The organism is Bradyrhizobium sp. IC3123 (assembly GCF_020193625.1).
Taxonomy (GTDB): Bacteria; Pseudomonadota; Alphaproteobacteria; order Rhizobiales; family Xanthobacteraceae; genus Bradyrhizobium; species Bradyrhizobium yuanmingense.
This window is the reverse complement of sequence record NZ_JADYVF010000018.1, coordinates 1-114,434: the sequence shown is the minus strand read 5'-3', so window position 1 is coordinate 114,434 and position 114,434 is coordinate 1. Positions and strand designations below refer to the sequence as shown.

Here is a 114,434-nt window from a genome sequence, read left to right as displayed (position 1 = left end):
ATCGACTTGGCCGACGCCGGCCTCCTCCAGAATGCGCACCAGGCGCAGCGACGGCACCTTGATGGCCTCGGCACTGGCCGTGCCGGTGACGACGTGGGTGGCGCCGAGGTTGCCGCCGCCGCTCTCGATCATCAGCTCGCCGTCGCGCTCGCCCGCGGCGGCCTGCACCAGGCGCACCTGCGGCGTCTTCGATGCGGCGTGGTTGAACGAGAGCCGTCCGAAGGTCAGCGGATGCGGCTCGATCGCCACCACTTGTCCGGATGGCCCGACCTGCCGCGCCATCACCAGCGCAAAGGTGCCGACATTGGCGCCGACATCGACGAACGTGCCGCCCGCAGGGGTGTGCTGGCGCAGGAAGTCGAGCTCGTCGAGATTGTAGTCGGGATTGAACAGCGCGCCGCGCTCGGTCGCGCTGCCCTGGTGATGGAAGCGGAACGAGGCGCCCTGATATTGGACGTCGACCGGGCCGCTGCGCAGCAGGTTGACCAGCCGCGACATCCACGGCCGGAACGCGCCGCGCTTCAGTCCCGACCGTTGAGCGAGGCGGATGATCGCAGCCTGCGCCGCATTGGGCGCAAACGCACCGAACGGCGCGGGCGAAGGGGCATTGTCGGACGTCAAGCAGCAGATCCTCGTTGCAGGCGGCGCATGCATAACCGGTTTTACCGAGGACTCCAACGCTCGATCACAGTCCGGTAGCCCGGATGGAGCGCAGCGTAATCCGGGATTCTTGCCGCGCGGATGGACCTTCCCGGATTGCGCTACGCTCCATCCGGGCTACACGCCGCGAACCTCACGCCGCCTTCTTGCGCTGCCGCAAGAACCGCCCCAGCAGCCGGCGCCGGCCCTTGCGCGGAATCAGGTCGATGTCGCTGACGAGCTTGGCGCCGCCCTTGCGCCGCTCCAGCACGATCTTGCGGCTGTGGAAAGCCTCCAGCTCGGCGCGATGCGCGACGCTGACGATGGTCGCCTTCGGCAGCGCCTCGGTGATCATCTGCATCATCTTGTCCTGGCTCTTCTCGTCGAGCGCCGAGGTCGCCTCATCGAGCACGACGATGTCGGGGTTGTGCAGGAGCAGCCGCGCAAAGGCGAGGCGCTGCTTCTCGCCGCCCGACAAGGTCTGGTCCCACGGTGCCTCCTCCTCGATCTTCTCCTTGAGATGATCGAGGCCGACCTTGTGCAGGGCTGCGCCGATCTCGTCCAAAGTCCAGTGGTCGGCCGCGCCGGGATAGGCGACCGCCCGCCGCAAGGAGCCAGAGGGCACATAGGGCCGCTGCGGCAGCATGAACAGCCGGCGGTCGGGATGGAAATTCACGCTGCCGCCTCCCCACGGCCACAGCCCGGCGATGGCGCGCACCAGCGTGCTCTTGCCGGTGCCGGATTCGCCGGCGACCAGCAGCCGCTCGCCGGGCTCGATCACCACCTCGGTCTCGCCGACCACGGCGGTGCCGTCGTCGAGGGTGACCGAGAGATCCTTCAGCTCCAGCATGGCCTCGTTGCTGGTTTCGCCGCGCTTGATGCGGCCGAGGCCGTCGCCCTGCTCGGCGCGCTCGAGGCCGTCCAGCGACATCATCAGCGAGGCGATGCGCCGCGCACAGGCATTCCAGTCGGCGAGCCGCGGATAATTGTCGACCAGCCAGCCGAACGCGCTCTGCACGATCGTGAAGGCGGACGCGGCCTGCATCACCTGGCCCAGCGTCATGCTGCCGTCGAGGAACTTTGGCGCGCAGAGCAGAAGCGGCACGACCGGCGCAACGAGGCTCGATCCTTGCGACACCAGCGTGGTGCGCATGTGCTGGCCGGCAAGGCGCGCCCATTGCCGCAGCACGCTCGTGAAGTTGCGATCGATGCCGTCGCGCTCCTCCTCCTCGCCGCCGAGCAGGGCGATGCTCTCGCCGTTCTCGCGCACGCGCGTCAGGGTGTAGCGGAACTCGGCTTCGGCCTGGTTCTTGCCCTCGGAGACCTGCACGAAGCGCCGGCCGATCACCACGATCGATCCGGATGCGATCGCGGCGTACAGCATCGCGGCGATCACGAGGAAGCCGGGAATGGTCACCGACGAACCGCCGAGCGTGACGGTAAGTGCCCCGCCGATGGTCCAGAGCACGACGATGAAGGTCGCGGCCGACAGCAGCGCCGACGTCACGCCGGCGAGGAAGTCGACGGGGGAGTCGGTCGCAATCCGCAAATCCTCCGCGATCCGGTATTCGGGATTCTTGTGGTCGCCGCCGACAAGGTTGAGCTGATAGTAGCGCCCGTTCTTGAGCCACCGTGTCAGCACGCTCGCCGTCAGCCAGGCGCGCCAGCGTCGCTGGATGCCCATGCGCGCGAACACCTGCACGACTGCGAGCACGATGCTGCCGATCGCGAGCGGGAAGAACATTGCGGTGAGATGGAAGACGCTCGCCGCATCGCGCTTCTCGATGGCGTCGAAGATCGCGCGATTCCAGACATTGATGCCGTATTGGAAGCCGACGGTCAGCACGATCAGCAGGCCGAGACCAACCGAGAACGGCCAGGCGAGGCGGTCGCCGTTGCGGCCCCAGAAGCCGCGGGCGCTGATCCAGAACCGTGTCAGCAGATAATCCTTGCGGACCTGCTCGGCTGCCTCGGGTGACAATTGGGGGTCGGGTTCGACCAGTTCGGGCGGCGGCGGTGTCACTTCGTCGCCGTTCTCGCCCTGGATGTCGATGATGGGCGGCTTCTTGCCCTTTTCACGCGTCGCGGCCGGCTTGTACATGAGCGGACAACGCCAAGGGAACTCGGCCGGTTCCCACGAGAGTTCCGCGTGCCCCTATTCGGCGGCGCCGTTCCTGACGCGCCGGATCCGCGCCGCCCGATGCAGAACGCGCGACAATTCCTCGATCGTATAAGGCTTTTGCACGAGGTCGCAGCCGCCTGTACCCTCCTGCGACAGGGCCTGGCTGTAGCCGGTGGTCAGCACGACCGGCACGCCGAGTCCGCGCTCGCGGATCGCCTGCGCCAGATCGAGCCCGGTCATGCCGGGCATCACCACGTCCGAGAACACGACATCGAAGCGGTCGGTGTCCACGACGAGCTCGGCGAGCGCGTCGGCCGCGTTGTCGACCAACGTGATGCTGTAGCCGAGCTCGGTGAGCCCGTCGGCGGCGAAATTGGCCAGCTCGATATTGTCCTCGACCACCAGCACCGACATGCCGCTGCCGGCCACCGCCGGCGCCGTGTTGGGAGCCTGGCGCTGCGGCAGCAGGCCCGGCGGCACGCGCGGCAGATAGAGCGAGAAGGTGCTGCCGTGCCCCACCTCGCTCGTCACGGTCACCTCGCCGCCGGACTGCCGGGCGAAGCCGAACACCTGGGACAGACCGAGGCCGGTGCCGCGGCCGACCTGCTTGGTGGTGAAGAACGGCTCGAAGATGCGGCCGAGCCGCGCGGCAGGAATGCCGACGCCGGTATCGCTGACGGTGACGCGGACGAAGCCGTGGTCCGGGCTGGCCGAAAGCTGCACCAGCGCGTCCGGAACGGTCGTCGTGGCCTCGACCCTGAAAACGATTCGCCCTTGGCCCTGCATGGCATCGCGCGCATTGGTCGCCATGTTGATCAGGGCCGTCTCGAACTGGCTGGCATCGGCATTGACGAGGCACGGTTCCGCCGGCAGTTGCATGACGATCTCGATCGCGGGGCCCAGTAGCGTGGCGAGCATGTCGTGCAGCGACTGCACCCGTGCGCCGACGTCGAACACCTCCGGCTTGAGGGTCTGGCGCCGCGCAAAGGCGAGCAATTGCGAAGTCAGCTTGGCCGCACGCGCCACCGAATCGGCAATGGCCGTGATGTAGCGTTGTCGCCGCTCCTCCGTCAGCTGCGGACGGTTCAAGAGATCGACCGAAGCACGGATCACCGTCAGGAGGTTGTTGAAGTCGTGCGCGACGCCGCCGGTGAGCTGGCCGAGCGCTTCCAGGCGCTGGCTGTGCTTGAGCGCCTCCTCGGCCTCGCGCCGCTTTGCAGCTTCGGCCTGAAGGTGCTGGGTACGCCGCAGAGCGAGCACCAGCAGCAGGAACAGCAGCGCGGTGGCGGGAATGCCGAACACCAGATGCTGGCCGATGGTGGCGAGCCAGCGTGCGCGGATCGCAGAGGTCTCCAATCCGGCGCTGACATAGATCGGATATTCGGCGACGCGCCGGTAGGCGATGCGCCGCTCGATACCGTCCGAGGGCCAAGCGACCGTGATGAGGCCGTGCACGGGCTGGGTCGCGATCTTCTGGCCCACCGGTCCGGTCGGATCGAGCCGAAGCTCGTGGTCGAGCCGGGGAAAATGCGCGAGCATTGCGCCGTCGGTGCGCCCCATCGCGAAGAAGTTGCCGGGATCGGTGCCGATCCTGGCATAGAAGCTTTCGAAATATTCCGGCAACACGGAGGCCTGGATCACGCCGATGAAGCGACCGTCGTCGGACTCGCGGCGGCGGCTGACGCCGAAGAATCGGGCGCCCTGATAGGGCGGTCGTGGCGTCAGCGCCGTGCCGATGAACGTGCCGATGCTCTGGTCCACATGGGAATAGAAGTAATCGCGGTCGGCAAAGCTCAGGTCCGGCGGCGGCGAGACGAGGCTGTTGACCAGCGCCTTTCCGTTCGCGTCGAAGATCCAGGCCGATTTGAGCTGCGGCAGCGAATCGGTCAGCCGCTTCAGCCGGCGATGCAGCGTCGGCTCGCGCTCGCGGATGATGCCGTCGGGCAGACCGCGCACGACCTCGTTGAGCTCGGCGAGGCTGCGGTCGATGGTCTCGAAGACCTTGAGCGCGTGCTCATGGGCGACATCGACCGTGCGCTCGATCTCGCGGTCGGCGGTATCGTTGGTCGATGTGTAGGAGATCGCGGCGGCGACGACGAACAGCCCAATCGGCAGCGCCAGGGATGCCGCCATCATCCACTGCAACAGCCTCAGCGAGTTGCGTTGCGCCCTCTGCACAGTCGCTCCGTCCCTGACGGGAGCTTAACTGAATCCCGCGCAAGGAAGGAAGCAGCTTGTGCTGGAACCGTTGGTTGCGAGCCGGAAATTTGCGCGTCGAGCGGGTCAGAGAAAAATTCTGCTCGAATTAACGGCAAATGCAGAACACCCCGGCCGGTTTAGCCGGAGCGGCAGGGGGGACTTCGCCTCAGATCTGGCGTTCGACCATCTTGAGCTTGAGCTCGGCGATGGCTTCGGCCGGGTTGAGGCCCTTCGGGCAGGCCTTGGCGCAGTTCATGATGGTGTGGCAGCGATAGAGCCGGAACGGGTCCTCGAGATTGTCGAGCCGCTCGCCGGTGGCCTCGTCGCGCGAATCCGAGACCCAGCGGTTGGCCTGGAGCAGCGCGGCGGGGCCGAGATAGCGCTCGCTGTTCCACCAATAGCTCGGGCAGGAGGTCGAGCAGCAGGCGCAGAGGATGCACTCGTAGAGGCCGTCGAGCTTCTCGCGGTCCTCGTGGCTCTGGCGCCATTCCTTCTGCGGCGTCGGCGAGGTCGTCTTCAGCCAGGGCTCGACCGAGGCGTATTGCGCGTAGAAATTGGTGAGGTCGGGGACGAGGTCCTTCACCACCGGCTGATGCGGCAGCGGGTTGATCTTCACCGCGCCGTCCTTCACGTCGTGCATGGACTTGGTGCAGGCCAGCGTGTTCTGGCCGTCGATGTTCATCGCGCAGGAGCCGCAGACGCCTTCACGGCAGGAGCGGCGGAAGGTCAGCGACGGGTCGATGTGGTTCTTGATCCAGATCAGGCCGTCCAGCACCATCGGGCCGCAATCATTGGTGTCGATGTAATAGGTATCGACGCTTGGATTCTTGCCGTCGTCCGGATTCCAGCGATAGACCTTGAACTCGCGGAGCTCGGTCGCGCCCGGGGGCTTCGGCCAGGTCTTGCCGCCAGTGATCTTGGAGTTCTTCGGAAGTGCGAATTCAACCATTCGATTAAGGCCTTCGCTGTTCGATCAATACACGCGCGACGTTTAGTAAACGCGAGCTTTGGGCGGGATGTACTGCACGTCGTTGGTCATGGTGTAGTTGTGAACCGGGCGATACTCGATCCTGACCTTGCCGGCATCGTCCAGCCAGGCCAGCGTGTGCTTCATCCAGTTCTTGTCGTCGCGCTCGGAGAAGTCCTCGCGGGCATGGGCGCCGCGGCTCTCGGTGCGGTTGGCGGCCGAGTTCATCGTCACCACCGCCTGCGAGATCAGATTGTCGAACTCCAGCGTCTCGACGAGGTCCGAATTCCACACCAGCGAGCGGTCGGAGACTGCGATGTCGGTAATGCCGCTGTGGACCTTCGCGATCAGGTTCTGGCCTTCGCTCAGCACTTCGCCGGTGCGGAACACCGCGCAATTGTTCTGCATCACGTGCTGCATGCCTTCGCGCAGCTTCGCGGTCGGCGTGCCGCCTGAGGCGTAGCGGTAATGGTCGAGGCGGCCGAGCGCCATCTCGGCCGAGTTCGTCGGCAGCTCGGGCTGCTTGGCATTGGGCGTGAGCTTTTCGGCGAGGCGCAAGGCGGCGGCGCGGCCGAACACGACGAGGTCAATCAGCGAGTTGGAGCCGAGGCGGTTGGCGCCGTGCACGGAGACGCAGGCCGCTTCGCCGATCGCCATCAGGCCGGGGATCACCGCGTTGTCGTCGCCGTCCTTCTTGGTCAGCACCTCGCCGTGATAGTTCGTGGGGATGCCGCCCATGTTGTAATGCACGGTCGGCACGATCGGGATCGGCTCGCGCGTCACGTCGACATTGGCGAAGATCTTGGCCGATTCCGAGATGCCCGGCAGGCGTTCGGCGAGCACGGCGGGATCGAGATGGTCGAGATGCAGGAAGATGTGGTCCTTCTTCTTGCCGACGCCGCGTCCCTCGCGGATCTCGATGGTCATCGCGCGCGAGACCACGTCGCGCGAGGCGAGGTCCTTGGCCGACGGCGCATAGCGCTCCATGAACCGCTCGCCTTCGGCGTTGACGAGATAGCCGCCTTCGCCGCGCGCACCCTCGGTGACGAGACAGCCCGAGCCGTAGATGCCGGTCGGATGGAACTGCACGAACTCCATGTCCTGCATCGGCAGGCCGGCGCGCAGCACCATGCCGCCGCCATCGCCGGTGCAGGTGTGCGCCGAGGTGCAGGAGGCATAGGCGCGGCCATAGCCGCCGGTCGCCAGGATCGTGGTCTGGGCGCGGAAACGGTGCAGCGTGCCGTCGTCGAGCTTGAGCGCGATGACGCCGCGGCAGGTGCCCTGGTCGTCCATGATCAGGTCGATGGCGAAGAACTCGATGAAGAACTCGGCCGCGTGGCGCAGCGACTGGCCGTACATCGTGTGCAGCATGGCGTGGCCGGTGCGGTCGGCGGCGGCGCAGGTGCGCTGCGCCTGGGCCTTGCCGAACTCGGTGGTCATGCCGCCGAACGGACGCTGGTAGATCTTGCCGTCCTCGGTGCGCGAGAACGGCACGCCCCAATGCTCGAGCTCGTAGACCGCGTCGGGCGCGTTGCGCACCATGTATTCGATCGCGTCCTGGTCCCCGAGCCAGTCCGACCCCTTCACGGTGTCGTACATGTGCCAGCGCCAGTCGTCCTTGTGCATGTTGCCGAGCGAAGCGGAGATGCCGCCCTGCGCCGCGACCGTGTGCGAACGGGTCGGAAACACCTTGGTGATGCAGGCGGTGCGGAGGCCGGCTTCGCTGCAGCCGACGACGGCGCGCAGGCCGGCACCGCCGGCGCCGACCACGACGACGTCGTAGGTATGGTCTTCGATCGGATAGGCTTTTCCGTTGGTGGTGGGAGCGCCGTTGCCCTTGCCATTGGTCTCAGCGGCCATGGGTTACACTCCGGAAGAAAGCTTCAGGATCGCGTAGGTCGAGGCGAGCGCCACGGCGACCGAGAAGAAATTGTTGAGCATGATCGCGGTGAGCTTGAGCTTCTCGTTATGGACGTAGTCCTCGATCACCACCTGCATGCCGATCTTCATGTGCCAGGCGCTGGCGAAGATGAAGAGGAGCAGGATCACCGCAACGGGAATGGAGCTCAGGGTCTGCGCCGCGTAGACCTGGTTGCGGCCGAGCAGCATCATGATGATGACCAGCGCCGGGATCATTAGCAGCGTCATGGCGACGCCGGTGATGCGCTGGCGCCAGAAATCGGACGTGCCGGAATGCGCGGCGCCGAGATTGCGGACGCGCCCGAGCGGGGTGCGCATCGACGGACGCTTCGGGGAGCCGTGGGACTCGTCAAAGCTCATCGGCCGCCTCCGTTCGCATAAGCGATGATCCAGATCAGCACCGTCAGTGCGATGCCGCCGACCAGGGCGCCCCAGGTCAGCGCTTCGCGCTCATTGGCCTTGAAGCCGTAGCCGAGATCCCAGACGAAATGCCGGATGCCGCTGAGCATGTGGTGCATCAGGGCCCAGGTGTAGCCGAACACGATGAGCCGGCCGATGATGCTGCTGGAGAAGGCCTGGACATGGGCATAGGCGGCCGGGCCGGAGGCCGCGGCAACCAGCCACCAGACCAGCAGCAGGGTTCCCACATAGAGGGCGATACCGGTGGCGCGGTGGACGATGGATAGAGCCATCGTCAGCGTCCAACGATACGTTTGGATGTGCGGCGAAAGCGGTCGTTCGATCCGTGCGGTCATGGGTGGCTTTTGATGTTTGTTGCGGCCCAGCATGGGGCGCGCGGGGATCGCGAAAGGTGGGCTCTATTTACGGAGTCGATCTGGCCTGCGCAATCACCAAATCGCCATAAACCGAACTGTGGTTCAGCTCTATGGCCTTGATGAACCAAGGCCAATCAGGGTCTTGGTATACCAGCCTATCCATCCGCCAACGAACATAGGAATCTAAATTCATTTCTTTAGCACGAGCGTGCGGCGCATTGAAATCGCTATTGGAACGCCTCTAAGCCGCCTTGAGCCCGTGCGGCCGCAACGTGCGAGGGGACGATGCCGAGGGTAAACCGTCCCGGCTGCGACCCACCGCGACTCCCGGCACGCGCACCGGTTCCCGCGCTCCGGGCGGATATGCGCACCCTGCATTCCACCCCAGCCCGACCGTGCGACGTGTCAGGTGCTATCTGTTGGTCTCGGCAGCCGGCTTGCTTCGTCGCAAGAGCTCCTCGCAATGACGCCGACAGAGCGGAGCTCTCTCACTTCTTCGCGTAAATATCCTTGTACGTTTCGCGCAGCACGTTCTTCTGCACCTTGCCCATCGTATTGCGCGGTAGCTCGTCGACCACGAAGACCCGCTTCGGCATCTTGAATTTCGCGAGGCGCCCGTCGAGGCCCTTCAGCACGGCCGCTTCATCGATGCTCGCGCCGGGCTGGCGCACCAGCACCGCGGTGACGCCCTCGCCGAAATCGGTGTGCGGCACGCCGATCACGGCCGACTCCACCACGCCAGGCATGGCATCGATCTCGCTCTCGATCTCCTTCGGGTAGACGTTGAAGCCGCCGGAGATCACGAGATCCTTGCCGCGTCCGAGGATGTGCACGTAACCCTTGGCGTCGATCTTGCCGAGATCGCCGGTGATGAAGAAGCCGTCGGGCCGGAATTCGGCCTTGGTCTTCTCCGGCATGCGCCAATAGCCCTTGAAGACGTTCGGCCCCTTCACCTCGATCATGCCGATTTCGTCGCGCGCCAGCTCTTTCCCTGTCTCGGGATCGGTCACGCGCACGGAGACGCCCGGCAGCGGAAAGCCGACCGCGCCGGGAACGCGCTCGCCGTCATACGGGTTCGACGTGTTCATGTTGGTCTCGGTCATGCCGTAGCGCTCGAGCACGGCATGGCCCGTGCGCGCCGACCATTCGCGATGGGTGTCGGCGAGCAGCGGCGCCGAACCCGAGATGAACAGACGCATGTGCTTCGTCGTCTCGTGCGACAGCGCAGGGTTCTGCAGCAGGCGGGTGTAGAAGGTCGGCACGCCCATCAACACCGTGGCGCGCGCCATCAGCTTGATGATCAGGTCCGGATCGAGCTTCGGCAGGAAGATCATCGACGCCCGGGCGAACAGCGTCACGTTGGTCGCCACGAACAGGCCGTGGGTGTGGTAGATCGGCAGCGCGTGGATCAGGACGTCCTTGTCGGTGAAGCGCCAATAGTCGACGAGCGAGAGCGAGTTAGACGCGAGATTGTCATGCGTCAGCATCGCGCCCTTGGAGCGGCCGGTGGTACCCGAGGTGTAGAGGATCGCGGCGAGATCGTCGCTTTCACGCGGCACCGTCGTGAATTCGCGGCTCGCTTTGTCGGCGGCCTCCGTCAGCGAGCCCTTGCCGTCAGCTCCGAGCGTCTCGACCTTCGCCCTCACCTTGCCTGCGATCGGCGCGAGCCCCTCCGCCTTGGCAGGATCGCAGACCACCAGCGACGGCTCGGCATCGCCGATGAAGTAGTCGAGCTCGTTCAGCGTATAGGCCGTGTTCAGCGGCAGATAGACCGCGCCGGCGCGCACCGTGCCGAGATACAGCACGATATTGGCGACCGACTTCTCCACCTGTACCGCGACGCGGTCGCCCGGCTTCACGCCGCGCGCGACCAGCACGTTCGCCATCTGGCCCGCGCGCGCGATCAGATCGCCATAGCTGATATGGGCGCCGTCATGCGTCTCGATCGCGAGCCGCTTCGGATCGGCGAGGCCCTCGAACAGGCGGGAAAACAAATTGGCGTTGGCAGCTTGGTTCATGCAACATTCCTCGCCGGCACAGGCCGGTCAAAACCGCGGGCTGGATTAGCAAAAACCGCCCCGATCAAGCAACGGAGACAGATTGCATGTCAAAAAGCGGGAAACGCGTGGCCTGGGTCACGGGCGGTGGCAGCGGGATCGGGGAGGCCGGCGCGGAGGCGTTAGCTGCCGACGGCTGGACGGTGGTGGTGTCGGGACGCCGCAAGGATGCGCTGGATGCCGTGGTCGCGAAGATCACGAAAGCGGGCGGCGCGGCCGAGGCGATCGCGCTGGACGTGTCCAAGGCCGCCGAGGCGCAGAAGGCGGCGGATGATATCGTCGCCCGGCACGGCCGCATCGATCTGCTGGTGAACAACGCCGGCATCAATGTTCCCAAGCGCAGCTGGAAGGACATGGAGCTGGAGGGCTGGGACAGACTGGTCCAGGTCAATCTCAACGGCGTGCTCTATTGCATGCGCGCCGTGCTGCCGACGATGCGCAAGCAGCAGGACGGTTCCATCATCAACGTCTCGTCCTGGGCCGGCCGTCACGTCTCGAAGATGCCGGGCCCGGCCTACACCACCACCAAGCACGCGGTGCTGGCGCTGACCCATTCCTTCAACATGGACGAATGCGTCAACGGCCTGCGCGCCTGCTGCCTGATGCCGGGCGAGGTGGCGACGCCGATCCTGAAGCTGCGACCGGTGGTGCCGAGCGAAGCCGAGCAGGCGAAGATGCTGCAGCCCGAAGATCTCGGCCGTACCATCGCCTTCATCGCGAGCATGCCGGCGCGGGTCTGCATCAACGAAGTGCTGATCAGCCCGACGCATAATCGCGGGTTCATTCAGACGCCGAACAACAGGGATTGAGGCGAGGACACTGCCTCAACGGGTACGCCGTCGCAGGATGGGCAAAGGCGCGAAGCGCCGTGCCCACCATCTCTCTCCGCATTTGCGTTTGGTGGGCACGCTTCGCTTTGCCCACCCTACTGCTTCGCTACGCTTGTCCGGGTGCTCTCGTTCGCACACGAACATCCCCGCCGATAGTTTCACCCATCACAAAGAATTTTTCCCCGAAACCGCACCTGAAACCCTCCCGTAGTTCGGTCCAACGACGGCACTGCTGCATCACCCTTAACTGTCGCAGGCGCCGTTGTTGCTCAACTCAACGCCGGCCAACGCCGGTCTCAATTCAATCGGGAGACTCTCTCATGTCGAAGCGCATTGCCTATCTCGCTGCCGCCGCCTTCAGCGCCCTGGCCCTCACCGCGACCGTCGTCGCGCCCGCCAGTGCCGAGGAAAAGACCGTCATGGTCGGCGGCGCCGCGATGTACCCGTCCAAGAACATCGTCCAGAACGCGGTCAACTCCAAGGATCACACCACGCTGGTGGCGGCGGTGAAGGCGGCCGGCCTGGTGCCGACGCTCGAAGGCAAGGGCCCGTTCACGGTGTTCGCGCCGACCAACGCCGCCTTCGGCAAGCTGCCGGCCGGCACCGTCGACAGCCTGGTCAAGCCCGAGAACAAGGCAACGCTGACCAAGATTCTCACCTACCATGTCGTGCCCGGCAAGCTCGCGGCTTCCGACCTCACCGACGGCAAGAAGCTGAAGACCGCCGAAGGCGAGGAGCTGACGGTGAAGAAAATGGACGGCAAGGTCTGGATCGTCGACGCCAAGGGCGGCACCTCGATGGTGACGATCACCAACGTCAACCAGTCGAACGGCGTGATCCATGTGGTCGATACCGTGCTGATGCCGGCGACGTAACACCGCGCGATCCTGTTTCATCCCCGAACAGGACGTCCTCAGACCGCGAGCCGGGGATACCCGGCTCGCTCTTTTGTGACCACAATAGCCTCACGACATCGATTCGATGGCGAACGGGATGTAACGAAAGCCGAAACACCGGCGTATAATCGCTGTCACACGACCTCAGGATGGAACCCGCCATGGCGAGCCTCACAGTCACCGACGAGCAGGTCACGGCCACCAAGTCCAAAGTGATCCAGCCGGCCTGGGTGCGGGTCATGCATTGGATCAACGCGCTCGCCATGATCCTGATGATCCTGTCGGGCTGGCAGATCTACAACGCCTCGCCGCTGTTCGACTTCCGCTTTCCGCGCGAGTACACGCTGGGCGGCTGGCTCGGCGGCGGCCTGCTCTGGCATTTTGCGGCGATGTGGCTGCTGATGATCAACGGCCTCGCCTATCTCGTCACCGGCATCGCTACCGGCCGCTTCCGCAAGAAGCTGCTGCCGATCACGGCATCAGGCGTGCTCCACGACGTCAGGGCGGCGCTGACCTTCAAGCTCGGCCATGACGATCTCACCGTCTACAATTACGTGCAGCGGCTGCTCTATGCCGGCATCATCGTGGTCGGTGTGCTGATCGTGCTGTCGGGCCTTGCGATTTGGAAGCCCGTTCAGCTTTATTATCTCGTGATGCTGTTCGGCGATTATCCGGCCGCGCGCTATGTCCACTTCTTCTGCATGGCCGCGATCTGCGCGTTTCTGGTCGTCCACGTCTTGCTTGCGCTGCTCGTGCCGAAGAGTCTGCGCGCGATGATCATCGGTCGCTAGAGCATGATCCGGAAAAGTGTGAGGCGGTTTTCCGACAAGATCATGCTCAAAATGGATATGTGAGGAGAACATGGCCAAACGTCCCTTCCTGATCCCCGGCGTCGACAAGCGGCTGCTGATCAAGGATTCCATCAAGACCATGCCTGATCTCGCCCGGCGCCGCTTCATCGCGGGCGGTGCGAGCCTGGGTGCGCTGACGCTGCTCACGGGTTGCGACGTGATCGATTCGTCCTCGGCCGAGACCATGCTGGCGAAGGTCTCGAAGTTCAACGATGCCGTGCAGGCCTGGATGTTCAATCCCGACGCGCTGGCGCCGACCTTCCCCGAAAGCGCGATCACCAAGCCCTTCCCGTTCAACGCCTATTACGATCTCGACGACGCGCCTGACATCTCGGCCGCGGATTGGAAGCTCGAGGTGCGCGGCCTCGTCGACAACAAGAAGTCCTGGACGCTGGATGAACTCTACAAGCTGCCCCAGGTCACGCAGATCACGCGTCACATCTGCGTCGAGGGCTGGAGCGCGATCGGCAGCTGGACCGGCACGCCCTTGCGCGATTTCCTCAAGCTTATCGGCGCCGATACGCGCGCGAATTATGTCTGGTTCCAGTGCGCCGACAAGGACGGCTACAACTCGCCGCTCGACATGCGCAGTGCGCTGCATCCGCAGACGCAGATGACGTTCAAATACGCCAACGAGATCCTGCCGCGCGCTTACGGCTTTCCGATGAAGATCCGCGTGCCGACCAAGCTCGGCTTCAAGAACCCGAAATACGTGGTCTCGATGGAAGTCACCAACGATTACAAGGGCGGCTATTGGGAAGACCAGGGGTATAATTCGTTCAGCGGGAGCTAGCTCCGCTGTCGTAGGGTGGATTAGCCGAGCGGCTGCGCGAAGCGCAGTCGGTGGGCGTAATCCACCATACTTCCGCAGTTGCCGAGCGAAGTTGGTGGATTACGCTTCGCTAATCCACCCTACGGCACCGATTGCTTGGCCGGCCCCACCTTCCGCTGGCACAACGCCGCCACCGCGCCCAGCGCCAATAGCGCCGCCGACACATTCAGCGCGTAACTCAGGCTCCCCAGCGCATCGGTGATCGCGCCGACCACGATCGGCCCGAGCGTCTGGCCGACGCCGAACGAGATCGTCATCGCCGCGATCGCGGTCGGCCACACCTCTGGCGGATAGTTGAAGCGGACGAAGGCGGTGGTCGAGCCGACCACGGCGAAAAAGGCGACGCCGAACACGATCGCGGAGACCGCGAGCCAGGCCGGCGAATGCCCGAGCATCGGCAGCGCTGCGCCAGCTGCGTTGGTGCCGAGGATGATGGCGGTGGCGAGCCCGCCGCGGTCGAGCGCCAGCACGCCGCGCCAGGCCCAGGGCGTCACGAACGCGCTCAGACCGATCAACCCCCAGAACGCCGCCTGCGCCGCGGCCCCGCCGCCGCCGTCGCGCACATAGGCGATCATGAAGGTCATGTAGGCGATGTAGCCGGCGCCGAACAGGAAATAGCCGGCCAGATAAATCAGCACCGGCAGGATCGCGAACGAGGCATGACCGCCTTCGGAGAAGCGCGCGCCGCTCTCGATGCGGATCAGGAACAGCGGGATCGTCATCGCGACCGACAGCAGCGTCAGCGCCCACCACACGATCCACCACGAGCCCGGCCCGAAATATTGCAGCGTGAACGGGGCGATCAGCCCCGAGGACAGAATGCCGATGCCGGGTCCGGCATAGAACAGGCTGAGCAGAAAGTTGGCCCGTTCGGGCCGCGACTGGGCGATGGTGGCGGCGAGCGCGCCGCCGGCGACGAAGCCGGCCGCCGCGCCCAGGCCCAGCACCAGGCGCGCCAGGCTCAGCGCGACGAAATCCCCCGTCAGCGCGCAGGTGGCGAGCGCGGCGACGCAGGCAATGGTTCCGCCGCGGATCGCGGCGGCCCAGCCGACGCGCCGGATCAGGCGGGACGCCACCAGCGCGCCGACGAGATAGCCGACGGCGTTGATCGTGTTCATGAAACCGGCCGCCGAGTAGGACCAGCCGAGGTCCTCCCGCATGTCCGGCAGCACCAGCGCATAGGCAAAGCGGCCGATGCCGAGCCCGACGGTGGCTGCCAGCGACAGGGTCAGGATCAGCCGCGCGGGGTGTGCGTCGGGCAGGGGGCGATCAGGGGCGTGCAAGGGGTACTCCGGCCCGTCCAGTGTGGCAGGCCCCGCCGGCCTTGCACAGCCGCAGCGCGGCAATGGTGTCTTGCCAAGCGCGCAACGCCGCTCTAGCACTCCGGCGCCGTCATTCCGGGGCGCGCGAAGCGCGAGCCCGGAATCCATAACCCCGGCTGGTGGCTATGGATTCCGGGCCCGCGCTAAGAGGCGCGTCCCGGAATGACGAGAGAGGATCGAAAAGGACACGACATGGCGACCCACAAACTGCTGCTGCTTCCCGGCGACGGTATCGGCCCCGAGGTGATGGGCGAGGTGAAGCGGCTGATCGACTGGCTCAATTCGGCCGGGATCGCCAAGTTCGAGACCGACACCGGCCTCGTCGGCGGCTCCGCCTATGACGCGCACAAGGTGTCGATCTCCGAAGGCGACATGGCCAAGGCCAAGGACGCCGACGCCGTGATCTTCGGCGCGGTCGGCGGTCCGAAGTGGGATGCCGTGCCTTACGAGGTGCGCCCGGAAGCCGGCCTCTTGCGCCTGCGCAAGGATCTCGCGCTGTTCGCCAACCTCCGTCCCGCCGTGTGCTATCCGGCGCTGGCGGATGCTTCCAGCCTGAAGCGCGAGGCGGTCGAGGGCCTCGACATCGTCATCGTGCGTGAGCTCACCGGCGGCGTCTATTTCGGCGAGCCCAAGACCATCACCGATCTCGGCAACGGCCAGAAGCGCGCCATCGATACCCAGGTCTACGATACCTATGAGATCGAGCGCATCGGCCGCGTCGCCTTCGAGCTTGCCCGGAAGCGCAAGAACAAGGTGACGTCGATGGAGAAGCGCAACGTCATGAAATCGGGCGTGCTCTGGAACGAGGTCATGACTCAGGTCCACAAGCGCGAATACCCCGATGTCACGCTCGAGCATCAGCTCGCCGATTCCGGCGGCATGATGCTGGTGAAATGGCCGAAGCAGTTCGACGTCATCGTGACGGACAATCTGTTCGGCGACATGCTCTCCGACATCGCGGCGATGCTCACCGGCTCGCTCGGCATGCTGCCCTCGGCCTCGCTCGGCGAGGTCGACGTCAAGACCAAGAAGCGCAAGGCGCTGTACGAGCCCGTGCACGGCTCGGCCCCCGATATCGCCGGCAAGGGCCTCGCCAATCCCATCGCGATGATCTCGTCCTTCGGCATGGCGTTGCGCTATTCTTTCGACATGGGCGATCTCGCCGACAAGGTCGACCAGGCCATCGCTGCCGTGCTGGCCAGCGGCCTGCGCACCGCCGACATCAAGTCGGAAGGCACCACGGCCGCTTCCACCACGCAGATGGGCGAAGCGATCCTGAAGGAATTGCAGAAGCTGCACGCGTAAGGCGGGAAGAATCGTAGCCTGGATGGAGCGAAGCGAAATCCGGGTTCTCACCCCGTGGACAGACCTTCCCGGATTGCGCTTCGCTCCATCCGGGCTACGGCCTCATTGGAAACCGCCTCATGGATACACCCCGCCCCAAGATCGCGGAAACCGTCATCCATGAGACGGTGCGCCTGCGCGAGGCGCAGGTCGGGCGGCGTTGCGAGGTGCTTGCGGGCACGCGCATCGAATATGCTTCGCTCGGCGACTACTCCTATCTCGGCGAGAATTGCGACGTCGCCGACGCCGTGATCGGCAAGTTCACGGCGATCGCCAACTCGGTGCGGATCGGTGCGCCAAACCACCCGATGGGCCGTCCCTCGCAGCACCGCTTCACCTACGTCCCCGAATATTACGAGGCGGGCGCGACGCGCGACCGCGACTTCTTCGCAGGTAGGCGCGGCGACCGGGTGATCGTCGGCAACGACGTCTGGATCGGCCACGCCGCCATCCTGCTGCCGGGCGTGAGCGTCGGCGATGGCGCAGTGATCGCCGCAGGCGCCGTCGTTAGCCGCGATGTCGAGCCGTACACCATCGTCGGTGGCGTTCCCGCCCGTCCCATCCGCAAGCGCTTTGACGATACCGTTTCCGCAAGCCTGCGCCGCATCGCCTGGTGGGATTGGCCGGATGCGCTGATCTTCGAACGCCTCAGTGATTTCCGCTCCGAGGCCATCGAAGAATTTTGCCGGCGCTACGATCCGGCAGCCAATGCGTAAGACGGACGCATCTCGCGAAAAACAAAAATGGCCGGGCGTGAGCACCGGCCATTTTGATTCGGTCGTGACGCCCGCCTCAGTACAGCGGGAAGTTTTGCGGATAGCCGCCGACATCCTGCGGCGGGGAGAGCGGCTGGCGGTCGATCGGCCGGTTGAGGTTCTCGCGGGCGAAGGACGGATAGCCCACGGCCGGGGGGAAGGCGTAGTCGGTGAACTTGCGGTCGCCCGGATTGACCTCGGTGCCGCCATCGAGCCAGGAGCGCTTGCTCACATAGAGGCGGGTGCGGCCCTGTTGATAGACCGTGTTGGGGCCGCTCGGGCCGTAATAGGGCCGGCCGCGGTCGTCATAGCGCTGCTTGGTCCTGGTGTCGGCGGAAGCCGCGGTCGCGAACGCAACGGCCATTGCGGCGCCCGCCGCAAGCAATGTCGCCAGTTTGTTCGCGGCAGAAAATTTCAAGCTCATCACGTCCCCTTCAGGCGGCAGGCCGCCAGTCGATTTCACCCCATACTAGCCCGGCCGGGGCGGACGCAACTAGGTCAATTGGGTCACACCAGCTCGGAATAATCGTGCGCGCCGGCAAAAGTTGCATGCAAACCAGCTACTTGAGCTTGATGCAGAATCCTTGATGCAAGTCAAAGCGCTCCGCGCAATTGCGCGTTCGCTGCGCCCAGCAGCCAGTCCGGCGAGCCCTGGGGGTCACAGCCGCGGCGCCTGAGCTCGGCATGGGCGAACAATTCCGCCAGCCTCGGCTCGTTGCCCGAGGCCAGCAGCGTCAGCCGGTTCAGCGTGCAGGCGATCGCCGCGCGGCGGGCGGGCAAGCTGTCGCCCTGGCAGGAGAAGCCGGAGATCTGCAAGGCGGGCTCCTCGTAGCGCTTGAGATAGCCGAGGCAGGCCCGCGTCCCCTCTGTCGCGCCGACCGGCCGGAACAGGGCGACGGGGCCGAATTTGCTGTCAATCAGGCCGGCCTGCTCGAGCGGGGCATCTGCACCCAAACCCATCCGGGCGGCCAAACCCGCGGCCGCCGGCCGTGTCACGTCGAATTCGGCGCCTTGGCGGTAGATTTCGAGTTCGGCCACCGGCTTGTCCGCCATATCGGTCCAGCGCAGCACGTCCCTGCGGCCGCCCTCGGAATGCCTAAAGATGACGTAAGAGGCTGTTTTTTCTGATGAATCGATCCGGCTGACGGCGAAGGCCGGATGCGAGCGGTCGGCGATGCTCCAGCCCGGTCTGTCCGCCGGACCATCGCCACGCAGGTCAGGCAGCTGTCCCAATGCCGCAAGGGCGAGGATGGCAAACAGGGCGAGCGCCCCCACATAGGCGACCAGATGCGCCAGCGTGCCGACGACCTCGTCGGCCAAGGCCAAGAGCGTCAGCTGGATCTGGGTAGGGCTAACGGCCGTGCTGGCCTCAGGCGACTGCATCCACGTCCCCAAGGCATGGTCTTAACGTTGTCTTGAGTCCGGTTCTCGCATAGAAGCGCTGCTCTTCCTGTTTAAGCGTCAGCTTCGGGAACGGGCTTTTTCATCGGAGAGTGAACGATGGGTTACAAAGTCGCAGTCGTCGGCGCGACCGGCAATGTCGGTCGGGAAATGCTCAACATCCTGGATGAGCGCAAATTCCCCGCGGACGAGGTCGTGGCCCTGGCGTCGCGCCGCAGCGTCGGTGTCGAAGTCTCCTATGGCGACCGCACCCTGAAGGTCAAAGCGCTCGAGCATTACGACTTCTCCGACGTCGACATCTGCCTGATGTCGGCGGGTGGGTCGGTGTCGAAGGAATGGTCGCCGAAGATCGGCGCCGCCGGCGCTGTGGTGATCGACAATTCCTCCGCTTGGCGCATGGATCCGGACGTGCCGCTGATCGTGCCCGAGGTGAATGCGGCCGCGACCGAAGGCTTCAAGAAGAAGAACATCATCGCCAACCCGAACTGCTCGACCGCACAGCTCGTGGTGGCGCTCAAGCCGCTGCACGAGAAGGCGACGATCAAGCGCGTCGTGGTCTCGACCTATCAGTCGGTGTCGGGCGCCGGCAAGGACGCAATGGACGAATTGTTCTCGCAGACCAAGGCCGTCTACACCAACGACGAGCTGGTCGCGAAGAAATTCCCCAAGCGCATCGCCTTCAACGTCATCCCCCACATCGACGTCTTCATGGAGGACGGCTACACCAAGGAAGAGTGGAAGATGATGGCGGAGACCAAGAAGATCCTGGATCCCAAGATCAAGCTGTCCGCCACCTGCGTGCGCGTGCCTGTGTTCGTCGGCCATTCCGAGGCCGTCAACATCGAGTTCGAGAATCCGATCACCGCCGATGAAGCGCGCAACATCCTGCGCGTGGCGCCCGGCTGTCTCGTCATCGACAAGCAGGAGCCCGGCGGCTACGCCACTCCTTACGAAGCGGCCGGCGAGGACGCGACTTACATCAGCCGCATCCGCGAGGACGCGACCGTGGAGAACGGTCTCGTGCTCTGGTGCGTGTCGGACAATCTGCGTAAAGGCGCCGCCCTCAACGCGATTCAGATCGCGGAAGTGCTGATCAACCGCAAGCTGATAACCGCCAAGCAGAAGGCGGCGTAAGGGGCTTACATCGGCCGGACTTCGACCACGTCAGGCACGAAGTGCTTGAGCAGGTTCTGGATGCCGTGCTGGAGCGTCGCCGTCGATGACGGGCAGCCGGAGCAGGCGCCCTTCATGTTGAGATAGACGATACCGTCCTTGAAGCCGCGGAAGGTGATGTCGCCGCCGTCATTGGCAACGGCCGGCCGCACCCGGGTCTCGATCAGGTCCTTGATCATGTCGACGGTCTCGGCGTCGGCTTCATCGAAGAACTCGTCCTCGTCGTCAAGATCGGCATCGCTGTGCGCTTCGCCGCCGGCGAGCAGCGGCGCGCCGGACATGTAGTGCTCCATGATGGCGCCGAGAATCGCGGGCTTGAGCTGCTGCCACTCACCGCTCGCCTTCGTCACGGTGATGAAGTCCGATCCGTAGAACACGCCGGTGACGCCGGGCACCTCGAACAGCTTCTCAGCGAGCGGGGAGCGCGCCGCCGATTCGCGGCTCGAAAATTCCATCGGGCTGCCGTCGACCACGACGCGGCCGGGAATGAACTTCAGCGTGGCGGGATTGGGGGTGGCTTCGGTTTGAATGAACATGGTTTTCTCCAGACGTCGCCGGTTCAAGGCCGGCGCGTGCTCTATCCCCTAGCAGATGGCGACGGCTAACGCACGGTCAAGGGGAGGCGGGATATTAGCTCATGAAAATCAGTGGGTTGGCCTTGCCCTCCCCTGGAGGGGTCCGGGACGAGCGTAGCTCGCCCGTGGTCGATCGCGCACAGCGCGAGCGGGGTGGGGTGATCTCTCCACTCGGGCAGTGTCGGATGTGGAGAGACCGTCACCCCACCCCGTCTCATGCCTCGCTTCGCTCAACATGAGCCGACCCTCTCCTCCAGGGGAGGATAAGATGCATCGTCGCTAGGACAGCGAATCCACGCTCTCATCGCTCAGGGCACCCGAGATGATCGTCACCGGCACCGGGAATGTGCCGAGCGCATGCGCGAGCAGCGAGACCAGAGGCCCGGGCCCTTCCGCGCCAGGATTGGCGGCGAGCACCAGCATGGCGATATCAGGATCCTCGTCGATCACTGCGAGCAGCTGTTCCATCGCGCTGCCTTCGCGAATGACGCGCTCCGGCGTGATGGCGGCGATGCCGTTGGCGCGCCCGGCGGCGCGGTCGAGCGCGGCTTCGGCGGCTTCCTGTGCCTCGGCGCGCATGATGTCGGCGACCCCCAGCCATTCCTGGCTCTGCTGCTCAGGCTCGATGATGCGCAGCATCACCACGCCGCCGCCGGCGCGAATCGCCCAGCGGCTGGCGTAATAGACGGCGCGATCCCATTCGGCGCTGTCGTCGACGATGACGAGGCATTTGGGCTTGTGACCCGGCTCGTAGCAAAGTCGCTTGCTGGTCATGCATGTCCCGGATTGTGCACGGGGAGCATGCTGCCACACTCCCGCGATGTTTGGGAGGGGCGAAGCGGCCGGCGCCGTGGCGCCAGCCGGTATCGCGAAGCGCGCCCTAGCGCCGGCGAATGAAGCCGACGATGTCCTTGGAGAGCTTCATGGTCTCGTCGGCGATCGCGCGCGCCCGGTCGGATCCGTCGTTCAGGATCGCCTCGATGTGGCCAGGGTCGGCGACGAGGCGCTTCATCTCACCGGCGATCGGCGCGAGCTTGGTCACGCACAGCTCCGCCAGCGCGTTCTTGAAGCTGGAGAACTGGCCGCCGCCGAACTCGCGCAGCACGTCCGCCTTGGAGCGGCCGGACAGCGCGGCGAAGATGCCGACGAGATTGTCGGCCTCGGGCCGCGCTTCCAGGCCCTTCTCTTCCGTCGGCAGCGGCTCCGGATCGGTCTTCGCCTTGCGGATCTTCTGCGCGATGGTGTCGGCATCGTCGGTGAGGTTGATGCGCGAATTGTCGGAGGCGTCCGACTTCGACATCTTCTTGGTGCCGTCGCGCAGGCTCATCACGCGTGTCGCCGGACCCGTAATCAAGGGTTCCGGCAGCGGGAAGAACAGCCCGTCATTGACGCCCTGCGCGCGGATCGAGTCGCCGAAGTCGTTGTTGAACTTCTGCGCGATGTCGCGCGAGAGTTCGAGATGCTGCTTCTGGTCCTCACCCACGGGAACGTGGGTGGCGCGGTAGAGCAGAATGTCGGCCGCCATCAGCACGGGATAGTCGAACAGGCCCACCGAGGCGTTCTCGCGGTCCTTGCCGGCCTTCTCCTTGAACTGGGTCATGCGTCCCAGCCAGCCCATGCGCGCGACGCAGTTGAAAATCCAGGCGAGCTCGGCATGGCCCGAGACCTGGCTCTGGTTGAACACGATGTGCTTCTTCGGATCGATGCCGGCCGCGATGAACGCGGCGGTCACCTCGCGGGTGTTGCGCGCGAGCTCGACCGGCCCGCCCCAGACGTCCACCCCTTGCGTGATCGCGTGCATGTCGACGACGCAATAGATGCAATTGTGGGTTTCCTGCATCTTCACGAAGTTGACGATGGCGCCGAGGTAATTGCCGAGGTGCAGATTGCCCGTCGGCTGGACGCCCGAAAAGACCCGTTCAACGAATGGCATGGTCAGCCTTCCCATAGGTATTCGGCCGTCGTTTCCAACAGCGGCGCTGCCCCGTCAAGGGTCTTTCGCGGAGGCCGTGGTCTAGCTGGGCCGTTTCAATGCGTTAACCGCCTCGCGCCAGGAGGCGGCACCGAGGATCTGCAGCAACAGGCCGTAGACGGCGATCCCGGCTGCGATCTGCACACCCAGCACAATGAAGTGGATGAGCCCATGGGCGCCGGCCGGCACCAGACCCGCGGTCAGCCAGAGCAGGGCGCCCATGGCGATCGCGGCCAGCACGATCCGCGGCAATCGCGTGCGGGCCGCCGCGTCGATCGAGAAGCCGAACTCGCCCGCGCCCTTGCGGAGCAGCGCGAGCGCGCTGCTCCAGGCGCCAGCCGCGATGCTTGCCGCGATTCCGCTTGCGCCAAAGACATGACCGAGCAGAACCGCGAGCACGACCGTCACCACGAAGCCCTTGGCGGTCGCGAGCAGCGGCGTCATCGTGTCGCTGCGGGCATAGAACGCCGGCGACAGCGCCTTGATCAGCACATGCGCCGGCAGGCCCAGCGCCAGCCACATCAGGGCACGCGCGGTGGCCGCGCTGTCCGCCGCACCGAACGCGCCATGCTCGAACAGCAGCCCCACGATCGGCTTGGCGAGCACGATCAGGCCGAGGGTGGCCGGCAGTGCCAGCCCGGCGGCAAGCTCCAGCGCGCGGGATTCGGCATGCGCCACCGCGTCGCGATCGGAGCTCGCGACGGCGCGCGTCAGCTCCGGCACCAGCACGGTGCCCATGGCGACGCCGACGATGCCGAGCGGCAGCTCGATCAAGCGGTTGGCGAAATAAAGCCAGGACACCGCGGACGGCGTTGCGGACGCGATGATCGCACCCGCCACCATCAGCCATTGCGGCCCCGAGCTTGCGATCATGCCGGGGATCGCCTTGGCGAAGAAGCCGCGCATCTCCTTGTCGAAACTCGCGCGCAGCGGTGTCGCAAGGCGCGCGCTTCGCTGCGACAGCAGCATCAAGAGTTGCAGCAAGCCGGCGAGGCCGACGGTCGCTGCCAGGATCCAGGCGGCGAAGCCGGCGTCTGCATGCCAGACCAGCAGCATCGCGATCGCGGCGATCAGCGCAATGTTGAACAGCAGTGGCGAGAACGCCGTCAGCGCGAAGCGTCCCTGCGCATTGAGCAGCCCCATCAGCACGGTGACGGGACCGGCGAAGGCGAGGTAAGGCAGCATCAGCCGCGCGTTCTGAACCGCGAGATCGAGCGTGCCACTGCCGAGGAATCCCGGCGCGATCACCGTCATGATCAGCGGCATCAACAATGCGAGCAGGAGTGAGATCCCGATCAGGGCCGTGCTGACCGTGCCGATCACGCGCCCGGCGAACGCCGCGGCTTCCGCCACCCCGTCGCGGTCCCGCACCCGCAGCCAGGCTGGGATCAGCGCCGCGTTCAGCGCGCCCTCGCTGAGCAGCCGCCGCACCACGTTGACGAGCTGGAACGCCGCCAGAAACGCATCCGCCACGGCGCCGGTGCCGAGCAGCGCCGCAATCAGGGAATCGCGGGCGAAACCCAGCAGGCGCGAGGCCAGCGTTCCCGTCGAGACGGTCAGGAAGGAGCGGATCATGCTCTCGAAAATACCGTTGCTTGCCCGCCAAGGCCCGGTCGTGATAGGCCGCGAGCTTGGATTTCAGGCCGACAGGAAGCGGATTTCCGGTTAGATCGCAATCCGGCAAACAGGATCAAGGTGAATGGCTGACGTGAAATATGACGTTCTCGGCATCGGCAACGCGCTGTTCGACGTGCTGGTTCGGACCGACGAGGCCTTTCTGGCCAAGCATGGCATGGCGAAGGGCAGCATGTCGCTGATCGACGAGGCGAGCGCGGCCGCCATCTACAAGGACATGGGTCCGGCGACCGAGGTCTCGGGCGGTTCGGCCGCCAACACCATCGTCGGCATCGGCAGCCTGGGGGCACGCGCCGCCTATGTCGGCAAGGTCAAGGACGACCAGATCGGCAAGCTCTACGTGCACGACATTCGCGCCGCCGGCGTTGCCTTCAACACGCCGGCCGCCAAGGACGGCCCCGCCACCGGCTGCTCCTACATCCTGGTCACCGGCGACGGCGAGCGCACCATGAACACCTATCTCGGCGCGGCGCAGGACCTGTCGCCCGCCGACATCGACCCGGCCGAGATTGCCGGCGCCGGCATCGTCTACCTCGAGGGCTATCTCTGGGACCCCAAGAACGCCAAGGAGGCCTTCGTCAAGGCGGCCAAGATCGCCCATGACGCCAAGCGCAAGGTGGCGCTGACGCTGTCCGATTCCTTCTGCGTTGATCGCTATCGCGACGAGTTTCTCTCGCTGATGCGGGGCGGCACCGTCGACATCGTGTTCGCCAACGAGTCCGAACTGCACTCGCTCTACATGACCTCGGACTTCGACACCGCGCTGAAGCAGCTGCGCAACGACGTCAATCTCGGTGTGGTCACCCGCAGCGAGAAGGGCTGCATGGTGGTCTCGTCCGAGGATGCCGTCGCAGCGCCGGCGTTCCCGGTCGACAAGGTGGTCGACACCACCGGCGCCGGCGACCTCTTCGCCGCCGGCTTCCTCTACGGCCTCGCGCGCAATTTCGGCTACAAGCAGTGCGGCGAGCTCGGCGCGCTCGCCGCCGCCGAAGTCATCCAGCACATCGGCGCCCGCCCGCTTGTCTCGCTGAAGGAGCTGGCGGAGCAGCGCGGGTTGACGGGGTAGGGTCCCGCTCTCACTCCGTCATCGCGATCCTCATTCACCGGTGTCATCGCCCGCGAAGGCGGGCGATCCAGTATTCCAGAAGCGTCAGCGGGTTACGGAAAAGCCACGGCGTACTGGATTCCCCGCTTTCGCGGGGAATGACACCGTCAGTGTTGCGCGAGCGTTCGACACTCATGCCGTCTTCGCCGCCTTCAATCCCAGCCGCTGCTCCACCGCGTCCCGCATTAGGAATTTCTGGATCTTTCCGGTCACGGTCATCGGAAACTCGTCGACGAACTCGACGTAGCGCGGGATCTTGTTGTGGGCGATCTGGCCCTCGCAGAAGGCACGTACTTCCTCAGCCGTCAGTTGCTCGCCCGCTCTGACACGAATCCAGGCGCAGAGCTCCTCGCCGTAGCGGGTATCGGCGACGCCAAAGATTTGCACGTCCTGGATCTTGGGATGGCGATAAAGAAACTCCTCGATCTCGCGCGGATAGAGGTTTTCGCCGCCGCGGATCACCATGTCCTTGATGCGGCCGACGATGTTGCAATAGCCTTCGTCGTCGACGGTGGCGAGATCGCCGGTATGCATCCAGCCGTTGGCGTCGAGCACGTCGGCTGTCTTTTCCTTCTCCTCCCAATAGCCCAGCATGATGCTGTAGCCGCGGGTGCACAGCTCGCCGCGTTCGCCCCGCTTGACGATCTTGCCTTCGAGGTCGACGACCTTGACCTCGACATGCGGGTGGATGCGGCCGACCGTGGAGACGCGCCGCTCGAGCGGATCGTCGGTTGCGCTCTGGAAGCTGACCGGGCTGGTCTCGGTCATGCCATAGGCGATGGTGACCTCGCGCATGTTCATTTCGGTGTTGACGCGCTTCATCACCTCGATAGGGCAGGGCGCGCCGGCCATGATGCCGGTCCGCAGCGATGTCAGGTCGAAGCCGGCGAATTCGGGGTGATCAAGTTCGGCGATGAACATCGTCGGCACGCCGTAGAGCGCCGTGCATTTCTCCTGCTCGATGGTGCGCAGCGTCGCGAGCGGGTCAAAACCCTCGCCAGGATAGACCATTGCGGCGCCGAGCGTCACGGAGGCAAGGTTGCCCATCACCATGCCGAAGCAATGATAGAGCGGCACCGGAATGCAGATGCGGTCCTGTTCGGTGAGGCGCATCGCGCCGCCGACGAAATAGCCGTTGTTGAGGATGTTGTGGTGGGTCAGCGTCACGCCCTTCGGTGATCCGGTCGTGCCGCTGGTGAACTGGATGTTGACGGGATCGTCGAACTGCAGCTCGGCGCCGAGCGCGGCCAATTGCTGACGGTGCCGGTCGCCACCCATCTGCGCGACCTCGTCGAAGGCAATTGTGCCCGGTGCGGCCGGGCCGCCGATCTGGATGACATTGCGGAGGGCCGGCAGCCGTGCCGCTTGCAGCTGTCCGAGCCTGGCGGATGACAGCTCCGGCAATAGCGTGTTGAGCATCTCCATGTAGTTGCTGGTCTTGAACGCCGTCGCGGTGACGATCGCCGCGCAGCCGACCTTGCGAAGGGCAAATTCCAGCTCGCTCAGGCGATAGGCAGGATTGATCGTCACCAGGATCAGGCCGGCCTTGGCGGCGGCGAACTGGGTCAGCGTCCATTCCGGTCGGTTCAGCGACCAGATGCCGATCCGCTGGCCCCGCTCGAGTCCGAGCGCGAGAAAGCCGGCGGCGAGCGCATCGACCCGTTCGGCGAATTCCGACCAGGTCCATCGCACCCCGTGGCTGGGCGAGACCAGCGCTTCGCGATTGCACCAGCGCTGCGCGGCCTGGTCGAGACTCCGGCCGATCGTGTGGCCGAGCAGCGGCGCGTCCGAGATGCCGCAAACGTAGCTGTCCGCTTTGTCCGCCAAGTCGAAATCCTTTCGTGAGTGATGATCGGCACACTCTACCCGTCGTCATGCCCGGGCTTGTCCCGGGCATCCACGTTCTTTGTGCCGCGTGGCAAGTCGTGGATGGCCGGGACAAGCCCGGCCATGACGTCAGGTGAGAGGTTGCGAGTCACGCCGCCTTCTGCCCGCTTCCGGCAGCATCGAGCCCGGCATAAACGCCGCGCTCAAAGCCCGCGAACGCCTCCAGGCATTTCGCATCCGCGAACGGCAGCAGCTGCATCAGGATGACGCCGGTGACGTCGCGCGCCGGATCGATCCAGTAATAGGTGTTGGCAAGGCCTGCCCAGGCGAGGCTGCCGGCGCTGCGGCCCTCGGCGGTCTTGGCGGTGTTGATCATGAAGCTGAGGCCCCACTTCTTCACCTGCTCAGGATAGAGATCGACGTCGTTGGTGTACATCGGCGCCGCCGTCGTCATCTTGCCCATAGCGAGATCGCCGATGTGGTTCTGCCCCATCGTCGCGACCGTCTCGGCTTTCAGCACCTGGTTGCCGTTGCCGCGCCCCTTGTTAAGGATCATCTGGGTGAACTTGATGTAGTCGCCCGCCGTCGAGTACAGGCCGCCGCCGCCCATGTGGAATTCCGGCTCCTGCTCCAGCTCGAACGGGATCGCTGCCAGCTGGCCGTCCTCGCCGCGCGCATGCATGCCGACCAGGCGCTTGCGCATGTCGTCGCTGATCTTGAAAGCGGTGTCCCGCATGCCGAGCGGCGCGAACAGATTGTCGCGCAGGTACGCGTCGAGCCGCTTGCCGCTGGCGGCCTCCACCGCCTTGCCGACGAAATCGATGTTGGTGCCGTATTCCCAACGCGTGCCGGGGTCGGACATGATCGGCGTCTTCAATGCCGCGTTCTGGCAGGTGGTGATGGCGGGAATGCCGTTCTTGTCCAGATAGACCGCGAGATCGCCGTTCCACATGTTGTAGCAGAAGCCGGCGGTGTGGGTCATGAGCTGGCGCAGCGTGATCGGTCCTTTGGCCGGCCGCAGCTTCGCCTCGCCATTGGCGTCAAAACCTTCGAGCACCTGCGGATTGGCGAGCTCCGGCAAGACATCGCCGATCGGCGCATCCAGCGACAGCTTGCCCTGCTCGACCAGCTGCATTGCGCCCGCTGTGGTCACCGCCTTCGTCATCGATGCGATCCAGAACACGCTGTCGGCGGTCATCGGATCGGGCTTGGACAGATCGCGCTTGCCGAACGCGCCCTGATACAGCACGTCTTGACCACTGGCCGCGATGGCGACGACGCCCGGAATCTCCTTGGTCTCGCTCTTCTGACGCAGAATCTCATCGATCTGTGCTTGGCTTTGCATGGCGTTTCCTCGGGTTTGATTATTGTTGGAAGTGATCGATTGTCTTCCCGGATCTCCGGCGCGGCAAGCGCCATCTATCTACCTGCACCGGTCGCGATGTCGTGACTTGACGGTCTTGATCAAACGCAAGACGACAACGAGGCTGAGCGCGTACGCTCTTCTACAATCTGCGGTGGCTCGACGTGTCTCGCCTCACCTCGGATGGGTTTCTCGCGATATGCTTCGTGGTTCTGAACCCCTGAAACATTTCGTGAGCTGCCGCGTTCAGCACCCGGCCCGATCGACGAGCCGTTAAGACTTGATGCAAATGTGCAGGCCGTGGATGGGCGGCGAGGGGGACCTCAGATGATTTCGACCTGGAGCGAATGGAAGCGCTATCCCCGTCCGGGACGTGGCGAGAACCTGGAGGCGCCGATTTCGCCGGGGATCTACGAGGTCCGCGTCGCCGGTACCGGCGCCCTTTATTCCTTCGGGGCGGTGGACAATCTGGCGCAGGCGCTGGCGCTGCTGCCGGTCGGCTCGAAGTCATGGTTCGGTCGCCGCGACACCTCGTCAGTCCCCGATTTAGAGTACCGGACCTGCGCGACGTCCACGAAAGCGGATGCCAAGGCCGCCGCGGAGCGCATGATCGGCCGCCGCGAGACCTATATGAGCGGCGCGGCCTAAGGCCGCTGCCAGTTTAGCTGCCATCTGACGTGCGTTTGCAGGGCGGTGCATTGCGCACCGTCTGTCCTTATATTGCGGCCGATCCGATCGCCCAGGGAGAAACGCCATGACACCGACCGCCGCCGCACGCGCCCCGCAAGCCACCGCCACCCTGCGCGACCGGTTGAAGGACCCCTCGCTGCTGAAGGAGGCCTGCTACATCGACGGCGCCTGGGTCGGCACGCCGGTCTTCGCCGTCAACAATCCCGCCACCGGCGTCGAGCTCGCAAAGGTGCCGCAGCTTGGTGCCGACGACACCACACGGGCGGTGGAAGCTGCCGAGCGCGCCTTTCCGGGCTGGGCCAAGCACACGGCAAAACAGCGCTCCAACATTCTGCGCAAATGGTTCGAGCTGATCACCGCCAACCGCGAGGATCTCGCGCTGATCCTCACCTCAGAGCAGGGCAAGCCGCTCACGGAGGCGCTCGGCGAGGTCGATATCGGCGCGGCCTATATCGAGTTCTTCGCCGAGGAAGCGAGGCGCGTCTATGGCGAGACCATCCCGACCCAGCGCGCCGATGCGCGCCTGCTCGCCATCAAGCAGCCGATCGGCGTCTGCGGTGCGATCACGCCGTGGAATTTCCCGAACTCGATGATCACGCGCAAAGTGTCGCCGGCGCTGGCGGCCGGCTGCACGGTGGTGCTCAAGCCCGCCAATGAGACGCCGCTGTCGGCGCTGGCGCTGGCCGTGCTCGCCGAGCGGGCCGGCATCCCCAAGGGCGTGCTCAACATCATCACCGGCGATGCGCCGCCGATCGGCAAGGTGCTGTGCGAGCATCCGGCGGTGCGCTTCGTCGGCTTCACCGGCTCGACCGCCGTCGGCAAGATCCTCTACCAGCAGGCCTCGGTCGGCGTGAAGCGGCTCGGCCTCGAGCTCGGCGGCAACGCCCCCTTCATCGTATTCGACGACGCCGACATCGACGCCGCGGTCGAAGGCGCGATCGTCTCGAAATATCGCAACATGGGCCAGACCTGCGTCTGCGCCAACCGCATCTACGCCCAGGACAAGATCTACGACGAGTTCGTGCAGAAGCTGTCGAAGAAGGTCGCGGCAATGAAGATCGGCGACGGCACCGAGAGCGGCGTGACGCAGGGCCCGCTGATCAACATGAAGGCGGTCGACAAGGTCGAGCGCCACATCGCCGATGCCGTCAAGCGCGGCGCCAAGGTCGTCACCGGCGGCAAGCGCAGCGAGCTCGGGCGCTCCTTCTTCGAGCCGACGGTGCTCGCCGACGTCAAGCCGGACTCGCTGGTGTCGCAGGAGGAGACCTTCGGCCCGCTCGCGCCCGTGATCCGCTTCAAGGACGAGGCCGACGTCATCGCGATGTGCAACGCCTCGCCGTTCGGCCTCGCGTCGTACTTCTACTCCCGCGATCTCGGCCGCGTCTGGCGCGTCGCCGAAGCGCTGGAGTCGGGCATGGTCGGCGTCAACACCGGCCTCATCACCACCGAGGTCGCGCCCTTCGGCGGCGTCAAGGAAAGCGGCCTGGGCCGCGAAGGCTCCCGTCACGGCATGGAAGAATATGTCGAGATCAAATACGTGATGATGGCGGGGGTGTGAGCGGCTCGCTCGTGTCAGCGCGAATGCGAGCCAGGCGGAGATGTCGAAGAGGCGCACCCAGCCTCTCCGCTCGTCATTGCGAGCGCAGCGAAGCAATCCAGAATCCCTCCGCAGGGGCAGCCTGGATTGCTTCGTCGCTTCGCTCCTCGCAATGACGGAGCTGCGGTAACAGTCGGGCCTAAATCTTCAGCTCTGTCCCCGTCACGCGCCGATACGCTTCCAGGTACCGCTTGCTGGTCGCGTCCACCACGCTGGCCGGCAGCGGCGGCGGCGGGGCGTCGCCGTTCCAGCGGCCGGCGCGGCGCTCGACGTCGAGATAGTCGCGCAGCGGCTGCTTGTCGAAGCTCGCCTGCGGCTGGCCCGGTCTGTAGGCGTCGACCGCCCAGAACCGCGACGAATCTGGCGTCATCACCTCGTCGATCAGGATGATGCGGCCGTCCTTGTCGCGGCCGAACTCGAACTTGGTGTCGGCGATGATGATACCCTGCTCGCGGGCGAGCTCCTCGCCCAGCGTGTAGATCGCCCGCGTCATGCTCTCCAGCGTGTAGGCGACCTCGTCGCCGACCACCGCGCGCATCTGCGCGATGGTGATGTTCTCGTCATGGCCGCTTTCGGCCTTGGTCGCGGGGCTAAAGATCGCCGGCTCCAGCTTCTCGCTCTCGACGAGGCCCGGCTTCAGCTTCTCGCCGGCCAGCGTGCCGCTCGCCGCATATTCCTTCCAGGCGGAGCCTGAGAGATAGCCGCGGATCACGCATTCGATCGGGAACACGGTGGTGCGCTTGCACAGCATGGCGCGGCCGAGGATCTCGGCGCGGTGCGGCTGCAGCGCCGGCACGGCCGCAATGATCTCGTCGGTGTCGGCGCTGATCATGTGATGCGGCACCACGCCTTCGAGCTCATTGAACCACCACGCGCTGATCTGGGTCAGCACCGCGCCCTTCATCGGGATGGTCTCGCTCATCACCACATCGAAGGCGCTGATGCGGTCGGTGGTGACGAGCAGCAGGCGGTCGTCGTCGACGGCGTAGATATCGCGCACCTTGCCGCGTCCGATCTTGGATAGAGGCAGGTCGCTGGAGAGCATGGTGGTCATCGGCAAAGCCTTCGCACAGGACATCCGGCCGCGTCTGATGGCGCGGCCGGACACCGGATTAGCCTATTCCGGCAGCGGAATGAACTCGTGTTCCTGCGGAACTGCGGCGAAGCGCCCGGTTTTCCAGTCCTGCTTGGCCTGCTCGATCCGCTCCTTGCTGGAGGAGACGAAATTCCACCAGATGTGGCGCGGGCCTTCCAGCGCATCGCCGCCGAGAAACATCATTCGCGTCGCCTTCAGCGCCTTCACGGTGATGCGGTCGCCGGGCCGGAAGATCAGCAGGCGCGGCCCCTCGTAGCGCTCGTTGGCGATCTCGATTTCGCCGTCGACGACATAGATCGCACGCTCCTCATGATCGGGGTCGAGCGGCACGCTCGCGCCCGCGAGCGCCGTGACCTCGGTGTAGAACCAGGGCGAGACCATCGACACCGGCGAGGCGATGCCGAAGGCGGAGCCCGCGATCACCCGCGCGGTGAAGTCGCGCTCGGAAATCATCGGCAAATCGCCTGCCGCATAATGCTGGAACGACGGCGCGATCTCTTCGGAGCCCGCCGGCAGCGCGATCCAGCTTTGCAGGCCGAGCATCTTCTGGCCCGAGGCGCGCTGCGCGTCCGGCGTGCGCTCGGAATGCGCGATGCCGCGCCCGGCCGTCATCAGGTTCATTGCGCCGGGCGCGATCTCCTGGACGTTGCCCTCGCTGTCGCGATGCATGATGGCGCCGTCGAACAGATAGGTGACGGTGGCGAGCCCGATATGCGGATGCGGCCGCACGTCCATGCCCTTGCCGGAGACGAACTGCACCGGGCCGAAATGGTCGAAGAAGATGAAAGGCCCGACCATCTGCCGCTTGCCGTGCGGCAACGCCCGGCGCACCGCGAACCCGTCACCGAGATCGCGCGTGCGCGGCACGATGACGAGATCGAGCGCATCGCAGGACATGGGATCGCCGAGCACGGGATCGTTCGAGGGCTGCCAGCTCATGGGGGGACTCCTTTGACTTTGTTGAACGCGACGCTAGCAGGATTTGGCGTCGCCGTCGCGACAAAGCTCCGCTAACCCTTGCATGCGGATCGTCCTTGAAAAACCGGGCGCAACGAACGATGTTCGGCTGCCTTCAACCGCGACCGTTCGCCCCAGCCGATGACCCTTGCCGCAACCGAACTTGCCTTCCGCGCTGCCAGCGTCGCGCTGCTATTGGTGCTGGCGGCGTCATTGCTCTCCGATTTCCGCAATGTGCTCGCGGCCCGCCTCGGCGCGGCCTTCGCGCTAGGCTCGGCGGCGCATGCCGCGAGCTATTCCATCGGCGTGTCGTCGCTCGTTCCAATCTGGCACGCGCCGCTGATTGCACTGTCGACCGGCAACATCGTCGTGTTCTGGCTGTTCACGCGCGCGCTGTTCGACGACGAGTTTCGGCTACGCTGGTGGCATGGTTTGATCTGGGCCGCGGTGACCGCCTTCAGCTTCGTCGGATGTCTCTGGATCGCGCCGGGCGGCAACGCGCGGTTCTCCGTGACGGCAATGAACCTGATCGTGCTCGGCTTCATCGCGCTCGCGGTGGTGCAGACGATCGGATCGTGGTCCGCCGATCTGGTCGAGCGTCGCCGCCGCCTGCGCGTCGTCATCGTCTGCGCCGCCGCACTCTATGGCGGGTTGAATGCGCTGCTCCAGATCCTCGTTGCCTTTAGCGCGAGCGATGTCGCCGACACCGTCAATACAGGCGTGCTCGCCTGCATCGTTGCCGCGATCGCCTACGCAATGTTGCGAGTCGATGGCGCCGATCTGTTTCCGATTGCGCCAGAGCCCGCACCCGCGATCGCGCCGATCCAGCCTTTGGCCGAGGACTCCGACCAGAAACTCATCGATGCCCTGATGCGCCTGATGGCGGACGAGCGGATCTATCGCCAGGAGAACATTACCATCGGTGTGCTGGCGGGCCGGCTCAGGATTCCCGAATACAGGCTGCGCCGCCTGATCAACCAGCGGCTCGGCTATCGCAATTTCAATGTGTTCCTGAACAACCACCGCATCGAGGAAGCCAAGGCCGCGCTCGCCTATCCCTCCCAGGCCGAGGTCCCCGTCATCACCATTGCCATGGACGCCGGCTTCCAGTCGCTGGGACCATTCAACCGCGCCTTCAAGGCGGTGACAGGCGTAACGCCGACCGAGTACCGGCGGTTGAAGACGAGTGCGGCTTGATCTTTCTTTACCACTCCCCGCTTGCGCGGAGAGGTCGGATCGCTCTTGCGATCCGGGTGAGGGGGTACGGGTCCGTCGGCAGTCTCGCGTGCGGAGAGGCCCCTCACCCCAACCCTCTCAGCGCGAGCGAAGCTCGTCGCGGCCCCGTAAGAACGGGGCGAGGGAGCGCACCACCGCTGTGACGGCACGGTACCTCTAAGAATTTGGAATGGCTTCACAATTCCAAAATCGGCCAGCCCGCCCCGATTTCAACCAACCCCTTTTCCAAATCCGGCGAGCATCCCCCGCCCGCATCCCGCTTCCTCCCCGGCATACGCCTCAGCCGGAGAACGCCCGTGACCCGCCGCCGCAAGATCGTCCTTTTCGCCTCCGCCATCGCCGCAGCCGGCCTCGCGCTCGGCGCGGCTCGAGCCCACGACGTGCCGAAGGTCGCGACCGGCTTAGTCGCCGACATCCTGTGCGCCGAGACGTTCGTGTCCGGCCTCGATCCCGGGCGCAACTTCGCCGAGACCACCGACGCCATGCCCGGAGCGGGCCTGATCAGCTGGGCGATGGAGTACAGAATCGACCGCGTCCGCAAGGATGTCACGGTGACGCTGTTCGGCCTCGGCCGCAGCCACGCCATCTATCGCGAGGGCCTCGGCTGCACGCTTGAGCACGGCGCCGGCATTGCCTCCGTCGAGCCGCTGCCTGACGACAAGCGGCCCGCGTTGCTTCCCGCGATCGCCGGCCCCGCGATCGTGCCGCCGCAGAGCCCCGAGCTCGGCGCCGCGCTCGACCGCGCCTTTGCCGAGCCCGCTCAGCCGCCTTACCGCCGCACCCGCGCCATCGTCGTGATGAAGGCCGGCCGCGTCGTCGCCGAACGCTACGCCGACGGCATCGGCCCCGAGACGCCGCTGCTCGGCTTCTCCATGACCAAGTCGGTGGTCTCGGCGCTGATCGGCGTGCTGGTGCGCCAGGGCAAGCTGAAGCTCGACGGCCCCGCACCGGTCGCCGCCTGGAAGGATCCCGACGATCCGCGCCATGCCATCAATGTCGATCAGCTGCTGCGCCACACCGCGGGCCTCGCGCTCGGCAGCTCGTTGCAGGCCTCGCTGGGCTCCGCCTTCGAGCCGGTCAACAGGATGAAATTCGCCGAGAAGGACATGGCCGCCTATGCCGAGAGCATGCCGCTCGCAACCGCGCCCGGCACAGCATGGAATTATCACGACGGCAACACCCTCATTCTCTCGCGTCTGATCCGCGATGCGGCCGGCGGCACACCGCAAGACGCGCTGCGCTTTGCGCGCCGCGAATTGTTCGCCCCGCTCGGCATGCGCCATGTCGTGCTCCAGCTCGACGGCGCCGGCACGATCGAGGGGTCGACCGAGATGCTCGCCTCCGCCCGCGACTGGGCGCGCTTCGGCCAGCTCTATCTCAATGACGGCGTCGCCGGTGGCAAACGCATCCTGCCGGAAGGGTGGGTCACCTATTCGGCGACGGCCACGCCGAATGCGTGGGTCGGCATCGGCGCCGGCTTCTGGACCAACCAGGGCGACAGCTTCGGCGCAAATCTTCGCATGGAGCACGGCTGGCCGAGCGATGCCTTCTTCGCCAAGGGCACGATCGGGCAGTACACCATCGTGATCCCGTCGGAGCAGCTGGTGATCGTGCGCATGGGGCGCTCGCCGAACGCGCCGCCGCACGCCGACGGTGTGTTCGACCTCGTGCGCGATGTGGTGGCGGCAACGCGCGAGAAGGGGAGGCTGGCGGGAGGGGATTGAGGTCTTCTTACCCTCCAGGGGGGAAGCGGAGCGCCGCGGTGAACTTACCTCCCCAATTCCGTCGCCTGCGCCACGCGCTCGAACCGCTCCAGCGTCATGATCGCATCCGCGAACTTCTCCGCGCGCGCATTCAGCACCGGACGGGCCAGCGTCAAGAACTTCTGCTGCATCGCCTGCGTATCCGGGAAAGAATTCGGCTCGCCCGAGGGATCGGCATAAAGCCGCTCGTGCACGCCATCATCCGTCGTGATGCTCACGCGCGCGCCGAAGGGATGGGTGCGGCCGATCTCGAGGCGATCGTCCTGCACCACGTCGAACTTGTCGGCGAGCGCGTCGATCGCGGCGTCGCCGAGCCGGTTGTAATCGTCCCAGCCGAATGAACCCTGGTCGAGTGCGAGCGCGCCGGTGAAGAACATCGAGAACTGGCCGCCGACGATCGAGCGCGGGTGCCGCTTGGTCGCGGCGTCGCCGGTCAGCGTGATGCCGTTGCGGTGCAGGCCGATCTCGACGCGCTTGACCTGCTCCGGCGTCAGATTGTGCTCGCGCCGCATCGCGATCAGCGCGTCGATCGCGGCATGGGTGTAGCGGCAGCTCGGATAGGGCTTCACGCCGATCTTCATGGTCTCATAGGTCTTGCCGAGCTCGGCCACCGCCTTGTCGGGATGCGCATCGTCGGTATAACCGGCGAGCAGGCCGTGCTTGCCTTCGACCGACTCGGTCGCACCAACGAAATCGTTGCGCGCCAATGTCGCGGCGATCACGCCGTTCATCGCGGCGGCGCCGACCTGGTAGCGCTTGTTCCAGGCGCCGTTGACCAGAAATTGCAGCGAGCCCGCGGCCTGGCTGCCGGAGACGCCAAACGCGGCAATCAGCTGCTTCCCGCTGAGGCCGAACAGCTTGCCCGCCGCCGCGGCCGCGCCGTAGGTGCCGGCCGTCGCCGTCGGGTGGAAGCCGCGCGCGTAATGCGAGGTCGGATCGAGCGCATTGCCGAGCCGGCAGCACACCTCATAGCCAGCAACGATCGCCGTCAGCACCTCTCGCCCGGAGGCGCCCACCATCTCGCCGACAGCGAAGGCGGCCGGCACCACCGGTGCGCTCGGATGCAGCGAGGAATCGGCATGGGTGTCGTCGAAATCGAGGGAGTGGCCGAGCGCGCCGTTGAGCAGCGCCGCGACCGCCGGCGTCCAGGTCTTGGTATCGCCGAACACGGTGGACTCGCCCTTGGTGTCGAGCGCCAGCGCCTCCAGCATCTTCAGCATCGACGGGGTCGATTCCGCCTCGCGCCGCGCCCTGATGGCGCTGCCGAGGAAGTCCAGCGTCAGGACCTTGGCGCGCTCCAGCACCTCCGCCGGAATATCCTGGTACTTGAGATTGAAGACATAGGCGGCGAGCGTTGCGGTTTCGTGAGCCATCGTGTTTCCTCGATTTGGCGCGCAAGTTAGGCGGGCTGATTTGGCCTTTCAAGCGGCCTTGCGTCGGCGGGGATCAGCCATGCTTTTGCTTAGGCGAAAAGGATCGGGATATTCCGCATGACGCGCGCAAGGCAGCTGTTCGACCGGATTCGAGCGCGGCGGACGCAATTGGGGCTGGCGATCCGGGTCACGGTCGCCGCGACAGCGGCCTATGCGATCGCGACCGCGCTGCATCTGCTGCTGCCGCTCTGGGCGGTGCTGACCTCGCTGATCGTGACCCAGATGAGCGTCGGCCGCTCGCTGAAGGCGACGCGCGACTACATGCTCGGCACCATCGGCGGAGCCCTCTATGGCGGCGCCATCGCCATCCTGATTCCCTATTCCAGCGAGGCGGGCCTGCTCGGCCTGCTGGTCCTCTCCGTCGCCCCGCTCGCCTTCATCGCCGCGATCAATCCGAGCCTCAGCGCCGCCACTGTCACCGCCGTGATCGTGCTCCTGGTTCCGACCCTGCATCATGCCGATCCCCTGACCTCGGCGATCGATCGGGTCAGCGAGGTCGGCGTCGGCGCCGTCACGGGATTGCTGGTCTCCTTCCTGGTGCTGCCCTCGCGCGCGGTGCGGCAGATCCGCGCCAGCGCGGCGGTTCTGCTCGAGCTGATCGCCGATGCCCTCGCCGAGCTGCTGGCAGGCCTCACGCGCGGCCGCGACAACGACGCGCTGCACCGGATCCAGGACGGCATCGGCACCGCGATGGTCAATCTGAATGCGATCGGCTCCGAAGCCGAGCGTGAGCGCGCGGCGCGGCTGTCGAGCGGCCCGGACACCGGCCCGTTGCTGCGAACGATCCTGCGGCTGCGCCATGACGTCGTGATGATCGGCCGCGCCACGGTGGTGCCGCTGCCGGTGGAAGTGCAATTGCGGCTGGCAGCGCCCCTGTCGGAAGTGTCGACCGTGATCGCCCGCTTCCTCCGCTCGGCCGCTGGCGCCTTGCGCGAGGGCGCCGGCGCGCCGCCGATCCATCCCGTCCATGTCGCGCTCCAGCACTACGCCGAGGCCGTCGCGTCCGTCCGTCAGGATGGCCTGATCCGCGGCCACGCGAGCGACACAGCCGAGCGCTTCTTCGCGCTCGGCTTCTCCCTGGAGCAGATGCACCAGAATCTCGGCGACCTCGACCGCGTCGTCGGCGAATGGTCGGAGGCCTCGACAGATAAAACCGCACGCGTTGCGGAGTGAGTTCGGGCGCGTCGTCGTCAACGTCGGCTTTCGACAGTAATGCGCGTGTGCGAAGCGCGGCGGTGATCGGCGGTCTGCGGCTCTGAGTCGCTCCACGCACGAGGTTCCATCGGGTCATGTTGCTGACGCATTTTCTGTTTTAATCGGCGAGAAGCTAAACACGACGTGAGACCACTCCGGTTCTCACAACGGTTCCGTAGCCAGGGGGTTGGCTCGAATCCGCAAAACGATCGGCAAGTTCATGAGCGCTGCTGCGTTCGCTTGACCACGTGTGCGGTTCTGGAACCGGACAATCTAAAAAATCACAGGACTCATGATGCTCTTCCGCTCGAGCGCCGCAGTTTGCGGCGCCCTGGTTACGCTTGCCTTCTCTGTTGCCGTTGCTCGAAGTGAAACGCGTGGGGATCACTCAAGTGCCGTCGTCGATGCCGCCTCGGGCGATGCGATTATTGGCGCGGCGTCCACCTATAATCCGTTCAAGCCCGGCAAGGAGGAGGGCGGTCCGCAGACGGCTTCCGGCGAACGTTATGATCCCTCCGCCTGGACGGCTGCCATCAAGACGAGCCTGCGCCGGAAATTCGGTGGGGTCGGATTCGGCGCGAGGCCGAAATATGCTCTCGTCGAGGCCGTGGGCAAGAAGGTCATCGTCAAGATAAACGACGTGGGACCACTAAGACCTGGCCGCATCATCGACCTCAATGAGCGAACGATGCGCCATTTCGATCCGAGCATGGACCTCGGTGTCATTCCTGACGTGAAAGTCAGTCCGCTCGCTGGCGACAATTGGACTGCAGGGCCGGTGGGCTGAACAGGGCGTGTTCGTTCAATGTCGGCCCGCACAGTTCATCGGGCCGTCTCCACGATGCGTCCCATCATGTTGCGGACCACGAGCTTGTGGAAGGGCATGATCAGCGCAAGATAGGTCCGGCCGAGCAGGTTGTGCGTGCGCACCAGCGTGGTCGAGGTCACCTGCCGGCGCGCGGCATTGCCTGAAACGTCGACCACGATGCGGAAATCGAGGTGCGAATCATCGAAGCCCGCGACCAGCTGCTCCGGCGTCTCGCTCAGCACCGGAAACAGGCCGATCATGCCGTACGGCGCCGGGGCGCCTTCGCCCGATGTCTTCAGCCCGAACGGCCTCACCAGAATGTTGCGCAGGCGCAGCAGTGCGTCGATCCAGCGCGGCCCGTGCAGCACCATCCTGGTGCAGGCTTCGCGGGCATTCACCGCCGCGGCGCCGATGTCCACGCAAAACGCGTCGATGAACTGCGCGCCGGCGAGCAGCGCATCGGCATCGACTTCAGGCGCGACTTCGCGGACCGTCCCGATCATCCCGCCATTTTGCGCGTCAGCATCCGGAAGCGCAAGATCAGGAGCCCGGCATAGACGAACGTGCCGATCGAGAATCCGATCCAGACGCCGATCGCGCCCAGCCCTGTGTGGAACGCCAGCAACCAGCCGATGGGAAAAGAGACGCCCCAATAGCCGATCGCGGCGAACAGCAGGGTCATCTTGGTGTCGTTGATGCCGCGCAGCGCGCCGCCCATGATGGTCTGCAGGCCGTCGGCGATGAAGAAGCTGGCCCCGACCAGCAGCAGCGTTGCCGTCAGCTCGACGGTGGCCGCACTTTCGCTGCCGGCGCCGAAGAACAGCCGGCCGAGCTGATAGCGACCGATCACGATGGCGATCGTCAGCGCGGAGACCAGCGCGAGGCCGAGCACGGCTGCGACGAGTCCTGCGCGCTTCACCGCCGCCGGATCCTTGCGGCCGAAGGCATGACCGACCCGCACGGTCGCCGCCATGCCGATGCCGAGCGGCACCATGAACAGCACGGCGGTGACCTGGAGCGCGATCTGGTGCGCGGCAATCGCGGTGGTCGAGATCAAGCCCATCAGCAGGGCGGCCGAGGAGAACAGGCCATATTCCAGCAGCAGGGAGAACGAGATCGGCGCGCCGATCGAGATCAGCTGGCGCATCAAGGGCCAGTCGATCCGCCAGAGGCGGGCGAGCGGATGATAGTCCGCGAACGGCTTGCGTAGCCCGGCGATCGCGAGCGCGGCGAGGAAGGTGCCGAGATTGACCAGCGTGGTCGCAAGCCCCGCGCCGAACAGGCCGAGCTCGGGCAGGCCGAACAGCCCGTGGATCAGGGCATAGACCAGCGCGGCATTGACCGGGATCGCCGCCAGCGTGATCCATAGCGGCGCCTGCGGCCGGTTCACTGCGCTCATCATGCTGCGCAGCGCGATGAATCCGAGCGCCGGTGCGATGCCCCAGGCCAGGCCGTTCAGATAGTGCTGCGCCAGCGCGGCCGAGTGCGGCGTTTGACCGAGCGCGAGCAAAATCTGCTCGCCATAGAGCGGCGAGGCCATCATCGGCAGCGAAATCAGCAGCGCGGCCCACAGACCGACGCGCAAGGAGCGCCGAATGCGCCTGACGTCGCCGGCGCCGAACGCCTGCGCCGCCAGCGGCGACACTGCGGACGTCAATCCGAGCCCGAACGTGAAGCTGACGAAATAGACCGTATGGGCCAGCGCCGCCGCGGCCACCGCCTCCTCGCCGAGCCGCCCGATCATCGCAAGATCGGTCGTGATCATCGCGATCTGGCCGAGCTGCGTCAGCATCAGCGGCACGGCGAGGCGCAGCGTCTCGATGAATTCTTCGGCAAGATGGTTCTGCCGTGCGTCCAGGCGTGCCCGGTACCGCCGTTTGGTATCCAAAAGCTCGGTCATGCCGGGGACATAGCAGCCTCGATCGGCGAAGTAACGGCAAAGAAATGTGAGGGCGGGTGCCGCTGAAAAAAGGCGGGGGCTCAGGCGAAGGAAAGGTCGGGTTGCACCGTATTCGTCATGTGCGGCGAATCTGGGCCGGTCTCACATTGGGAATTGAGTATGATAACGAGATTTAGACTGACGTTCGCCGCACTGTTCATCGGTTCCGCCATCCTGAGTGCCGACGCCGCTGCAGCGGCCGACCTGAGGCTGCCCGCAGCGCCGCCCCCGCAGTCGGCGTCGGCAGCCTTGCTGAGCTGGGCGGGGCCCTATGTCGGGATTCAGGCCGGCTATGTTTCCGGCCGTTCCGATATCTCGCTGCCGGCGACGGGTGAATTCCACTTTGTCGATCCGAAGGGCGCGATCGTCGGTGCAACGGCGGGCTTCTCGGCGCAATGGGGCCGGATCGTCGCCGGGCTCGAGGGCGACGTGAACTTCGTCGATGCGCGCGCGACGATCGATACCGGCTTTGCGCCGACACCCGCGGTCACGCAGCTTCAATCCGCGGTCAATTGGAACAGCCATCTCCGTGGACGGATCGGCTATGCTTTCGACCGCACGCTGCTGTTCGCCGCCGGTGGCCTTGCCGTCGCGGGCGTCGAGAGCAAGGCGTTCGACAATGGGATCGGGGCCGTTGCGAGCTGGAGCGATACACGGATCGGCTGGTCGATCGGAGCGGGCGGGGAATTCCGCTTCGCACCGCAGGCCTCGGTCCGGCTCGAATATCTCTATGACAATTACGGCTCGAAGACGCTGGCCGCCCAGACGGTCGGCGCGACGACCTTCGGCGCGCGCGAGTCCCGGCTCGACACGCACACGGTGCGAGCCGGAGTCTATTGGCGCTTTTGATGCTCGGTTGGAGGCGGCTATCGTCTGGTAGGATCGGTTCGCAATTCTCGGCTACGATGTCCGCAGGCCAGAGCAACAGATCGATGTGATGGAAGAGCCATCGGACGAGGCCTTGATGGCGGAGGTTTCGGCGCAGCGGCAGCATGCGTTTCGCGTCCTCATGCGGCGCCATATGCCTCGGGCGCTGCGGGTCGCGGAGCGGATCGTGCGCGACCCGGCCGAGGCCGACGACATCGGCCAGGAGGCGTTCATGCGGGTTTGGACGCACGCAGCCTCGTTCGATCCGCAGGTTGCGAAGTTTACGACCTGGCTCTACCGCATCGTCCTCAACCTGACCTTCGATCGCACGCGGCGGCGAACGTTCCTGCCGCTCGAAGACGCCGGCGACGTACCCGACATGGGACCGCACGCCGTCGAGCGGCTGATCGCGGATGAGGAGCTCAGTCTTCTCAATCGCGCGATGGCCGGCCTGTCGGACCGGCAGCGCGGCGCGATCGCCCTCTTCCACATGGAGGGATTGAGCGGCGAGGAGGCCGCCAAGGCGATGGACGTCAGCGCCAAGGCGTTCGAATCGCTGCTGGGCCGCGCCCGCACGGCGCTCAAGGCAAATGTTCAGAAAATACAGCAGACGGGGAGCCACGTATGACGCCCGAACAGTTCAGACAATTGGCCGAGACATGGGGAGGTGAGATCGAGCGCTGGCCCGCACCGACGCGCGAGGCCGCGCGGCGGATTGCGGCGACCGCGGAAGGCGCTGCGGTCCTGGACCAGCAGTCGCGCCTCGACCGGCTCCTTGCCGTCGCCCCGGAGATCGAGACGGCGAGGGTGGATCGTTCGAGCTTTCTGGTCCTGCAAAGGCTCGCCGCCATCCCGCAGCAGCATAGGCCGGCATGGCATCGTCGCCTGTTGCGCTGGCCGGCGCTCGTTCCCGCCGCAAGTCTCGCCTGCTCTGTGATGGTGGGTGTGTGGCTGGCGGGGGCGCTGCCCTACGCCCACGCGCCGTCGGACCCCCTGTCCGTCATGAGCGGCGTCTTCGACATCTACGCAATCGGCTATGGATCGGTGCAATGAAGTTCCGGCGAGAATGGTCCACTCCCTGGCGGGCGCTCATGCTGCTGTCGCTGTGCGTCAACGTCGCCCTGTTTACCTATGTCTCGGCGCAATGGCTGCTACCCGGCGGCTTTCGACCGGGCGCAGCCGTGCCGCTACGCATGATCGAGCGTGTCGCCGAAAGACTTCCGGCGGAAGACGCGGAGATCCTGTGGAGCATCTATCGCGGCAAGGAGGCGGAGCTGGCCCCGCTCCAGGCCGAGTACCGGCTCGCGCTGATGAAGGCGATGAAAACGGCGGCGCAGACGAATCTCGACAAGGCCGAGCTGGAAGCAGCCGTGAAGGATGCCCGCGACAAGCGCGTGAAGATTGGCGACCTCGTCGTCTCGACCTTCGTCGAGATGCTGGAACGAATTTCAGCGAAAGGACGCCGACAGCTCGTCGGCGGCTATTTTCGCTGAGTCGCGCAAAGTGAACGAGGGATTCGGCCCGTCCAGACGTATCACCTACATCGATGTCTGCGAATTGGTGGAGATGATATGGTGCAACGATTTGACAGGACGGCAAGCGGACCAGTGGTGAGGTTCTCGCATCGGACGGCCGTCTACGTGCGTGCGGGTCTTGCGGCCGCGAGTCTGATCGCACTTCTCGTGTTGTTTCTTTCGCAAGCCTCCGCAGGTGATGCGCGGAGTGAGGCAAAGCAGGCCTGCAAGGCAGACTATTCACGGTTCTGCGCCGGCACCATGCCCGGGAGCGGCCGCATCCGCAAATGCCTCGGCGACAATTACGCGAGCTTGTCCGCGGCCTGCAAACAGGCCTTCGACGCGAATCCGCCAAAATAGAACAGGTTAGCCCCGCTCCGGCACGCGCTTGATCTTCGCACCAAGCGCGTTCAGCCGCTCCTCGATGCGCTCATAGCCGCGCTCGATCTGGTCGGCGTTGTTGATGGTCGAGGTGCCCTCGGCGCAGACGGCCGCGAGCAGCATCGCCATGCCGGCGCGGATGTCGGGCGAGGTCATTGTGGCGCCGTGCAGGCGGCTGGGGCCGGCGATGATGGCGCGGTGCGGATCGCACAGCACGATGCGCGCGCCCATCGCGATCAGCTTGTCGACGAAGAACATCCTGGATTCGAACATCTTCTCGAACATCAGGATCACGCCCTCGCATTGCGTGGCGGTGACAATGGCGATCGACATCAGGTCGGCCGGGAAGGCCGGCCAAGGCTGGTCCTCCAGCTTCGGCACATGGCCGCCGAAATCGTCCTGGATCTTCAATGTCTGGTTGGAGGGCACGATAAGATCATCGCCCTCGATGCGGCAGACGATGCCGAGCCGCTCGAAGCCCATGCGGATCGAGCGCAGATGCTCGACGCCCGCGCGCGCGATGCGCAAGGGCGAGCGCGTCACGGCGGCAAGCCCGATCAGCGAGCCGACCTCGATGTGGTCGGGCTGGATCCGGTACGTCGTCCCGCCGAGCGTCGCTTGACCATGGATGATCATGGTGTTGGTGCCGATGCCTTCGATCCTGGCGCCGAGCGCGACCAGGAAATTGGCGAGGTCCTGCACATGCGGCTCGGAGGCCGCGTTGCGCAAATAGGTGATGCCGTCGGCGGCGACCGCCGCGACCAGCGCGTTCTCGGTGGCGGTGACGCTCGGCTCGTCCAGGAACACGTCCGCGCCCGCGAGCTTTGGCGCGCGGAATTCGAGCCGATCGGTCGCGGTGACCTTGGCGCCGAGCTGCTCCAGCGCGAGCACATGCGTGTCCAGTCGCCGTCGGCCGATGACGTCGCCGCCCGGCGGCGGCAGCATCACCTCGCCGCAGCGGGCGAGCAGCGGCCCGGCGAGCAGGATCGAGGCGCGAATGCGCACGCACAGTTCGGGGTCGAGGTCGGCGGCGCGGATGCTCTTGGCGTGGATGTGAAGCGTGTTGCGCGCGGACCATTCGGCCGACGCGCCGACCGAGCGGACCAGCTCGACCAGCGTCTCGGTGTCGCGGATCCGCGGCACGTTCTCCAGCACGACCGGATGCTCGGTCAGCAGCGCGGCGGCGATGATCGGCAACGCCGAATTCTTATTGCCGGACGGCTCGATCGAGCCCGAGAGCCGGTGACCGCCCTCGACGATGTATTGGATGGGCGCCACGGGGTTCTCGCTGTCCTGTTGAGTGGGAGGGCCTGTTTCGGGCGGAAACTACAGAGATTTGAGCGCGGGAGCAATTGTGCCGGCTGGGACCCGCACACGTCCGTCCGTCGCTTGTGGCAGGACCCGCCCTCAGAACAACCCGATGATACTCCCGACCACATAGAGGAACGCGATCAGGATCAGGACGCCCATCAGGAAGAAGGAGATTTCGATGGCGATGGCGCCGGTGCCGAGTGCGGCGGCGACAGCGGCAAGGAGCCGTTCCTCCCGAAAGATCAGCGAGAGCACCGACAGCAGGATGGCGAGCAGGCCGAGCGAGATCGCCGTGACCGATGCGATATCACGCCAGCTTCTTCCAGCCGACTTCTCGAGGTCCGGAGCCTTGAACTCCACGCCCTTCACCTTGGCGACGATGCGGTCCTTGATGCGATGTCCGGTGTCGACGATCACCTTGTCCGCCGGCGGCGGCGGAAACACGATCGGCACGACCCAATGCGGCAGCACGGCCACCATCAGCGCCAGCACGCCGACAATGCTGCCGATGATGCCGAGACGGCGTGAGGGCGCGGCGGAGCCGGTCGTTGCAGAGGCGGTCATGGCGCGACATTTCCCGGCCGGAATTGGCCTTGCGGGGTCATGCCGTTTCGTCGCGATGGCGGGTGGGGAGGTTCAGGGCCGGATTGGTGCTGCCGTCATGCCAGGGCTTGTCCAGGCTTGTCCCGGGCATCCACGTTCTTTGTTCCGCGGGGCAAGACGTGGATGGCCGGGACAAGCCCGGCCATGACGCCGCGGAAGCAGCGAGCCCTCAAATATCGATCGTCGCGCTCAGCGAATGTTCCTGAATGAAATCGCGGCGCGGCTCGACGACGTCGCCCATCAGCTTGGTGAAGATGTCGTCGGCCTCGTCGACCTCCTTGACCTTCACCTGGAGCAGCGAGCGTGCCTCGGTGTCGAGCGTCGTCTCCCAGAGCTGCTCCGGGTTCATCTCGCCGAGGCCTTTATAGCGCTGCAGGCTGATGCCCTTGCGACCCGAATCGGTCACGGCCTCGAACAGATCGACCGGGCCGTGGACCACGTGCTCTGAATCCTTGCGCCGTAGCTTGCCGGAGCGGGCGTAAACGTCCTGGAGCTTGGTCGTGTATTCGTCGAGCTTGCGCGCCTCGGCCGAGCCAAGCAGCGCATCGTCGATGACGGCGGCTTCCTTGACGCCGCGCACGGTGCGCTCGAATAGGAAGCCCTGGCCCTCGATGAATTGTCCGACCCAGCCGCGCTCGACCTCCTCGGCCTGGTTGTCCAGCCGGCTCGCGATGTATTGCGCGGCGGCCGCCGCCTTCTCGGGATCGCCGTAGATCTCCTTGTTCAGCACGCCGGTGATGGCGGCCTGCTCGACCACCTTGCGATTATAGCGGCTGTGCAGGTTGCGCAGGACGCTGCGGACTACGCGGGCGTCATCGACCAGCGCGCGCAGATCGCGCCCGGAGCGGTCGCCGCCGGTGCCGGGGATGTACACGCAATCATCGAGGCCGGCGTCGATGAGATAGTCTTCCAGCGCCCGCTCGTCCTTCAGGTACTGCTCGGACTTGCCGCGTGAGACCTTATAGAGCGGCGGCTGGGCGATATAGAGATAGCCGCCATCGATGATGTCGCGCATCTGCCGGTAGAAGAACGTCAGCAGCAGCGTGCGGATGTGGGCGCCGTCGACGTCGGCGTCCGTCATCACGATGATCTTGTGATAGCGCAGCTTCTCGACCGAGAACTCGTCGCTGATGCCGGTGCCGAGCGCGGTGATCAGCGTGCCGATCTGCTCTGACGACAGCATCTTGTCGGGACGCACGCGCTCGACGTTCAGGATCTTGCCGCGGAGCGGCAAGACGGCCTGGAACTCGCGGTTGCGGCCCTGCTTGGCGCTGCCGCCTGCCGAGTCGCCCTCGACGATGAAGAGCTCGGACTTGGCTGGATCCTTTTCCTGGCAGTCGGCGAGCTTGCCCGGCAGCGAGGAGACCGAGAGCGGGCTCTTGCGCGTCAGCTCGCGCGCTTTTCGCGCAGCTTCACGGGCCGCCGCGGCCTGGATCACCTTGCCGACGATCATCTTGGCTTCGCTCGGGTGCTCCTCGAACCAGGCGGCAAGCGCCTCGTTAAGGACGTTCTCGACCACGGGGCGCACTTCCGAGGACACCAGCTTGTCCTTGGTTTGCGACGAAAACTTCGGATCGGGCACCTTCACCGAGAGAACGGCGGTGAGCCCTTCGCGGCAATCGTCGCCGGTCAGCGCGATCTTTTCCTTCTTGGCATTGGCCTCGGCATAGCCGTTGACTTGGCGCGTCAGCGCGCCGCGGAAGCCGGCGAGATGGGTGCCCCCGTCGCGTTGCGGGATGTTGTTGGTGAAGCACAGCACGTTCTCGTGGTAGCTGTCGTTCCACCACAAAGCGGCCTCGACGCCGATGCCGTTGGCTTCCGAGCGCACCATGATCGGCGCCGGCACCAGGGCCTTCTTGTTGCGGTCGAGATATTTGACGAACTCCTCGACGCCGCCGGAATAGAACATCTCCTCGCGCTTCTCGACCGCGTGGCGCATGTCGGAGAGCACGATGTTGACGCCGGAATTGAGGAAGGCGAGCTCGCGTAAGCGATGCTCGAGCGTGGCGAAGTCGTATTCGATGTTCTTGAAGGTCTCGGTCGAGGCCAGGAACGTCACCTCGGTGCCGCGCCGGCCCGGCGCCTCGCCGACCACCTTCAGCGGTGCGACGGCATCGCCGTGAGCGAACTCGATATAGTGCTCCTTGTTGTCACGCCAGATGCGCAAGCCGAGCTTGCTCGACAGCGCGTTGACGACGGAGACGCCGACGCCGTGCAGGCCGCCGGAAACTTTGTAGGAGTTCTGGTCGAACTTACCGCCGGCGTGCAGCTGGGTCATGATGACCTCGGCCGCCGAGATGCCTTCGCCCTTGTGGATGTCGACGGGAATGCCGCGGCCGTCGTCGCGCACGGTGACGGAATTATCCGCGTTGAGGATCACCTCGACGCGCGAGGCATGGCCGGCGAGCGCCTCGTCGATGGCGTTATCGACGACTTCGTAGACCATGTGGTGCAGGCCCGAGCCGTCGTCGGTATCGCCGATATACATGCCCGGGCGCTTGCGGACGGCATCGAGTCCCTTGAGCACGCGGATCGATTCCGCGCCGTAATCGCTCGCGTTGGAGGGCTCGTTTTCGGCAGCGTGCTGCCGAGCAGGTTCTGTCATGAGAGGCCTTCGAGATGTCGCCCGAATCAGCGGCGCAAAAGGCGCTGATTTGCGGGGCTATTTGTGCCATGAAAGACCGCTTGCGCCTAGCGCAAAGTATCCTCCGGCAACCCTTTGAGCAGATAGGGTTTTTCGGCCGGTTTTCAAGGCGCCGGAGGGCCGATTCTGGGCGCCGCAAAAAGCCCGATTCGAGGGCAGTTTTTTGCCTCGAAAAGCCGTGGATTTTGCGGGGCCAGGAAGAGTGGTTTTGGGGCACCTGAAACTGATTCATCGATCGCCGTCATGCCCGGCCTTGTCCTGGCATCCACGTTCTTGGCGTCGCGGAAGACGTGGATGGCCGGGACAAGCCCGGCCATGACGATACCGCGAATCTGAAAGCGTGCAGCCTCAATACATCTGCAGCGGCAGCACGTCGCCGCTCGGGCCCACCAGAAGGCCCCAGGCCTCGCCGGCGGCAACGGTCAGGGACTCGCTACGCGCAGGGCGGCCGGGCAGGCGCAACGCGTACACGTATTTGCCGGGCGGTAGGTCGAGCATCGGGCCTTTCGGTGATTGCGGGCCGCCGGCGCCGGCTGCGATCTTCACCGTCTGCTTGTTGATCGTCAGCGCGACCTCGTTCGCTGCCATGTTTCCGAGCATGAGCCGCGCTTGTCCCGCCTTCGGCATGATCTCGGCCTTGGCCGCGGCATCGGCATTCTTCTGCGCCAGGCTGACCGTGGTCTCGCCCTTGGCGCGGCCGAGCTTGAGCACGGCGGGACCTTGCGGCGAGGTGAAGTCGATCTGCGCGCGTTCCGCGGACACGGCTGCGCCGTCGGTCTTCTCCTGCCAGCCCAGCTTTGCAAGCTCGGCCCGGTAGAAGGCGAGGACCTCGTCGAGCGAAGCGGGGATGCGGGCCTCGAGCTCGCGGCGGAGCGGCGCTTCGCCTCCGGGTATCTTGGTGGTCGCGAGCGATTTCGACGAACGCTGCGTCGGTACCGGCAGCGGGGACTCAGGATCGGGCTTGAGCGGCTCGGCGGATTTGGCCTGAACCTCCACCTCCGCGCCGGCCGCAGCCTTGGCCGCTTCCGTCACCAGGCCCGATCCGTCGGCGCGGACATTCACCTTCGGGCCCATCTGCATCACCGTCATCGAGATCGACTTGCCGCCCTTCGAGAACGCCATCACCGCCATGTTCGGCTGGTTGATGACGGAGGGCTGCTCCTTCCAGCCCGAGCTCTTCAGCGCCGTCCGATAGAAGCTGCTGAGCGCCTTCACGCTCGACTCCGAGGAGAATTCCAGGTGGCCGTCGCCGCCTTCGAACGTCACGGCTTCGGCGTTTTCGGGCAGCGGCACCGGCGTCTTGCCGTCAGCGAGCGCGGTGAGCGGGGCGTCCGACAGGGAGGCGGCCTGCGTCTTGCGCCTGATATCATCGGCCGCAATGAGCTGCTGAGCCGTACCCAAGGCATCGCTCAGGAACCTCGCGTCGGCCTCCTTCTTCGCCTTGGCGCGAGCGGCGAGCGCGGATTCCTTCACCTGCGCGGTCAGGCTGACCATGGTGAAATCATATTTGCGGCCGAGCCGCAGCACACCGGTTTCATCAGTGTTGGAAATCTTGATCGCCACCTCGTCGCCGGGCGCGAGCGGCGCGCGGCCGTCCTCCTGCCAGCCGCGCGCGGTGAGCTCGCGCTGGTAGAAGGCGAGCACGGCGGGCAGCTCGGCGATCGCGGCGGCCGAGATCTCGCGCTTGTTCGAGTTGGCGCTGCCGAGGCCCCGCGCAGATTTGGTTGGCTTCGGCCGTGGCAGGCCGGCCATGTCGTCGTCGGCCTCGAGCACCTCCGGCAGTGCGAACGGCGCCACCCTGATCTCGACATTGGTGCGGCCATCGTCGCGGCGCGTCAGGGTCAGCATCACCGGCTTCTGGTAGATGTGCGTCGCGTCGCGATCGGGGTGGTCGTAGAAGACGCGAACGCCGTTCGGAACGGCTCCGGCAAGATCGGCGTTCGGCCAGCGCGATGCCGTATCGGGGTTCAGCTTGCGCCATCCCATCGCCGCCATGTCCTTGGTAAAGAATGCTGCGGTCGCATCGAGCGCGCCGGGCGCAATGCAGCTGAGATAGGGCCGGGTCTCGTCGAACACGAGATCGATCGCACCTTCCGGAAAGGGCACGTTCGCATAGATCCGGTTCGGCGTGTAGAACACGGCGGACTGGTCGGGTCGCCCGCGCGCCTGTGTGAAGGAAACGCGCAGCCCCTGCCGTCCCTTCTTGAAGGTCAACGCTGCGCTTCTCTCATCCAGGGGATACACATAGGGCACCCAGCCGTCGGCGCTCAGCAGCTTCCTGGTCGCGTCCGACGTGGCGGCAAGCGGGGTCGGCACGGTGTAGATCACGCGATAGGTGTCGGGACGCGAAGTGTCCTCCACCGCACCGTCGAGCCGCGGCAGCGTATGGACGTCGACGATGCCATCGTCTGCCGCGCCGGCGGGACGCGAGGGGATCACTATCGCGAGAATGCCGCAGGCAAGCAGCAGCCATCTTGCCGGGACTTGCGCCCCGCGCCGGGTCATCGGCATCGTCAAAAAACTCCTGGATGTCGCGCGGGTCGTCTTGCCCTTGCGCATTGGCGGGCTGCGGCGCCGTCGGCGCGGCCTCAGACGAGAAGTCGCGCCGGGAACCGGAGAGGTTCAACAGGCTCAGTACAGCTGCAACGGCGGCCAGGCGTCACCGTCGCGCCCGACCGTGAGCTCCCAGGTGTCGCCGGCGGCGACGGTGAGGATGTTCGTGGTGGCGGGTTGGCCCGGGACGCCCAGCCTGTACGAATATTCGCCCGGCGCGAGGTCCAGCGCGACGGCGTTCGCGCCGGCCGGGCGCGGGATGGTCCGCTCGTTGATGGTGAGGACCGCTTCCTTGTCGCCGATATTGCTGAACACCAGCTTCGCCTGGCCGGGCTCGGGCAGCACGTTCGCCTTCGTCGCCGTGTCCGCGTTCTTCTGCACCAGATGAACCGAGGTGCCGGAATCCTTGCGATCGAGCATCAGCGCGGCCGGCCCCAGCGGCGAGACGAAGGCGAGCCGGACGTGATCGGCGTTGATCACGGCGCCATCATGCTGCTCTTGCCAGCCGAGCTTGCGAAGCTCGGTCCGGTAGAAGGCGAGCACGTCGCTGATCCCCGCGGGCACGGTGGCCTCCAGCCTGACGCGGAGCGGCGCGTCGACGCCCTGCATCAGCGTGCTGTGGATCCCCCTGTAAGTATAGCGGGTCGGTGCGGGCAGCTTGGCATCGGAATCCAGCGTGAGCGGCGTCGGAAACAGATGCGGCAGCGAGGCACCGGCGCTGGCCGCGAGCATGCACATCGCAAGCAGGGCGAAGCCGCACGCAAACAACTGCCATCGTGCCGGGGCTTGCGCCCCATGCCTCACCGCCGTCATGCTCATGCTCCAAAAATATCGCGAAGGATGTCGCGCATGTCCGAGTGCTGCGCGATGGCCGCTTCTTGCGGCCTCAAGCAGCTAGTCGCGATCTGGAACAGGCGGGTTCAATGCGGCGGCCTAGCTGCGGGCCGAGACTCGTCCGCTCTCGACGTCAAACACTTCGCCCCCCGCGCCGATCTCGGCGAAGGCGGCAGGATCCGCACCGGTCAGCCACACCTGCGCGCCGAGCTTCTTCAGCTCATCGAACAGCGCCGCCCGGCGGTTCGGATCGAGATGCGCAACCACCTCGTCGAGCAGCAGCAGCGGCACGATGCCGGTCATCTCGGCGACCAGGCTCGCATGCGCCAGCACGAGGCCGATCAGCAGCGCCTTCTGCTCGCCGGTAGAGGCATCGCGCGCCGGCATGCTCTTGGGCGCGTAGATCACCTGGAGGTCGGTGAGATGCGGGCCATCGGTGGTGCGGCCGGCGATCGCATCGCGCGGGCGGTTGTCGCGCAGGATCTGGCGGTAGCGGTCCTCGACCGACGTCGCGGTCTCCTCGAGCAGCGCATTCTCCATCCAGCCGTCGAGCGCGATCTGAGCGGACGGAAATGCGGATGCCTGTGCGCGCGCGTTGAGCATGCCGGTGAGCCTTGCCGCGGTCTGGCCGCGCGTGGCCGCCACCGCGACGGCGAGTTCGGCCGTCTCGCGCTCGATCGCGTCGCACCAATGGTCGTCGTAATTGCGCGTCTCCAGCAGGCGGTTACGCGAGCGCAACGAGCGCTCGAGCGCGTTGATGCGGCTGGAATGCTCGCTGTCGATGGCGAGCACGAGACGGTCGAAGAAGCGCCGCCGTTCGGACGCTGCGCCCATGAACAGCCCGTCCATGGCCGGCGTCAGCCACACCATGCGGATATGATCGCCGAAGGCGCTGGCCGAGCCCACCGGCTCGCGGTCGATGCGGCAGCGCCGGCTGACCGTGGTATCCGCGCGCGGCGCATCGATGCCGGTGCCGAGCGTCGCCAGCCCCAGCGCGCCCTCGACCTGCGCCGACACCGCCCAGGAGCCGTCGCCCTGGTTGTCGGCGACATCCTCCAGCGTCGCCCGGCGCAGGCCGCGGCCCGGCGACAGGAACGAGATCGCCTCGATGCAATTGGTCTTGCCCGCCCCGTTCGGTCCGACCAGCGCCACCAGATCAGCCGCCGTCTCGAGCCCCGCCGCCCGGTAATTGCGAAAATGCGTCAGCGTCAGCCGATGAATGCGGGAGGGGGTCATGAGATCCGTTTTCCGTCATGCCCGGCCTTGTGCCGGGCATCCACGTTCTTGGCTCCGAAGACGTGGATGGCCGGGACATAGGCGGAGCAAAGCGACGCCGTCCTTTCGGACGGCTACGCCGGCCATGACGATGTAGTGACAGGTGTGGATGCCGGTAGGTCTCACACCCGCATCGGCATCAGCACGTACAGCGCGCTCTTGTCGTCGCGGTCCTGCACCAGGGTCGGCGAGCCGGGATCGGCGAGGCGGAGCGTGGCGACGTCGCCTTCGATCTGGGCGGCGATGTCGAGCAGATAGCGGGAGTTGAAGCCGATATCGAGCGCGTCGGAGGCGTATTCGACCTCGAGCTCTTCGGTCGCGCTGCCGGAATCCGGATTGGTCACCGACAGCACCAGCTTGCCCGCCGACAGCGACAATTTGACCGCGCGGCCGCGCTCGCTCGAAATCGTCGAGACGCGGTCGACCGCGTTCTCGAAATCCTTCTTGTCGACGATGAGCTCCTTGTCGTTGTTCTGCGGAATGACGCGGCCGTAATCGGGGAAGGTGCCGTCGATCAGCTTCGAGGTCAGCACGACGTTGCCGATGGTGAAGCGGATCTTGGCCTGCGACAGCTCGATCGTCATCTCGGCCTCGGTGTCCTCGATCAGGCGCTGCACCTCGCCGACCGTCTTGCGCGGCACGATCACGCCGGGCATGCCCTCGGCGCCCTTGGGCTGCACCAGGTCGAGCTGGGCGAGGCGGTGACCGTCGGTGGCGACACCGCGCAGGGTGGCGGCCTTTGGCGTGCCGGCGGCATGCAGATAGATGCCGTTGAGGTAATAGCGCGTCTCCTCGGTCGAGATCGCGAACTGGGTGCGGTCGATCAGCCGCTTGACGTCCTTGGCGGCGAGCGAGAACGAATGCGACATGTCGCCGGCGGCCAGATCCGGGAAATCGTTCTCCGGCAGCGTCTGCAGCGTGAAGCGCGAGCGGCCGGCGCGGATGGCGAGCACGGCGCGGTCGCCGTCGGCCTCCAGCACGATCTGCGAGCCGTCCGGCAGCTTGCGCACGATGTCGTAGAACATGTGCGCCGGCACGGTGGTGGAGCCCGCGGTCGCGGTTTCCGCCGGCAGCGTCTCGGTCACTTCGAGGTCGAGGTCGGTCGCCTTCAGCGACAATTTCGCGTTCTCGGCGCGCACCAGCACGTTGCCGAGAATCGGGATCGTGTTGCGGCGCTCGACCACGCGGTGGACATGGCCCAGCGACTTCAGCAGTTGTGCGCGTTCGACCGTAACCTTCATTGCACTACTCGCCCGATCCCTTAGGAAAACACAGCGTTGAGAAGGCCGGGCGGCGGGACGCGCGCCAGGCATCGAAGACCCCGACCGGCCGGATCATTCCTGCCGATATGACCAAAGCCGTCTGGGTCGCGCAAGGTGGCGCGGATGGCCCGCAGATTCAAGGCATTGGGGCCAGTTCCCCACGATTTACCGCCCAAAACGAAGACCGCCGCCCAGGCAAGCCGGGGCGGCGGGAGCAGGGCGGGAGCCCTAGGCCTTTATTCCTGAAGCTGGCGCTTCAGCGATTCCACTTCCTCCGACAGCGCGGTGTCCTTGGAGACCAGCGCCTCGATCTTGCGCACCGCGTGCAGCACGGTGGTGTGGTCGCGCCCGCCGAAGCGGCGGCCGATCTCGGGCAGCGAGCGCAGCGTCAGCGTCTTGGCGAGATACATCGCCACCTGGCGCGGGCGAACCACGTTGGCGGTGCGGCGCGATGACAAGAGGTCGGAGCGGCTGACATTATACTGGCGCGCCACCACGCGCTGGATGTCCTCGATCTTGATCCGCTTCGGCTCCTGCGGCCGCACCAGGTCGCGCACCTCGTGCTCGGCCATCTCCAGCGTCACCGGCCGGTTGTTGAGCTTGGAATGCGCCAGCAGCCGGTTGATCGCGCCTTCGAGGTCGCGGCCGTTATGGGTGATGGTGCGCGCCAGATAATGCAGCACCTCCTCGGGCACCTCGAACGTGGCGTGATGGGCGCGGGCCGCCGCGACGCGCGACTTCAGGATGCCGTGGCGCAGCTCCTCGCCGAGCGATCCCATCTCGACCACGAGCCCGCCGGCGAGCCGCGAGCGGACGCGATCGTCGAGGCTTTCCAGATCGGACGGCGGACGGTCGGCCGCGATCACGACCTGGCGGCCGGCGTCGATCAGCGCGTTCAGCGTGTGGCAGAACTCGGCCTGCGTCGACTTGCCCTGCAGGAACTGGAGGTCGTCGATGACAAGCACGTCGATGCCGCGCAGCGCTTCCTTGAAGGCCAGCGCCGTCTGCGTCTTCAGCGCGGCGACGAAGCCATACATGAATTTTTCGGCCGTGAGATACAGCACCTTGCGCTCGTTGCCGGAATTGCCGGCCCAGGTCACGGCCTGCAAGAGATGCGTTTTGCCGAGGCCGACGCCGGCATGGATGTAGAGCGGGTTGAACATCACGGGGTCGCCACGACGCCCTTCGGCGACCTGGCGCGCGGCCGCATGGGCCAGCGTGTTGGAGCGGCCGACGACGAAGCTCGCGAAGGTCAGGCGCGGATCGAGCGGCGAGCCGCCGAGCGCGTCGTGATTGGCCGAGACCGGCGCGGTCGCGGTCGAGCGCAATTCCGGCATCGGCGCGCGGCGCGCCTCGACCGGCGCGGGCGCTTCCTTCGGCTGCGCCGAGGGGCGCACGGCGGACCGCACCGTGAGGTCGATGCGATGCACTTCCGGCATCTCGGCCTGCCAGCACGACAGCACGCGCTCGGCATAATGGGCCTGAATCCAGCTCTTCAGGAACCGCGTCGGCACCGAGAGCCGCACGCTCTCGTCCTGCACGCCTTCCAGATCCATGCGCGCAAACCAGCTTGTGTAGACGTCCTCGCCAACGCTCGAGCGCAGCCGACCCTTCACGCGTGACCAGCGATCCTGTTCCATTGTCATCGTCAGAAAACTTCTCTTGAGAGATATAGTTGCGTTTGTGAGCGCCATGCAGGGTTCCTGCCACGGTCCCTGAAGTGGCGCGACCTCGAGCGAGTCCATCGTCGGGCATGGCTCGACCGTTCGGCGCGAACGCCGCGGGTCAGATCAGCGATGTCAGAGATGGTGGGGTCGCGAGGTCAGCGCGTACTCGGCGCTCCGTCACGCGCGGGAGGCTGGAAATCCGACGGGGCTGAAACGGCATCGTTGGAAAAGGAAACGTGCTGCAATACCGCGTTGAGTCCGTAAGACATGATACCTCCCCGTCCTGCCGTGATCGCTCACGACAAGGTCCTGCGTGTCCTAAAGACAACCGCGCCGTACTCCTGTCGCGGATGCCTGCCCAAATGTACTAGTCGTCCGCTCGACTTCGCCACCTTGCGTGCCGGGGTAGCTTCGCGATGTCTCTCATATGAGCCTGGCGCGAGTAGATGCGCCTTGCGCGAGCGGGAAAGGTCCCGCTTGGAAACATTCAGACAAAGAGCTACCATTCCCACATTGCTGTGGGTTTTGCACCGACATCACTTTTTGAAGCGTCGCCTACGTGCACACCGCCGCCGATTTGCACGCTCGCCCCGTTTCCTAAACCGCGCTGGTCTGAAGATCGTGGGCGCCGCTGACTGGGTTAAGGAATACACTAAGCGGAAAGACTCGCAACGAAATTGATTCACAGTTGAGCCGTCAAAAAACTTGACCTCGGTTAACGTCGCACAGGAGTTGTTCACAGGCTGCGAAGCAAGTTTTTGAATCCGTGCACAGAATCGAGAAGGCCGCGCGTCATGTGACAATTCTCGTTCAGCGCCAAATTATTTTTATAAATTCGTCATGCGCCCGACGTGCGGGCGAATTTTCCAAATGCTTGTCCCTGCTATGTTGATAAGTGATTATCGAGCCATCGCTTTTCGAGACTCGTTTTGCAGGGTAACTCCACCGTGACACACGTTCCGGTGAATCTACGGTGTGCAGAACTCTCATCGGCCATCGATTCAATTCGCGCCCGCCTCACAGGGGTTTTTTGCAACGCAGTGAAGTTTCCTCTGTTGCAGAACATCGGCAGGTAGAATTACGGAATGAAGACTGACGCAGACGATGTAAATCATCCAAGCGAGGCGTGAGCCTCGCGTGACTGCTTGCGTGAATGTGACAGTCAACAAAAAAGCCCGGCGCGAGGCCGGGCTGTTTGACGCGCTGACCGGATCGACCGATCAGACGATGTCGCCAAGATGACTTAGCAGATTTACTTCGCGAGCTTGGCGATCTGCGCGGTGAGGCGCGAGACTTTGCGGCTGGCGTTGTTCTTGTGAATGATGTTGCGCTGGGCGGCGCGCATCAAGGCGGGCTCGGCCGTCGCGAGCGCCTTCACGGCAGCGGCGCGGTCGCCGCTCTCGATGGCTTCCTCGACGTTGCGCACGGCGCCACGCATCTGGGTGCGGCGCGACTTGTTGACGGCAGTGCGGCGGGCGATCTTGCGCGTCGCTTTCTTGGCGGAAGTGGTATTGGCCATGGTCTCAATGTCCTTTGCGGGTACCGGTCGCGTCTTGGTCGGGTAGCGCCGGCTTGCTTGACCGCGGAATCGACGCTCGGATTTAGGGTGTTCGGTTGCTGGGCCGTTCCCGGAACATGAGCGACCGCCTTGCGGCTGTCTCTGAGGCTCCAAGGTGTCTTCAAGCTCGGATGAGTCCTGAAGCCCAGGGTGCCTGCAACTGCTCAAAGAACAGCGGCGGCGGGATTGCGCCCACCGCCAGTTGGCGCCCTTATAGAGAGGGTCTTTCGCACCGTCAACGCTTTCGGGCGCCGGAAACGCCCCTTTGGCGGCCTGGATGAGTGCCGTAACGCCCTGAAGAGGTTGAATTTCTGCCGTCGCCCGGCTATTGGCTGGCATCGTTCCGAAAAGGTCGTCCGCTTCGACGGCCATCGTAGGTGAGGCATGATCCGCGGCTTTTTCCGACTGATAGGGCTGTTGCTGCTCGCCGGCGGGTTCATCTTCATGGTCTATGACGGCGCCCGCTGGGTGGCCGACCAGACCCTCAAATTCACCCGCTTCGGCCAGTTCTGGAACGATATCAATCAGGCCAGCCAATCGGCCTTCCGCACCTGGGTCGAGGCCAAGGCGCCCTGGCTCTGGACCTCGGTGATCCGCCTGGTGCTGGAGCAGCCGGTCTTCGCCGTCCTCGGCATTCTCGGCATCCTCCTGATGATCTTGTTCCGCCCGCGGAAACCGCTGATCGGCTATTCCCGGGATTGAGCCTGCAGCTGGCGCCGCGTAACAGCGCTGCTTCTTACCCTCCCCCTCCAGGGGAGGGTTGGAGCCCCACTCAACGCTTTATTAACCATAACCGGTGCATCACTGGAGCCGTCTCGTTTCGAGGATGGGTCCGGTGCCGGTTGCACGCGCGTTTCGATGGTCGAACTTGGCGTCCTTGGCAGCGTCCGCCGCGCTCGCTTTGGGCGGCTGCATGCAGACCGCAACTCCCGTCGCGATGGTGCAGCCTCGTCCCGATCTCGATGCCATGGCCTATGGCCAGCCCTATAATGCGCCGCGGCCGGTCGTCGTCGCCAATAACGGCGGTGGCGCGATCGCAGCGCTCAGCAATTCCTTTGCCGCTTCGCCCGCACCGATGCCTGTCGGCTACGCCGCGCCGATGGCGGTGCCGGTGCGCAATGGCCCCTCCTACCATCTCGACGCCGGCGACAAGCTCCGCGTCGTGGTCTACGGCCAGGAAGGTCTCACCAACAGCTATGCGATCGACGCCGGCGGCTCCATCACCATGCCGCTGATCGGCGCGGTGCCCGCCCGCGGCCGCACCACGGCGGGGCTGGCCGGCGAGATCGCCGCACGCCTGCGCAACGGCTACATCCGCGAGCCTTCGGTGGCGGTCGAGATCGAGACCTATCGTCCGTTCTTCATCCTCGGCGAGGTCCTCGCGCCCGGCCAATATCCCTACGTGCCGAACATGACGGTTGAGAGCGCGGTCGCCATCGCCGGCGGCTTCTCGCCGCGCGCCAAGCGCGACATGGTCACCGTCACGCACACCGAGAACGGCGGCGCCATGCGCGCCGTGGTGCCGCTCGGCACGCCGCTCGCGCCCGGCGACACCGTGTTCGTCGGCGAGCGCTGGTTCTAGGGCTCTCTCCCCTCGTCATTCCGGGGCGCGCGTAGCGCGAGCCCGGAATCCATTCCTCGACTGGCTCTGATGCCCGATGGATTCCGGGTCTGCACCGCTGCGCGGCGCATCCCGGCATGACGGTGCGAGAGCCGGCCGCTACCTACGTCAAATGCTTCGCGAAAAAATCCATGCTGCGCGGCCAGGCGATGTCTGCGCTGGCCTTGTCGTAGCTGGCGCGCTCGTCGCAATGGAAACCATGCTGGGCGCCTGGATAGATGAAGACCTCCACATCCGGCCGCTTCGACTTGATGGTCTCGACATCGGCGAGCGGAATGCCGGCATCCTTCTCGCCGAAATGCAGCTGGGTCGGCACCTTCGGCGTCTCGTCGGCGAAGCGCACGACGGCGCCGCCGTAATAACCGATTGCCGCCTTCAGGCCGGTCAGTCGCGTCGCCGCGACGAAGGCGATGCTGCCGCCTAAGCAGAAGCCGATGATGCCGACGGGCCCGACGCTTCTGACCGCATCGATCGCAGCCTGCGTGTCGCGCAGCATCGCGGCCCAGTCCGGATTGGCCACGAACTTGCGCGCCTCCGCGATCTCGTCGGGCGAATAGCCCGACTGGAAGTTCGGCGCCGTCCGGTCGAAGATCGACGGCGCGATCGCGACATAGCCTTCCCCGGCAAGGCGGTCGCAGACCGAGCGGATGTGGTGATTGACCCCAAATATCTCCTGGATCACCACCACCGCGCCCTTCGGCGTGCCGGCGGGATCGGCGCGATAGGCGCCGAGCTGGAAATTGTCCGAGGCCGTCAGCTTGATGTCCCGTCCCACGCGGGTTGTCCTTCTTGGTTGTCGATCCGAAATTCAGCTCTCTCCCCTCATCCTGAGGAGCGCGCACCTGCGCGCGTCTCGAAGGATGAAAGGCCGAGATGCAGCAGCCGGGCCTGCATCCTTCGAGACGCTTGCTGTGCAAGCTCCTCAGGATGAGGGGTAACACCTCACTCCCACATCCAGTTCTCGCCGTAATCCTCCTTCCATCCGGCCAGCCGGCCGTGGCGGAATTGCAGGAACAGGCGGTGGCGATGGGGGATCAGGCCGCTGCCGCCGATATTGCGCAAGGCGAGATAGATCTCGTGGCCGGGACGTCCCCGCACATATTGCAGCTTCTGCCCGAGGGCGCGCCCGGTCTGTTCGGCATCCATGCCGAAGGCGAGCGGAATGTTATTCGACAAGGTCGTGACGAAAGGCTGGCGCTGCGGCACGGCGCCGAACGGCTCGGCCTGCGCGGAGATCGACAGCAGCATCGTGCCCGCAGCCAGCATCATCAGCTTCATCGCCTGTGTCCTTGCTCGATCGCCCTATGCCGGCAAGTTCTTCAGGAAAGGCACGACCGCGTCAACAAAAGCCTCGGGCTGATCGATGTTGACGGCGTGTCCGGCCGCGGGGATCACGACCTTTTGTGCGCCGGGAATCTTCGCCGCCATGTAGTCGGAGGCAGCAAGGAACGGGGTGTCGTCGGCGCCGACAACGATCAGGCTGGGCACCTTGATCTCAGGCAACAGCTCCATCACGCGCGCATCGCGCTGGGTCAGCATGCCGCGCGCGGCGAGCGCAAGCCCGCTGGCGTTGCGATGGCTCGCGGTAGCGCGCTCGCGCGTCGCCGCTTTCAAGACCTCGAGGCCTTCGCGGTCGAGCCGGTCGGCGGTCGCAAGCGCCCGCGCGTTCCAGGCTTCGCGCGCATCGTCCTTCCTGAAGCCGGGGCCGGTGTCGATGATCAGTAGCGCGCGGGCCCGCTCCGGATGTGCGCGATAGAACGCCAGCGACATGTAGCCGCCGAGCGAAAGCCCGCCGATGATGGCGCGCTTCGCGCCGACCGCATCGAGGATCGTCGCCATGTCACCGACCGTGAGGTCTTCGCTATAAGCACTCGCATCGTCAGGGTAATCGGACTGGCCGTGGCCGCGCATGTCCCACAGGATCAGCGTGTGGTCCTTCGCCAGCGCGTCGATTTGCCCATGCCACATCGCCGACGTTGAGGAATAGCCGTGCGTGAGCAGCAGCGGCGGCCCGTTGCCATGAACCTCGTAGTAGATGTTGACGCCGTCGCGATTGATCTCCGGCATTGCTTCCCGCCCTTTCTTTTTCCTCGCCACGACACCGCTGCACCCTCTCCCCTTGCGGGAGAGGGTGACTTCGCTGAAAGCGAAGCCGGGTGAGGGTCTCTATCCGCGCATGACTCTCTCAATGCGAGTGCGCGGATACAACCCCTCATCCGGCGCTTCGCGCCACCTTCTCCCACAAGGGGAGAAGGAAGAAAGCGGCCGCGGCTGCACCTTAGCTCGCCAAGTTACCTCGAAGAAACTGCCTGAATGCGTAGCACGCCTGCCGGAGGCATGCGCTGTTGTGTCCAGTGGCTGCGTCGACGCCCTTGGCGCGGCGCACAACGGGCGAGTGTGGCGAGCGCTTTTTCGACTCGTTCCAAATTGCATTTGCCTCCGCGCCGGAACGCGATCATTCTCGCCGGCAAGGCTGACGCCAGCCCGGTGGGCGTCCGCCATTCAAATTGCCGCCGTAAGCGGCTTCATGCACCGGCAGGGGAAGACGCCTATGCCAACTCTCACCATCAACGGGCGGAGTCTGTCCGTGGATGCGGCGAACGACACGCCGCTCCTCTGGGCGATCCGCGAGCAATTGCAGATGACAGGCACCAAGTTCGGCTGCGGTGCCGGGCTGTGCGGTGCCTGCACCGTGCATGTCAACGGTGAAGCCGTGCGCTCGTGCCAGACCATGCTCAGTGACGTCGCCGGCAAGAAGATCACCACCATCGAAGGTCTCTCCGCCAAGGGCGATCATCCCTTGCAGAAGGCCTGGATCGCCGAGCAGGTGCCGCAATGCGGCTATTGCCAGTCCGGCCAGATCATGCAGGCGGCTTCGCTGCTCGCCAAGAATCCCAATCCGACCAAGGAGGAAGTGGTCGCCCATATGGACGGCAATCTCTGCCGCTGCATGACCTATTCGCGGATCCAGAAGGCGATCATGCGCGCCGCATCCGAGATGCGCACGGCGTCCGCCACCTCGAGCGAGCGGAGGCCCACATGAACAAGCATGTCAAGAACGTGACACCTGAGACGACCGATCTCAGCCGCCGCTCCTTCCTCGTCGGCACCGCCGCGACCGGCCTCGTGCTCGGCTATGCCGGCGTGCCCGGCATCCAGTCGGCCGCCGCCGCGCCCGCCAATTTCGAGCCGAGCATCTGGTACGCGATCTCGCCGGACGGGCTCGTGACCGTGACCTGCGGCAAGGCGGATATGGGCCAGCACATCGCCTCCACCCTGGCTCAGATCGTCTGCGAGGAGCTGGGCGCGAAATGGAGCGACATGCGCGTAGCGCTCGCCTCCAACGATCCCAAGTTCAACGATCCCGTGCTCGGCGCCCAGATCACCGGCGGCAGCTGGTCGACCATGATGAACTTCGAAGCGATGAGCCGCGCCGGCGCCGCCGGTCGCATCGCATTGACCGAAGGTGCCGCCGCCGCCATGGGCGTGCCGGCATCGGAGCTCGTGGTGCGCGATTCCATGATCGTGCATCCGAAATCGAAGAAGCAGATGTCGTTTGCCGATGTCGTGAAAAGCGGCAAGGCGACGAAAACCTTCACGCCCGACGAGCTGAAGGCGATCAAGCTGAAATCGCCGGACCAGTACACCATGATCGGCGTCTCGGTTCCGCAACTCGACATCCCCTCAAAGACCAACGGCACGGCCAAGTACGGTATCGACGTGATGCTGCCGGGCATGGCCTATGGCGCCCTGGTCACGCCGCCGGTGCGCTTCGGCGCCACCGTGAAATCGGTCGACGACAGCGCGGCAAAGAAGGTGTCGGGCTTCATCAAGGCCGTCACGCTCGACGACAAGACCGGCACGACATCGGGCTGGGTCGTCGCCGTCGCCAGCACCTACGCCAACGCCAAGAAAGCGGCGCAGGCGCTGAAGATCGCCTATGACGCGGGACCGAATGCGAAGGTGTCGAGCGAGTCGCTGCTCGACGAGGCCAAGCGGCTCCAGAAGCTGGACGATTCCGGCCAGTTCTTCGTCAAGGACGGCGATCCCAATGCAGCCTTCGGCTCGGCGGCCAAGGTGGTGGAGGCGGAATACACCACCAGCATCAACATCCACGCGCCGCTGGAGCCGATGAACGCCACCGCGGAGTTCAAGGGCGACATCCTGCACATCTATTCCGGCAACCAGTTCGCAACGCGCTCCGGCGCGATCGCGGCGGGAGCTGCCGGGATCGATCCGAAATTCGTGGTCATGCACCAGATGTGGCTGGGCGGCGGCTTCGGCCGGCGTCTCGATGCCGACATGATGATTCCGGCGGTGCAGGCGGCCAAGGCCGTCGGCAAGCCGGTGAAGGTGATCTACTCGCGCGAGAACGACATGACGATGGATTTCTCGCGTCCGCTCACCTACCAAAAAGTGAAGGCCGGCGTGGACGGCGATGGCAAGCTCATTGCGATCAGCCACGACGTGGTCTCGGCCTGGCCGACCGCGCGCTGGGGAATCCCCGATTTCCTGACGCCCTCGGTCGACAAGAAGGGCCCGCTCGATTCCTTTACTGTGAACGGCGCGGACTTCTTCTACACCGTGCCCAACCATTATGTGCGCGCGATCAAGAACGAGCTCGCGCACAACGCCACGCCCTCCGGCCAGCTTCGCTCGGTGGCGCCGGGCTGGACCTTCTGGGCGGTCGAAAGCATGATCGACGAGATCGCGGCGGCGACGGGCAAGGATCCCGCCCAGTTCCGCATCTCGTTGCTCGACGGCGCCGGCAAGAACGACGGCGGCGCGCAGCGCTTGCGCAACACGCTGCTCGCCGCGATGGGACTGTCCGGCTACGGCACCAAGCAATTGCCGAAAGGCGAGGGCATGGGCGTCGCCTGCGTCTCCTCGCAGGAGCGGGCGACCGCGAGCTGGACGGCGTGCGTGGCTCACGTCGCCGTCGCGCCGTCGGGGGAGGTGACCGTGAAGAAGCTCACGGTCGCAACCGACGTCGGCACGCAGGTGCATCCCGACAATGTCCGCGCCCAGGTCGAGGGCGCGGCGCTGTGGGGCCTGTCGCTGGCGATGTACGAGAAGGCGACGCTGAAGGACGGTGGCATCGAGCAGACCAATTTCGATGGCTACACGCCCTTGCGCATGAGCCAGACGCCCGAGGTCGCGATCGCCGTGATCGCCAATGGCGAGAAGGCCACCGGCGTCGGCGAGCCCGCGGTCACCGTGGTCGCGCCGGCCATCGGCAACGCCATCTTCAATGCTAGCGGCGCCCGCGTCCGCGCCCTGCCGATCACCGCGGAAGCCGTGAAGGCGAGCATGAAGGCGTAAGCCGCGCTGCGATGCCGAATGAGATGATCCGCCGGAGCCAGCCTCCGGCGGATTTGTTTGGGGGCACCCTCACCGTCATGCCCCGCGAAGGCGGGGCATCCAGTACGCCGTGGCTTCTCGGTTTCGGCCGCGCCGTCTCGGCGTACTGGGTCGCCCGGTCGAGCCGGGCGACGACAACGGACGGCGGGGCGATAGCGTCCAAAATTCCCCTTATCCATCAATGCCCGTTCTACTGTGCATGGGGTTGTTTTCGCCGGTTGTGAAATTCCCCCCTGAACCCCAATCCGTAAAATTGCGTGCAATTCCCCAAGGTTCCATTGAGCACGCCTCTTAAGGGCCAGAGAACCTGATCCGGCTTAGGCTCATCGGCCAATACGCCCGAGTTTCCGGTCCTTGTGGGGGAAGCCATGAACGCCACAGCCAAATCCGCCGCCAAACGCCGGCTCCTGCTCGCCTCCGATCGGAGCGACGGGAGCAGCGAGCTCGCCAGCATCCTGAAAGCGGTCGGCGACGTCTCCACGGTGAAGACGGACGAAATCCCCGCCCAGCCGTCGCGCGATCTCTCCGGGCTCGTGGTCGACATCAATCTGCGCTCGCCCGACAGCGTGCAGCGGGTCCGCAACAAGCTGCGCGGCGATGCCTATCGTTCGATGCCGCGGCTGTTCGTGCTCGCGGACGCCCTGCATCACGGCACCATGCAGGCCTGGGCGCTCGGGGCCACCGACACCATCTCGCGGCCGCTCCAGGCCGAGGCCATCCTGCAGCGCATCCGCGCCGCCTTCCCGGACACCGCGGCCTATGACGCGACCGATCGCGGCAAGACGCTCAACCGCGGCGTCGAGGCGGCGCATGCGGTGCTGACCAAGATGTTCGAGAAGCTGCCACTCGGCGTGCCCCTGACCTTCGATGACGTCATCGCCGCCGAAAGCAAGATCCTGAAGGCGATCAAGCATTCCTCGCTGCGGGAATGGCTCACCACGGTCGGCTGTCACCATGTCGGCAGCTACCGCCATTGCCTGTTCGTCACCGGCTTCGCCGTCGCCTTCGCCCAGCATCTCGGCATGCGCGAGGACGACCAGCGCCGCCTGACCCGCGCCGCGCTGCTGCACGACGTCGGCAAGGCCTTCGTTCCGGCCTGGCTGCTCGACAAGCCCGGCAAGCTCACCGACGAGGAGATGGCTGAGGTCCGCCAGCATCCGCGCCGCGGCTATGATGCGCTCGCCGCGCAAGGCGGCTTCCCGCCGGAGATGCTGGACGTGGTGCTGCATCACCACGAATTCCTCGACGGCTCCGGCTATCCGAACGGCCTGTCGTCGAACCAGATCAGCGACATCGTGCGCCTGACGACAATCGTCGACATCTACGCCGCGCTCGTCGAGAAGCGCGCCTACCGCATGCCCTTCACCCACTCCCGCGCCTTCACGATGATGGAAGGCATGGGCGGCAAGCTCGACCAGCAGCTGCTGCAGGCGTTCCGTCCGGTCGCGCTGGGGTCGTTTTAGTCGGGATGCCGTAGTCGTAGGGTGGGTTAGCCTCACGGCTGCGCGAAGCGCAGGCGCCAGGCGTAACCCACCATGCCTCCGCAATTGCCGAACGAAGTTGGTGGGTTACGCCTTCGGCTAACCCACCCTACGAGATCACCCCACCAGCTTCCGCAGCTCCGCCTTCGCCACCTTCTCCAGCGTCGAGCGCGGCATGTCGTCGACGAGCCTGATCTCGCGCGGCAGCTTGAAGTCGGCGAGGCCGTTGCGGCAGGCTTCCATCACGCGATCATGCAAGTCGGGCGCAGCGCCTGCGACGCCGCCCTGCGGGATGATGAAGACCACCGGCACCTCGTCCAGCATCGGGTGCTTCTTCGCCACCACCGCGGCCTCGCGCACGCCCGGCACCAGCGCGATCACCTGCTCGATCTCGGAAGCCGCAACGTTCTCGCCGCCGACCTTCAGCATGTCCTTGGCGCGGTCGCCGAACTTGATGAAGCCGTTCTCCAATCGCTCGACGCGGTCGCCGGTGAGGAAGAAGCCGTGCTCGTCAAAACTCTCGCGCGTCGCCTTCTCGTTGTGCAGGTACTCGGCGAACAGCGACAGGCCGGGGATGCCTCTGATCGCGAGATTGCCGGTGTCGCCGACCTCCGTCGGCCGTCCGTCGTCGTCAGTGATGCGGATCTGATATTCGGGCGCGGCGCGACCGATCGACATCGGGATGTTGGGCTGATCGACCTCGCCGACGATGCCGTGGGTGATGGTCTCGGTCATGCCCCACCAGCCGATCATCTTGACGCCGAAGGCGGCAAAGGCCGGCGGCTCGTTGATGGCGGTGCCCCACAGGCGGAACTTGTGGTCCTTCGGGATCTCCTGCTCGAGCAGTGCCTTCATGCAGAACGGGATCGTCGAGGTCCAGGTCGCGCCGTGCTCGCGCGCGACGCTCCAGAACCGGCTGGCGGAGAAGCGCGGCTGGATCACGCAAGTGGCGCCGACCCACAGCGTCGCCAGCATGGAATAGGCCAGCGCATTGGTGTGGAACAGGGGCAGGTACGCCTGGTGCACGTCGCGGGCATGAAGGTCCTCGTGCGCGGCGTTGATCTTGGCGCCCCACAGTGCGTTGGCGTGGGTCCACAGCACCGCCTTCGGCCGCGACGTCGTGCCCGAGGTGTATTGCACGCTGCATGGCGCGAGCGGATCGGTCGCGCGCCGGGGGCGATCGGCACTGTCGGCGAACAGCGATTCGAAGCTGTCGCCCCGCGAGACGCCCCGCGCGGGCGCCGCCCCCGCATCGTGCGAGGTCACCGCCAGCCAGCGTATGCTGCGGCAGTTCTGCGCGACGGCTTCCGCATAGGCCGGCTGCGTGATCGCGGCGACCGCGCCGCAATGATCGGCGAAATACGCGATCTCGGCCGGCGCCGAGCGCGTGTTGGTGGTGACGGCGACGGCCCCGAGCTCGACGCAGGCGAACCAGGCCAGCATCGCCTCGATGCAATTGTCGAGATGAATGAGCACATACTCGCCCGGCTTGACGCCGCGCCTGGCGAGGCCGGCCGCGAGCGCGCCGACGCGCTCGTGAAACTCGCCGTAGCTCCAGCGCCGCGCCGGCGCGTCGAACGGGGCCCAGATCAGGAACGGATGATCACGCCGGACTTCGGCGCGCAGCTTGAGCAGCCAGGGCACGTCGAGCCCGTCGAACGGGCCCACGATTCCAGCTGTGGTCTGTTGAACTGGCATGGCTCCTCCCGGTGCAGCCGCATCTTGCCGGCGGCTGTCTTTTGATGATTGCGTCTTCCTGCCATTGGACGACGCGGGACGCAATCGGGGGTATGCGTGAGCGCGCTCTCTCCACCGTCATTGCGAGCGCAGCGAAGCAATCCAGACTCTCTCCACGGAGGCAGTCTGGATTGCTTCGTCGCAAGCGCTCCTCGCAATGACGGCGTTCGGGGGCGCGGCGGCCCTATCAGCCGGCGTCCCCGTACGACGAGATCTCGATCAAACTGCCATCGGGATCCCGGCAATAGACCGAGCGCAACGTGCCGCGGGCGCCTTGCCTCGGGCCCGGACCTTCCTCGATCGCGACGCCATGTGCCCGCAAATGCGCCACCACCTCGTCCGGCGTGGCCGAGGTGAGAAAGCACAAATCTTCGCTGCCCACCGTGGGATGGTTCGCGGTGAACCACTCCACCTTGTCGGCATCGCGTTGCCGGACGTTGATCCTCTGGTTACCGAATTCAAGGAAAGTCCGCGGCGCTTTGCCGCCGCCGGGATCGAACACCTTGACTTCCATGCCGAGAATCTTGCCGTACCACGCAGCACTTGCCGCGACGTCGCTGACATTGATCACGAGATGATCCAGGGCATGAACCTTGACCGGCATGTCTCATCCTTTCGTCGTGATGTGCCCCGCGCACTTTCCGCACGCGGCAAGCTTTGTTACAACCGCAGCGACGCGGCTTTCAAGCCATCCGACTTCAAGAACAACACTGGGAGAACCCTTGAGATGATCACTCGCCGTACCGCGCTGGGCCTGCTCGCCGCCAGTCCGCTTGCAGCCACCCCGCTGTCGAAGGCCCTTGCCGCCGATTATCCGGCCCGTCCGGTGAAATGGGTGGTGGGCTATCCGCCGGGCGGCGCCACGGACATCCTGGCACGGCTGATCGGCCAGCGCCTGTCGGAAAAGCTCGGCCAGCAATTCGTGGTCGAGAACAAGCCCGGCGCCGGGAACAACATCGCGACCGAATCGGTCATCAATGCCGAGCCCGACGGCTACACGCTGCAGCTGGTCAACCCGGCCAACTACATCAACGCCTCGCTCTACAAGAATCTCAAGTTCAACTTCGTGAACGATATCGCGCCGGTCGCCTCGTTCCAGCGCGTTCCGAACGTGATGACCGTGAACAAGGATGTGCCGGCCAAGAACGTCGCCGAGTTCATCGAGTATGTGAAGGCCAATCCCGGCAAGGTGAACATGGCCTCGTCCGGCAACGGCACCTCGGTGCATCTGTCCGGCGAGATGTTCATGGCCATGACCGGCTGCAAGATGCAGCACGTGCCCTATCGCGGCGCCGCGCCCGCGATCACCGACATGCTCGCCGGCCAGGTGCAGGTGATCTTCGACAACATGCCCTCGATCATTCAGCACATCCGCTCCGGCAGCCTGCGCGCGATCGGCGTCACCACCACGGAACGCTCGCCGCAGCTGCCCGACGTGCAGCCGATCGCCGACACCGTCAAGGGCTATGAGGCGAGCGCGTTGTTCGGCATGGGCGCGCCGAAGAACACGCCGAAGGAAATCATCGCCAAGCTCAACGCCGAGGTCAACGCGGTGCTCAAGGAGCCTGACATGGCCAAGCGCCTGGTCGAGCTCGGCGGCGAGCCGCGGGTGCAGACGCCCGAGGCGTTCGGCGAGGAGATCAAGGCCGAGACCGAAAAGTGGAAGAAGGTCGTCGACTTCGCCGGCCTGAAGGTCGAGTAGAAATCTCGTGATGATGAGGAAGAGGGCCCTGCCGTTCGGCAGGGCTTTTTTCTTGGCTGCATTGCCAGCAACCCGATCACGCTCTCGTGCGGATCCGCGCCTGCGCCTTCCGGCTTGACGTTGCCGCGCTCGCGTCTATACTAAACCACATGGTTAAGTATCAGGACGAGACGCTGGACCGGACTTTTGCGGCGCTGTCAGACCCGACGCGGCGTGCCTTGCTGGCGCGCCTCGGCGAGCAGGACGGCCTGTCGGTGAGCGAGCTGGCGGCCCCGTTTGCGGTATCGCTGCCGGCGATCATGAAGCATCTCGACGTGCTCACCGATGCCGGGCTGATCGTGCGCGAGAAGACCGGGCGCACGGTCGCCTGCCGGCTGACCGCGCAGCCGATGGAGCAGGCGATGAACTGGCTCAATCGTTATGCGCAGTTCTGGTCCCACAATCTCGATCGCCTTGCCGCCTTCGTGGAGGAAGAGACATGGCCAACGCAACCGCCAACACCGCCGAACGCCCGGCAGAACGACCAAGCCTCACGCTCACGCGCCGGCTCCGCGCGCCGCCGCAAAAGGTCTACGCCGCCTGGACGCAAGCCGCGCAGCTAGCGCAATGGTTCGGGCCGCCGAACATGAAGCCGGCGACGCTTCAAGCCGAGCTCGACGTCCGCGCCGGCGGCCGGTTTCGCATCAGCTTCACGGGGGACGACGGCGAATACTTCGAGGCCGGCGGCCGCTATCGCGAGGTGGTGCTGAACGAGCTTCTGGTCTTCACCTGGGCCTGGCACTCGACGCCGGAGCGTGAGTCGCTGGTGACGATCTCGCTGAAGCCGGACGCTGCCGGCACCTTGATGATCTTCCATCACGCCCAGTTCTTCGACGAGACCGCGCGCGACAACCACCAGCGCGGCTGGAGCTCGATTTTCGACAAGCTCGATGCTTTCGTCGCCTGATCCCCAAGGAGAACGCCATGCAGCAACATCAGATCGTTTCGCGCGAGCAATGGATCGTCGCGCGCAAGGCCCTTCTGGTCCACGAGAAGGAATTGACCCAGGCTCGCGAACGGCTTGCCGACGAGCGCCGCCGGCTCCCCTGGGTCAAGGTCGACAAGGCGTACGCATTCGAAGGGGCGAACGGCATTGTGTCCCTGGGCGATCTGTTCAAGGGCCGGCCGCAGCTGATCGTGCAGCACGTGATGTTCGCACCCGATTGGGACGCGGCCTGCAAGAGCTGTTCGTTCTGGGCCGATGGGTTCGAGCGCATGGTGCCGCATTTGGCCGCGCGCGACACCGCCATGGTTGCGGTCTCGCTGGCGCCAAGCGCAAAGCTCGAAGCCTTCAAGAAGCGGATGGGCTGGACCTTCGACTGGGTTTCCTCAGGCCGCAACGACTTCAACCGCGATTACGGCGTGACGTTCTCACAGGAAGAGGTCGCGACCGGCAAGCCGATGTACAATTTCGGGACCACGCCGTTCTACGGCCCCGAACTGCCCGGCATCAGCGTGTTCTTCCGCGACGAGGCCGGCGCGATCTTCCACACTTATTCCTGCTTCGCCCGCGGCCTCGACATGATGAACGCTGCATATCAATATCTCGATCTCACCCCGCTCGGCCGTCACGAGGAAGGCCTGCCTTATCCGATGGACTGGGTGCGCCTGCGCGACCAGTACGAGCCGCAGCCGGCGAAGGCGGCGTGCTGCCACGGGTGAGGGGAGCGCTCGACGCACATCAAAGGTGTCGTCGCCCGGCTAGACCGGGCGATCCAGTATTCCGAGACGGCAGTGATGAATCGAAAGGCCGCGGCGTACTGGATTCCCCGCCTTCGCGGGGAATGACAGCTACGGGTGAGGTGCAGGGTGTGCCTTGCCCCGATAGCTACCGCTTCGCCTCCGCCTGCTCCGCCGCGTTGCACGAGATCAGCATCGTGTACGGCCGGGCGTTGGTGGCGATGTCGGTGGTCTTGAGCTCGCTCTTTGGCTCGGCGGTCTGATAGGGCACGATCGAATTGTCGAGGAAATCGCGCAGCACTCCGGTCTTGATGGCGAAATTGATGTTTTCAGGGATGTTGCCGGTCGCCACCGCGATCCGCAAGGCTGGAATCTTGCCCGTGACCACGCCCACGACCCGACCCGTGTTGTCGAACAGCGGCCCGCCGCTGTTGCCAGGCTGCACGGGTGCGCTGATTTGCAGGAAGCGCGAGTCGTTGCGCATGCCGCTGAGCGAGCTCACGATGCCGGTGGTCACGCTGAAGTCCGAGGTCAGGATGCCGTGATAGGGAAAGCCGATCGCGACCACGGAATCGCCGGAGCGGATCGAGCGGTCGCGGATCCGGGCAAAATCCTTGAAGGTCGTCGTCGACGGCGCCTGCAACAGGGCGAGATCGTTGTTGGCGTCGCTCGAGACGACGCGCAGCACCATTGCGGCTTCGCCGGTGAGATTGCCCCTGACGTCGCCGACGCAGCCGTCGATCACATGATGGTTGGTGACGACGTGCCCGCTCGCGCTGACGACGAAGCCGCTGCCGCTCCTGGCTCGGGCGGGTTTGCCGCCGGCCGGCGCTGCCGTCTGCTTCTCCGCCGTCGCCGCCGGCTTGGCCGCACCCTTGGTGAAATCGCCGGCCTTGCTGAGCCCGTCTGCCTTCACCCGCGTGACGCAGTTCGCCAGCGCCGCGATCAGGGGGGCCGTCGACGTCAGCACAAATTGGAGTGGCTTGCTCCCGTTGGTCGTGATCACCATCAGGCTTGCCTTCTGGAAGGTGCGAGCGACGTTGGGGGGCAGGATGGTCGTCACCATATTGGTGGTGCCGGCGGTCGCAAACAACCTCGCCTGCTCCTGGCCGTCGAAGATGAAGTCGATGGGCGCGGTATCGCCCTTGTTGAAGCGAAAGCTGGGGCTGGCAAAGCTCAGCAGCCAGGAGCCGGCCGCATTCTGCGCGACGAAGAGACTCACGCCGTTGGCGTAAGGTGCGGTCGCCGCGCAATGGGAGAACGCGCCCGTCTCGTCATTGCTGAATGCGCCGCCGGCCCAGTTGCCGACATTGACGGTGCCGAACGGCCCCGCCGCGTTCGCCCCGAACACACTCACCTGCAACACGAACGCAACGACCAAAGACCTCAACCACATACCTCAGCCCCCGGCAAACGCACTCGCATCCATCTTATCCGCGAGGGCAGGTGAGGCGCAACCGTCAGTTGTCCGCACCAGTCGGTTCGGCTGACCGCAACAATTCGGGCTTGCATTTACTTTGCAGTGCCATATACTTTGCAATACAAAGTAACGGGACCGGTGTCCCGCGAAAGCCGGGGTGGAACGAGGTTTTGGCGTTGCCGATGCGCGATCTCGACAAGGCGCTGGCCGACATCGTGACGATCCGTAGCCAGATCGCGGCAGGCACCGCTTTCCGCGGTTACGGCCCGGCGACGATGGCGGCGACCGGTGCTGTTGCGCTCATCACCGCCGTCCTGCAATTCTGGTTGTTGGATGATCCCACCGGCGAGCCGCTCGTTTTCTTCATCGGCTGGTTCATCGCCGCCGCGCTGTCTGGATTGATCATCGGCATCGAGATGCGCGCCCGGTCGCGGCGCCATCATTCCGGCCTCGCCGACGCGATGATCCACCAGGCGGTCGAGCAGTTCCTGCCGGCGGGCGTTGCCGGCGTTCTGCTCGCGGTGGTGATGTGGAAGTTCGCGAGCGAGACGCTGTGGCTGCTGCCGGGCCTGTGGCAGATCCTGGTGTCGCTCGGCATCTTTGCCTCGGTCCGCTCGCTGCCGCGCACGGTGGCGCTCGCCGGCGCCTGGTATTTCGTGACCGGTTTCGCGGTCGTGGTGCTCGCGAGCCGAACCCACACGCTGTCGCCATGGACCATGGGCCTACCTTTCCTGATCGGCCAATCGCTGATGGCGGCCATTCTGCATTTCGCGTCCGGAGACAACGATGTCGAAGACTGACAGCGCGCCCTTCTCCTATGAAGGGCTCGACCGCGTGATCCACGAGAAGGCAAGGCTCGGGCTTCTGACCTCGCTGATGGCGCATCCAAAGGGGCTGGCGTTCGGCGATCTCAAGCAGCTCTGCGGCCTCACCGACGGCAATCTCAGCCGGCACCTCGCCGTGCTCCAGGAGGCCGGCCTCGTCGAGGTGACCAAGGGCTACGAGGGCAATCGCCCGCACACGACCTGCCGCCTCACCAAGGCCGGCCGCCGCCGCTTTCTCGACTATCTCGCCGTGCTCGAGCGGCTGGTGCGCGACGCGGCGAAGGCCGCCGGCCGCGAGGCGCCGCCGCTCGGCCGCCTCGGCATCGCCTCGACCTGATCTCCCCCCTTTTTGACCGGAGACTTTGCAATGCAAAGTGACATCACGTCCCGCGACGAGAAGCTTCATGTCGGCATCATCATGGACGGCAACGGCCGATGGGCGACGCGGCGCGGCCTGTCGCGCGTGCGCGGCCACGAGGCCGGCGTCGAGACCATCCGCCGCATCGTCGAGGCCGCGCCCAAGCAGGGCATCGGCACGCTGACGCTTTACGCCTTCTCCACCGACAATTGGCGGCGGCCGAAGGCCGAGGTCGCGGCGCTGATGACCCTGCTGCGCTTCTACCTCGCGAACGAAGTGCAGAGCCTCGTCAAGAACGGCGTGCGCCTCTCCGTCATCGGCCGCCGCGATCGCCTGCCCGACGGCATCGCCGCCGCGATCGCGCGCGCCGAGGCGGCCACCGCCGATGGCCGCGCGCTGCATGTGCGCATCGCCGTCGATTATTCCGCGCGCGACGCCATCCTCAATGCCGCGGCCAAGGCGGCCGCGCTGACCAGCCTGACGCGTGAAGCCTTCTCGCAGCTCGTCACAGGCGAGGCTGGCCTTCGCGACGTCGACCTCATCATCCGCACCTCCGGCGAGAAGCGGCTGTCGGACTTCCTGCTTTGGGAAGGCGCCTATGCCGAGCTGTACTTCACCGAGCGGATGTGGCCCGAATTCGACGCGGGCGATCTTGCCGAGGCGCTCGCCGCCTTCCATGGCCGCGAGCGCCGCTTCGGCGGGCTGCAAGCCATTATGCCCGGAGAGGCGCCCTCGCTCTCGCAGGTGTGAGGCGCCTCGGCGCCCGCCGGCTCCCCCACCGATTGCCGCCCGGCATGGATCGTGCTCTAGTCTTCCGGCGTTGTGTACCCCTGCGACGGGAGCGTTCGCACCATGCGCGCAGTCCTCGATTACTGCACCGGCGGAACGGAGCGGCAGCTTGCCGCCGGCACCATCATCGTCGCCGAGGGGGGCACCTCCGGCCATCTCTACGTGCTGATGCAAGGCAGGCTCGAGGTGCTCAAGGCCGAGATGGTGGTCGCCACCGTCACCGAGCCCGGCGCGGTGCTGGGTGAGATGTCCGTGCTGCTGGGCCAGCCGCACACCGCAACGGTACGGGCCTGCTCCGACGCCATCGTCTACGAATTCGAGGATGCCGCCGCGTTCCTCGAGAGGGAGCCGGGCGTGGCGCTGCTGATCGCAAAAATGCTGGCGCAGAGGCTCAACGTCGCCAACACCTACCTCGCCGATCTGAAGCGGCAATATGCCGGCCACGGCACGCATCTGGCCATGGTCGGCGAAGTGCTCCAGAGCATGATCAACCTGCCGCCGGCTGAGGTTTCGCCCGGCTCTGATCGGCAATCCGATCCAAGAATGTGAGCCAGTCGGGCGGCGCCTCGATGGGGGCGGCGGGCCGCCGCAACGGCGCATTCAGGTCGATCCATTGCGCCGCGCCGGCCGCCAGCCAGAACGCCTTGTCGGCATCGAGATCGAGCACGATGCAGGTTGGGGGACGGCCGGGTTGCAGGCCCGTGTTGAAGACCCAGGTCTGGCCCAGCCGGTCGAACCACGATCCATTGCTGATGAAGGGCGATTGATGCACATGGCCCGAGATCACCATCGACGGCTGGTATTGCATGATCCACTGCACCAGCTCGACGTCGCCGAAGAAGCGCTTGCCGCCCCAGCTCGTCGGTGAATCCGCCGGCGGCGCATGATGCGCCCAGATCCAGCGCTGCGGCCTGACGGCTGCGGCATCGCGCAACTGCTCGATGAGGCGTTGCTTGACCTGGGGTCCGTCCCACCATGGGCACACCGTGAACAGGGTATCGCCGACCGTCAGGCCGTCGCCGTCGCAGGCGATGCCGAGCTCGCGCACCTCCGAGATCCAGCGCGAAATCTTCTCACCTTCGGCGTTGCGCTCGTCGAGATCGTGATTGCCGGAGCAGAGGATCACGCGGGTCGTCGCGGCCAGCAGCGCGAGATACTTCTTCACCACCACGATCTGGGCGCGGAAATCCACCATCGAGCCGATGTCGAGCGCGTCGCCGGCGAAGATCACGAGGTCGAATTGCGGCGCCGCGCTGACCAGCCAGTCGAGCTGCGGCAGCGAATAGTGTAGGTCGGCCACGACCAGGCAGCGCATGGAAAATCCGACGGCCAGAGATCAAAATGTCAGGGAATTCCAAAAACGGCATAAAGCAAGAAGCAGACCAGCCCGGCCGCCCCTTTGCATCAATCCAATGAGCGACAGCATGCTGCGTCCCGTCGCAGGGCGCAAGGGGCGGCAATGCGGGGCTGGACCGGATCGCCGAATTCTGGTGTCGTGGCCTGCTCTCAACACCTGTGTTCACATGACCTCCTTCAAGACCATTCGCGCCCGCGCCGAGAAGCGCAAGGGCGGGCCCAAGGCGCTGGACAAGTTGATGCCGGCCAAGCCGGACCTCAAGCAGCTGGCCAAGCTCGGCGACGATCGTATCCTCGCCGAAATGACCAAGCGGGTGTTCTGCGCCGGCTTTGCCTGGAGCGTGATCGATTCCAAATGGGACGGCTTTGAGCAGGCCTTCCTGCATTTCCAGCCCGCCAAGCTCACGTTCCAGCCCGAAGATTATTGGGAGGGCCTACTGCGCGACGCGCGCATCGTGCGCAACGGTGCCAAGATCATGTCGGTGCGCGACAACGCCGCCTTCGTGCAGGAGATCGCAAAGGAGCACGGCAGCTTCGGCAAGTTCCTGGCGAAATGGCCGTCCTCCGACGAGATCGGCCTGCTCGACCTCCTCAACAAACGCGGCAGCCGGCTGGGCGGAAACACCGGCCAGATGCTGCTCCGCTTCGTCGGCTGGGACGGTTTCGTGACGTCGAAGGACGTCGTGGCCTGCCTGCGCGCTGCCGGTCTCGACATCGCGGAGGAGGTCAAGTCGAAGGGCGATCTCGCCAAGGTGCAGGCGCAGTTCAACGCCTGGGCCGAGGAGTCCGACCTGCCGTACACATATTTGTCACGCATCTGCGCGCTGTCGGTCGGCGAGAACAGCAGCGAGTAGCGCGTCGATCGATAGATCGTGTGCATCCTGTGGCGATCTTGTGCCGCGAACGCGGCCGATGAAACCCCGCGATCACGAAATACATTTCGCAGGAACATTTGTCCGCAGCACCTGTTCGGGACTCTGAGCCAGGCGCATAAGGGCGCAGGGAATGCTCGCTCCCGCCTGGCTCGATGAAAACCGGATACAACAACGGAGCAGCTCATGAAGCTCACATCTGAACAGGTGAAGCAGACCGTCAACCAGCTCGGCGCTCAGGTGCTGCCCGACGAACATCCGGCGATGCCGCAGCTCAACAGCATGTTCGGCGAGCACACCTTCTTCGTCGACGAGATGGGCCTCAAGGTGCTCGAGCCGACGGGATCGCTCGGCAGCGACCGCCAGAGCGGCGAGGTCGTCAGCCTCGCTGATTGGGGCGATTCCGACCTGACGCGCCTGATGGCGCATGAGCCCGAACCGACCGGCGTGATCGTGGTGTTCGAGCATGTGAGGCATTGAGCAGCCCGACGGGACGTTTTGGAGACACGTGCGCCACGGCACTCCCGTGGCGCGCGGCTTTGGCGTGACTGGTGACGTGGTGATCAGCTCCGCCGTCTTGCGAACGGTCTGGTGCCGGTCGCATTATCTGTCGCGAATGCTCTGTGCGTAGCGCCACATTTCTCCGCGACAGGCCGGAAACAGCGCAACGATCGTGAGCGAAACCGCATATGAAAGGCAGAAGCAGGCTGCCAATTCCGGGATCCCTCCGATCGAACGCGCCAGCAGCCAGCGATGCAGCAGAGACACCGTCACCACGGAAGCGAGGGCTCCGGCGAGATGTGGCCCGACCACTTCCATGAGGTCTCGATGACGCACCGGGCCGCGTCGCCCAATCAGCCACCACAGGATGGGCGTGCGCACGCACTCGCTGATCGAGTATGCGCTGGCGACGCCGACTGGTCCGAACGGCAGCCCGCATATGAAAGCGAGAATCGATGTTGAGACATTGAACAGGCCCCAGCGCATGTATTCCTTGGTGCGGCCCTGGCTGAGGAAAAGCCAGTTGGCGGGGCTGTTGCTGGTCTGCAGCAGACCGGCGATGCTGAGGGCGACGAAGATCGGCGCAGCCTCGCTCCATTGGCCGCCGAGCAGGGTTTCGACCAGCGTATCGGCGGTCGCGATCATGAAGCCGACGCCAGGCAACACGAGCAGGAGCGCCGGCAGCACCGCGCGACGGAACGAATCCCGATAGCGCTCCGGCTCCTTCAGCAGGCCCGACAGCGTCGGCAGCATGATTCGCACCATCGGATTGCTGACTTGCTGAAGCGGAAACAGCAGCAACCGGTAGGCGCGGTTATACGCGCCAAGCGAGGCAGCCCCCCAGACCTTGCCGATCAACACCCCGTCGGTATTGCGGGACAGGAATTCGGCAAGATTGTAGCCGGTCACGCCGAGCCCGAAGTTCAGCATGTCGCGTGCAGCCTTGATCGAGCCGGGCCTCGACGGCAACCATCCCGAACTCAGCCACGCGCCGCTCGCGAGCACCAGACCTGATGTCAGGCTGCCGGCGAGAATGGCCCAATAGCTGTGATAGACGTACGCGACCGCGGCAGAGGTCAGTAATCCAGTCAGTGCGGCCGCGGACTCCAGGCCTGCCAGCGTCCAGAATCTCATCTGTCGCGTCAGCAACGACAAATGCTGGACGTCAGCGCCGCTGAGCAGCAACGTGACGCTCATACCAGATGTCAGTGGGGCGAGATTTGGCGCGCTGTAGAACCTGGCAACGAGCGGCGATAGCGCCACCTGTGTGGCCGCCAGTAGCGCGCCGACCGAGAGGTTCACCCAGAATAGCGCACTCAGCTCGTTGTGCGTCAACTCGTCCTTCTGCACGGTCGCGTGTCCAAGACCGAGATCCTGGAACAGCACCGCGAAGGCGAGCACCGGCGAAGCCATTGCATAAGTACCAAAGTCGACTGGCGTCAGTAGGCGCGAGAGCAGGATCACAGATCCGGTCTGCGTCGCTACACGCACGACCTGAGTGACGATCGCAGCGAGCGCACCTTTCCGTACGTTCCGGGACTGCTCGTCCTCGGACAAGCGCATGTTGAGTTGAGTCACGATCAGCTCCTCGAGCGGCGAACAACGAAAATTTCAAGCGCAGTTCGAAAGCAAGACGGTGAATCAAACGACAGTTTATCTTTTCGATTTCATGCGATTGGCGCTTCATTCATGTGCGATCAACCGGACGCCCTCATGCGCGGACCACCGCACGAGAGAGACATCGAGGCTATCGCGCGTGAGCAGCGTCGCGAAACGCCGACGACTATCCGTCAGTACGTGTCAATTGAATGGCGCGACCAAACTGCGTTCGCAAAAAACTTTACGTCGATCGCGCTCGAACGAACAGCCAATGGAGTGCATCTTGTTCAGAGCAGCGCGTCGAAATCGAAAAAGAGGCTGGTCTGTCAGCTTCACGTCAGGCAGTGCCTCGAAGATCGACACAGAACCGCTCGCAATAGTGTCAAACCTCTAGTCTTCGCGGTCCTCTTGCAACGTGTTCTTCAACGGGAATTTCGATGACGATCTGAGTTCCCGGACTCGCCTTGCTCTCGAGCAGCAAGCGCCCGTTGAGCGATGAGGTGACGAGATTGAACGCGATGTGCAGTCCCAGACCGGCATTGCCTTTCTCGCGACTTGTCGTGACGAAGGGATCGAAGATGTGCGCCTGCAGGTGGTCAGGGATTCCGACGCCTTCATCAGCGCAGACAAGGCGGACTGATCTCGGATTCGGTTGGTTTACCGTGATCACGAACCGGCCGCCTCTCTTGTCAGGATACGCATGCGCTGCAGTGTTGAGGGCGAGATTGCTGATCACCTGAGCAAGCGCTCCGGGATAGCTGTTGAGCTTGATTCCCGCCGGGCAGTGTACCTCCACGGTCAGGGCATGATGCGACAGCAATGGCCCGAGCCGGGACATCAACTCCGATAGCCAATCCCTGAGCTCGAAACTGCGCCGGTCCTCATCGGCTTGATGGACCGCGACCTGCCTGAAGCTGTGCACCATTTCGGATGCGCGGTGCAGATTTTCGAAGGTCAGGTTGAGCCCCTGCTTGAGCCGGTCGATGCCCTTGGTTAGATCGGACCGCCGGACCGATGCTCCGCCCAATGCATCACTCATCGTTTGCAGGTCATCCTGCATGGCCGTCGACGTCGTCAAGGCGAGGCCGAGCGGGGTGCTGACCTCGTGAGCGACACCTGCCACCAATTGCCCGAGCGAGGCGAGCTTTTCCGCCTGCACGAGATGCTCCTGGGTCGCGCGCAGATCGCGCAACGATTTCTCGGAGCGTTCCTTTTCCTGTTGCAGCGCCTCGGATGTCCGGAACTGCTTTCGCGCCCGGTACTCGCGCGCAGCCACCGCGTAGAGCGACAATGCGTAGGCGTTGCCGACGAGAGAATGGTTGATGAAGCTCAGGCCGGTCGGCATTGTCGACGCGAATGTCTCGGCGACCAGCAACGCCACCCACGACAGCAGGCAGAAGATCGCCAGCGAGCCGATCCGCAAGGGCAGCATGGTCGAGACGAACAGTATGATCATCATCATGCCGGGCGCGGCAAAGGTGAAGCCCGAGGGAAGCACGAGATAGATGCTCGGCAAAATGCAGCCCGGGATGACGCAATAGATGAGAAAGATCGTCTCCGCCCATGGCTTCATCCGGCGCCGCGACAGCAGCGCCGTCAGCGGGAGCAGGATGACCACGGCGGTTCCACCGCGGATTGCGAGCGTGGTCGGCACGACTTCGGGGTAGAGCACCCAATCCCAGAGCGTGTAGCTGGCATAGGTGGCGGCGCCAAGCAGCATCGCGATCTGCGTCCATCCGAGACTGCCCCGGACATATTGGTCGACAAACCGGCGTTCCTCGATGCGGTCTTCGAAGCGCAGTCCGAGGCGTATCAATAAGGCAAGCATCCAAACTCAATCGCGAAAAGTCATGTCTGGTGTATCTACGACAGGTTTGGCGCCGCGTCGCGGATAAAGATGCCGCGTCCACCGAAGGGGCCTCAAGCCGCGTTCAGATGCCCAGCGTCAGCTGCGGCTCCGACTCGCCGGCGGGGTGGAGCGACGACAACGAGACCCCAAGCAGCCTGACGCGCTTGGGCAGCGGCATCTCGGCTTCGAGCAGGCCGCAGGCCAGCCGCTCCAGATCGTCGCGTCCGGCAACGGACGCCGCGACGGATCGGCTGCGCGTGATGATCTCGAAATCGGCGAACTTGATCTTCAGGGTGACGGTGCGGCCGCGATTGCCCGTCGCCTCGCAATGCCGCCAGACCTTGTCGACGAGCGGCCTTAGCTCGGCGGCAAGCGCGTCGAACGCATCGAGGTCGGTCGAGAACGTGTTCTCCGCGCCGACGGATTTGCGGATCCGGTCGGCGCGGACCGGCCGCTCGTCGACGCCGCGCGATATCCAATAATAATACGCGCCTGACTTGCCGAAATTCGCGTTCATGAACTCCAGGGATTGGTTGCGGATGTCCCGGCCGGTGAACAGGCCGAGCGCGTTCATCTTCGCAGCCGTCGCCGGACCGATGCCGTGGAATTTGCCGACCGGCAGCGGCTCGACGAAGGCCGGCCCCATCTCCGGCGAGATCACGAACTGGCCGTTGGGCTTGCGATGATCGGACGCGAGCTTGGCCAGGAACTTGTTGTAGGAGATACCCGCCGACGCGGTGAGGCCGGTCTCCGCCTTGATCTTCGCGCGGATCTCGAGCGCGATGTCCCGCGCCAGCGGGATGCCTTGCAGGTTCTCCGTCACGTCGAGATAGGCTTCGTCGAGCGACAGCGGCTCGATGACGGGCGTGTGCTCGGCAAAGATGTCGCGGATTTGTCTGGAGATCGCCTTGTAGACCTCGAAGCGCGGCCTGACGAAGATCAGATCGGGACATTGCCGCTTCGCCGTCACCGACGGCATGGCCGAGCGGACGCCGAACTTGCGGGCCTCGTAGCTCGCAGCCGCAACGACGCCGCGTTCCGCGGAGCCGCCGACCGCCACAGGCTTGCCGCGCAGCTCCGGATTGTCACGCTGCTCCACAGAGGCATAGAACGCATCCATGTCGATATGGATGATCTTGCGGACAGGCGAGGGCTCGCCGGTCGTCGGGTCGGATTCGCTCATGGAAAGATGATACAATCGCGTGGGGAGATGCGCGAGCTGAGGGATGCTTCCGTCGATCCGGCGGCTGAATTGAGCTGCACAATCGCGGCAGGGTCAAAAGCTATCTCAGGCTCGTGACGAGAGGCGCTCGTCAGTTCCGTTCAGTCGAGATGGCTTCGGCTCGGCCGCGATCGCTTGGGAGAGGCAGAGGCTCCTACTTGCCCCGGATGAACTCAAGGAGCTGGCTTGAGGCTCCGTCGCCAACGCGCTGCGCACCTGCGACCGTGAGGTGATTGACGTCCCAATAGAGCCAGAGGCCGTCCATGGCGGTCGGACACTCGGCTTCTCCGCACAAATAGCGTTCTGGATAGAGCAGAAAGACCTGGTTCGGGTAGCGGCTCCGGATCTCCTCGAGCATGGCGTGGAATTCGCGATTGTCGGCCTGCACGCGATCGAGGGGCACGGCAGGACAGGGCTTGCTTGGTGCGTGCCAGAGGGGTCCCGGTGCGAAGCGGGACATTGGGCTGCGGCAGCCCGGCTCGACTCCGGGCGCTATGATCAGGATGCGCCGTCCGCTGCCGCCCAGCTCATGGATCGTGTTCTCGATGCCGGCCCGCCAGACCTGCAGGGCCGGTGCATCGACCTCCGGCGTGAGCTCGTTGCGGAGCGCATCGCCGTAGGTCATCCAGGATTGACTGAGCACGATTGGAGCCTGGTTCTGCCTGATCGCGGCGAGGTAGGTATCGCGCTGGCGTTTGCAGTCCTGCGAGCCGTCGAACGCTGTTCGCACGAGGCCGACGAGCAACGGACAACCTTCGGCCGTATAGGCCTCTCCCCGGACGGCGGCGCGCTTTGCCGCCGGGTCCAGCGCTGCGACATAATGCTCGGCGAAGGAGTCGCCGAGCACTTGCACGCCAACGGGGTCGCTCAATGAACCGAAGGCACATTTCGATTGTGCGCTCTTGGCGCACGGCCAGAAGCCGAATCGCTGCAGATCGGCGACCTCGCGGGCCTGTGCCGGGAGCCGCCATGGCCAGCCATCTTGGCGGTTGGCCACAAATGCAACAATCGCGAGCGCGACGATCGTCGCGGCGGCGGGGCCGGCGACTCGCAGCAGTGACGAGCGACCCGCGCGATAAGGCTGTTCGATCAGCCGATACATCAGCGCAGCCAGCGCCATCGCGAGGACGACGATCAGCACTTTCACCGCGACCGACTTGGCGTCATCGCCCAGGATGTAGTTTGCGTAGACGATCAGGGGCCAGTGCACGAGGTAGAGCGAGTAGGACACCAGCCCGATCCCCGCACTCAGCGGATTGGTCAGGACAGGCGAAAGGACGTGACGCTCGCCCGCCAAGATCACGCAGGCTGCACCCAGGCATGGGATGAGGGCCGTCGCGCCAGGGAAGGAGGTCGCACTGTCGAAGCTGACGACCGCGTAAGCGATCAAAGCGAATCCGGCGGCAGCCAACAGCGAGCGCGCTCCGGCCGGGAAGGTCAGCCTCTGCTCAGCAAAGATGACCAGCGCTCCGATCGCAAATTCGAAGGCGCGACAGGTCGGCAGGTAGAAAGCACCCGAGCTGTCGGTTGCGAGTGTCGCTTGCGCGACGCCGAGCGAAAGAATTGCGATGCCAAGGATGAGCAAAGGCAGTGCGCGACCGAGCAATCGGCGCCCCAGCAGAATGAACACGGGCCAAAACAGATAGAATTGCTCCTCGACGGCCAGCGACCAGAAGTGAAGCACGGGGCTAGGATCGGTCGAGTTGGCGAAATAGGCGTGGCTGCCGCGCCAGAAGTAGAAATTCGAGACCGATACCAGCGTAGCCACGGCGTCTTGAGTCAGGCCCTTGAAAAGCTCCCGGAGAGAACCAGAGGCCACCGACGGCCAAGATGCCGATGATGGTGACGATCGCTGCGGGAAAGAGGCGCCGGATGCGGCGCTCGTAAAATCGCTGGAGCGAAAATTCGCCGCGATCTGCCTCGCTGAGAATGATCCGAGAGATCAGATAGCCGGACACGACGAAAAACAGGTCGACGCCAACGAAGCCGCCGCCGAACGGCGGAACGTCCAAATGATAGAGGAATACGCTCAAGACGGCGATCGCCCGGAGCCCGTCAATGTCGCGTCGATGGGATAACTTTGTAACCAATTGCTGAATCCACTGGCGGCGGTTCGTCCGACTGCGGATCCGCGCGCGCCCGCTTGCCTTTAGCGCGCCCGCATGCGTTCCTCAACCGCAGGACGGGCCGAATTCTCCCCCAATCGGGCTCGCCCCGGTCAGGCCGTCTCCGTCAACGTCGGCAACCCATCCGACGCTGCTGCGAGAAGACGCAGGACTTTGCCATGGCGCTCAGCGCATCGCTTCTCGTCGCACGGCCGCGGCTGCGCCAGGCATCGAGTCGGATTGGCTCATGGAAAGATGTTACAATCGGATGATGAGAAGGGCGAGGTGACGGATGCTTCAGTTGTTGGTCTTCGTGGCGGGCGTCGTCGGCACCGGCTGGTTGATCGGAGCGACCAATCCCCCCGGTGAATGGTATGCCGGCCTTGCCAAGCCGAGCTTCGTCCCGCCGAACTGGGCGTTCCCGATCGCCTGGACCATCCTTTACGTTCTGATCGCTGTTGCGGGATGGCGGACCTTTCGCCGTGAGCCCAGGGGCAAGGCGATGCTGGCCTGGGCGGCGCAAATGGCGCTCAACTTCATTTGGTCTCCGGTCATGTTCACGATGCACCAGATCGGCGCCGCGCTCGTCATTCTCGTCGGCCTGTTCATCGCGATCGTGACCTACATCGGTCTCGAGCTGTCACGCGACAGGCTCGCCGCCGGATTGTTCGTGCCCTACGCAGCCTGGGTCGCGTTCGCCGGTGTGCTCAATGCGGCGATCTGGCGCTTGAATTGAGGCGCTGGGTCTCGACCGATTCAAAAAACAATCTCAGGCTTGTGAGTGGCAAGCATGGGCACGCGACCCAATATGAGCCCGCGGAGGACAGCCCATGCAATACAGCTCCGAGCTCATTCACACCATGCGTCAAGCGCTGGAGACCGTGATGGCGAGTGTGCCGGCCCATCAATCGGTGTTCGGCCTGAAAGCGGCCGTCGCCGAATGCATCCTGAAGGCCGCCGCACACGGCCACACGTCATACGATGGATTGGTGACGGCAGCGTCCGACCAGCTCCAGGCGATCATCGCGTTGCTGACGTGAGGGCCGGCCTCGTGCTCGTCTTCACGGTTCGGGTGCTGCGGGTCAGTGGGTGAGAGGCGCTGCTTCCTGCGCGCGGAGCTCTCGTCCAGTGCGCTGCCCAGCGCCGGGGTCATCATCGCGAGCAGCTCCGGATTGTGCCCGGGGAATATCGAACGCCCGGACAAATCTTACGCAATGCCGCCAATGATGAGATCGAAAGATCTTTCGTGCGTCGCTTTCGAGTAGTTTATCGCCCGGTGTAGCCGCCGTTAATGTAGACAGTCTGGCCCGTGACCCAATGCGATGCTGGCGACGCAAGGAACCGAATCAGCGGAACGACGTCGGAGACCGCGCCGAGGCGCCCCGCTACAGAAAGACGCGTCGCGTAGGCGATGGCGGCCGCGTCCTCGGGCGCCCGATAGAAGGGTGTATCTATTGGGCCGGGCGCAACGGCATTGACCGTGACACCGCGAGCCCCGAGTTCGCGCGCCATGGAGCGCGTGAACTGTTCGAGAGCTGCTTTCGATCCCTGATATAACGCATAGTTGGGAAGGTAGCCGTCGATCAGCGACGAGCATGCATTAATGATTCGCCCACCGTCCGGAAGATGACGGCTCACCTCCTTCATTATGAAAAAGCTCGCCTTGGCGTTCACTCCGAACACGTCGTCGTATTCGGCCTCGCTGATTTCGGCCACCGGCTTCTTGACCATGCGACCGGCGTTGTTGATCAGTATGTCGATGCGACCGAATTCGCGCAGCGTCGCCTCCACGAGGCGCGAGTGCGTCGGCATGTCGTGGAGTTCGCCTTCGATAGTGGCGGCACGAGCACCCTGTGCGCGGACAAGGTGCGCTGCAGTCTCGGCATCAGCTCGATCGCCCGCGTCATGATAGTGGATCATGATGCTCGCACCGTCCGCTGCGAGTCCTGCTGCATATGCGCGGCCGAGATTGCGCGGCCCTCCGGTGATCAGCGCGACTTTTCCCGCGAGAACACGGGTCGGGTCTCCCGACTGATTCGTTTGGGCGTCTGTTCGACCGACTGCAGCCGCCGTAGCCGCCGCCGCGGTGATGCCAAGTGTCATCGAACGACGCGATAGCCAAATGTTTTCGTTTTGAGTCATGGTTATCCTGCGCCTCCGCTTCAGCATGTCAGCAGGCCGTCGTTCACAAAAACGGCTTGGCTCTCCGGTCACGCGAACCTAGAGGCATGAGGCCGCTGCGCGGCAGGTCGATTCTTGCTGTCTTTTGCTTCAGCGCGCGCGGATATCAGACGGCAACAGACCTGTCCGGGCACGGAACTGACGACGAAAATGATTGATGTTCGAATAGCCGAGGTCGGCGGCGATCGCTTCAACGCTATCGGGCGTGTTCCGAAGGCGTTGGCGCGCGTGCTCTAGGCGGCGGCTCGACACATATTGATGCGGCGCAGATCCGGTGGCGGCCTTGAACGCCCTGGCAAAGTGAAACGGACTTAGTGCCGCAACTTCGGCCAGCCGCGCGAGCGTCAGATCCGTGGCGGTGTGTGCTTCTACAAAATCCAGCACTCTGCGCAGGCGCCGAGTATCCAGCGAGCCTTTTGAGCGCTCGATCGCCCGCCCTCCGAATTTTCCGCACAAGACAATCGCGTAGAGGGTCCGCACCAATGAATCGCGTTCGACGTCGTTCAAATGATGCCTCCCGCGCGCGGCTGCGCGGAAACGGTCAACGATCGCCCATGCGTGAAAGTGCTCCCAGCCATGAATATCGGCAAGATCGGCATGGCCCTCAGCACCAAGTTCCTCGGCAATTTGCCTCCGCAGCGAGCCATCCGCTGAAATTTCTACCACTTCAGCGGGCGAAGTTGTTCGCACCCATTTGACCGGTTCTCCGCCGGTCAGACCGATTGTTCCGGCAGGCGCATCGCGAGCGACCGTGCGTCCATTCGCCAGCATTACAGCGGCGTTCTTCTGGCCGTTAAACCCCACCGCGATCGCTCCAGGCAGCGCGAGCGATGCATCACCTGCGTCCGCCGCGGGCGGCAGACGGAGGTGCGCAACGCGCACGCTCCCCCATGTGAACCGGGCTATGTCGATGCGATTGAACATCCGACGTGAGATTTGGGGGACGGTGTACGTCGCATCAAGCCCGGTATCTCGCCGCCAATCGGTAACATTCGTCGCTCCGGGAGAGAGGCTCCGGCGGGCAGAACTGGCTCACGCGAGCCGAGGCCGTTGCATCGAAGACGTGATCGAAAAGGCTCTGGTGAATGTGGGGCGGTTCGGTAGCGCGAGCGACATTCCGCTGCTTCGCGCTTGGTCACTCTATCCTGATCTGGGGTGTGCTTCGCGATACAGGCCATCAGGGAGATTGATGAAGCGACCGGCCGGATGAAGCTGCCTGCCGAGGGCTAGTTGAGGTAGGGCTAGTTGAGGTAGCGCGCCGCATCGAGGGAGCTGCGCGTCAATCGGTGACAATATCGCGCAAATCACAAAGTGGCGCACCCGACACGATTCGAACGTGTGACCTTTGCCTTCGGAGGGCAACGCTCTATCCAGCTGAGCTACGGGTGCTAGTCGAGGTTCATTTAGCCGATTGGCGCGGGGCGGGCAACCGCTTCTCGATGGAAGCGCGCTTCAGGCCGATTTGCGCTTGACGGGGTCCGGAACCGGCTTGCCGCCGAGGGCGGCGAATTCGGCCAAAACCCGTTCGGCGCAGATGACGCGGTTGCGGCCGAGGCGTTTGGCGACATAGAGCGCCTCGTCGGCGGCGCCGAGCAGCCGGTCCGGGCTGCCGTCGGTACTACCAGGAATATGGCTGGCGACGCCGACGCTGAGGGTGACGTGGTCGCCGGCGCCCATTGCGCCATGGGCGATCGCCAAGGCCATCACGGCGCAGCGGATCGCCTCGGCCACCATGCAGGCGCTGTCGCAATCCATGTCGGGGAGGATCAGCGCAAACTCCTCGCCGCCATAGCGGCTGGCGAGGTCGAGCGGGCGCACTGCGTGCCGGTTGACGACAGAAGCGACCGCGCGCAGGCACTCGTCGCCGCTCTGATGGCCGTGCTGGTCGTTGAACAGCTTGAAATGATCGACGTCGACGAACAGCAGCGCCAGCGGCTTCTGCGTGCGCTGGGCGCGGGCCCATTCGCCGAGCAGCATCTGGTCGAAGGCGCGGCGGTTCGCGAGGCCAGTGAGCCCGTCCTTGGTCGCGAGCTCCTTCAGCGCCATCTCGGCGCGCTTCTGGTCGGTGAGGTCGCGCAGAGTCTCCACCACCGCGATCAGGTTGCCGGCCTCGTCGTGGATCGGGCCGGCGTCGATGGCGAGATAGAGCTGGCTGCCGAGCTTGGGCATCACGCACCAGTTCTCCGCGGAGAAGCCGAGCCCGTTGTGGCCGCGCGCGGCATATTCCGAATAATACTCCGGCAACTGCTCGGGCCGGTCGAGCGCGACGAGGTCGGCAAGGCAGGGGCGCTTCGTCTCGTAGAATGCCTGCCAGTGCTTGCTGGTGCCGATCACTTCGGCGGCCCCGACGCCGGTCAGCCGCTCGCAGGCTCTGTTCCAGATCACGACGCGGCGCTTCGGGTCAATCACGAAGGTCGGCACCACGAGGTGCTGCATCAGCCGGACGGCGTAGGAATCGGCGACATCGAGCGCCTTGCGCGACTTCGGCATCAGGCCACCGCAGCCACGGGCAAGCCATCGGAGGGACCGAACAGCTTGCGTACCTCGCTGGCCGGCTTCGGTGCACTGAACAGATAGCCCTGCATCTGCGTGCAGCCGAGCGCGCGCAGCATGTCGCGCTGCGCCTCGGTCTCGACGCCCTCGGCGACCGTGGTCATGCTGCTGGCGGCCGCGATGTTCACCACCGCCTGCACGATGATGGGCGAGCCGCTCGCCTCGGCGATGTCGACGACGAAGCAGCGGTCGATCTTGATCTTGTCGAACGGGAAGCGCTTCAGATAGCTCAGCGAGGAATAGCCGGTGCCGAAATCGTCGAGCGCGATGCGCACGCCGATCGACCGCAACTGGTGCAGGATCGAGAGCGCCGCCTCGTCGTCGCGGATCAGCACGGCCTCGGTGATCTCGAGCTCGAGCCGGCGCGGGTCGAGGCCGGAGGCGGCGAGCGCGCCCGCGATTCGCAGCGCCAGCGTGTCGCATTTGAGCTGCACGGGCGAGACGTTGACCGCGAGGCGCACATGCGCCGGCCAGGTCGCGGCCTCACTGCAGGCGGTGCGCAGCACCCAGTCGCCGAGCTCGGTGATGAGGCCGGTGTCCTCGGCGACCGGAATGAACTCCGCCGGCGACACCATGCCGCGCTGGGGATGGCGCCAGCGCAGCAGCGCCTCGCAGCCGGAGACTTCACCCGAGCGCAGGTCGACCAGCGGCTGATAGTGAATCTCGAAGCCGCCGTTGACGAGGGCCTGGCGTAAATCCTGCTCCATGCTGAGGCGTGCCTTGGCGCAGGCATCCATTGCGGGCTCGAAGAAGCGGTGGGTGCGCCGCCCCTCGGCCTTGGCCCCGTACATCGCGAGGTCGGCGTTCTTGACCAGCTGATCGAGATCGGCGCCGTCCTGGGGCGCCAGCGCGATGCCGATGCTGGCATCGGTGGAGAGCTGATGGCCGAGGCAATGATAGGGCTGCCGGATCGCCTGGTAGATCCGCTTCACGAAGGACAGCACGTCGGCGGAAGACCCGATGTCGGTCTGGATCACGGCGAATTCGTCGCCCCCGAGCCGCGCGATCAAATCGCCCTGCTTGAGACAGCCGCGCAGACGGCCGCCTATCGCCTTCAACAGCTCGTCGCCGACGTGATGACCGAGCGAATCGTTGATGCCCTTGAACTCGTCGACGTCGATGTAGAGCAGCGCAAACTGCCCGCCTTCGGCCACCTTCTCCAGCTCGCATTCGATCTGCTCGCGGAACAGGGCCCGGTTCGGCAGGTCGGTCAGCGCGTCGTAATGCGCCATATGCGCGATCTTCTCGTGATCGCGCCGCCGCTCCGTGACGTCCTCGACGACATTGATGATGTAGCGCGGCTCGCCCGACCTGTCGCGGATTCCGATCCGGGTGGACGTGATGTAGCGCCGCCCGATGCTTGGCGTGGTCCACACGTGCTCGTCCAGGAACAACCCGTCCGGCGATTGCAGCAGCTTGTCGTCGTCCCGGGTGATGATCCCGGCGGTTTCTGCCGGATAGAGATCGAACGCGGTCTTGCCGACGATCGTCTTGCTGGTTTCGCCGAGTTGTTGCTCGGCCACCTGGTTGGCCAGCAGGTAGCGCCGCGTGCGGGCATCCTTCACGGTGATCCGTGACGGGATATGGTCGATGATCTCGCGCAGGAAGGTGTAGTTGCGGTCGCGCTCCTGCTCCAGATTGCGCTGCTCGGTGATGTCCTCGATCGTGGCGACCCAGCCGCCCTGCGCGAGCGGCGTGTTGATGACCTGGAAGGCGCGGCCGTTGGCCAGCTGATGCGTTCTCGTCGAGACCGTGCCTTCGGCGAGGACCCTCATGACGTCGGCGCAAAACGCTTCGACATCGCCATCGAATGCGCCGCGCTCCTTGCGATGATACATCGCCTCGCGGATGTGGCAGCCGGGCTTGATGACGTCGTGGGACAGGCCGAACATGTCGGCGTAGCGGCGGTTGCAGGTGACGATGGTGCCGCCCGCGTCGTACAGGATCAGCCCTTGCGACATGTTGTTGAGGGCGGTGTCGAGCCGCAGCCGCTCCGCTTCGATGCGCTGCTGGGCTTCGCGGTTCTGCCGGTTGATCTGGCGGATGATCAGATAGAGGATCAGCGCGATCACGCTGGCCGCGACGCCTGCCGTGGCCACCATGAAGCCGGTTTGCTGCCGCCAGTCCGCAAGTGCCGCTGCCGTGGTGTTGGTGGCGATGATAACCAGCGGGAAATGCGTCAGCGACGCAGCCGAGCCGAGCCGCTCCTCACCGGTGACGGGGCTCCTGCCGCGGAGCGTCTGCTGACCGCCTTCGGCCAGCACTTTCTGCATCAGCGGCCCGTCCTTGAAGTTCCGCCCGATCAGCTCCTCGGCGTGCGGATAGCGCGCCAGCATCTTGCCCTCGCGATCGAACAGCGAGATGGCCGTGCCGTCGGCGAGCGCGACCGAAGCAAAATATTGCTGATAGCTGCTCGGGTCGATCCGCCGCACCATGGCGCCGAGGAATGTGCCGTCCGCGCCGCGCAGCCGGCGTGCGACGACCGTGGTCCATTTGCCGATGATGAGGCTGCGGACCGATTCCAGGATGACCGGCTCGGCCGCCGGGTTGAACTTGAACGACTGGAAATAGCCGCGCGAGGAGATGTTGATCTTGGGCAGCGGCTGGGCCCGCGACCAGTTGATCAGATCGCCCTCGGCATCGTAGATCGCGATGTCGCCGAGATACGACACGGAGCTGATCTTGCTGCGCAGCATCTGGTTTGGCGCAGGCCCGGACATGCGCTCGCGGAACATCGCAGGCGAGGTGATCTCCGCCAGGTTCATCTGTCCGATCAGGTCGGCGGCGACGACGTCGGAATCCTCGAATTGCTGATCGAAATGCCGCGCGATCAGCTTCACCGTGTTTTCGAGCTCACGCTCGCGGTTGGCGAGGGTCCGCTCGCGGAATTCGCCGACCGCCATGGCCGTGACGATGAAAATGCCCGCGACCAGAAATACGCCGCACAAGGTCAGCCACAGGACAGGACCGCGGCGCGCCAAGGCCTCCCAGCCGTTCCCCGCGGCTAGAGACATTCCGGCTGCTACCTTGGCAAAGACCTGGCGCATTCCCCCTCCCTGGAAGAACAGGAATACACCGCACAAATGGCGCAAACCTTAGGAAAACCAGTTACCTGAGCGTTAATCCGGTTGCGTGATGGCGCCGATATGTAGCCGCGCTTGTATCGCGCCGGTTGTGCGGCGCCGCCGCAAACGCGGCGCTGCATCATGAATCATCGGTTAATGCGAGGCGCCAGCGGTCTTCTTGCCGCCGCCATGGCGCAGCCGTCCGACCACGCCGGTCGGGAAGAAATAGACGCTGGCGATGAATAGCAGCCCGAGCCACAGCAGCCAGCGGTCGGGATGCAACAGCCCCGGCAGCAGTGGCAGCCCGGCTTCGCCCGCCGCCTTGGAGGCGACGCCCATCAGCGACTGCAGATAGTTCTGGGCGAGGATGAAGATGGTGGCGCCGATGATCGCGCCGTAGATCGTGCCCATGCCGCCGATCACCACCATCAGCAGGATGTCGAGCATGATGGAGAAGCTCAGCGAGGTGTCGGGACCTGCATAGCGCAGCCACAGCGCATTCAGGATGCCGGCGCTGGCTGCGACGAGAGCGGCGAGGCAGTTGGCGTAGGTGAGGTGGAACACGGTGCGGAAGCCGAGCGCCTCGGCCCGGAAACGATTTTCGCGGATCGCCTGGAGCACGCGCCCGAACGGCGAGTTCACGACGCGCAGCAGCGCGAGGATCATCAGGGCCGAGATCGCGAACACCAGGTAGAAGGTCAGGATGCGGCCGTTGATCTCGAAGCCGAACAGGTTCTTGGAGATCAGCACCGTGCCGGGGCGCAGCAGCTCCGGCAGCTGGAAGCTGCGCCCGTCCTCACCACCGGTCAGCCAGGACAGCTGCGAGGCCAGCACCTGGAAGGCCGAGGCGACCGCGAGCGTGATCATGGCGAAGAAGATCGCCGCGACCCGCAGCGAGAACAGCCCGATGGCGAGCGCAAGCAGGGCTGCGAGCGGCAGGCCGGCGACGATGCCGGTGGCGACCGCGGCCCAGTTCGGACCCATGCCGTACAGCGCGATCGCGATCGCGTAGCTGCCGATGCCGTAGAACATGGTGTGGGCGAACGACACCGAGCCGGTATAGCCGAGCAGGAGATCGTAGGAGGCGACGAGGGCTGCGAAGATGCAGATCTTGGCCGCGACGTTCAGTGCCTTGGCGCCCGGGAACAGGAATGGCGTTGCCGCCAGCGCCAGGATGATGACGACGAGAACGAGCGTCAGGACGCGGCTGCGCGGCGGATCGCCTGAGAGGATCATCATCGGCTGGTCACCGCATAGAGGCCGCGCGGCCGCCACATCAGAATGGCGACCATCAGCAGGATGTTGGAGACGAGGGCGAGCTTCGGCACCAGGAAGCCGCCGTAATTGGCGACCATGGCGACGAGGATGGCGCCGATGAAGCAGCCGCCGATCGATCCCAACCCGCCGATGATGACGACGATGAAGATCAGGACGGTGAGGTCGTCACTCATGGAGGCGTGCACCTGCTCGCGGTAAAGCGCCCACATCACGCCGCCGAGGCCGGCCAGCGCCGATCCGGTCATGAACACGCCGAGGAACAGGCGGCGGATGCGGTAGCCGAGCGCCTCCACCATCTCGCGGTTCTCGACGCCGGCGCGGATCAGGAGGCCGAGCTTGGTGCGGTTGAGCACGAGCTGGATCGCGATGAAGACGGAAAGCCCGATCAGCATCGCCAGCACGCGGTACTTGGCGATCGCGACGTCGCCGATGATGAAGGAGCCGCGCAGCGAGGCCGGCAGCGGCATCGGGATGATCTGCGGTCCCCACAGCGCATAGAGCGTCTGCTCGGCGACGATCAGGCCGCCGGTGGTCATCAGGATCTGCTTCAGGTGCTGGCCGTAGACGGGAAGGATGAGCACGCGCTCGACGACGAGGCCGAGCGCACCCGACACCGCCATTGAGAGCAGCGCGGCTGGCCCCAGCACCGCGAGGTTCATCCAGAGCGAATCGGCCTGGATGGACGCCGCGAACGGCGCCAGCACCAGGGTCGCGACATAGGCGCCGACGGCGATGAAGGCGCCGTGGCCGAAATTGAGCACGTCCATCAGGCCGAACACCAGCGTTAGCCCTGAGGCCATGATGAAGATCATCATGCCCATGGCGAGGCTTGCGACGGTCAGGGTCAGCCAGGACGAGGTCGATCCGATCAGCGGGATCATCAGCAGCGCGAGCGCGAGCGGCAGCAGGATCGGCGCGAGATCGCGCTTCGGCTTCGGCAGCGGATCGGTTGCGGCAAGGTCTGTCACTGATGCGCCTCCAGGCTCAGGCCGAGCAGCCGCTCCTGCAGCGGCACGTCGGCGGCGAGTGCCGCCATCTCGCCGCGATGAACGATGGTGCCGTTGTCCATCACCAGCACGTTGTCGCCGAGCTCGCGGGCGGCAAAGAAATTCTGCTCGACCATCAGGATCGTGGCGCCCTTGCGCTTGATCTCCTTCAGGCACTCGATCAGCGCCATCACGATGGCGGGCGCGAGGCCCTTGGTCGGCTCGTCGATCAGGAGCAGCTTGCGCGGCTCGACGATCGCGCGCGCAATCGACAGCATCTGCTTCTGCCCGCCCGACAGGCTTCCCGCGCGCGACAGCCAGAAGCGGCGCAGCGCCGGGAAGAAGCCGAAGATCCAATCCAGCTGCTTGTCGTCGAGCGGCGCGTCGCGCGCCGCCAGCACCAGGTTCTCCTTCACCGTGAGATCGGAGAACACGGCCATGCTCTCCGGCACGTAGCCGACGCCGAGCCGCGCGATGTCGGGCGTCGCAAGGCTCTCGATGCGCTGGCCTGCCAGGGTGATCTCGCCTTTCGAGGCCTGCCACAGGCCCATGATGGTCCGCAGCGTCGTGGTCTTGCCGGCGCCGTTGCGGCCGAGCAGCATCGTGACCTGTCCTTCCGCAACGGCGAGATCGATGCCCTGCAGGATGTGATAGCGCCCGATATGGGTGTGCACGCCGGAAAGCTTGAGGAGATCGCTCATGCTGCGCTCCCTGCAGCGCTTTTGGGCGCGACGCCGAGATAGGCTTCCTGCACGATCGGCGAGGCGATCACCTCGGCGGGTGCGCCGTCCGCCACCAGCTGCCCGTTATGCAGCACGATGATGCGGTCGGCGAGCGAGCGCACCACATCCATCTTGTGCTCGACCAGGAGGATGATCTTGCTCCTGTCCTGCTTGAGCTGCGCGATCAGGTTCAGGACGATCGGCACCTCGTCGATGCTCATGCCGGCGGTCGGTTCGTCGAACATGAAGACTTTTGGCTCGAGCGCGATCATCAGCGCGACCTCGAGCTTGCGCTGGTCGCCATGCGACAACGCGGTCGCAGTGACGCCGCGGCGATTGCCGAGCGCGACCTGGTCGAGGATGGCGTCGGCGCGCGCGATCAGGTCACGGCGCACCATCCAGGGCCGCAGCATGTCGTAATGCGTGCCCGCTGCCGCCTGCACTGCGAGGCGGACATTCTCTTCCACTGAGAGGTTCGGGAAGAGATTGGTGAGCTGGAAAGCACGTCCGAGACCCGCACGGGTGCGCATTGGTGCGGAATGCTCGGTGATGTCGGCGCCGTCGAACACGATGCTGCCGCCGGATGCCCGCAGCTGGCCCGAGATCAGATTGAAATAGGTGGTCTTGCCAGCGCCGTTCGGCCCGACGATGGCGGTCAGCTCGCCCGGGCGAAACGTGCAGGAGACATTGTTGACCGCGACATGGCCGCCGAAGCGGATGGTGAGGTCGCGGGTTTCGAGGGTGAGCGGCATGGAGAGTCTGGCAAATGATGAAACGAGATAGATCCGCAGGTCACGCTGCGCTCCCTCCCCCGCTTGCGGGGGAGGGTCGGGGAGAGGGCTGTCTCCGCAGGCGAGAACCCCCAAGAGGAAGGTGTCCTCTCCCGGCCTCTCCGCATCCGCCTTCGCCAAGGCTTCGGCGGACAAGAGCGGGAGAGGTGAAGCAAGAAAGCTTACCGCTTGTTCTTGATCGGAACGGTCATGTCCTCGATCTTCAGCTCGCGCACCGGCTCGAGCACGGCCCAGGCGACGTTCGGATCGACCTTGACCTTGAAGTGATACATGCTCTGCAGCGCCTGATGGTCCTCTTTCCGGAACACCATCTTGCCCTTGGGCGTGTCAAACTCCAGGCCCTCCATGGCGCTGATCAGCTTCTCGGTGTCGGTCGACTTCGCCTTGGTGACGGCGGCGACGACGGACATCGCAGCCGCAAAGCCGCCCGCGGTGAAGAAGTCCGGCGGCGCGTTGAAGCGCTTCTGATGCTCGGCGACGAGCCAGTCGTTCACCGGGTTCTTCGGGATCTCATAGAAGTAGTAGGTCGCGCCTTCCATGCCGGGCAGACCCTTATAGGCGGCGAGCGCCGGCAGGATGTTGCCGCCGGTGGAGAGCTCGATGCCGTAGCGCTTCGGGTCCATGTCCTGGAGCTTGGCCAGCGGATTGCCGGCGCCGGCCCAGATCACCCAGATCACCTTGCGGCCCGGCTTGTCCTTCAGCGCGTCGAACAGGCGCTGGCCGACCGCGGTGAAGTCGGTGGTCGAAGTCGGGGCATATTCTTCGGCCGCGAGCGTCGCGCCGGTCTTGGCGAGCGCCTCCTTGAACGCGGCGACGCCGTCGCGGCCGAAGGCGTAGTCCTGCGCCAGCGTCGCCACGGTGACGCCCTGCTTGCCGATCGCGACCGCGTTGGAGATCGCGTCCTGCGAGGAGTTGCGCGCCGTGCGGAAGATGTAGCGATTCCATTTCTCGCCGGTAATCTGGTCCGCGACCGCGGGCTCGACGATCAGGATCTTCTTGTTCTCCTCGGCGACGGGAAGAATGGCGAGCGCCGCGGCCGACGAGGTCGTGCCGATCGCGATATCGACCTTGTCATCCTGATAGGCCTCCGAGAGCGCGGCCTTGGCGAGGTCCGGCTTGCCCTGGTCGTCCTTGGTGATGATGACGATCTTGCGGCCGTCGAGCGTCATGCTGCCCTTGGTGGCGTATTCGAATCCCATCTTCAGGCCGGTCTCGGTCTGCTTGGCGTAGGCCTCGAGCGGACCGGTCTTGCCGTAGATCAGCGCGATCTTGAGATCGTCGGCGAGCGCGGAGGTGCCCGCGCCGAGCGCGAGGATGGTTGTTGTTATGATGAGTGATCGACGCACGATGGTCCCTCCTGATGTAAAGTTTCTGCCAACAGCGATTTGCACAACGTCACGAACATTGCAATTGATCCTTCCGGCGGCGTGCGCCGGCGCGAGAGCATGCATCATTTTTGAGCCTGGCTCGCATTGCGCGCCGCGCCGGCCTCGACCTGGCGCCAGTCCGACTGCGCTTCCTCCGCGCTCTCGAAGATGTGCGGCGCGACGCCGCGCTTCTCCAGGGCTTCGCCGAGCTTGATGCGCAGGAAACCCGACGTGGTGTAGCGCGACACGCCGGAATAGAAGCGGTCGACGAGGCTGCGCACCATGGCCGAATAATCGTCCATCAGTTCCGGCAGGATAGAAAAATTGTCATAATTGACGATGGCGTAGACGCGGCGTCCGAGCGGCGCCAGGCGGGCCTCGACGATGGCGGCGATGGTGTCGATCTCCGCCTTGCTGCGCAGCGGATAGCGCTCGAGATTGACGAAGAACAGGTTCTGCTGCTCGTCCAGCGTGAAGCGCTGGTCGAGCGGGATGGTGAGCAGGCGCTCGCGCAGATCCATCAGGCCGTCGCCGAAGATGCGCGCGTCCATCAGGGCGGGGTCGCGCGGGATCAGCGGCTTGAAGTCCATCAGGCGCAGGATGTCGCGCTCGATGTCGATGCCGGGCGCGACCTCGACGAGCTCGAGCCCGTCCTCCCGGAGCTCGAACACGCAGCGCTCGGTGACGTAAAGGGTGCGTTGCTTGCGTGCGGCGGCAAACGGGCCGCTGAAGGTGACGTGCTCGACATTCTCGACGAATTTGCGCGACGTGGCCTCGTCCAGGATGACGAGCTTGCCGTCCTTTACCGCGATGCGTTGCTTGCCCGCACCGAACGTGCCGACGAAGATCACTTCCTTGGCGTTCTGGCTGATGTTGATGAAGCCGCCAGCGCCTGCGAGCTTCGGCCCGAACTTGCTGACATTGAGGTTGCCGGCGCGGTCGACCTGGGCAAGCCCAAGGAAGGCGGCGTCCAAACCGCCGCCGTCGTAGAAGTCGAACTGGTACGGCTGGTCGATCACCGCCTGCGTGTTGATCGCCGCGCCGAAATCGATGCCGCTCGCCGGGATGCCGCCGATCACGCCCGGCTCCGCCGTCAGCGTGATGAGGTCGATGATCCGCTCTTCATTGGCGACCGAGGCGATCCCCTCGGGCATGCCGATGCCGAGATTGACGACGCTGTTGGCCTTCAGCTCCAGCGCCGCGCGCCGGGCGATGATCTTGCGCTCGCTGATCGGCATCACCGGCAGCGAGGCGGCGCGGACCCGGATCTCGCTCGAGAAAGCCGGATTGTATTGCGTGCCGAAAGTCTGCCAGTGGTTCTCGGGCCTCGACACCACGACACAGTCGACGAGGATGCCGGGAATCCTCACTTGACGCGGATTGAGGCTGCCGGCCTCGGCGACGCGCTCGACCTGGGCGATGACGATGCCGCCGGAATTATGCGCCGCCATGGCGATGGCAAGCGCCTCCAGCGTCAGGGCCTCCTTCTCCATGGTGAGATTGCCGTCGGGATCGCCGGTGGTGGCGCGGATGATCCCGACATCGATCGGGAAGGTCTTGTAGAGCAGGCACTCCTCGCCGCGCAGCGTGATCAGCTCCACCAGGTCCTCGGTGGTGCGTGCGTTCAGCTTGCCGCCGCCGTGCCGGGGATCGACGAAGGTGCCCATGCCGACGCGGGTGATGTGGCCGGGCCGGTGCGCGGCGATGTCGCGGAACAGATGGGTGATGACCCCCTGCGGCAGGTTATAGGCCTCGATCTGGTTCGCGATCGCGAGCTGCTGCAGTTTCAGCACAAGGCCCCAATGCCCGCCGATCACGCGCCGCACCAGGCCTTCATGTCCGAAATGATTGAGGCCGCGCTGCTTGCCGTCGCCCTGACCGGCCGCATAGACCAGCGTCAGATTGCGCGGCTTGCCTTGCGTATAGGGCGCATCGCCCTCCTGGGACAGATAGAGCTCCTCCAGTGCGATGGCGATCTCCTCGGCAAAGCCGATGCCGACGAAGCCGCCGGTCGCCACCGTGTCGCCGTCGCGGATCAGCATGACGGCTTCATTCGCCGAGACGACCTTGCCCTTCTCGGAATTGCGCAAGTAAGGCAGAGCTGGATGATGGCTCACGGCGTTCCTCCCGCTCCCTGGACCGTAGCCTTGTTGTGCTTGATCTTATCGCGAAGCGCTGCCCCGGAACAGGTTGCTCCTCGCGAAGGAAAGACGGCAAAGCGGAGAGCAAGGTCCGCGCCAGATCCCGCAACCTCGCGCAAAACCGCTGAAATCTGCGGCAATTGCCTGCAATTCGCCTCGGAAGAGCAGCCGGGTGCGGTGACCGGAATCCGAGACTCCGGACAGTCCGGTGTCTCGAAACTCAGACGGGTGCCGATCCCGAGGTGAGGCCGAACTTGGCGAGCTTCTTGTAGAAGGTCGCGCGCGAGATCCGCAGCATCCTGGCGGCCTCGGTGATCTGGCCGTTGCTGGCGGCGAGCGCCTGCTCGAGCGTCTGCTTCTCGAACTCGGCCTCGGCCTCGGCATAGGGCACCACCAATCCGGCCGGGCGCTCGGCCGGTGCAAGCCTGACCTCGGTGCCGATGGGGAGAATGCGGGCGACATCCTCGCCGGTGAGCCGCCCGGAATCGCTGAGGATCAGCGCGCGCTCGAGGATGTTGCGGAGCTCGCGGACATTGCCCGGCCAATCGTAACGGGCGAGCGCAGCGAGCGCGCTCGGCGTGATCTTCGCCTTGACGTAATCGCCGGACGCGCTGATGTCGTCGAGCAGCCGGGCGCAGATATCGGGGAGATCGTCGAGGCAGTGGCGCAGCGGCGGCAGGTCGACTGAAAGCACGTTGAGCCGGTAGTAGAGATCGGCGCGAAATGCGCCGTCGCTGACACGCTTGCGCAGGTCCACATTGGTCGCGGCGATGACGCGGACGTCGACCCTGGTGATCTTGTCCGAGCCGAGCGGCTCGATCTCGCGCTCCTGCAGCACGCGCAGCAGCTTGGCCTGCAATTGCAGCGGCATCTCGCCGATCTCGTCGAGGAACAGCGTGCCGCCGTCGGCAATGCGGAACTTGCCCTCGCGTCCCCGTCGGTCAGCGCCGGTATAGGCCCCCGGCGCAGTGCCGAAGAACTCCGATTCGATCAGGGTCTCGGGGATGGCGGCGACGTTGACGCTGACGAACGGCTTATCGGCGCGCGAGGAGGCGTTGTGGATCGCCTGTGCCAGCATCTCCTTGCCCGTCCCGGTTTCGCCGGTGAGCAGGACGGTGACGCTCTGCCGCGCGGCGCGGCTGGCGATCTCCTTGGCGCGCGCGATCGCCGGCGTCGTGCCGACGAAATCGGCGAAGGTGAAGCGCGCCGCGCGGGCGTTGGACAATTGCCGCCGAGCCAGCCGCAGATCGCTCTCGAGCTGGGCGACGCGGGCGAGCAGGGGCTTCAGGCTTTCGAGATGATCATAGAGCACGAAGCCGATCGCGCCGATCACCGTCCCGTTCTCGTCCTCGATCAGCATGCGGGTGACGACGAGCTGTTCGCCGCCGAGCTCCATGATGTCGAGCAGGATCGGCTCGCCGGTCTCGGCCACCTTCCGCATCAGGCTGTTCGGGATGACCTCCTCGATCGACCGGCCGATCGCCTCGCTGGCATGGTCGAGACCGAGCGCGGCAAGATATTTCTCGTTGACGTAGACGACGCGCCCGCCGCGATCGATCGCAATCGCGCCCTCGCAGAGCTTCTCCAGCCGCTCGAACAGCGTTTCCATCGCGCGCGCACGGAGATAGGCGGGATCGCTGATCGAGGAGGCGGCGGCAGGCATGAGATACCTCGGGGAGGTCCGCCCCGTGTATTAGCAAAAGTGCAGCGATTTCAAAGGGGGAAATGGCGCCAAAGGACGAATGGGCGCTGAACCCAGCTCAGCAATCGCTGTCGTCCCGGGGCGCGCAAAGCGCGAGCCCGGGACCCATAATCACAGGGCGCAGTGCTGCGCGACGCTCCCACTCCGAGTCTTTCCTTTTGGGTATGAGTCCCGGGTTCGCTTCGCGCCCCGGGACGACAGCGGTATGTGTCGCGCCGCCCCTACCGCCGGTACCCGCTCGCCCGCGAATAGCCCTGGCGGTGCTGTTGCGCCGGGCGGCTTGCCACGCTGACCCGCGCCTCGCTCGAGGAGGGCGTTGCGAGCTTCAGCTCCTCCAGGAAGATCGGCCGGGAGAAATAATAGCCCTGCGCGTAGCGGATCTTGGTGGCGGCCTGCAGATAGGCCAGCTCCTCGTAGGTTTCGAGGCCTTCGGCGATCACCGTCATGCCGAGCGCCTCGCTCAAGGATTCGATCGCGCGCAGGATACCCTGGCTGCGCGGACGATTATGAATGTCGGTGATGAAGGAGCGGTCGATCTTGATCTCGTCGGCGGTGATGTCGGCCAGCGCCGAGAGCGAGGAATAGCCGGTGCCGAAATCGTCGATGGAGACGCCGACGCCGAGCTTGCGGAACATCGGCAGGATCTCGTCCTGAAAATGATTCTTGGCGACGAAAGCATCTTCCGTCACCTCGATCATGAACCGCTGCGGAAAGCCGGTCTCCTCCAGCGCCTGCGCAAAGCTGCGCATGAACTCGGGATTGCCGGCCTGCTTGGCGGCAACGTTGATGCTGATGGTCGCTTCCGGGCCGAACGTGTCGTTGATCAGGTCGATCGACTTGACGATCTCGGCGAGCACGAGATGGGTCAGCTCGTCGATCAGGCCGAGCTCGCCGGCGAGATTGATGAACGAGCCGGGCGCCTGGATCACGCCTTCGTCGTCGCGCAGGCGCACCAGGGCCTCGATGCCCTTCACGGCCTGCGTGCGGATGTCGACCTTGGACTGGAAGGCGCAGCAGAAGCGCTTTTCCAGGATGGCGAGCCGCAGCGACTGCTCGACCTTCATCCGCGCCTGCGCCTCGCGCTCCATGCTGGCATCGAAGAAGGCGGCCAGTCCCTTGCCATTGTTCTTGATGCGGTACATCGCGATGTCCGCGTTCTGCCGCAGCGTTTCGAAGCTGCGTCCATGGTCGGGATAGAGGCTGATGCCGACCGAGGTCGAGGCGAACACTTCCGAATGGTCGATGAAGAACGGCGCGGTCAGCCGCTCCAGCGTCGATTGCATGAATTCGGCGACTTCCTCCTGGCTCTGGACCGGTGACAGCAGCAGCAGGAATTCGTCGCCCGAGATGCGCGAGAGTATGTCGGAATCGCGCAAGTCCCGTCCGAGCCGCTTCGCCAGCTCGACCAGCAGCGCGTCGCCCACGGCGTGACCGTAATAGTCGTTGATGTGCTTGAAATTGTCGACGTCGAGGAAGGCCAACGCAAAGCGTTCGCCGCCGTCGTCGCGCGCGAGCAGGGCATTGGCGCGGTGCTCGATCACGCGGCGCGAGGGCAGCCCGGTCAGCTCGTCGAAATAGGCCGAGCGGAACAGCTGGTCCTCGAAATTCTTCTGCTCGGTGATGTCGGAGGATGCCGAGATCAGCAGCTCGCGTCCGTCGAGACGAACGGGGCGATGGGTCGTGAGCAGCACCTTTCGCGCGGCGCCGACGTGAAGCGATTCCTCGGTCACGACCGGCTGCCCGTCGCTCAGGGCCTGGCGGCAGGCCTCGCGCCGCGGCGTCAGATCGGGTGAAGGACGGCTGCCATCCAGGCCGAGCTGCGCGGCGGCGGCATCGTTGACCAGCAGCAGCTCGCCATGCGCGTCCTGCACGGTGAGGCCGGCCGGCAGCATTCTAACGATTTCCTTGAGAAAACCGAGCTCGGCTTCAGTCGCGCCGGAATATTGATTGTCGTTCATAGAAGTCATGAATCTTGTTGTTTCAGCGCGCCTTTGCAATGGGCGCGATCTTCCGCGGTTCCCTCTTAAGTTTGGTTAAGGGGTCAGGAGAAATACGGGGGTGTTTTGGAGAAAACTTGCGACGATCGGACGCGCGCTGGCGATCGTCATTAACGGAGCGTCAACGCGCTCGGCGAAACAGCGAAGTATCCGCGTGGGAGCGATTTCGCCTGCGGCCATCCTTCGAGACGCCCGCGGTGGGCGGGCCCTCAGGATGAGGGTCGGAGTGCGCTGCGCGATATCACCCGAGCACCGATGCCGCTTAGCCTCATCCTGAGGAGACCGCGAAGCGGTCGTCTCGAAGGACGAGGCGCTTGCTCAGGTCGCGCAAGTGCCACACGCGATTGCGCCACCGCGCGGGCAGCAAGGAGCACACCTTACATGTTGCGACGTCTACTCGCTTCGTGGAATTCGGCACTGCATGATGCAATGCAGCCCGGTTTTCAGATACGAGATCTCAGTTTTGCCGTCGAAAGCCGACAGCGCCGACTTCAAGAGCTTGGTGCCGAAGCCGGGCTCCGACACCTTGTCCACACTCGGTCCTTCGGTTTCGTCCCAGGTGATCGTCAGGCGGTCGTCGGTGATGGTCCATGACACCTGCAACAGACCGCGCGGTGAGGAGAATGCGCCGTACTTGCCTGCATTGGTGGCAAGCTCGTGAAACATCAATGACAGCGTGACCGCGAGCTTGGGCGGCAGGAACAGCCGCTCGCCGTTGAGCGTGAAGCGGACATGGCCGTAAGGCCCGAGCTCGGAGATCAGAAGGTCGCGGATGTCGCAGCCGGCTTTGTCGATCCGCGAGATCAAATCATCGGTTGCGGCCAGCGAGCGCAGCCGCGGATCGACCCGGGCCCAGACCTGCGGCTGGTCGTGCAACACCTGGTGCACCACGGCATGCACCGTCGACAGCTTGTTCTTCAGCCGATGCTGGAGCTCCTCGACCAGCAGCTTGCGATAATCTTCTTCCTCGATCAGGCGTCTGGAAATTCGGCGCTGCTCGGCCAACATGGTGCGATAGTGCTCGACACCCCAGATGGTGATCGCGCACACGGTCCAGTAAAGCGCCAGCAGGACAAACCGCGCGCGATCGGCAAACGCATCGCCGAAATTCAGCGCGACGCCGAGCACGCCGCCGACGAGCGCCGTCACGATGCCGATCCGGAATCCGCCCAGGGCCGCAGCAAAGAAGACGGCCGGGAAGTACGGCGTGAAATAGATGTCGGGACGAACCTGAGCGAGGCCCCAGCGGACCAGGGTTGCAGCCAACAGGCAGACCACCGCAAAGCCGATGCTCAGAGCGAGCGAGGGCGGCGCCGCACCCTGCCAGCCCTTGCGGAACTCCTCGATCAGCTTCCTCATGCACTGCCTGGTTGCGATAGGCGTTCGACGGTCGAGCGGCCCGTGAGGATGTTACGCATGCCGCCCATACAAGCATAGCTTGCCTTGTCGGAAGCGGGCAGGAATAGTGACCGCTGCGGCGACGGCGGCGGCCGGCATTCGCCATTTGGCATCAAATCACTCGAAAACAGGAACATTCCATGGGCAGGCTGGACGACAAGGTTGCGGTGATCACGGGGGCGACGAGCGGCATCGGATTGCGCACTGCGGAAGTCTTCGTTGCCGAAGGTGCCAAAATTGTGATCGCAGGCCGGCGCGTACCGGAAGGCGAGGCGCTGGCGAAGCAGCTCGGGGAAAGCTGCATCTTCCGTCAGACCGACGTCACCGTCGAAGCGCAGATGCAGGCGCTGATCGCGCTCGCGGTCGACAAGTTCGGCAGGATCGATTGCCTGTTCAACAATGCCGGCGGGCCGGCACAGACCGGCGGCATCGAAGGGCTCGAGGTCGAGCGGTTCGATGCGGCGATGGCGACGCTGGTGCGCAGCGTCATGCTCGGCATGAAGCACGCCGCGCCCTACATGAAGAAGCAGGGCGGCGGCAGCATCATCAACAATGGCAGCATTGCCGGCCGCCTCGCCGGCTTCTCGTCGTCGATGGTCTATGGCGCGGCCAAGGCGGCGGTGATCCATCTCACCAAATGCGTGGCGATGGAGCTCGGCGAATCCAACGTTCGCGTCAACTCGATCTCGCCCGGCGCGATCGCGACCGGCATCTTCGGCAAGGCGCTGGGGCTCTCGACCGATGCCGCCGAGAAGACGCCGGCGGTGATGCGCGAAGTCTACAAGACCGCGCAGCCGATCCCCCGCGCGGGTCTTCCTGAAGATATCGCCCAGGCCGCAGTGTTCCTGGCCAGCGACGAATCCAGCTTCATCAACGGCCACGACCTCGTCGTCGACGGCGCCATGACCGGCGGCCGCAACTGGAGCCAGCAGCAGCAGGGCTATGTGGCCCTGCGCAAGGCGTTCGACCAGGAGGCGTAGCAGCTCCGGCGATGGTGCCGTAGGGTGGGCAAAGGCGCGCCCTTCGCGCGCCGTGCCCACCATCGATGTTTGCACCCGGAGAAACGTGGTGGGCACGCTTCGCTTTGCCCACCCTACGAGATCGGCGCCTAAACCGCCTTCACCTTCACCCGCAGCCCGTCCCGCGGCTTCGGGATCGGCCACATCTGCCAGTCGGGCTTGTAGCCTGGCGCGAGCGACACTTCGATATTCTCCAGGAAATGCCGCGCGAAACATTTCGCCTGCATGTAGGCGAAGTGCAGGCCGAGGCACATATGCGCGCCGCCGCCGAACGGCACGAAGGCGAAACGGTGACGGCCACGCTGTGCGTCCTCGGTGAAGCGCATGGGATCGAAACGGTCCGGCTCCGGCCAGATCTCCTTCATGTGGTGGGTATAGAGCGGGTTGATGCCGATCGCCGTGCCGGCGGGAATCGCAAAACCCTTGAAGCTGAAATCGCGCATCGCGCGGCGCGGCATCGACGGCACCGGCGGCTTGAGCCGCAGCGCTTCCTTGAACGCCATCTCGGTCAGCGGCATCTTCTCGAGATCGTCGAAGCTGGTCGGCGCGCCGGAGGCGAGGCCGAGCGCGAGCACCTCCGCGCGCAGCCGGTCCTGCCAGTCCGGATTGGCGGCGAGCTCGCCGATGAAGGAGGTCAGTGACGAGGTCAGCGTGTCGTGCGCGGCCATCATCAGGAAGCTCATATGGTCGATGATGTCCTGGTCCGACAGCAGCGCGCCGTTCTCATGGGTGGCGCGGCAGAGCTGCGAGAACAGATCGTCGCCACCGTGATTGCCGCGCCGCAGCGGAATCTGCTCGCGGAAATAGGCGATGATGCGCTTGCGTCCCTTCACCCCTCGCGCCATCTGGGTGCCGGGCAGGGGGCGGCGGATCGGGGTGACGGCGGCGGCCACCATGTCGATGAAGGCGCGGTTGATCTCGTCGACCTCGGGCCCGATATCGGCGCCGAGGAACGAGGCCGCGGCGAGATCGAGCGTGAGCTGTTTCATCGCCGGATAAAGCTGCATCTCGCCCGGCTTCGCCTTCCACTGCGCGACGCGCGCGGAAATGCCCCGGTCGAGATCGCCGAGATAGGACTTCATCGGCCCGGACTTGAACGCGACCGAGAGCGCCTTGCGATGCAGGCGATGCTCCTCGAAATCGAGCAGCATCAATCCGCGCGGAAACAACAGCCCCAGCACCTTGTCCCAGCCATGGGTCGAGGAGAACAGCTTCTGCTGGTCGAACAGCACGAGCTCGTTGGCCTCGGGCCCGAGCAGCACGACGTTGGTCTCGCCGAAAAAGTGCGTGCGGTAGACCAGTCCGTACTTGGCGCCGTTCGCCTCGATATGGCCCTTGGGATCGGCGAGCACCTGAAAGGTCTTGCCGATGATCGGCCAGCCTTCGTCGCCGGGAATGTGGGTCAGCTCGTTGCGCTTGGGCGGAGTGAACGGAAGCGCAGGGGCGGCCACATTCTGCATCGACATGACGATTGCTCCGGTTGGCTGGCCCCGCAAACATAGCACGATCCGGCCGCGATGAGCTGCGGTCGTCTTGCGCACAAAATCGTCACTCCCACCGCCGTCGTCCCCGCGGAGGCGGAGACCCATAACCACAGGGAGGAGTTTTGGTGCGAGGCTGGTAGCTCCGAGTCTTCGTAAATCCGCATCCTGTGGTTATGGGTCCCGGGCTCGCGCTGCGCGCGCCCCGGGGCGACGAGTGGAGTGCCTACCGCTTCGCCGCTTCCTTCTGCAGATCCGGCGCGTTGACGGCGGGAATGGCGACGCGGCCGGGGCCTGTCACCTTCAGCGCCTCGGCGGCCTTCTCATTCTCCATGATCTTGGCCATCACGGCCTGACCCGCACGCTCGAAGATCGCGCGGTTCTCGATCACGAATTTTTGCGACCTGCGCAGCCCGTCGATATAGCCGTTGATCTCGGGCACAACGTAGCGCGCCACCATGTCCCAGCTCCGGCGGGTGTTTTCCGGATTGGCCCAGTCGTGAACGAAGCCGATGACGGCGCCGACGCCGCCGGAGACCTGCATCACGTTCTTGATGGTTTTGACGAGATCGTCGGGCGTGCCGATGGTGGACGCCGCCCCCTCGACGAAGGCGGTCTTGTCGACGGCCTCGTCGGGCGAGGAGAACGCGGTGAGGCCCGGCCGCTGCAGCGTGCCGACATTATATTCGTTGTGCCAGCGCATCAGCCCGGCGCCGGCCTCGCGGCGGGCTTGTTCACGCGTTTCCGCGATGTGCCAGGTCAAGAGCACGCGCCAGTCGGCGCGGCGCACCGTGGTTCCGTGCTTTTTGGCGGCATCCTCGGCGAACTGCCATTGCTGCTGCAGCGACATCAGGCCCTGCGTCGTCATCGAGCCCAGCGAGATGATGCCGATGCCGTATTTGCCGGCGAGCGTCATGCCGGAGGGCGAGATCTGCGAAGCTACCACGAACGGCATCTCCTCCTGCAGGGGCAGGATCTGCAGCGCGGCGTCGTTCATCGTGAACCAGTCGCTTTTGGCGGTGACGCGCTCGCCGTTGAAAAGGCGGCGGATGATGCCGATCGCCTCGTCCTGGCGATCGCGCTGCGTCATCGGATCGATGCCGAGCGTGTGCGCGTCGGAGGCGAGCGCGCCCGGTCCGGAGCCGAAAATGGCGCGGCCGCCGGTCATATGGTCGAGCTGCACCATGCGCTGGGCAACGTTGAAGGGATGGTGATAGGGCAGCGACACAACGCCGGTGCCGAGCTTGATCCGCTTGGTGCGCTCGCCGGCCGCGGCCAGGAACATCTCGGGCGAGGCGATCATCTCCCAGCCCGAGGAATGATGCTCGCCGCACCAGAACTCGTCATAGCCGAGCGCATCCAGCTGCTCGACCAGGTCGAGATCGCGCCGGAACTGCAGCATCGGATGCTCCCCGATCGGGTGATGCGGGGCAAGAAAGGCTCCGAACTTCAGGCGCGCCATGGCGGTCTCTCCGGCTGAATTTTCTGTTTGTTGGTCGTGTCAGGCTACGTGCCTGACGGCACGAACGCAATCACGCGATGTCCCGCGCGGTGGAATGCAGGCATGCGCGGTGGCAAGCGAGACGTTGCGTAGTCCTCGCCCGCTTCGCGCTTCATCACGATAACGACACGCGAGCGCGACTGGGCGGGTCCCTTCATTCGCGTTCGACACCTCCGCGAAGCCTCACAATCAGCGCGCGCAGAATTCCTCGCCTCGCTCTTGTCATTTGTGACATTCGTCATGATGGGCGCCGCATTTCCGGCGCGGATACGCCGCGCATCGGCACGAGATTGCGACGTTGCGGTTAATACGTGCGGATTCTTGCAGATTTTCAGCCAATTTCCCGAGATTGACAGCGCACGGTCTTTTTATTTTGCGCCGCAGCAACTATCTGGTTGGGCTGGACGTTGAACGTCGCCCACCAGGAACTTGCCGTGTCGTTAGCCAGAAACATCGATCTGTTGAGACGTCTGCCCCGGCTGGACGGACTGCGCTTCGCCGAGCCCGGCCGCGGTGCAGATGGATCGAGCCCGCTGCAGGAGGTCACTGGCTTCGGCGACAATCCCGGCGCCTTGCGCATGTTCGCGTTCGTGCCGGCGCAATTGCAGCGGCCGCGCGCGCTCGTCGTCGTGCTGCATGGCTGCGGGCAAACGGCGGCCGCTTACGATCTCGGCGCGGGCTGGTCGACGCTCGCGCAACATTACGGCTTTGCGCTGTTGATGCCCGAGCAGCAGCGCATCAACAATGCCAACACCTGCTTCAACTGGTTCAATCCGGAGGACACCGCGCGGGACAGCGGCGAGCCGGGTTCGATCCGCGCGATGATCGCGCACATGGTGAAGACGCATCGCATCGATCCCAGGCGCGTCTTCATCACCGGCCTGTCGGCCGGCGGCGGCATGACCTCGGTGATGCTCGCGACCTATCCGGAAGTCTTTGCGGCCGGCGCGATCATTGCCGGGCTGCCTTACGGCATCGCCTCGAACTTGCGCGAGGCGCTCGACGGCATGTTTCATTCCCCGGCGCGCCCTTCGCGCGAGCTCGGCGATCTCGTGCGCAGCGCCTCCGACCATCGCGGCCCTTGGCCGAGGGTCTCGGTGTGGCACGGCAGCGCCGACCGCACCGTCAATCCCGGCAATGCCAACGAGATCGTCAAGCAGTGGCTCGACCTGCATGGCTTGCCCGAACTGCCGATGGCGGAGACCAATGTCGACGGCTATCCGCGCCAGGCCTGGTGGGACAAGGACGGCGAGACGCTGGTCGAGTCCTATGCCATCACCGACATGGCGCACGGCACGCCGCTTGGGCTCGCCGACAACGATCAGCGCTACGGCATCGAAGGCGCCTTCCTGATCGAGGCCGGCATCTCCTCGTCCTACCACATCGCAAAGTTCTTCGGCCTCACCGGCTGGATTGCGGACGCCGCGACGACGAAGGCGGAAGCCAAATCCACGACGAAGCCCGCGACGAAGCCTGCCGCGAAACCGGCGCTCTCGCCCGCGCCGCATCTCGCCCGCTCGATCCGCACCGCGGTCGCCGCGGAGCCGGCCGAGCCGCAGGGCGAGAAGGCGCGCGGCTTCGACCTCGGCCAGATCATCACGCGCGCGCTCACGGCTGCGGGGCTGATGAAATAGCTCCACCCCGCTGTCGTCCGGAGGGCAAGGTCTACCCCGTCTGATCGATCACCTCGACCGGTGTCACGCTGATCTCGCCGCCCGCGACCTTCCGCGTCACCTCCTGGTAGTGCTTGAAGAAGTCCCGCGATTGCAGCGTTTTCTGCGCAGCATCGTCGGCGACGCTGGCGAAGTGGAGATAGCTGCCGTCGTCGCGATGCTTCAGGCAACGATAACCGATCCTCCCCTTCAGCTCCGCATCGGCGTCGATCGCCCTGATGAAGCGGCCGATCTCGCGGTGCCACTCCTCCGTCGTGCCGTTCTTGAACGCGTACCTGATCATGAAGTGCTTCATGTGACGCTCCCTGTTCGTCTTGTGCGTCATCATCTGCGCGCTCGATACGATCCCGCAAGTATGGACAAAATTGATAGTATGGACTTTTTCGCCGTTGCTCCTATCCTCATCGCATAGCGTTTTCGAGCGAAGTGGATACCGGTTCGCGTAAAGAAAACGCGTCAAAACAAGAATCTTCCACATGGAGGAAACGACATGGCGAAGACGTCTCCCGCGCGCACCTGTCCGGTTGCGGCGTTCCAGAAGATGATCAGCGGCAAATACAAGCTGCGCATCGTCTGGGACCTCAAGGACGGCCCGCGGCGCTACGGCGAGATCAGAAGCGGCTTGCTGCGCGGCGCGTCAGGCAGCGCCGAGATCACCCCGCGCGTGCTCAGCCGCGAATTGAAGGCGTTGACGATGAGCGGCCTGATCGACCGCAAGGATTTCGGCGAGGTCCCGCCGAAGGTCGAGTACCGCCTGACGCGCAAGGGCAAGAGCTTCGTCCCCGTCGTTGCCGCAATCCGCGAGTGGGGCGAACGCAATCTCGGTGAGGCGACGGCACTCGCGGACGCCGCTGAATAAGCCTACATCTCGCCGGTGATGAACGGATTGGTCATCCGTTCCTGGCCGATGCTCGAGCCGGCGCCGTGGCCGCAGATGAAGCCGACATCGTCGCCGAGCGGCAGCAATTTCGTCTTGATCGAACTGATCAGCGTGGCGTGACTGCCGCCGGGCAGGTCGGTGCGTCCGACCGAGCCGGCGAACAGGACGTCGCCGACATGGGCAAACCGCAGATCCTTGTTGAAGAACACCACGCTGCCGGGCGAATGACCCGGACAATGCAGGATATCGAACTGCAAGCCGCCGATCGACACGCTGTCGCCCTCGTCGAGCCAGCGGTCGGGCGTGAAATCGCGTCCTCCCGTCATGCCGAAGCGCGCGCCGCTCGCCACGACGTTGTCGAGCAGGAACTTGTCCGCGACATGCGGTCCCTCGATCGGCACCGTCAGCGCATCGCGCAGCTCGGCCGCGCCGCCGACATGGTCGATATGGCCGTGGGTCAGCCAGATCTTCTCCACCGTGACGCCGGTCTGCTTGATCGCATCCAGGATCTTCGGCACGTCGCCGCCGGGATCGATCACCACGGCCTTCTTGGAAGGCTCGTCCCAGATGATGGTGCAGTTCTGCTCGAACAGCGTCACGGGAACGATGATCGCGCCCGCCTTGGCTTGCCGGGATTCTCGCCGGGATTCTTGGGTGTCGTTTTGCTCGGTCATGGCCTCACAATGCCGATTTTTGCCGGGCCGCCAAGCAAAAGATTCGTCCCCACGCCCTGGAACAACCGTCACACGGCCGTCCCAATTGGCCTGCCAATTTGAACCGGGGCGTTGCTGTCGCGTTCTCCCGCGCAAGGCGTCAGATTTGGGTGGTCGGCATGGCTCACGACAACGAGAATTGGTGGCGCGACGGCATCTTCTATCAGATCTATCCGCGCTCGTTTCAGGACTCGGACGGTGACGGCGTCGGCGATCTCGCCGGCATCCTCAAGAGGCTGCCTCACGTCAAATCGCTCGGCGTCGATGCGATCTGGCTGTCGCCGATCTTTCCCTCGCCGATGGCCGATTTCGGCTACGACATCTCGGACTATGTCGGCATCGAGCCGCTGTTCGGCACGATGGCCGATTTCGACGCGTTGCTCGCGGCCGCCCACGACAATGGCCTGAAGCTGATCCTCGATCTCGTGCCGAACCACACCTCCGACCTGCATCCCTGGTTCACCGAGAGCCGGTCCTCGCGCGACAATCCCAAGCGCGACTGGTACATCTGGCGCGATCCGGCGCCAGGCGGCGGCGTTCCGAACAATTGGTTGTCCGAGTTCGGCGGCAGCGCGTGGGCTTTCGACGAGATCACGGGGCAATATTACTACCACGCCTTCCTCGCCCAGCAGCCGGATCTCAACTGGCGCAATCCGGACGTCCGCAAAGCGATCTACGACGTGATGCGGTTCTGGCTCGACAAGGGCGTCGACGGCTTTCGCGTCGACGTGATCTGGCACCTGATCAAGGACGCCGAATTCCGCGACAATCCGGCCAATCCGCACTACGTCGAGGGCCGTCCGCCGAACGAAAAAATCCTCACGCAATATTCCACCGACCAGCCGGAGGTGCATGACGTTATCGCCGAGATGCGGCGCGTCACCGATTCCTATGGCGCGCGCGTCTTGATCGGCGAAATCTATCTGCCGCTGCACCGGCTCGTGGCCTATTACGGCAACGATCTCACCGGCGCGCAGATGCCGTTCAACTTCGCGCTGCTCTCGACGTTCTGGAGCGCCCGCTCGATCGAAAAGATCATCGAGGATTACGAAAAGGCATTGCCGCGCGGCGCCTGGCCGAACTGGGTGCTCGGCAATCACGATCGTCCGCGCGTCGCGAGCCGCGTCGGGCCCGAGCAGGCCCGCGTCGCGGCCATGCTGCTGCTGACGCTGCGCGGCACGCCGACGCTTTACTACGGTGACGAGATCGGCATGCACCAGCTCGCGATCGCGCCGGAGGACGTGCGCGATCCCTTCGAGAAGAACGTCCCCGGCATCGGTGTCGGCCGCGACGGCTGCCGCACGCCGATGCAATGGGATTCCTCGAACTTCGCAGGTTTTTCGCAAGCAAGGCCGTGGCTGCCGCTGCCGGAGGATCACATCCGCGAGAATGTCGCCAATCTCGAAGCCGATCCGCGTTCGATCCTCAATCTCTACAAGCGCCTGATCGGCTTGCGGAAGAGCTGCCCCCCGCTGGTCACGGGCGATTATCATCCGATCGCCGCGCAAGGCGATCTGCTGATCTATCGCCGCGCGGCCGGCGGCAAGGCCGTGATCGTCGCGCTCAATCTCGGCCCCGATCCGGTCGCGGTGACCAGCAGCGCGATCCGTTTCGGCAGCAGCATCTTGCTGTCGACGTTCCTGGATCGCGAAGGTGAGGAGATCGAAGGCGTGCTGGACCTGCGCGGCAACGAGGGCGTGGTGGTGGCGTCACCCACCTAACTGTCGTCCCGGGGCGGGACGAAGTCGCGAGCTATGATGCGCAATTGCGCATCTGAGGACCCATAACCACAGGAAGAAGTTTTGCGACGACTCGGAGTTGCCCGCTTTGCCCCACACGTCTCCCTGTGGTTATGGATTCCGGGCTCGCGCTGCGCGCGCCCCGGAATGACGGGCGGGATGGAATCGGCTATTCTCCCGCCATGGACAACACCGCCCGCATCACACTCGTGCCGCCGCCGGATCGTCGCCAGTCGGAGACGGCGCTGGCGATCGCGCGCGGCACCGCGCGTCTGTTGCGCTCGCTCGGCTTCTCCTGCATCAGCGAATTGCCGCTGCCGTCGGGCCGGCGCGCCGATCTCGTCGCGCTGAACGAGCGCGGCGAGATCTGGATCGTCGAGATCAAGTCGTCGGTCGAGGATTTGCGCGCCGATCAGAAATGGCACGAATACCGCGCCCATTGCGACCGGCTGTTCTTCGCCTTCACGCAGGATCTGCCGTGCGAGATCTTCCCCGATGACACCGGCCTGATCGTCGCCGACGCCTACGGCGCGCACCTGCATTGCGAGGCACCCGAGCACAAGCTCGCCGCCGCCACCCGCAAGCAGATGACGGTGCGGTTCGCGATGGCGGCGGCCTTGCGGATCAATCGCCTGGTCGATCCGCAGGGCCATGCGGATTTCTGGGAGTAGGCTGACTTCGTAGCCCGGATGGAGCGCAGCGCAATCCGGGACAATTGCAGCCCGTCGCGCCAATCCCGGATTACGCTGCGCTCCATCCGGGCTACGCAGTGTCGTAGGGTGGGCAAAGCGAAGCGTGCCCACCAATTAAAATTAATCAGGATCGAAATAGAGAACGTGGGCACGGCGCTTCGCGCCTTTGCCCACCCTTGTAATAGCGCAATCGGATATTGATTGGGGTGTTCCGAGAGGAATGGCCTGCCGGGGCTGCAACCCCGGCAGGCCGCTGGCGATCGGATCGAGCCCACCCAGAGCAGTTTGTGGCTGCC

Annotated in this window: 99 protein-coding genes, 1 tRNA gene and 1 pseudogene (1 of these 101 running past the window's edge); 40 read left to right on the top strand and 61 right to left on the bottom strand. The window is 65.0% G+C overall.

Annotation, left to right across the window (positions count from 1 at the left end; translation table 11 throughout):
- From I6F20_RS34055 to I6F20_RS34020, 8 genes are all read right to left on the bottom strand, one after another.
- A protein-coding gene (locus I6F20_RS34055) for an FkbM family methyltransferase (RefSeq protein ID WP_225130292.1) crosses the window boundary here: on the bottom strand, positions 1-621 show its 5' portion. The gene continues 204 nt to the left of window position 1, outside the view; 621 of the gene's 825 nt are visible here — the first part of the coding sequence; it begins with the start codon at positions 619-621; its stop codon lies beyond the left edge, outside the window.
- A 172-nt stretch (positions 622-793) separates the two neighbouring features.
- Positions 794-2,740, bottom strand: coding sequence for an ABC transporter ATP-binding protein/permease (locus I6F20_RS34050; protein WP_225130280.1), 1,947 nt, complete (start codon positions 2,738-2,740; stop codon positions 794-796).
- A 54-nt stretch (positions 2,741-2,794) separates the two neighbouring features.
- A complete protein-coding gene (locus tag I6F20_RS34045; RefSeq protein WP_225130278.1) occupies positions 2,795-4,939 on the bottom strand; it encodes a hybrid sensor histidine kinase/response regulator family protein in 2,145 nt (714 codons plus the stop codon).
- A gap of 187 nt (positions 4,940-5,126) precedes the next feature.
- Positions 5,127-5,909 (bottom strand): succinate dehydrogenase iron-sulfur subunit, encoded by a 783-nt coding sequence (locus I6F20_RS34040; RefSeq protein ID WP_036002750.1) that lies wholly within the window; start codon positions 5,907-5,909, stop codon positions 5,127-5,129.
- Positions 5,910-5,951: 42 nt separating this feature from the next.
- The gene (sdhA, locus tag I6F20_RS34035) at positions 5,952-7,787 is read right to left on the bottom strand and encodes a succinate dehydrogenase flavoprotein subunit (protein WP_225130268.1); all 1,836 of its coding nucleotides are present in this window, start codon (positions 7,785-7,787) and stop codon (positions 5,952-5,954) included.
- A gap of 3 nt (positions 7,788-7,790) precedes the next feature.
- Positions 7,791-8,207: a succinate dehydrogenase, hydrophobic membrane anchor protein gene (gene sdhD, locus I6F20_RS34030; RefSeq protein WP_036002745.1), complete on the bottom strand. Its 417-nt coding sequence runs from the start codon at positions 8,205-8,207 to the stop codon at positions 7,791-7,793.
- Positions 8,204-8,602: a succinate dehydrogenase, cytochrome b556 subunit gene (sdhC, locus tag I6F20_RS34025; protein WP_036024159.1), complete on the bottom strand. Its 399-nt coding sequence runs from the start codon at positions 8,600-8,602 to the stop codon at positions 8,204-8,206. The genes sdhD and sdhC overlap by 4 nt, the downstream gene beginning before the upstream one ends.
- A gap of 509 nt (positions 8,603-9,111) precedes the next feature.
- Complete coding sequence (locus I6F20_RS34020; protein WP_225130240.1) at positions 9,112-10,641, bottom strand: malonate--CoA ligase; 1,530 nt, start codon at positions 10,639-10,641, stop codon at positions 9,112-9,114.
- An 86-nt stretch (positions 10,642-10,727) separates the two neighbouring features.
- Here I6F20_RS34020 and I6F20_RS34015 point away from each other — a divergent pair, with 86 nt between their 5' ends.
- The 4 genes from I6F20_RS34015 (at position 10,728) to I6F20_RS34000 (ending at position 14,050) form a co-directional block, all read left to right on the top strand.
- Complete coding sequence (locus I6F20_RS34015) at positions 10,728-11,489, top strand: SDR family oxidoreductase (RefSeq protein WP_225130238.1); 762 nt, start codon at positions 10,728-10,730, stop codon at positions 11,487-11,489.
- A gap of 341 nt (positions 11,490-11,830) precedes the next feature.
- Positions 11,831-12,385: a fasciclin domain-containing protein gene (locus I6F20_RS34010; protein ID WP_036002736.1), complete on the top strand. Its 555-nt coding sequence runs from the start codon at positions 11,831-11,833 to the stop codon at positions 12,383-12,385.
- A gap of 182 nt (positions 12,386-12,567) precedes the next feature.
- Positions 12,568-13,197: a cytochrome b/b6 domain-containing protein gene (locus tag I6F20_RS34005; protein WP_036002769.1), complete on the top strand. Its 630-nt coding sequence runs from the start codon at positions 12,568-12,570 to the stop codon at positions 13,195-13,197.
- Positions 13,198-13,267: 70 nt separating this feature from the next.
- Positions 13,268-14,050 carry a molybdopterin-binding protein gene (locus I6F20_RS34000; RefSeq protein ID WP_036002733.1) on the top strand — a complete coding sequence of 261 codons (783 nt, stop codon included), beginning with the start codon at positions 13,268-13,270 and terminating at the stop codon, positions 14,048-14,050.
- Between the two features lie 119 nt (positions 14,051-14,169).
- Here the strand turns inward: I6F20_RS34000 and I6F20_RS33995 are convergent, their stop codons facing one another.
- Entirely contained in the window at positions 14,170-15,372 is a 1,203-nt protein-coding gene (locus tag I6F20_RS33995) for a YbfB/YjiJ family MFS transporter (protein ID WP_036024151.1), read from the bottom strand.
- A 231-nt stretch (positions 15,373-15,603) separates the two neighbouring features.
- Here I6F20_RS33995 and leuB point away from each other — a divergent pair, with 231 nt between their 5' ends.
- Together leuB and I6F20_RS33985 are read left to right on the top strand one after the other, a co-directional pair.
- Positions 15,604-16,716 (top strand): 3-isopropylmalate dehydrogenase, encoded by a 1,113-nt coding sequence (gene leuB / locus I6F20_RS33990; protein ID WP_036002726.1) that lies wholly within the window; start codon positions 15,604-15,606, stop codon positions 16,714-16,716.
- Positions 16,717-16,835: 119 nt separating this feature from the next.
- Positions 16,836-17,471, top strand: a complete 636-nt coding sequence (locus tag I6F20_RS33985; RefSeq protein ID WP_036002723.1) for a DapH/DapD/GlmU-related protein — start codon at positions 16,836-16,838, stop codon at positions 17,469-17,471.
- 76 nt (positions 17,472-17,547) lie between these two features.
- Here the strand turns inward: I6F20_RS33985 and I6F20_RS33980 are convergent, their stop codons facing one another.
- Both I6F20_RS33980 and I6F20_RS33975 read right to left on the bottom strand, forming a co-directional pair.
- On the bottom strand, positions 17,548-17,934 hold the full coding sequence (locus I6F20_RS33980) for a hypothetical protein (RefSeq protein WP_036002720.1): 387 nt from the start codon (positions 17,932-17,934) through the stop codon (positions 17,548-17,550).
- Positions 17,935-18,104: 170 nt separating this feature from the next.
- Positions 18,105-18,893 carry a hypothetical protein gene (locus tag I6F20_RS33975; RefSeq protein WP_225130236.1) on the bottom strand — a complete coding sequence of 263 codons (789 nt, stop codon included), beginning with the start codon at positions 18,891-18,893 and terminating at the stop codon, positions 18,105-18,107.
- A gap of 117 nt (positions 18,894-19,010) precedes the next feature.
- Here I6F20_RS33975 and I6F20_RS33970 point away from each other — a divergent pair, with 117 nt between their 5' ends.
- On the top strand, positions 19,011-20,045 hold the full coding sequence (locus tag I6F20_RS33970; protein WP_036002717.1) for an aspartate-semialdehyde dehydrogenase: 1,035 nt from the start codon (positions 19,011-19,013) through the stop codon (positions 20,043-20,045).
- 5 nt (positions 20,046-20,050) lie between these two features.
- Here the strand turns inward: I6F20_RS33970 and I6F20_RS33965 are convergent, their stop codons facing one another.
- The 4 genes from I6F20_RS33965 to murJ all read right to left on the bottom strand — a co-directional run bounded on the left by I6F20_RS33965 (position 20,051) and on the right by murJ (position 24,206).
- Positions 20,051-20,620 (bottom strand): NifU family protein, encoded by a 570-nt coding sequence (locus I6F20_RS33965; RefSeq protein WP_036002713.1) that lies wholly within the window; start codon positions 20,618-20,620, stop codon positions 20,051-20,053.
- A 318-nt stretch (positions 20,621-20,938) separates the two neighbouring features.
- A complete protein-coding gene (locus I6F20_RS33960) occupies positions 20,939-21,433 on the bottom strand; it encodes a universal stress protein (RefSeq protein WP_036002710.1) in 495 nt (164 codons plus the stop codon).
- A gap of 106 nt (positions 21,434-21,539) precedes the next feature.
- The gene (trpS, locus tag I6F20_RS33955; protein ID WP_036002766.1) at positions 21,540-22,592 is read right to left on the bottom strand and encodes a tryptophan--tRNA ligase; all 1,053 of its coding nucleotides are present in this window, start codon (positions 22,590-22,592) and stop codon (positions 21,540-21,542) included.
- Positions 22,593-22,673: 81 nt separating this feature from the next.
- Positions 22,674-24,206, bottom strand: a complete 1,533-nt coding sequence (gene murJ, locus I6F20_RS33950; protein ID WP_225130234.1) for a murein biosynthesis integral membrane protein MurJ — start codon at positions 24,204-24,206, stop codon at positions 22,674-22,676.
- Between the two features lie 124 nt (positions 24,207-24,330).
- Here murJ and I6F20_RS33945 point away from each other — a divergent pair, with 124 nt between their 5' ends.
- Positions 24,331-25,332 (top strand): adenosine kinase, encoded by a 1,002-nt coding sequence (locus tag I6F20_RS33945; protein ID WP_225130232.1) that lies wholly within the window; start codon positions 24,331-24,333, stop codon positions 25,330-25,332.
- Between the two features lie 171 nt (positions 25,333-25,503).
- Here the strand turns inward: I6F20_RS33945 and I6F20_RS33940 are convergent, their stop codons facing one another.
- Both I6F20_RS33940 and I6F20_RS33935 read right to left on the bottom strand, forming a co-directional pair.
- A complete protein-coding gene (locus I6F20_RS33940; protein ID WP_225130230.1) occupies positions 25,504-27,198 on the bottom strand; it encodes an AMP-binding protein in 1,695 nt (564 codons plus the stop codon).
- 148 nt (positions 27,199-27,346) lie between these two features.
- Positions 27,347-28,543, bottom strand: a complete 1,197-nt coding sequence (locus I6F20_RS33935; RefSeq protein ID WP_225130228.1) for a serine hydrolase domain-containing protein — start codon at positions 28,541-28,543, stop codon at positions 27,347-27,349.
- Positions 28,544-28,888: 345 nt separating this feature from the next.
- Between I6F20_RS33935 and I6F20_RS33930 the strand changes: the two genes are divergently transcribed.
- On the top strand, positions 28,889-29,209 hold the full coding sequence (locus I6F20_RS33930; RefSeq protein ID WP_036002694.1) for a hypothetical protein: 321 nt from the start codon (positions 28,889-28,891) through the stop codon (positions 29,207-29,209).
- A 106-nt stretch (positions 29,210-29,315) separates the two neighbouring features.
- A complete protein-coding gene (locus tag I6F20_RS33925; protein WP_225130226.1) occupies positions 29,316-30,809 on the top strand; it encodes an NAD-dependent succinate-semialdehyde dehydrogenase in 1,494 nt (497 codons plus the stop codon).
- Between the two features lie 178 nt (positions 30,810-30,987).
- Here the strand turns inward: I6F20_RS33925 and I6F20_RS33920 are convergent, their stop codons facing one another.
- Together I6F20_RS33920 and I6F20_RS33915 are read right to left on the bottom strand one after the other, a co-directional pair.
- Positions 30,988-31,902 carry a phosphoribosylaminoimidazolesuccinocarboxamide synthase gene (locus I6F20_RS33920; RefSeq protein ID WP_225130224.1) on the bottom strand — a complete coding sequence of 305 codons (915 nt, stop codon included), beginning with the start codon at positions 31,900-31,902 and terminating at the stop codon, positions 30,988-30,990.
- Between the two features lie 63 nt (positions 31,903-31,965).
- Positions 31,966-32,883: a pirin family protein gene (locus tag I6F20_RS33915; protein WP_036038693.1), complete on the bottom strand. Its 918-nt coding sequence runs from the start codon at positions 32,881-32,883 to the stop codon at positions 31,966-31,968.
- A gap of 159 nt (positions 32,884-33,042) precedes the next feature.
- On the opposite strand from I6F20_RS33915, the gene I6F20_RS33910 reads away from it, so the two are divergent.
- Positions 33,043-34,098: a helix-turn-helix domain-containing protein gene (locus I6F20_RS33910; RefSeq protein WP_225130222.1), complete on the top strand. Its 1,056-nt coding sequence runs from the start codon at positions 33,043-33,045 to the stop codon at positions 34,096-34,098.
- A gap of 335 nt (positions 34,099-34,433) precedes the next feature.
- Positions 34,434-35,861, top strand: coding sequence for a serine hydrolase domain-containing protein (locus I6F20_RS33905; protein ID WP_225130220.1), 1,428 nt, complete (start codon positions 34,434-34,436; stop codon positions 35,859-35,861).
- A 44-nt stretch (positions 35,862-35,905) separates the two neighbouring features.
- On the opposite strand, the gene I6F20_RS33900 is transcribed toward I6F20_RS33905, so the two are convergent.
- Positions 35,906-37,273 carry an MmgE/PrpD family protein gene (locus I6F20_RS33900; RefSeq protein ID WP_225130218.1) on the bottom strand — a complete coding sequence of 456 codons (1,368 nt, stop codon included), beginning with the start codon at positions 37,271-37,273 and terminating at the stop codon, positions 35,906-35,908.
- Between the two features lie 117 nt (positions 37,274-37,390).
- Between I6F20_RS33900 and I6F20_RS33895 the strand changes: the two genes are divergently transcribed.
- Positions 37,391-38,506, top strand: coding sequence for an FUSC family protein (locus I6F20_RS33895; protein ID WP_036002665.1), 1,116 nt, complete (start codon positions 37,391-37,393; stop codon positions 38,504-38,506).
- A 313-nt stretch (positions 38,507-38,819) separates the two neighbouring features.
- A complete protein-coding gene (locus I6F20_RS33890) occupies positions 38,820-39,314 on the top strand; it encodes a septal ring lytic transglycosylase RlpA family protein (RefSeq protein ID WP_192893029.1) in 495 nt (164 codons plus the stop codon).
- A gap of 35 nt (positions 39,315-39,349) precedes the next feature.
- Here I6F20_RS33890 and I6F20_RS33885 read toward each other — a convergent pair whose 3' ends face one another.
- Together I6F20_RS33885 and I6F20_RS33880 are read right to left on the bottom strand one after the other, a co-directional pair.
- Positions 39,350-39,838 carry a DUF2867 domain-containing protein gene (locus I6F20_RS33885; protein ID WP_225130216.1) on the bottom strand — a complete coding sequence of 163 codons (489 nt, stop codon included), beginning with the start codon at positions 39,836-39,838 and terminating at the stop codon, positions 39,350-39,352.
- Positions 39,835-41,235 (bottom strand): MATE family efflux transporter, encoded by a 1,401-nt coding sequence (locus I6F20_RS33880; RefSeq protein ID WP_225130214.1) that lies wholly within the window; start codon positions 41,233-41,235, stop codon positions 39,835-39,837. Before I6F20_RS33880 ends, I6F20_RS33885 begins: the two co-directional genes overlap by 4 nt.
- A gap of 159 nt (positions 41,236-41,394) precedes the next feature.
- Here I6F20_RS33880 and I6F20_RS33875 point away from each other — a divergent pair, with 159 nt between their 5' ends.
- Genes I6F20_RS33875 through I6F20_RS33860 form a run of 4 tightly spaced genes read left to right on the top strand, consistent with a single transcriptional unit; the run spans position 41,395 to position 43,634 of the window.
- On the top strand, positions 41,395-42,123 hold the full coding sequence (locus I6F20_RS33875; protein ID WP_225130212.1) for an outer membrane protein: 729 nt from the start codon (positions 41,395-41,397) through the stop codon (positions 42,121-42,123).
- Positions 42,124-42,166: 43 nt separating this feature from the next.
- Positions 42,167-42,769: an RNA polymerase sigma factor gene (locus tag I6F20_RS33870; protein ID WP_346277103.1), complete on the top strand. Its 603-nt coding sequence runs from the start codon at positions 42,167-42,169 to the stop codon at positions 42,767-42,769.
- Positions 42,766-43,194, top strand: coding sequence for a hypothetical protein (locus I6F20_RS33865; protein WP_225130207.1), 429 nt, complete (start codon positions 42,766-42,768; stop codon positions 43,192-43,194). Before I6F20_RS33870 ends, I6F20_RS33865 begins: the two co-directional genes overlap by 4 nt.
- Complete coding sequence (locus I6F20_RS33860; RefSeq protein WP_225130206.1) at positions 43,191-43,634, top strand: periplasmic heavy metal sensor; 444 nt, start codon at positions 43,191-43,193, stop codon at positions 43,632-43,634. The genes I6F20_RS33865 and I6F20_RS33860 overlap by 4 nt, the downstream gene beginning before the upstream one ends.
- A gap of 387 nt (positions 43,635-44,021) precedes the next feature.
- Here I6F20_RS33860 and murA read toward each other — a convergent pair whose 3' ends face one another.
- The 9 genes from murA to rpsT form a co-directional block, all read right to left on the bottom strand.
- Positions 44,022-45,314, bottom strand: coding sequence for a UDP-N-acetylglucosamine 1-carboxyvinyltransferase (gene murA, locus I6F20_RS33855; RefSeq protein ID WP_225130203.1), 1,293 nt, complete (start codon positions 45,312-45,314; stop codon positions 44,022-44,024).
- Positions 45,315-45,443: 129 nt separating this feature from the next.
- The gene (gene yidI, locus I6F20_RS33850) at positions 45,444-45,911 is read right to left on the bottom strand and encodes an inner membrane protein YidI (protein WP_225130201.1); all 468 of its coding nucleotides are present in this window, start codon (positions 45,909-45,911) and stop codon (positions 45,444-45,446) included.
- 208 nt (positions 45,912-46,119) lie between these two features.
- Positions 46,120-48,555, bottom strand: a complete 2,436-nt coding sequence (gene gyrB / locus I6F20_RS33845) for a DNA topoisomerase (ATP-hydrolyzing) subunit B (RefSeq protein WP_036002622.1) — start codon at positions 48,553-48,555, stop codon at positions 46,120-46,122.
- A gap of 387 nt (positions 48,556-48,942) precedes the next feature.
- Positions 48,943-51,105 (bottom strand): hypothetical protein, encoded by a 2,163-nt coding sequence (locus I6F20_RS33840; RefSeq protein ID WP_225130199.1) that lies wholly within the window; start codon positions 51,103-51,105, stop codon positions 48,943-48,945.
- Between the two features lie 120 nt (positions 51,106-51,225).
- Positions 51,226-51,960, bottom strand: coding sequence for a hypothetical protein (locus tag I6F20_RS33835; RefSeq protein WP_225130198.1), 735 nt, complete (start codon positions 51,958-51,960; stop codon positions 51,226-51,228).
- Between the two features lie 120 nt (positions 51,961-52,080).
- Positions 52,081-53,217, bottom strand: a complete 1,137-nt coding sequence (recF, locus tag I6F20_RS33830; RefSeq protein WP_036002616.1) for a DNA replication/repair protein RecF — start codon at positions 53,215-53,217, stop codon at positions 52,081-52,083.
- Between the two features lie 161 nt (positions 53,218-53,378).
- Entirely contained in the window at positions 53,379-54,497 is a 1,119-nt protein-coding gene (gene dnaN / locus I6F20_RS33825; protein ID WP_225130196.1) for a DNA polymerase III subunit beta, read from the bottom strand.
- 257 nt (positions 54,498-54,754) lie between these two features.
- Positions 54,755-56,164: a chromosomal replication initiator protein DnaA gene (gene dnaA, locus I6F20_RS33820; protein ID WP_036024069.1), complete on the bottom strand. Its 1,410-nt coding sequence runs from the start codon at positions 56,162-56,164 to the stop codon at positions 54,755-54,757.
- Positions 56,165-57,437: 1,273 nt separating this feature from the next.
- Positions 57,438-57,704, bottom strand: coding sequence for a 30S ribosomal protein S20 (gene rpsT / locus I6F20_RS33815; protein ID WP_036002606.1), 267 nt, complete (start codon positions 57,702-57,704; stop codon positions 57,438-57,440).
- Between the two features lie 423 nt (positions 57,705-58,127).
- Here rpsT and I6F20_RS33810 point away from each other — a divergent pair, with 423 nt between their 5' ends.
- Together I6F20_RS33810 and I6F20_RS33805 are read left to right on the top strand one after the other, a co-directional pair.
- Entirely contained in the window at positions 58,128-58,445 is a 318-nt protein-coding gene (locus I6F20_RS33810; RefSeq protein WP_025033220.1) for a hypothetical protein, read from the top strand.
- Between the two features lie 133 nt (positions 58,446-58,578).
- Complete coding sequence (locus I6F20_RS33805) at positions 58,579-59,325, top strand: polysaccharide biosynthesis/export family protein (RefSeq protein ID WP_036002627.1); 747 nt, start codon at positions 58,579-58,581, stop codon at positions 59,323-59,325.
- Positions 59,326-59,467: 142 nt separating this feature from the next.
- Here the strand turns inward: I6F20_RS33805 and I6F20_RS33800 are convergent, their stop codons facing one another.
- From I6F20_RS33800 to I6F20_RS33790, 3 genes are all read right to left on the bottom strand, one after another.
- Positions 59,468-60,139: a dienelactone hydrolase family protein gene (locus I6F20_RS33800; protein ID WP_225130194.1), complete on the bottom strand. Its 672-nt coding sequence runs from the start codon at positions 60,137-60,139 to the stop codon at positions 59,468-59,470.
- A gap of 167 nt (positions 60,140-60,306) precedes the next feature.
- Positions 60,307-60,642, bottom strand: coding sequence for a hypothetical protein (locus I6F20_RS33795; RefSeq protein ID WP_225130192.1), 336 nt, complete (start codon positions 60,640-60,642; stop codon positions 60,307-60,309).
- A gap of 24 nt (positions 60,643-60,666) precedes the next feature.
- On the bottom strand, positions 60,667-61,431 hold the full coding sequence (locus I6F20_RS33790; protein ID WP_225130190.1) for an alpha/beta fold hydrolase: 765 nt from the start codon (positions 61,429-61,431) through the stop codon (positions 60,667-60,669).
- A gap of 484 nt (positions 61,432-61,915) precedes the next feature.
- On the opposite strand from I6F20_RS33790, the gene I6F20_RS33785 reads away from it, so the two are divergent.
- From I6F20_RS33785 to I6F20_RS33775, 3 genes are all read left to right on the top strand, one after another.
- The gene (locus tag I6F20_RS33785) at positions 61,916-62,407 is read left to right on the top strand and encodes a (2Fe-2S)-binding protein (RefSeq protein ID WP_025033225.1); all 492 of its coding nucleotides are present in this window, start codon (positions 61,916-61,918) and stop codon (positions 62,405-62,407) included.
- Positions 62,404-64,686: a xanthine dehydrogenase family protein molybdopterin-binding subunit gene (locus I6F20_RS33780; protein ID WP_225130188.1), complete on the top strand. Its 2,283-nt coding sequence runs from the start codon at positions 62,404-62,406 to the stop codon at positions 64,684-64,686. Before I6F20_RS33785 ends, I6F20_RS33780 begins: the two co-directional genes overlap by 4 nt.
- Positions 64,687-65,093: 407 nt before the next feature.
- On the top strand, positions 65,094-66,188 hold the full coding sequence (locus I6F20_RS33775) for an HD-GYP domain-containing protein (RefSeq protein WP_036024045.1): 1,095 nt from the start codon (positions 65,094-65,096) through the stop codon (positions 66,186-66,188).
- 135 nt (positions 66,189-66,323) lie between these two features.
- On the opposite strand, the gene I6F20_RS33770 is transcribed toward I6F20_RS33775, so the two are convergent.
- Positions 66,324-67,904 (bottom strand): AMP-binding protein, encoded by a 1,581-nt coding sequence (locus I6F20_RS33770; protein WP_225130187.1) that lies wholly within the window; start codon positions 67,902-67,904, stop codon positions 66,324-66,326.
- A 226-nt stretch (positions 67,905-68,130) separates the two neighbouring features.
- On the bottom strand, positions 68,131-68,547 hold the full coding sequence (locus I6F20_RS33765; protein ID WP_109142053.1) for a VOC family protein: 417 nt from the start codon (positions 68,545-68,547) through the stop codon (positions 68,131-68,133).
- 123 nt (positions 68,548-68,670) lie between these two features.
- On the opposite strand from I6F20_RS33765, the gene I6F20_RS33760 reads away from it, so the two are divergent.
- The 4 genes and pseudogenes from I6F20_RS33760 to I6F20_RS33745 all read left to right on the top strand — a co-directional run bounded on the left by I6F20_RS33760 (position 68,671) and on the right by I6F20_RS33745 (position 71,346).
- Positions 68,671-69,645: a Bug family tripartite tricarboxylate transporter substrate binding protein gene (locus tag I6F20_RS33760; RefSeq protein ID WP_036002523.1), complete on the top strand. Its 975-nt coding sequence runs from the start codon at positions 68,671-68,673 to the stop codon at positions 69,643-69,645.
- Between the two features lie 149 nt (positions 69,646-69,794).
- The gene (locus I6F20_RS33755; protein WP_036002521.1) at positions 69,795-70,247 is read left to right on the top strand and encodes an ArsR/SmtB family transcription factor; all 453 of its coding nucleotides are present in this window, start codon (positions 69,795-69,797) and stop codon (positions 70,245-70,247) included.
- An 8-nt stretch (positions 70,248-70,255) separates the two neighbouring features.
- Positions 70,256-70,591, top strand: a pseudogene (locus I6F20_RS33750) (SRPBCC family protein); the annotation flags it as partial.
- Positions 70,592-70,608: 17 nt separating this feature from the next.
- Complete coding sequence (locus I6F20_RS33745; RefSeq protein ID WP_225130185.1) at positions 70,609-71,346, top strand: DUF899 domain-containing protein; 738 nt, start codon at positions 70,609-70,611, stop codon at positions 71,344-71,346.
- 166 nt (positions 71,347-71,512) lie between these two features.
- Here I6F20_RS33745 and I6F20_RS33740 read toward each other — a convergent pair whose 3' ends face one another.
- Positions 71,513-72,760 carry a S1C family serine protease gene (locus I6F20_RS33740; RefSeq protein ID WP_225130183.1) on the bottom strand — a complete coding sequence of 416 codons (1,248 nt, stop codon included), beginning with the start codon at positions 72,758-72,760 and terminating at the stop codon, positions 71,513-71,515.
- Positions 72,761-72,966: 206 nt separating this feature from the next.
- Between I6F20_RS33740 and I6F20_RS33735 the strand changes: the two genes are divergently transcribed.
- The 4 genes from I6F20_RS33735 (at position 72,967) to I6F20_RS33720 (ending at position 75,304) form a co-directional block, all read left to right on the top strand.
- Positions 72,967-73,584, top strand: a complete 618-nt coding sequence (locus I6F20_RS33735; protein WP_225130181.1) for a hypothetical protein — start codon at positions 72,967-72,969, stop codon at positions 73,582-73,584.
- Complete coding sequence (locus I6F20_RS33730; RefSeq protein ID WP_025033235.1) at positions 73,571-73,945, top strand: transcriptional regulator; 375 nt, start codon at positions 73,571-73,573, stop codon at positions 73,943-73,945. Before I6F20_RS33735 ends, I6F20_RS33730 begins: the two co-directional genes overlap by 14 nt.
- Positions 73,946-73,975: 30 nt before the next feature.
- Complete coding sequence (locus tag I6F20_RS33725) at positions 73,976-74,716, top strand: di-trans,poly-cis-decaprenylcistransferase (RefSeq protein WP_225130180.1); 741 nt, start codon at positions 73,976-73,978, stop codon at positions 74,714-74,716.
- A gap of 102 nt (positions 74,717-74,818) precedes the next feature.
- Positions 74,819-75,304, top strand: a complete 486-nt coding sequence (locus I6F20_RS33720) for a Crp/Fnr family transcriptional regulator (protein WP_057025890.1) — start codon at positions 74,819-74,821, stop codon at positions 75,302-75,304.
- Here I6F20_RS33720 and I6F20_RS33715 read toward each other — a convergent pair.
- A complete protein-coding gene (locus I6F20_RS33715) occupies positions 75,243-76,070 on the bottom strand; it encodes a metallophosphoesterase family protein (protein ID WP_225130178.1) in 828 nt (275 codons plus the stop codon). The genes I6F20_RS33720 and I6F20_RS33715 overlap by 62 nt on opposite strands.
- A 208-nt stretch (positions 76,071-76,278) precedes the next feature.
- Between I6F20_RS33715 and I6F20_RS33710 the strand changes: the two genes are divergently transcribed.
- On the top strand, positions 76,279-76,965 hold the full coding sequence (locus I6F20_RS33710; protein WP_225130175.1) for a DNA-3-methyladenine glycosylase I: 687 nt from the start codon (positions 76,279-76,281) through the stop codon (positions 76,963-76,965).
- A 204-nt stretch (positions 76,966-77,169) separates the two neighbouring features.
- Complete coding sequence (locus I6F20_RS33705; protein ID WP_036024052.1) at positions 77,170-77,463, top strand: hypothetical protein; 294 nt, start codon at positions 77,170-77,172, stop codon at positions 77,461-77,463.
- A gap of 123 nt (positions 77,464-77,586) precedes the next feature.
- On the opposite strand, the gene I6F20_RS33700 is transcribed toward I6F20_RS33705, so the two are convergent.
- The 5 genes from I6F20_RS33700 to I6F20_RS38070 form a co-directional block, all read right to left on the bottom strand.
- Positions 77,587-79,041, bottom strand: a complete 1,455-nt coding sequence (locus I6F20_RS33700) for a lipopolysaccharide biosynthesis protein (protein ID WP_225130174.1) — start codon at positions 79,039-79,041, stop codon at positions 77,587-77,589.
- A 424-nt stretch (positions 79,042-79,465) separates the two neighbouring features.
- Positions 79,466-80,803 (bottom strand): sensor histidine kinase, encoded by a 1,338-nt coding sequence (locus I6F20_RS33695; RefSeq protein ID WP_346277082.1) that lies wholly within the window; start codon positions 80,801-80,803, stop codon positions 79,466-79,468.
- Positions 80,804-81,014: 211 nt separating this feature from the next.
- Positions 81,015-82,115 carry a DNA polymerase IV gene (gene dinB, locus I6F20_RS33690; protein WP_225130170.1) on the bottom strand — a complete coding sequence of 367 codons (1,101 nt, stop codon included), beginning with the start codon at positions 82,113-82,115 and terminating at the stop codon, positions 81,015-81,017.
- 193 nt (positions 82,116-82,308) lie between these two features.
- On the bottom strand, positions 82,309-83,838 hold the full coding sequence (locus I6F20_RS38075) for an acyltransferase family protein (protein ID WP_225130298.1): 1,530 nt from the start codon (positions 83,836-83,838) through the stop codon (positions 82,309-82,311).
- A 4-nt stretch (positions 83,839-83,842) separates the two neighbouring features.
- Positions 83,843-84,244, bottom strand: coding sequence for an acyltransferase family protein (locus I6F20_RS38070; RefSeq protein WP_225130168.1), 402 nt, complete (start codon positions 84,242-84,244; stop codon positions 83,843-83,845).
- Between the two features lie 307 nt (positions 84,245-84,551).
- Between I6F20_RS38070 and I6F20_RS33675 the strand changes: the two genes are divergently transcribed.
- Positions 84,552-84,995, top strand: a complete 444-nt coding sequence (locus tag I6F20_RS33675; RefSeq protein ID WP_036024016.1) for a TspO/MBR family protein — start codon at positions 84,552-84,554, stop codon at positions 84,993-84,995.
- 94 nt (positions 84,996-85,089) lie between these two features.
- Positions 85,090-85,299: a hypothetical protein gene (locus tag I6F20_RS33670; protein WP_225130166.1), complete on the top strand. Its 210-nt coding sequence runs from the start codon at positions 85,090-85,092 to the stop codon at positions 85,297-85,299.
- A gap of 226 nt (positions 85,300-85,525) precedes the next feature.
- Here I6F20_RS33670 and I6F20_RS33665 read toward each other — a convergent pair whose 3' ends face one another.
- From I6F20_RS33665 to I6F20_RS33600, 14 genes are all read right to left on the bottom strand, one after another.
- Positions 85,526-86,401, bottom strand: a complete 876-nt coding sequence (locus I6F20_RS33665) for an SDR family oxidoreductase (protein ID WP_225130163.1) — start codon at positions 86,399-86,401, stop codon at positions 85,526-85,528.
- A gap of 129 nt (positions 86,402-86,530) precedes the next feature.
- Positions 86,531-87,364 carry a helix-turn-helix domain-containing protein gene (locus tag I6F20_RS33660; protein ID WP_225130162.1) on the bottom strand — a complete coding sequence of 278 codons (834 nt, stop codon included), beginning with the start codon at positions 87,362-87,364 and terminating at the stop codon, positions 86,531-86,533.
- Between the two features lie 388 nt (positions 87,365-87,752).
- Positions 87,753-87,829, bottom strand: a tRNA-Arg gene (locus I6F20_RS33655).
- Positions 87,830-87,892: 63 nt separating this feature from the next.
- Positions 87,893-88,930: a sensor domain-containing diguanylate cyclase gene (locus I6F20_RS33650; protein ID WP_057025902.1), complete on the bottom strand. Its 1,038-nt coding sequence runs from the start codon at positions 88,928-88,930 to the stop codon at positions 87,893-87,895.
- Entirely contained in the window at positions 88,930-92,040 is a 3,111-nt protein-coding gene (locus tag I6F20_RS33645) for a bifunctional diguanylate cyclase/phosphodiesterase (RefSeq protein ID WP_225130160.1), read from the bottom strand. The genes I6F20_RS33650 and I6F20_RS33645 overlap by 1 nt, the downstream gene beginning before the upstream one ends.
- 171 nt (positions 92,041-92,211) lie before the next feature.
- Positions 92,212-93,297, bottom strand: a complete 1,086-nt coding sequence (locus I6F20_RS33640; RefSeq protein WP_225130158.1) for a branched-chain amino acid ABC transporter permease — start codon at positions 93,295-93,297, stop codon at positions 92,212-92,214.
- A complete protein-coding gene (locus I6F20_RS33635) occupies positions 93,294-94,304 on the bottom strand; it encodes a branched-chain amino acid ABC transporter permease (protein WP_036002397.1) in 1,011 nt (336 codons plus the stop codon). The genes I6F20_RS33640 and I6F20_RS33635 overlap by 4 nt, the downstream gene beginning before the upstream one ends.
- Positions 94,301-95,023 carry an ABC transporter ATP-binding protein gene (locus I6F20_RS33630; protein WP_036038610.1) on the bottom strand — a complete coding sequence of 241 codons (723 nt, stop codon included), beginning with the start codon at positions 95,021-95,023 and terminating at the stop codon, positions 94,301-94,303. The genes I6F20_RS33635 and I6F20_RS33630 overlap by 4 nt, the downstream gene beginning before the upstream one ends.
- Complete coding sequence (locus I6F20_RS33625) at positions 95,020-95,796, bottom strand: ABC transporter ATP-binding protein (protein WP_225130156.1); 777 nt, start codon at positions 95,794-95,796, stop codon at positions 95,020-95,022. Before I6F20_RS33625 ends, I6F20_RS33630 begins: the two co-directional genes overlap by 4 nt.
- A gap of 200 nt (positions 95,797-95,996) precedes the next feature.
- On the bottom strand, positions 95,997-97,181 hold the full coding sequence (locus tag I6F20_RS33620; RefSeq protein WP_225130154.1) for a substrate-binding domain-containing protein: 1,185 nt from the start codon (positions 97,179-97,181) through the stop codon (positions 95,997-95,999).
- Positions 97,182-97,285: 104 nt separating this feature from the next.
- Entirely contained in the window at positions 97,286-99,319 is a 2,034-nt protein-coding gene (locus I6F20_RS33615) for an acyl CoA:acetate/3-ketoacid CoA transferase (protein ID WP_225130153.1), read from the bottom strand.
- Between the two features lie 244 nt (positions 99,320-99,563).
- A complete protein-coding gene (locus I6F20_RS33610; RefSeq protein WP_225130151.1) occupies positions 99,564-101,006 on the bottom strand; it encodes a sigma-54 interaction domain-containing protein in 1,443 nt (480 codons plus the stop codon).
- Between the two features lie 260 nt (positions 101,007-101,266).
- Entirely contained in the window at positions 101,267-103,003 is a 1,737-nt protein-coding gene (locus I6F20_RS33605; RefSeq protein WP_225130296.1) for a putative bifunctional diguanylate cyclase/phosphodiesterase, read from the bottom strand.
- Positions 103,004-103,435: 432 nt separating this feature from the next.
- Positions 103,436-104,401: a sensor histidine kinase gene (locus I6F20_RS33600; RefSeq protein ID WP_057025911.1), complete on the bottom strand. Its 966-nt coding sequence runs from the start codon at positions 104,399-104,401 to the stop codon at positions 103,436-103,438.
- A 179-nt stretch (positions 104,402-104,580) separates the two neighbouring features.
- Here I6F20_RS33600 and I6F20_RS33595 point away from each other — a divergent pair, with 179 nt between their 5' ends.
- A complete protein-coding gene (locus I6F20_RS33595; RefSeq protein WP_225130149.1) occupies positions 104,581-105,420 on the top strand; it encodes an SDR family NAD(P)-dependent oxidoreductase in 840 nt (279 codons plus the stop codon).
- A 128-nt stretch (positions 105,421-105,548) separates the two neighbouring features.
- On the opposite strand, the gene I6F20_RS33590 is transcribed toward I6F20_RS33595, so the two are convergent.
- Both I6F20_RS33590 and I6F20_RS33585 read right to left on the bottom strand, forming a co-directional pair.
- Positions 105,549-106,925: a cytochrome P450 gene (locus I6F20_RS33590; RefSeq protein WP_225130147.1), complete on the bottom strand. Its 1,377-nt coding sequence runs from the start codon at positions 106,923-106,925 to the stop codon at positions 105,549-105,551.
- A 241-nt stretch (positions 106,926-107,166) separates the two neighbouring features.
- The gene (locus I6F20_RS33585; RefSeq protein ID WP_225130145.1) at positions 107,167-108,402 is read right to left on the bottom strand and encodes an LLM class flavin-dependent oxidoreductase; all 1,236 of its coding nucleotides are present in this window, start codon (positions 108,400-108,402) and stop codon (positions 107,167-107,169) included.
- Between the two features lie 473 nt (positions 108,403-108,875).
- On the opposite strand from I6F20_RS33585, the gene I6F20_RS33580 reads away from it, so the two are divergent.
- Positions 108,876-110,075 (top strand): extracellular catalytic domain type 1 short-chain-length polyhydroxyalkanoate depolymerase, encoded by a 1,200-nt coding sequence (locus tag I6F20_RS33580; RefSeq protein ID WP_225130143.1) that lies wholly within the window; start codon positions 108,876-108,878, stop codon positions 110,073-110,075.
- A 31-nt stretch (positions 110,076-110,106) separates the two neighbouring features.
- On the opposite strand, the gene I6F20_RS33575 is transcribed toward I6F20_RS33580, so the two are convergent.
- Positions 110,107-110,409 carry a hypothetical protein gene (locus tag I6F20_RS33575; RefSeq protein ID WP_225130141.1) on the bottom strand — a complete coding sequence of 101 codons (303 nt, stop codon included), beginning with the start codon at positions 110,407-110,409 and terminating at the stop codon, positions 110,107-110,109.
- A gap of 195 nt (positions 110,410-110,604) precedes the next feature.
- Here I6F20_RS33575 and I6F20_RS33570 point away from each other — a divergent pair, with 195 nt between their 5' ends.
- The gene (locus I6F20_RS33570; RefSeq protein WP_036038584.1) at positions 110,605-110,973 is read left to right on the top strand and encodes a winged helix-turn-helix transcriptional regulator; all 369 of its coding nucleotides are present in this window, start codon (positions 110,605-110,607) and stop codon (positions 110,971-110,973) included.
- Positions 110,974-110,975: 2 nt separating this feature from the next.
- On the opposite strand, the gene I6F20_RS33565 is transcribed toward I6F20_RS33570, so the two are convergent.
- Entirely contained in the window at positions 110,976-111,668 is a 693-nt protein-coding gene (locus tag I6F20_RS33565; RefSeq protein ID WP_225130139.1) for an MBL fold metallo-hydrolase, read from the bottom strand.
- A gap of 158 nt (positions 111,669-111,826) precedes the next feature.
- Between I6F20_RS33565 and I6F20_RS33560 the strand changes: the two genes are divergently transcribed.
- Both I6F20_RS33560 and I6F20_RS33555 read left to right on the top strand, forming a co-directional pair.
- Positions 111,827-113,428, top strand: a complete 1,602-nt coding sequence (locus I6F20_RS33560; RefSeq protein ID WP_225130137.1) for an alpha-amylase family glycosyl hydrolase — start codon at positions 111,827-111,829, stop codon at positions 113,426-113,428.
- Positions 113,429-113,628: 200 nt separating this feature from the next.
- Positions 113,629-114,117: an MmcB family DNA repair protein gene (locus I6F20_RS33555; protein ID WP_036024021.1), complete on the top strand. Its 489-nt coding sequence runs from the start codon at positions 113,629-113,631 to the stop codon at positions 114,115-114,117.
- Positions 114,118-114,434: the final 317 nt, after the last annotated feature.

Excerpts from the sequence above, each read along its gene's own strand:
- I6F20_RS33770 (WP_225130187.1), bottom strand. The coding sequence starts at position 67,904 with ATGCCAGTTCAACAGACCACAGCTGGAATCGTGGGCCCGTTCGACGGG.
- sdhA (WP_225130268.1), bottom strand. The coding sequence starts at position 7,787 with ATGGCCGCTGAGACCAATGGCAAGGGCAACGGCGCTCCCACCACCAAC.
- I6F20_RS33860 (WP_225130206.1), top strand. The coding sequence starts at position 43,191 with ATGAAGTTCCGGCGAGAATGGTCCACTCCCTGGCGGGCGCTCATGCTG.
- I6F20_RS33675 (WP_036024016.1), top strand. The coding sequence starts at position 84,552 with ATGCTTCAGTTGTTGGTCTTCGTGGCGGGCGTCGTCGGCACCGGCTGG.
- I6F20_RS33900 (WP_225130218.1), bottom strand. The coding sequence starts at position 37,273 with ATGGCTCACGAAACCGCAACGCTCGCCGCCTATGTCTTCAATCTCAAG.
- I6F20_RS33935 (WP_225130228.1), bottom strand. The coding sequence starts at position 28,543 with ATGCAAAGCCAAGCACAGATCGATGAGATTCTGCGTCAGAAGAGCGAG.
- I6F20_RS33560 (WP_225130137.1), top strand. The coding sequence starts at position 111,827 with ATGGCTCACGACAACGAGAATTGGTGGCGCGACGGCATCTTCTATCAG.
- I6F20_RS33810 (WP_025033220.1), top strand. The coding sequence starts at position 58,128 with ATGATCCGCGGCTTTTTCCGACTGATAGGGCTGTTGCTGCTCGCCGGC.
- I6F20_RS33650 (WP_057025902.1), bottom strand. The coding sequence starts at position 88,930 with ATGCCGAAGTCGCGCAAGGCGCTCGATGTCGCCGATTCCTACGCCGTC.
- I6F20_RS33660 (WP_225130162.1), bottom strand. The coding sequence starts at position 87,364 with ATGTTCAATCGCATCGACATAGCCCGGTTCACATGGGGGAGCGTGCGC.
- I6F20_RS33565 (WP_225130139.1), bottom strand. The coding sequence starts at position 111,668 with ATGACCGAGCAAAACGACACCCAAGAATCCCGGCGAGAATCCCGGCAA.
- I6F20_RS33835 (WP_225130198.1), bottom strand. The coding sequence starts at position 51,960 with ATGACGGCGGTGAGGCATGGGGCGCAAGCCCCGGCACGATGGCAGTTG.
- sdhD (WP_036002745.1), bottom strand. The coding sequence starts at position 8,207 with ATGAGCTTTGACGAGTCCCACGGCTCCCCGAAGCGTCCGTCGATGCGC.
- I6F20_RS34015 (WP_225130238.1), top strand. The coding sequence starts at position 10,728 with ATGTCAAAAAGCGGGAAACGCGTGGCCTGGGTCACGGGCGGTGGCAGC.
- I6F20_RS33720 (WP_057025890.1), top strand. The coding sequence starts at position 74,819 with ATGCGCGCAGTCCTCGATTACTGCACCGGCGGAACGGAGCGGCAGCTT.
- I6F20_RS33840 (WP_225130199.1), bottom strand. The coding sequence starts at position 51,105 with ATGCCGATGACCCGGCGCGGGGCGCAAGTCCCGGCAAGATGGCTGCTG.
- gyrB (WP_036002622.1), bottom strand. The coding sequence starts at position 48,555 with ATGACAGAACCTGCTCGGCAGCACGCTGCCGAAAACGAGCCCTCCAAC.
- I6F20_RS33555 (WP_036024021.1), top strand. The coding sequence starts at position 113,629 with ATGGACAACACCGCCCGCATCACACTCGTGCCGCCGCCGGATCGTCGC.
- I6F20_RS33885 (WP_225130216.1), bottom strand. The coding sequence starts at position 39,838 with ATGATCGGGACGGTCCGCGAAGTCGCGCCTGAAGTCGATGCCGATGCG.
- I6F20_RS33985 (WP_036002723.1), top strand. The coding sequence starts at position 16,836 with ATGGATACACCCCGCCCCAAGATCGCGGAAACCGTCATCCATGAGACG.
- I6F20_RS33730 (WP_025033235.1), top strand. The coding sequence starts at position 73,571 with ATGTCGAAGACTGACAGCGCGCCCTTCTCCTATGAAGGGCTCGACCGC.
- I6F20_RS33710 (WP_225130175.1), top strand. The coding sequence starts at position 76,279 with ATGACCTCCTTCAAGACCATTCGCGCCCGCGCCGAGAAGCGCAAGGGC.
- I6F20_RS33795 (WP_225130192.1), bottom strand. The coding sequence starts at position 60,642 with ATGAAGCTGATGATGCTGGCTGCGGGCACGATGCTGCTGTCGATCTCC.
- I6F20_RS33745 (WP_225130185.1), top strand. The coding sequence starts at position 70,609 with ATGCAGCAACATCAGATCGTTTCGCGCGAGCAATGGATCGTCGCGCGC.
- I6F20_RS33705 (WP_036024052.1), top strand. The coding sequence starts at position 77,170 with ATGAAGCTCACATCTGAACAGGTGAAGCAGACCGTCAACCAGCTCGGC.
- I6F20_RS33600 (WP_057025911.1), bottom strand. The coding sequence starts at position 104,401 with ATGAGGAAGCTGATCGAGGAGTTCCGCAAGGGCTGGCAGGGTGCGGCG.
- I6F20_RS33920 (WP_225130224.1), bottom strand. The coding sequence starts at position 31,902 with ATGACCACCATGCTCTCCAGCGACCTGCCTCTATCCAAGATCGGACGC.
- I6F20_RS33610 (WP_225130151.1), bottom strand. The coding sequence starts at position 101,006 with ATGCCTGCCGCCGCCTCCTCGATCAGCGATCCCGCCTATCTCCGTGCG.
- I6F20_RS33585 (WP_225130145.1), bottom strand. The coding sequence starts at position 108,402 with ATGGCGCGCCTGAAGTTCGGAGCCTTTCTTGCCCCGCATCACCCGATC.
- I6F20_RS33735 (WP_225130181.1), top strand. The coding sequence starts at position 72,967 with ATGCGCGATCTCGACAAGGCGCTGGCCGACATCGTGACGATCCGTAGC.
- I6F20_RS33715 (WP_225130178.1), bottom strand. The coding sequence starts at position 76,070 with ATGCGCTGCCTGGTCGTGGCCGACCTACACTATTCGCTGCCGCAGCTC.
- I6F20_RS33590 (WP_225130147.1), bottom strand. The coding sequence starts at position 106,925 with ATGTCGATGCAGAATGTGGCCGCCCCTGCGCTTCCGTTCACTCCGCCC.
- I6F20_RS33755 (WP_036002521.1), top strand. The coding sequence starts at position 69,795 with ATGGTTAAGTATCAGGACGAGACGCTGGACCGGACTTTTGCGGCGCTG.
- dinB (WP_225130170.1), bottom strand. The coding sequence starts at position 82,115 with ATGAGCGAATCCGACCCGACGACCGGCGAGCCCTCGCCTGTCCGCAAG.
- I6F20_RS33740 (WP_225130183.1), bottom strand. The coding sequence starts at position 72,760 with ATGTGGTTGAGGTCTTTGGTCGTTGCGTTCGTGTTGCAGGTGAGTGTG.
- I6F20_RS33965 (WP_036002713.1), bottom strand. The coding sequence starts at position 20,620 with ATGTTCATTCAAACCGAAGCCACCCCCAATCCCGCCACGCTGAAGTTC.
- I6F20_RS33970 (WP_036002717.1), top strand. The coding sequence starts at position 19,011 with ATGGGTTACAAAGTCGCAGTCGTCGGCGCGACCGGCAATGTCGGTCGG.
- I6F20_RS33930 (WP_036002694.1), top strand. The coding sequence starts at position 28,889 with ATGATTTCGACCTGGAGCGAATGGAAGCGCTATCCCCGTCCGGGACGT.
- I6F20_RS34040 (WP_036002750.1), bottom strand. The coding sequence starts at position 5,909 with ATGGTTGAATTCGCACTTCCGAAGAACTCCAAGATCACTGGCGGCAAG.
- I6F20_RS34005 (WP_036002769.1), top strand. The coding sequence starts at position 12,568 with ATGGCGAGCCTCACAGTCACCGACGAGCAGGTCACGGCCACCAAGTCC.
- I6F20_RS33695 (WP_346277082.1), bottom strand. The coding sequence starts at position 80,803 with ATGCTGCTTGGCGCCGCCACCTATGCCAGCTACACGCTCTGGGATTGG.
- I6F20_RS33765 (WP_109142053.1), bottom strand. The coding sequence starts at position 68,547 with ATGCCGGTCAAGGTTCATGCCCTGGATCATCTCGTGATCAATGTCAGC.
- rpsT (WP_036002606.1), bottom strand. The coding sequence starts at position 57,704 with ATGGCCAATACCACTTCCGCCAAGAAAGCGACGCGCAAGATCGCCCGC.
- I6F20_RS33895 (WP_036002665.1), top strand. The coding sequence starts at position 37,391 with ATGACGCGCGCAAGGCAGCTGTTCGACCGGATTCGAGCGCGGCGGACG.
- I6F20_RS33780 (WP_225130188.1), top strand. The coding sequence starts at position 62,404 with ATGAACAAGCATGTCAAGAACGTGACACCTGAGACGACCGATCTCAGC.
- I6F20_RS33725 (WP_225130180.1), top strand. The coding sequence starts at position 73,976 with ATGCAAAGTGACATCACGTCCCGCGACGAGAAGCTTCATGTCGGCATC.
- I6F20_RS33665 (WP_225130163.1), bottom strand. The coding sequence starts at position 86,401 with ATGACTCAAAACGAAAACATTTGGCTATCGCGTCGTTCGATGACACTT.
- I6F20_RS33640 (WP_225130158.1), bottom strand. The coding sequence starts at position 93,297 with ATGATGATCCTCTCAGGCGATCCGCCGCGCAGCCGCGTCCTGACGCTC.
- sdhC (WP_036024159.1), bottom strand. The coding sequence starts at position 8,602 with ATGACCGCACGGATCGAACGACCGCTTTCGCCGCACATCCAAACGTAT.
- I6F20_RS33910 (WP_225130222.1), top strand. The coding sequence starts at position 33,043 with ATGACCCTTGCCGCAACCGAACTTGCCTTCCGCGCTGCCAGCGTCGCG.
- I6F20_RS33570 (WP_036038584.1), top strand. The coding sequence starts at position 110,605 with ATGGCGAAGACGTCTCCCGCGCGCACCTGTCCGGTTGCGGCGTTCCAG.
- I6F20_RS34000 (WP_036002733.1), top strand. The coding sequence starts at position 13,268 with ATGGCCAAACGTCCCTTCCTGATCCCCGGCGTCGACAAGCGGCTGCTG.
- I6F20_RS33575 (WP_225130141.1), bottom strand. The coding sequence starts at position 110,409 with ATGAAGCACTTCATGATCAGGTACGCGTTCAAGAACGGCACGACGGAG.
- I6F20_RS33605 (WP_225130296.1), bottom strand. The coding sequence starts at position 103,003 with ATGAACGACAATCAATATTCCGGCGCGACTGAAGCCGAGCTCGGTTTT.
- dnaN (WP_225130196.1), bottom strand. The coding sequence starts at position 54,497 with ATGAAGGTTACGGTCGAACGCGCACAACTGCTGAAGTCGCTGGGCCAT.
- I6F20_RS34050 (WP_225130280.1), bottom strand. The coding sequence starts at position 2,740 with ATGTACAAGCCGGCCGCGACGCGTGAAAAGGGCAAGAAGCCGCCCATC.
- I6F20_RS33975 (WP_225130236.1), bottom strand. The coding sequence starts at position 18,893 with ATGCAGTCGCCTGAGGCCAGCACGGCCGTTAGCCCTACCCAGATCCAG.
- I6F20_RS33630 (WP_036038610.1), bottom strand. The coding sequence starts at position 95,023 with ATGAGCGATCTCCTCAAGCTTTCCGGCGTGCACACCCATATCGGGCGC.
- I6F20_RS33865 (WP_225130207.1), top strand. The coding sequence starts at position 42,766 with ATGACGCCCGAACAGTTCAGACAATTGGCCGAGACATGGGGAGGTGAG.
- I6F20_RS34020 (WP_225130240.1), bottom strand. The coding sequence starts at position 10,641 with ATGAACCAAGCTGCCAACGCCAATTTGTTTTCCCGCCTGTTCGAGGGC.
- murJ (WP_225130234.1), bottom strand. The coding sequence starts at position 24,206 with ATGATCCGCTCCTTCCTGACCGTCTCGACGGGAACGCTGGCCTCGCGC.
- I6F20_RS33625 (WP_225130156.1), bottom strand. The coding sequence starts at position 95,796 with ATGCCGCTCACCCTCGAAACCCGCGACCTCACCATCCGCTTCGGCGGC.
- recF (WP_036002616.1), bottom strand. The coding sequence starts at position 53,217 with ATGACCCCCTCCCGCATTCATCGGCTGACGCTGACGCATTTTCGCAAT.
- I6F20_RS33645 (WP_225130160.1), bottom strand. The coding sequence starts at position 92,040 with ATGCGCCAGGTCTTTGCCAAGGTAGCAGCCGGAATGTCTCTAGCCGCG.
- I6F20_RS33785 (WP_025033225.1), top strand. The coding sequence starts at position 61,916 with ATGCCAACTCTCACCATCAACGGGCGGAGTCTGTCCGTGGATGCGGCG.
- I6F20_RS33925 (WP_225130226.1), top strand. The coding sequence starts at position 29,316 with ATGACACCGACCGCCGCCGCACGCGCCCCGCAAGCCACCGCCACCCTG.
- I6F20_RS33960 (WP_036002710.1), bottom strand. The coding sequence starts at position 21,433 with ATGACCAGCAAGCGACTTTGCTACGAGCCGGGTCACAAGCCCAAATGC.
- I6F20_RS33945 (WP_225130232.1), top strand. The coding sequence starts at position 24,331 with ATGGCTGACGTGAAATATGACGTTCTCGGCATCGGCAACGCGCTGTTC.
- I6F20_RS33875 (WP_225130212.1), top strand. The coding sequence starts at position 41,395 with ATGATAACGAGATTTAGACTGACGTTCGCCGCACTGTTCATCGGTTCC.
- leuB (WP_036002726.1), top strand. The coding sequence starts at position 15,604 with ATGGCGACCCACAAACTGCTGCTGCTTCCCGGCGACGGTATCGGCCCC.
- yidI (WP_225130201.1), bottom strand. The coding sequence starts at position 45,911 with ATGACCGCCTCTGCAACGACCGGCTCCGCCGCGCCCTCACGCCGTCTC.
- I6F20_RS33890 (WP_192893029.1), top strand. The coding sequence starts at position 38,820 with ATGATGCTCTTCCGCTCGAGCGCCGCAGTTTGCGGCGCCCTGGTTACG.
- I6F20_RS33880 (WP_225130214.1), bottom strand. The coding sequence starts at position 41,235 with ATGACCGAGCTTTTGGATACCAAACGGCGGTACCGGGCACGCCTGGAC.
- I6F20_RS33790 (WP_225130190.1), bottom strand. The coding sequence starts at position 61,431 with ATGCCGGAGATCAATCGCGACGGCGTCAACATCTACTACGAGGTTCAT.
- dnaA (WP_036024069.1), bottom strand. The coding sequence starts at position 56,164 with ATGACAATGGAACAGGATCGCTGGTCACGCGTGAAGGGTCGGCTGCGC.
- trpS (WP_036002766.1), bottom strand. The coding sequence starts at position 22,592 with ATGCCATTCGTTGAACGGGTCTTTTCGGGCGTCCAGCCGACGGGCAAT.
- I6F20_RS33915 (WP_036038693.1), bottom strand. The coding sequence starts at position 32,883 with ATGAGCTGGCAGCCCTCGAACGATCCCGTGCTCGGCGATCCCATGTCC.
- I6F20_RS34010 (WP_036002736.1), top strand. The coding sequence starts at position 11,831 with ATGTCGAAGCGCATTGCCTATCTCGCTGCCGCCGCCTTCAGCGCCCTG.
- I6F20_RS33595 (WP_225130149.1), top strand. The coding sequence starts at position 104,581 with ATGGGCAGGCTGGACGACAAGGTTGCGGTGATCACGGGGGCGACGAGC.
- I6F20_RS33670 (WP_225130166.1), top strand. The coding sequence starts at position 85,090 with ATGCAATACAGCTCCGAGCTCATTCACACCATGCGTCAAGCGCTGGAG.
- I6F20_RS33760 (WP_036002523.1), top strand. The coding sequence starts at position 68,671 with ATGATCACTCGCCGTACCGCGCTGGGCCTGCTCGCCGCCAGTCCGCTT.
- I6F20_RS33980 (WP_036002720.1), bottom strand. The coding sequence starts at position 17,934 with ATGAGCTTGAAATTTTCTGCCGCGAACAAACTGGCGACATTGCTTGCG.
- I6F20_RS33775 (WP_036024045.1), top strand. The coding sequence starts at position 65,094 with ATGAACGCCACAGCCAAATCCGCCGCCAAACGCCGGCTCCTGCTCGCC.